Annotated in this window: 111 protein-coding genes and 1 pseudogene (2 of these 112 only partly in view); 47 read left to right on the top strand and 65 right to left on the bottom strand. The window is 63.6% G+C overall.

Annotated features, from left to right (window positions below):
- Together AN936_RS02515 and AN936_RS02510 are read right to left on the bottom strand one after the other, a co-directional pair.
- Positions 1-135, bottom strand: the start of a protein-coding gene (locus tag AN936_RS02515; protein ID WP_054586768.1) for a DUF736 domain-containing protein. It extends 186 nt beyond the left edge of the window; 135 of the gene's 321 nt are visible here — the first part of the coding sequence; its start codon is at positions 133-135; its stop codon lies off the left edge, out of view.
- A 254-nt stretch (positions 136-389) separates the two neighbouring features.
- Positions 390-821, bottom strand: coding sequence for a hypothetical protein (locus AN936_RS02510; protein WP_054586767.1), 432 nt, complete (start codon positions 819-821; stop codon positions 390-392).
- A 293-nt stretch (positions 822-1,114) separates the two neighbouring features.
- On the opposite strand from AN936_RS02510, the gene AN936_RS02500 reads away from it, so the two are divergent.
- Positions 1,115-1,306 (top strand): hypothetical protein, encoded by a 192-nt coding sequence (locus tag AN936_RS02500; protein ID WP_054586765.1) that lies wholly within the window; start codon positions 1,115-1,117, stop codon positions 1,304-1,306.
- Positions 1,307-1,659: 353 nt separating this feature from the next.
- Here the strand turns inward: AN936_RS02500 and AN936_RS02495 are convergent, their stop codons facing one another.
- The 8 genes from AN936_RS02495 to AN936_RS02460 all read right to left on the bottom strand — a co-directional run bounded on the left by AN936_RS02495 (position 1,660) and on the right by AN936_RS02460 (position 11,914).
- A complete protein-coding gene (locus AN936_RS02495; RefSeq protein WP_054586764.1) occupies positions 1,660-2,697 on the bottom strand; it encodes an IS110 family transposase in 1,038 nt (345 codons plus the stop codon).
- Between the two features lie 250 nt (positions 2,698-2,947).
- The gene (locus AN936_RS02490) at positions 2,948-3,856 is read right to left on the bottom strand and encodes an SGNH/GDSL hydrolase family protein (protein WP_084758128.1); all 909 of its coding nucleotides are present in this window, start codon (positions 3,854-3,856) and stop codon (positions 2,948-2,950) included.
- 39 nt (positions 3,857-3,895) lie between these two features.
- The gene (locus AN936_RS02485) at positions 3,896-5,503 is read right to left on the bottom strand and encodes a long-chain fatty acid--CoA ligase (RefSeq protein WP_197715648.1); all 1,608 of its coding nucleotides are present in this window, start codon (positions 5,501-5,503) and stop codon (positions 3,896-3,898) included.
- A 37-nt stretch (positions 5,504-5,540) separates the two neighbouring features.
- Positions 5,541-6,482 (bottom strand): alpha/beta hydrolase, encoded by a 942-nt coding sequence (locus tag AN936_RS02480; RefSeq protein WP_058814412.1) that lies wholly within the window; start codon positions 6,480-6,482, stop codon positions 5,541-5,543.
- 11 nt (positions 6,483-6,493) lie between these two features.
- Positions 6,494-7,666 (bottom strand): serine hydrolase domain-containing protein, encoded by a 1,173-nt coding sequence (locus AN936_RS02475; RefSeq protein WP_054586760.1) that lies wholly within the window; start codon positions 7,664-7,666, stop codon positions 6,494-6,496.
- The gene (locus AN936_RS02470) at positions 7,663-8,574 is read right to left on the bottom strand and encodes an ROK family protein (protein ID WP_231732801.1); all 912 of its coding nucleotides are present in this window, start codon (positions 8,572-8,574) and stop codon (positions 7,663-7,665) included. The genes AN936_RS02475 and AN936_RS02470 overlap by 4 nt, the downstream gene beginning before the upstream one ends.
- A gap of 11 nt (positions 8,575-8,585) precedes the next feature.
- Positions 8,586-9,692 carry a glycoside hydrolase family 68 protein gene (locus tag AN936_RS02465; RefSeq protein WP_234715714.1) on the bottom strand — a complete coding sequence of 369 codons (1,107 nt, stop codon included), beginning with the start codon at positions 9,690-9,692 and terminating at the stop codon, positions 8,586-8,588.
- A 98-nt stretch (positions 9,693-9,790) separates the two neighbouring features.
- Complete coding sequence (locus AN936_RS02460) at positions 9,791-11,914, bottom strand: TonB-dependent receptor (RefSeq protein ID WP_054586758.1); 2,124 nt, start codon at positions 11,912-11,914, stop codon at positions 9,791-9,793.
- Between the two features lie 129 nt (positions 11,915-12,043).
- On the opposite strand from AN936_RS02460, the gene AN936_RS02455 reads away from it, so the two are divergent.
- Both AN936_RS02455 and AN936_RS02450 read left to right on the top strand, forming a co-directional pair.
- A complete protein-coding gene (locus AN936_RS02455; protein WP_054586757.1) occupies positions 12,044-13,513 on the top strand; it encodes an MFS transporter in 1,470 nt (489 codons plus the stop codon).
- 87 nt (positions 13,514-13,600) lie between these two features.
- Positions 13,601-14,593: a LacI family DNA-binding transcriptional regulator gene (locus AN936_RS02450; protein WP_120218029.1), complete on the top strand. Its 993-nt coding sequence runs from the start codon at positions 13,601-13,603 to the stop codon at positions 14,591-14,593.
- A gap of 72 nt (positions 14,594-14,665) precedes the next feature.
- Here AN936_RS02450 and fixJ read toward each other — a convergent pair whose 3' ends face one another.
- Positions 14,666-15,286 (bottom strand): response regulator FixJ, encoded by a 621-nt coding sequence (fixJ, locus tag AN936_RS02445; RefSeq protein WP_054586755.1) that lies wholly within the window; start codon positions 15,284-15,286, stop codon positions 14,666-14,668.
- Positions 15,276-16,685: a sensor histidine kinase gene (locus tag AN936_RS02440; RefSeq protein ID WP_234715713.1), complete on the bottom strand. Its 1,410-nt coding sequence runs from the start codon at positions 16,683-16,685 to the stop codon at positions 15,276-15,278. The genes fixJ and AN936_RS02440 overlap by 11 nt, the downstream gene beginning before the upstream one ends.
- Before the next feature lie 217 nt (positions 16,686-16,902).
- Between AN936_RS02440 and AN936_RS02435 the strand changes: the two genes are divergently transcribed.
- The 5 genes from AN936_RS02435 to AN936_RS02415 are packed head-to-tail and all read left to right on the top strand — an operon-like array spanning position 16,903 to position 19,131.
- Positions 16,903-17,592, top strand: coding sequence for an alternative oxidase (locus AN936_RS02435; RefSeq protein ID WP_054586753.1), 690 nt, complete (start codon positions 16,903-16,905; stop codon positions 17,590-17,592).
- Positions 17,593-17,620: 28 nt separating this feature from the next.
- Positions 17,621-17,965, top strand: a complete 345-nt coding sequence (locus AN936_RS02430; RefSeq protein ID WP_054586752.1) for a hypothetical protein — start codon at positions 17,621-17,623, stop codon at positions 17,963-17,965.
- A 35-nt stretch (positions 17,966-18,000) separates the two neighbouring features.
- Positions 18,001-18,450, top strand: coding sequence for a globin domain-containing protein (locus tag AN936_RS02425; protein ID WP_054586751.1), 450 nt, complete (start codon positions 18,001-18,003; stop codon positions 18,448-18,450).
- Positions 18,428-18,847: a group III truncated hemoglobin gene (locus AN936_RS02420; RefSeq protein ID WP_420496828.1), complete on the top strand. Its 420-nt coding sequence runs from the start codon at positions 18,428-18,430 to the stop codon at positions 18,845-18,847. Before AN936_RS02425 ends, AN936_RS02420 begins: the two co-directional genes overlap by 23 nt.
- A complete protein-coding gene (locus AN936_RS02415; RefSeq protein ID WP_054586750.1) occupies positions 18,844-19,131 on the top strand; it encodes a DUF1971 domain-containing protein in 288 nt (95 codons plus the stop codon). Before AN936_RS02420 ends, AN936_RS02415 begins: the two co-directional genes overlap by 4 nt.
- 258 nt (positions 19,132-19,389) lie before the next feature.
- On the opposite strand, the gene AN936_RS02410 is transcribed toward AN936_RS02415, so the two are convergent.
- Positions 19,390-19,920 (bottom strand): hypothetical protein, encoded by a 531-nt coding sequence (locus AN936_RS02410; protein ID WP_054586749.1) that lies wholly within the window; start codon positions 19,918-19,920, stop codon positions 19,390-19,392.
- A 301-nt stretch (positions 19,921-20,221) separates the two neighbouring features.
- Here AN936_RS02410 and AN936_RS02405 point away from each other — a divergent pair, with 301 nt between their 5' ends.
- From AN936_RS02405 to AN936_RS02390, 5 genes are all read left to right on the top strand, one after another.
- Positions 20,222-20,659: a hypothetical protein gene (locus tag AN936_RS02405; protein ID WP_145985924.1), complete on the top strand. Its 438-nt coding sequence runs from the start codon at positions 20,222-20,224 to the stop codon at positions 20,657-20,659.
- Between the two features lie 35 nt (positions 20,660-20,694).
- On the top strand, positions 20,695-21,090 hold the full coding sequence (locus AN936_RS25870; protein WP_084758125.1) for an energy transducer TonB: 396 nt from the start codon (positions 20,695-20,697) through the stop codon (positions 21,088-21,090).
- Positions 21,091-21,197: 107 nt separating this feature from the next.
- Entirely contained in the window at positions 21,198-22,685 is a 1,488-nt protein-coding gene (locus tag AN936_RS02400) for a hypothetical protein (RefSeq protein ID WP_054586747.1), read from the top strand.
- Between the two features lie 150 nt (positions 22,686-22,835).
- Positions 22,836-23,744 carry a tyrosine-type recombinase/integrase gene (locus AN936_RS02395; RefSeq protein ID WP_054586746.1) on the top strand — a complete coding sequence of 303 codons (909 nt, stop codon included), beginning with the start codon at positions 22,836-22,838 and terminating at the stop codon, positions 23,742-23,744.
- 5 nt (positions 23,745-23,749) lie between these two features.
- A complete protein-coding gene (locus tag AN936_RS02390) occupies positions 23,750-24,940 on the top strand; it encodes an IS91 family transposase (RefSeq protein ID WP_054586745.1) in 1,191 nt (396 codons plus the stop codon).
- A gap of 407 nt (positions 24,941-25,347) precedes the next feature.
- Here AN936_RS02390 and AN936_RS02385 read toward each other — a convergent pair whose 3' ends face one another.
- Complete coding sequence (locus tag AN936_RS02385) at positions 25,348-25,803, bottom strand: MerR family transcriptional regulator (RefSeq protein ID WP_011542781.1); 456 nt, start codon at positions 25,801-25,803, stop codon at positions 25,348-25,350.
- A gap of 74 nt (positions 25,804-25,877) precedes the next feature.
- Here AN936_RS02385 and AN936_RS02380 point away from each other — a divergent pair, with 74 nt between their 5' ends.
- The 4 genes from AN936_RS02380 to AN936_RS02365 are packed head-to-tail and all read left to right on the top strand — an operon-like array spanning position 25,878 to position 28,445.
- Positions 25,878-26,249 carry a mercuric transporter MerT family protein gene (locus tag AN936_RS02380; protein ID WP_011542782.1) on the top strand — a complete coding sequence of 124 codons (372 nt, stop codon included), beginning with the start codon at positions 25,878-25,880 and terminating at the stop codon, positions 26,247-26,249.
- A 14-nt stretch (positions 26,250-26,263) separates the two neighbouring features.
- Complete coding sequence (gene merP, locus AN936_RS02375) at positions 26,264-26,545, top strand: mercury resistance system periplasmic binding protein MerP (protein ID WP_041384122.1); 282 nt, start codon at positions 26,264-26,266, stop codon at positions 26,543-26,545.
- 10 nt (positions 26,546-26,555) lie between these two features.
- The gene (gene merA / locus AN936_RS02370; RefSeq protein ID WP_011542784.1) at positions 26,556-27,995 is read left to right on the top strand and encodes a mercury(II) reductase; all 1,440 of its coding nucleotides are present in this window, start codon (positions 26,556-26,558) and stop codon (positions 27,993-27,995) included.
- A 33-nt stretch (positions 27,996-28,028) separates the two neighbouring features.
- Complete coding sequence (locus AN936_RS02365; RefSeq protein WP_011542785.1) at positions 28,029-28,445, top strand: hypothetical protein; 417 nt, start codon at positions 28,029-28,031, stop codon at positions 28,443-28,445.
- A gap of 270 nt (positions 28,446-28,715) precedes the next feature.
- On the opposite strand, the gene AN936_RS02360 is transcribed toward AN936_RS02365, so the two are convergent.
- Both AN936_RS02360 and AN936_RS02355 read right to left on the bottom strand, forming a co-directional pair.
- On the bottom strand, positions 28,716-28,961 hold the full coding sequence (locus tag AN936_RS02360; RefSeq protein ID WP_054586744.1) for a hypothetical protein: 246 nt from the start codon (positions 28,959-28,961) through the stop codon (positions 28,716-28,718).
- Positions 28,962-29,377: 416 nt separating this feature from the next.
- Positions 29,378-29,803, bottom strand: a complete 426-nt coding sequence (locus tag AN936_RS02355) for a DUF5990 family protein (RefSeq protein WP_054586743.1) — start codon at positions 29,801-29,803, stop codon at positions 29,378-29,380.
- Positions 29,804-29,976: 173 nt separating this feature from the next.
- Between AN936_RS02355 and AN936_RS02350 the strand changes: the two genes are divergently transcribed.
- Positions 29,977-30,342 (top strand): hypothetical protein, encoded by a 366-nt coding sequence (locus AN936_RS02350; RefSeq protein ID WP_149037575.1) that lies wholly within the window; start codon positions 29,977-29,979, stop codon positions 30,340-30,342.
- Between the two features lie 37 nt (positions 30,343-30,379).
- Positions 30,380-30,583, top strand: a complete 204-nt coding sequence (locus AN936_RS02345) for a hypothetical protein (protein WP_054586741.1) — start codon at positions 30,380-30,382, stop codon at positions 30,581-30,583.
- Between the two features lie 102 nt (positions 30,584-30,685).
- On the opposite strand, the gene AN936_RS02340 is transcribed toward AN936_RS02345, so the two are convergent.
- Positions 30,686-31,099: a MerR family transcriptional regulator gene (locus AN936_RS02340; protein ID WP_054586740.1), complete on the bottom strand. Its 414-nt coding sequence runs from the start codon at positions 31,097-31,099 to the stop codon at positions 30,686-30,688.
- Between the two features lie 82 nt (positions 31,100-31,181).
- On the opposite strand from AN936_RS02340, the gene AN936_RS02335 reads away from it, so the two are divergent.
- From AN936_RS02335 to AN936_RS02320, 4 genes are all read left to right on the top strand, one after another.
- A complete protein-coding gene (locus AN936_RS02335) occupies positions 31,182-31,835 on the top strand; it encodes a cation transporter (protein WP_054586739.1) in 654 nt (217 codons plus the stop codon).
- 5 nt (positions 31,836-31,840) lie between these two features.
- Positions 31,841-33,787 carry a cytochrome c/FTR1 family iron permease gene (locus AN936_RS02330; protein ID WP_054586738.1) on the top strand — a complete coding sequence of 649 codons (1,947 nt, stop codon included), beginning with the start codon at positions 31,841-31,843 and terminating at the stop codon, positions 33,785-33,787.
- A gap of 128 nt (positions 33,788-33,915) precedes the next feature.
- A complete protein-coding gene (locus AN936_RS02325; protein WP_054586737.1) occupies positions 33,916-34,605 on the top strand; it encodes a helix-turn-helix transcriptional regulator in 690 nt (229 codons plus the stop codon).
- A gap of 47 nt (positions 34,606-34,652) precedes the next feature.
- Positions 34,653-35,312, top strand: a complete 660-nt coding sequence (locus tag AN936_RS02320; protein WP_054586736.1) for a class I SAM-dependent methyltransferase — start codon at positions 34,653-34,655, stop codon at positions 35,310-35,312.
- Positions 35,313-35,339: 27 nt separating this feature from the next.
- Here the strand turns inward: AN936_RS02320 and AN936_RS02315 are convergent, their stop codons facing one another.
- The 22 genes from AN936_RS02315 to AN936_RS02205 all read right to left on the bottom strand — a co-directional run bounded on the left by AN936_RS02315 (position 35,340) and on the right by AN936_RS02205 (position 59,141).
- On the bottom strand, positions 35,340-35,645 hold the full coding sequence (locus AN936_RS02315) for a hypothetical protein (protein ID WP_149037574.1): 306 nt from the start codon (positions 35,643-35,645) through the stop codon (positions 35,340-35,342).
- A gap of 189 nt (positions 35,646-35,834) precedes the next feature.
- Positions 35,835-36,479 carry a DsbA family protein gene (locus AN936_RS02310; protein WP_054586734.1) on the bottom strand — a complete coding sequence of 215 codons (645 nt, stop codon included), beginning with the start codon at positions 36,477-36,479 and terminating at the stop codon, positions 35,835-35,837.
- Complete coding sequence (locus AN936_RS02305) at positions 36,476-36,910, bottom strand: disulfide bond formation protein B (RefSeq protein WP_054586733.1); 435 nt, start codon at positions 36,908-36,910, stop codon at positions 36,476-36,478. Before AN936_RS02305 ends, AN936_RS02310 begins: the two co-directional genes overlap by 4 nt.
- Positions 36,907-37,395 (bottom strand): SRPBCC family protein, encoded by a 489-nt coding sequence (locus tag AN936_RS02300; RefSeq protein ID WP_054586732.1) that lies wholly within the window; start codon positions 37,393-37,395, stop codon positions 36,907-36,909. The genes AN936_RS02305 and AN936_RS02300 overlap by 4 nt, the downstream gene beginning before the upstream one ends.
- Before the next feature lie 45 nt (positions 37,396-37,440).
- On the bottom strand, positions 37,441-39,981 hold the full coding sequence (locus tag AN936_RS02295) for a heavy metal translocating P-type ATPase (RefSeq protein ID WP_054590050.1): 2,541 nt from the start codon (positions 39,979-39,981) through the stop codon (positions 37,441-37,443).
- 186 nt (positions 39,982-40,167) lie between these two features.
- Complete coding sequence (locus tag AN936_RS02290; protein ID WP_054586731.1) at positions 40,168-40,611, bottom strand: SRPBCC family protein; 444 nt, start codon at positions 40,609-40,611, stop codon at positions 40,168-40,170.
- A 236-nt stretch (positions 40,612-40,847) separates the two neighbouring features.
- Complete coding sequence (locus AN936_RS02285; protein ID WP_054586730.1) at positions 40,848-41,477, bottom strand: cation transporter; 630 nt, start codon at positions 41,475-41,477, stop codon at positions 40,848-40,850.
- Position 41,478: 1 nt separating this feature from the next.
- Positions 41,479-41,970 (bottom strand): DUF305 domain-containing protein, encoded by a 492-nt coding sequence (locus tag AN936_RS02280; protein ID WP_227340353.1) that lies wholly within the window; start codon positions 41,968-41,970, stop codon positions 41,479-41,481.
- On the bottom strand, positions 41,967-45,245 hold the full coding sequence (locus AN936_RS02275; protein ID WP_054586728.1) for an efflux RND transporter permease subunit: 3,279 nt from the start codon (positions 45,243-45,245) through the stop codon (positions 41,967-41,969). The genes AN936_RS02280 and AN936_RS02275 overlap by 4 nt, the downstream gene beginning before the upstream one ends.
- 1 nt (position 45,246) lies before the next feature.
- Positions 45,247-46,416, bottom strand: coding sequence for an efflux RND transporter periplasmic adaptor subunit (locus AN936_RS02270; RefSeq protein ID WP_149037573.1), 1,170 nt, complete (start codon positions 46,414-46,416; stop codon positions 45,247-45,249).
- Between the two features lie 13 nt (positions 46,417-46,429).
- Positions 46,430-47,602 carry a TolC family protein gene (locus AN936_RS02265; RefSeq protein WP_054586727.1) on the bottom strand — a complete coding sequence of 391 codons (1,173 nt, stop codon included), beginning with the start codon at positions 47,600-47,602 and terminating at the stop codon, positions 46,430-46,432.
- 91 nt (positions 47,603-47,693) lie between these two features.
- Positions 47,694-48,080, bottom strand: a complete 387-nt coding sequence (locus tag AN936_RS02260; RefSeq protein WP_149037572.1) for a hypothetical protein — start codon at positions 48,078-48,080, stop codon at positions 47,694-47,696.
- Entirely contained in the window at positions 48,077-48,475 is a 399-nt protein-coding gene (locus AN936_RS02255; RefSeq protein ID WP_054586725.1) for a DUF3703 domain-containing protein, read from the bottom strand. Before AN936_RS02255 ends, AN936_RS02260 begins: the two co-directional genes overlap by 4 nt.
- Positions 48,476-49,219: 744 nt before the next feature.
- A complete protein-coding gene (locus AN936_RS02250) occupies positions 49,220-50,059 on the bottom strand; it encodes an NYN domain-containing protein (RefSeq protein WP_054586724.1) in 840 nt (279 codons plus the stop codon).
- Positions 50,056-50,979, bottom strand: a complete 924-nt coding sequence (locus AN936_RS02245; RefSeq protein WP_054586723.1) for a nucleotidyltransferase and HEPN domain-containing protein — start codon at positions 50,977-50,979, stop codon at positions 50,056-50,058. Before AN936_RS02245 ends, AN936_RS02250 begins: the two co-directional genes overlap by 4 nt.
- Before the next feature lie 65 nt (positions 50,980-51,044).
- Positions 51,045-51,986: a DUF2493 domain-containing protein gene (locus AN936_RS02240; RefSeq protein WP_054586722.1), complete on the bottom strand. Its 942-nt coding sequence runs from the start codon at positions 51,984-51,986 to the stop codon at positions 51,045-51,047.
- A 551-nt stretch (positions 51,987-52,537) separates the two neighbouring features.
- Entirely contained in the window at positions 52,538-53,794 is a 1,257-nt protein-coding gene (locus AN936_RS02230; protein WP_054586720.1) for a type II toxin-antitoxin system HipA family toxin, read from the bottom strand.
- Positions 53,791-54,009 (bottom strand): type II toxin-antitoxin system Y4mF family antitoxin, encoded by a 219-nt coding sequence (locus tag AN936_RS02225; RefSeq protein WP_054586719.1) that lies wholly within the window; start codon positions 54,007-54,009, stop codon positions 53,791-53,793. The genes AN936_RS02230 and AN936_RS02225 overlap by 4 nt, the downstream gene beginning before the upstream one ends.
- Before the next feature lie 255 nt (positions 54,010-54,264).
- Positions 54,265-55,293, bottom strand: a complete 1,029-nt coding sequence (locus AN936_RS02220; protein ID WP_054586718.1) for a DUF7146 domain-containing protein — start codon at positions 55,291-55,293, stop codon at positions 54,265-54,267.
- A gap of 200 nt (positions 55,294-55,493) precedes the next feature.
- Positions 55,494-57,626 carry a ParB/RepB/Spo0J family partition protein gene (locus AN936_RS02215; protein ID WP_084758123.1) on the bottom strand — a complete coding sequence of 711 codons (2,133 nt, stop codon included), beginning with the start codon at positions 57,624-57,626 and terminating at the stop codon, positions 55,494-55,496.
- A gap of 118 nt (positions 57,627-57,744) precedes the next feature.
- A complete protein-coding gene (locus AN936_RS02210) occupies positions 57,745-58,146 on the bottom strand; it encodes a DUF2958 domain-containing protein (protein WP_054586717.1) in 402 nt (133 codons plus the stop codon).
- Positions 58,143-59,141, bottom strand: a complete 999-nt coding sequence (locus AN936_RS02205) for an ArdC family protein (RefSeq protein WP_084758122.1) — start codon at positions 59,139-59,141, stop codon at positions 58,143-58,145. The genes AN936_RS02210 and AN936_RS02205 overlap by 4 nt, the downstream gene beginning before the upstream one ends.
- Positions 59,142-59,317: 176 nt before the next feature.
- Between AN936_RS02205 and AN936_RS02200 the strand changes: the two genes are divergently transcribed.
- The 13 genes from AN936_RS02200 to AN936_RS02140 all read left to right on the top strand — a co-directional run bounded on the left by AN936_RS02200 (position 59,318) and on the right by AN936_RS02140 (position 71,320).
- Positions 59,318-59,509 (top strand): DUF6771 family protein, encoded by a 192-nt coding sequence (locus tag AN936_RS02200; RefSeq protein WP_054586716.1) that lies wholly within the window; start codon positions 59,318-59,320, stop codon positions 59,507-59,509.
- A 1-nt stretch (position 59,510) separates the two neighbouring features.
- Complete coding sequence (locus AN936_RS02195) at positions 59,511-59,840, top strand: hypothetical protein (protein WP_054586715.1); 330 nt, start codon at positions 59,511-59,513, stop codon at positions 59,838-59,840.
- A gap of 12 nt (positions 59,841-59,852) precedes the next feature.
- Positions 59,853-60,365 (top strand): DUF159 family protein, encoded by a 513-nt coding sequence (locus AN936_RS02190; RefSeq protein ID WP_054586714.1) that lies wholly within the window; start codon positions 59,853-59,855, stop codon positions 60,363-60,365.
- 27 nt (positions 60,366-60,392) lie between these two features.
- Complete coding sequence (locus AN936_RS02185; RefSeq protein WP_054586713.1) at positions 60,393-61,037, top strand: SOS response-associated peptidase; 645 nt, start codon at positions 60,393-60,395, stop codon at positions 61,035-61,037.
- A 235-nt stretch (positions 61,038-61,272) separates the two neighbouring features.
- Positions 61,273-61,398, top strand: coding sequence for a hypothetical protein (locus AN936_RS25735; RefSeq protein WP_257719793.1), 126 nt, complete (start codon positions 61,273-61,275; stop codon positions 61,396-61,398).
- Between the two features lie 277 nt (positions 61,399-61,675).
- Positions 61,676-62,434 carry a helix-turn-helix transcriptional regulator gene (locus tag AN936_RS02175; RefSeq protein ID WP_084758121.1) on the top strand — a complete coding sequence of 253 codons (759 nt, stop codon included), beginning with the start codon at positions 61,676-61,678 and terminating at the stop codon, positions 62,432-62,434.
- Between the two features lie 98 nt (positions 62,435-62,532).
- Entirely contained in the window at positions 62,533-63,156 is a 624-nt protein-coding gene (locus tag AN936_RS02170; RefSeq protein ID WP_054586711.1) for an acyl-homoserine-lactone synthase, read from the top strand.
- Entirely contained in the window at positions 63,153-64,031 is an 879-nt protein-coding gene (locus tag AN936_RS02165; protein WP_054586710.1) for a phytanoyl-CoA dioxygenase family protein, read from the top strand. Before AN936_RS02170 ends, AN936_RS02165 begins: the two co-directional genes overlap by 4 nt.
- Complete coding sequence (locus AN936_RS02160; protein WP_054586709.1) at positions 64,028-64,639, top strand: GntR family transcriptional regulator; 612 nt, start codon at positions 64,028-64,030, stop codon at positions 64,637-64,639. Before AN936_RS02165 ends, AN936_RS02160 begins: the two co-directional genes overlap by 4 nt.
- Before the next feature lie 157 nt (positions 64,640-64,796).
- On the top strand, positions 64,797-65,501 hold the full coding sequence (locus tag AN936_RS23930; protein ID WP_084758120.1) for an RNA polymerase sigma factor: 705 nt from the start codon (positions 64,797-64,799) through the stop codon (positions 65,499-65,501).
- Positions 65,498-66,487 (top strand): FecR family protein, encoded by a 990-nt coding sequence (locus AN936_RS02150; protein ID WP_054586708.1) that lies wholly within the window; start codon positions 65,498-65,500, stop codon positions 66,485-66,487. The genes AN936_RS23930 and AN936_RS02150 overlap by 4 nt, the downstream gene beginning before the upstream one ends.
- 100 nt (positions 66,488-66,587) lie before the next feature.
- Complete coding sequence (locus tag AN936_RS02145) at positions 66,588-69,119, top strand: TonB-dependent receptor (RefSeq protein WP_054586707.1); 2,532 nt, start codon at positions 66,588-66,590, stop codon at positions 69,117-69,119.
- A gap of 11 nt (positions 69,120-69,130) precedes the next feature.
- Positions 69,131-71,320: a prolyl oligopeptidase family serine peptidase gene (locus tag AN936_RS02140; RefSeq protein ID WP_158500034.1), complete on the top strand. Its 2,190-nt coding sequence runs from the start codon at positions 69,131-69,133 to the stop codon at positions 71,318-71,320.
- On the opposite strand, the gene AN936_RS02135 is transcribed toward AN936_RS02140, so the two are convergent.
- The 3 genes from AN936_RS02135 to AN936_RS24975 are packed head-to-tail and all read right to left on the bottom strand — an operon-like array spanning position 71,317 to position 73,875.
- Positions 71,317-73,029: an asparagine synthase-related protein gene (locus tag AN936_RS02135; RefSeq protein ID WP_054586705.1), complete on the bottom strand. Its 1,713-nt coding sequence runs from the start codon at positions 73,027-73,029 to the stop codon at positions 71,317-71,319. The two genes, AN936_RS02140 and AN936_RS02135, sit on opposite strands and share 4 nt — an antisense overlap.
- A complete protein-coding gene (locus tag AN936_RS02130) occupies positions 73,029-73,679 on the bottom strand; it encodes a lasso peptide biosynthesis B2 protein (RefSeq protein ID WP_054586704.1) in 651 nt (216 codons plus the stop codon). Before AN936_RS02130 ends, AN936_RS02135 begins: the two co-directional genes overlap by 1 nt.
- 55 nt (positions 73,680-73,734) lie before the next feature.
- Positions 73,735-73,875 carry a hypothetical protein gene (locus tag AN936_RS24975; protein ID WP_158213705.1) on the bottom strand — a complete coding sequence of 47 codons (141 nt, stop codon included), beginning with the start codon at positions 73,873-73,875 and terminating at the stop codon, positions 73,735-73,737.
- Positions 73,876-74,316: 441 nt separating this feature from the next.
- Between AN936_RS24975 and AN936_RS23925 the strand changes: the two are divergent.
- Positions 74,317-74,490 (top strand): annotated as a pseudogene (locus AN936_RS23925) (NAD-dependent oxidoreductase); the annotation flags it as partial.
- 310 nt (positions 74,491-74,800) lie between these two features.
- Here the strand turns inward: AN936_RS23925 and AN936_RS02125 are convergent.
- Both AN936_RS02125 and AN936_RS02120 read right to left on the bottom strand, forming a co-directional pair.
- Positions 74,801-75,973: a CaiB/BaiF CoA transferase family protein gene (locus AN936_RS02125; protein ID WP_231732804.1), complete on the bottom strand. Its 1,173-nt coding sequence runs from the start codon at positions 75,971-75,973 to the stop codon at positions 74,801-74,803.
- 134 nt (positions 75,974-76,107) lie between these two features.
- Positions 76,108-77,265, bottom strand: coding sequence for an acyl-CoA dehydrogenase family protein (locus tag AN936_RS02120; protein ID WP_054586703.1), 1,158 nt, complete (start codon positions 77,263-77,265; stop codon positions 76,108-76,110).
- A 274-nt stretch (positions 77,266-77,539) separates the two neighbouring features.
- Between AN936_RS02120 and AN936_RS02115 the strand changes: the two genes are divergently transcribed.
- Positions 77,540-78,187 (top strand): TetR family transcriptional regulator, encoded by a 648-nt coding sequence (locus tag AN936_RS02115; RefSeq protein ID WP_054586702.1) that lies wholly within the window; start codon positions 77,540-77,542, stop codon positions 78,185-78,187.
- Between the two features lie 127 nt (positions 78,188-78,314).
- On the opposite strand, the gene AN936_RS02110 is transcribed toward AN936_RS02115, so the two are convergent.
- On the bottom strand, positions 78,315-79,730 hold the full coding sequence (locus tag AN936_RS02110; protein WP_054586701.1) for an aldehyde dehydrogenase family protein: 1,416 nt from the start codon (positions 79,728-79,730) through the stop codon (positions 78,315-78,317).
- A 217-nt stretch (positions 79,731-79,947) separates the two neighbouring features.
- Here AN936_RS02110 and AN936_RS02105 point away from each other — a divergent pair, with 217 nt between their 5' ends.
- The gene (locus AN936_RS02105) at positions 79,948-81,198 is read left to right on the top strand and encodes an acetyl-CoA C-acetyltransferase (protein WP_054586700.1); all 1,251 of its coding nucleotides are present in this window, start codon (positions 79,948-79,950) and stop codon (positions 81,196-81,198) included.
- 67 nt (positions 81,199-81,265) lie between these two features.
- Here the strand turns inward: AN936_RS02105 and AN936_RS02100 are convergent, their stop codons facing one another.
- Positions 81,266-81,643: an EthD domain-containing protein gene (locus AN936_RS02100; RefSeq protein ID WP_054586699.1), complete on the bottom strand. Its 378-nt coding sequence runs from the start codon at positions 81,641-81,643 to the stop codon at positions 81,266-81,268.
- Positions 81,644-81,728: 85 nt separating this feature from the next.
- On the opposite strand from AN936_RS02100, the gene AN936_RS02095 reads away from it, so the two are divergent.
- On the top strand, positions 81,729-82,742 hold the full coding sequence (locus AN936_RS02095; protein ID WP_054586698.1) for an NADP-dependent oxidoreductase: 1,014 nt from the start codon (positions 81,729-81,731) through the stop codon (positions 82,740-82,742).
- A gap of 38 nt (positions 82,743-82,780) precedes the next feature.
- Here the strand turns inward: AN936_RS02095 and AN936_RS02090 are convergent, their stop codons facing one another.
- Positions 82,781-83,578 carry an enoyl-CoA hydratase/isomerase family protein gene (locus AN936_RS02090; RefSeq protein WP_054586697.1) on the bottom strand — a complete coding sequence of 266 codons (798 nt, stop codon included), beginning with the start codon at positions 83,576-83,578 and terminating at the stop codon, positions 82,781-82,783.
- Positions 83,579-83,814: 236 nt separating this feature from the next.
- Between AN936_RS02090 and AN936_RS02085 the strand changes: the two genes are divergently transcribed.
- Positions 83,815-84,612 carry a tyrosine-protein phosphatase gene (locus tag AN936_RS02085; RefSeq protein WP_054586696.1) on the top strand — a complete coding sequence of 266 codons (798 nt, stop codon included), beginning with the start codon at positions 83,815-83,817 and terminating at the stop codon, positions 84,610-84,612.
- A gap of 11 nt (positions 84,613-84,623) precedes the next feature.
- Here the strand turns inward: AN936_RS02085 and AN936_RS02080 are convergent, their stop codons facing one another.
- Positions 84,624-85,433: an SDR family oxidoreductase gene (locus AN936_RS02080; protein WP_054586695.1), complete on the bottom strand. Its 810-nt coding sequence runs from the start codon at positions 85,431-85,433 to the stop codon at positions 84,624-84,626.
- A gap of 165 nt (positions 85,434-85,598) precedes the next feature.
- On the opposite strand from AN936_RS02080, the gene AN936_RS02075 reads away from it, so the two are divergent.
- The 3 genes from AN936_RS02075 to AN936_RS02065 are packed head-to-tail and all read left to right on the top strand — an operon-like array spanning position 85,599 to position 89,039.
- Positions 85,599-86,705: an NAD(P)-dependent alcohol dehydrogenase gene (locus tag AN936_RS02075; protein ID WP_054586694.1), complete on the top strand. Its 1,107-nt coding sequence runs from the start codon at positions 85,599-85,601 to the stop codon at positions 86,703-86,705.
- A gap of 13 nt (positions 86,706-86,718) precedes the next feature.
- Positions 86,719-88,269 (top strand): acyl-CoA synthetase, encoded by a 1,551-nt coding sequence (locus AN936_RS02070; RefSeq protein WP_054586693.1) that lies wholly within the window; start codon positions 86,719-86,721, stop codon positions 88,267-88,269.
- Positions 88,266-89,039 carry an SDR family NAD(P)-dependent oxidoreductase gene (locus AN936_RS02065; protein ID WP_054586692.1) on the top strand — a complete coding sequence of 258 codons (774 nt, stop codon included), beginning with the start codon at positions 88,266-88,268 and terminating at the stop codon, positions 89,037-89,039. Before AN936_RS02070 ends, AN936_RS02065 begins: the two co-directional genes overlap by 4 nt.
- A gap of 57 nt (positions 89,040-89,096) precedes the next feature.
- Here the strand turns inward: AN936_RS02065 and AN936_RS02060 are convergent, their stop codons facing one another.
- Together AN936_RS02060 and AN936_RS02055 are read right to left on the bottom strand one after the other, a co-directional pair.
- A complete protein-coding gene (locus AN936_RS02060; protein ID WP_054586691.1) occupies positions 89,097-89,873 on the bottom strand; it encodes an SDR family NAD(P)-dependent oxidoreductase in 777 nt (258 codons plus the stop codon).
- Positions 89,874-89,907: 34 nt separating this feature from the next.
- A complete protein-coding gene (locus AN936_RS02055; RefSeq protein WP_054586690.1) occupies positions 89,908-92,235 on the bottom strand; it encodes an enoyl-CoA hydratase-related protein in 2,328 nt (775 codons plus the stop codon).
- A 204-nt stretch (positions 92,236-92,439) separates the two neighbouring features.
- Here AN936_RS02055 and AN936_RS02050 point away from each other — a divergent pair, with 204 nt between their 5' ends.
- Positions 92,440-92,943 carry a DUF3237 domain-containing protein gene (locus AN936_RS02050; RefSeq protein WP_054586689.1) on the top strand — a complete coding sequence of 168 codons (504 nt, stop codon included), beginning with the start codon at positions 92,440-92,442 and terminating at the stop codon, positions 92,941-92,943.
- 6 nt (positions 92,944-92,949) lie between these two features.
- Here the strand turns inward: AN936_RS02050 and AN936_RS02045 are convergent, their stop codons facing one another.
- From AN936_RS02045 to AN936_RS02000, 10 genes are all read right to left on the bottom strand, one after another.
- A complete protein-coding gene (locus tag AN936_RS02045; protein WP_054586688.1) occupies positions 92,950-94,419 on the bottom strand; it encodes a coniferyl aldehyde dehydrogenase in 1,470 nt (489 codons plus the stop codon).
- Between the two features lie 52 nt (positions 94,420-94,471).
- The gene (locus tag AN936_RS02040; protein WP_084758114.1) at positions 94,472-95,653 is read right to left on the bottom strand and encodes an acyl-CoA dehydrogenase family protein; all 1,182 of its coding nucleotides are present in this window, start codon (positions 95,651-95,653) and stop codon (positions 94,472-94,474) included.
- Positions 95,589-96,800, bottom strand: coding sequence for an acyl-CoA dehydrogenase family protein (locus AN936_RS02035; protein WP_054586686.1), 1,212 nt, complete (start codon positions 96,798-96,800; stop codon positions 95,589-95,591). Before AN936_RS02035 ends, AN936_RS02040 begins: the two co-directional genes overlap by 65 nt.
- Positions 96,797-97,786 (bottom strand): NAD(P)H-dependent flavin oxidoreductase, encoded by a 990-nt coding sequence (locus AN936_RS02030; RefSeq protein ID WP_054586685.1) that lies wholly within the window; start codon positions 97,784-97,786, stop codon positions 96,797-96,799. The genes AN936_RS02035 and AN936_RS02030 overlap by 4 nt, the downstream gene beginning before the upstream one ends.
- A 65-nt stretch (positions 97,787-97,851) precedes the next feature.
- The gene (locus tag AN936_RS02025; protein WP_054586684.1) at positions 97,852-99,144 is read right to left on the bottom strand and encodes a cytochrome P450; all 1,293 of its coding nucleotides are present in this window, start codon (positions 99,142-99,144) and stop codon (positions 97,852-97,854) included.
- A gap of 41 nt (positions 99,145-99,185) precedes the next feature.
- Positions 99,186-99,995: an enoyl-CoA hydratase/isomerase family protein gene (locus AN936_RS02020; RefSeq protein WP_234715710.1), complete on the bottom strand. Its 810-nt coding sequence runs from the start codon at positions 99,993-99,995 to the stop codon at positions 99,186-99,188.
- A 162-nt stretch (positions 99,996-100,157) separates the two neighbouring features.
- The gene (locus AN936_RS02015) at positions 100,158-101,195 is read right to left on the bottom strand and encodes an alcohol dehydrogenase family protein (protein WP_054586682.1); all 1,038 of its coding nucleotides are present in this window, start codon (positions 101,193-101,195) and stop codon (positions 100,158-100,160) included.
- A 9-nt stretch (positions 101,196-101,204) separates the two neighbouring features.
- Complete coding sequence (locus AN936_RS02010) at positions 101,205-102,428, bottom strand: acyl-CoA dehydrogenase family protein (protein ID WP_054586681.1); 1,224 nt, start codon at positions 102,426-102,428, stop codon at positions 101,205-101,207.
- Between the two features lie 25 nt (positions 102,429-102,453).
- A complete protein-coding gene (locus tag AN936_RS02005) occupies positions 102,454-103,191 on the bottom strand; it encodes an SDR family NAD(P)-dependent oxidoreductase (RefSeq protein ID WP_054590045.1) in 738 nt (245 codons plus the stop codon).
- A 12-nt stretch (positions 103,192-103,203) separates the two neighbouring features.
- Entirely contained in the window at positions 103,204-104,229 is a 1,026-nt protein-coding gene (locus AN936_RS02000; RefSeq protein WP_232014778.1) for a phosphotransferase family protein, read from the bottom strand.
- A gap of 112 nt (positions 104,230-104,341) precedes the next feature.
- On the opposite strand from AN936_RS02000, the gene AN936_RS01995 reads away from it, so the two are divergent.
- Entirely contained in the window at positions 104,342-105,190 is an 849-nt protein-coding gene (locus AN936_RS01995) for an SDR family NAD(P)-dependent oxidoreductase (RefSeq protein WP_054586680.1), read from the top strand.
- Between the two features lie 209 nt (positions 105,191-105,399).
- Complete coding sequence (locus tag AN936_RS01990) at positions 105,400-107,163, top strand: N-acyl-D-amino-acid deacylase family protein (protein WP_054586679.1); 1,764 nt, start codon at positions 105,400-105,402, stop codon at positions 107,161-107,163.
- A 97-nt stretch (positions 107,164-107,260) separates the two neighbouring features.
- Here the strand turns inward: AN936_RS01990 and AN936_RS01985 are convergent, their stop codons facing one another.
- The 5 genes from AN936_RS01985 to AN936_RS01965 form a co-directional block, all read right to left on the bottom strand.
- Positions 107,261-107,722: an Lrp/AsnC family transcriptional regulator gene (locus AN936_RS01985; protein WP_158500033.1), complete on the bottom strand. Its 462-nt coding sequence runs from the start codon at positions 107,720-107,722 to the stop codon at positions 107,261-107,263.
- Entirely contained in the window at positions 107,722-108,189 is a 468-nt protein-coding gene (locus tag AN936_RS01980; protein ID WP_054586677.1) for an Lrp/AsnC family transcriptional regulator, read from the bottom strand. Before AN936_RS01980 ends, AN936_RS01985 begins: the two co-directional genes overlap by 1 nt.
- A 135-nt stretch (positions 108,190-108,324) precedes the next feature.
- Positions 108,325-109,404, bottom strand: coding sequence for a phosphotransferase family protein (locus tag AN936_RS01975; RefSeq protein ID WP_054586676.1), 1,080 nt, complete (start codon positions 109,402-109,404; stop codon positions 108,325-108,327).
- 8 nt (positions 109,405-109,412) lie between these two features.
- Positions 109,413-111,866 (bottom strand): TonB-dependent receptor, encoded by a 2,454-nt coding sequence (locus tag AN936_RS01970; RefSeq protein WP_054586675.1) that lies wholly within the window; start codon positions 111,864-111,866, stop codon positions 109,413-109,415.
- A 440-nt stretch (positions 111,867-112,306) separates the two neighbouring features.
- Positions 112,307-112,669, bottom strand: partial view of a TetR family transcriptional regulator gene (locus tag AN936_RS01965; protein ID WP_082639779.1) — the 3' portion only. 294 nt of this gene lie beyond the right edge of the window; the window shows 363 of its 657 coding nt (coding positions 295-657); the start codon falls outside the window, past its right edge — the gene reads right to left on this strand; the stop codon is at positions 112,307-112,309.

Here is a 112,669-nt window from a genome sequence, read left to right as displayed (position 1 = left end):
GCGATAATCAGGCTCGTTTTCCTTGATCTTGCGGCCATTCGGCACGATCGCGATCGGCGCGGTGACGTTGAGGGTGGCCAGCGTACCTTCGAAGCTGCCGTCGGCCTTGACGTGGAGATTGGCGATGGTGGGCATGAACTTTCTCCTTCGGTTGCTCGGGGACTTTCCCGATGGCGCCGGAAGAAGGGACCGCGAGCTGCCGTCACCGAGCGGCACGCGAGGGCGAACCCCGCATGGGGTTGACGGCCAGAGGCGAGCCGGGCCCGCAGAAGGGCGACAGGAAGGGACAGGCCTCGAGCGACGGAGACAAATGCCCTCACGGCCATCGAGGGACGGGCACCGACAGAATTGGCGGGCCACTCCCAACTACCGCTCCCGATTCCGTTCGATCAGTCGCAGCGATGCGAGCCCCAATATTTGGCCCACTGCGCCGTGAGACCGCTGCGGACCATCGCGCAGGAGACATCGCCCGAGCGGGGCGACGTGCAGAAGGCGGCGGTACGGGTGCCGCCGGCCCCGCCGCGCGACACACAGCGCATGGCCGGCCCGCGAACAAGAATATGGCCCGTCCGGTTCCGCCCCTGCGGCTCCCCCAGCAGACGGGCGAGATGATCGCGCGCCGCTATGGGGTCGGCATCGGGACAGGGATGGCCTGCGCTGCAGCTGCCATCCATCTCGCGCGCCGCGACGCCCGAGAGACGGACATGCGGCCCTTCGGCGCACCAGATCGGCCCGTCGCCGTCCCACACTGCGAGCGGAGTACATGTGAAGGACTGGCCGGACGGAACGACCGAGGCGAGCAGGAACAGAGCGAACATCAACCCGCCCTAACGCTGAGGATCGACCGATTCAAACGCCCAAACCGACCCAAGCGCCAAAGGATGGCGCGAAGCGCCCACAAGAAACGCGCTCTTGGCGAGCCCGCCGCCGGGCGGCGTGCGCGCGGGCTTGGGGGCCAGCCGCCGCCCGGCAAGGATGGCGAGCCAAGTGCGCTGCGCGGCCAGAACATCGCGCGGCCCCTGGCGCCGCGTGCCGGCGCCAGAGCACGCCCAATCGAGCCGCGCTCGATCCGGCAGCGGCAACTGCCCGGCGTTCAACTCTTGGAGCGAATGACGTGTCGCGGTTCGCCGCACAGGCCGCATGGGGCTTTCAACAATTCGAAGCCGCGAGCACCGCCGGCAGCCTGCGTTGCGGTGCCGGCCTGCGCAACGGACGAGAGATCGAGCCGATCCGCGATGCATTCGTCGCAGAGTGGCGTTCCGTCCATGCGCCGGACCAGCGCCTCGACACGTTCTGCCGTTGTTGATCTTGTAGCCATGCGTGTGCCGTAGAGATGTATCGGGATTCGCGAAAGCCACGAGCGTGCGACTGCTAGTGGCCGGAAGGAGACGGTCTTCTGTGGATGGCTCCCGCGTTGCAAGCATAAATTGACGTTCGGCGTTCTGGTCGGTTGCAGTCGTCTGTCCGGCCTGTTGATGCAGTCGGTAGGGACTGCTGGCCCTGATGGAGTCCGCGAACCGGGTCCCGATCGGCTTATCAGGCTATAGCGCCTTTGACTGTCCATGGGTTGTCCCGGCTCCCGGTCTGACCGGTATCGCCATCACATCGCATCGCGCTTACAACATCGTAAGGCTGATCTCCTCAGCCAAGCTCCTTCTATTATCCTGCCAGCATCGGGGCATGATGGCGCTGATAAACTTGCCCGCGCGTCATGAGCGCCCAAGCGATCCGGGCCATCTTGTTCGCCATGGCGACCGTGGCGACCCTCACCGGCTTGCGGGCCAGCAGGGCGACAAGGCGCGGGTCTGCCGTGTCAGGCTTGTATTTCGCGCGGCGGACCAATGAGGTCGCGCCTATGACCAGCAGTCGGCGCAGATATTTATCCCCCATCTTGCTGATCCGTCCTAGCCGCTCCTTACCGCCGCTCGACTTTTGCAGCGGCGTGAGCCCGAGCCAGGCGGCGAACTGCCGGCCAGAACGGAACTGGTGAGGATCGCTGACCGACGCCGCCAAAGCCGTTGCGCCGACCGGGCCGATACCAGGGATCGTCGACAGGCGCTGCGCGACCTCGTCGCTACGCTGGAGAACTGCCAGCCGAAGCTCAATCGCGTGAAGTCGCGCATGGATATCGAGTGCTTGCTGCGAGAGCATCCCGACGATCATTGCTGCGTCGTCGGGCACCTCCGGGGTGCGCTCGCTGTCGACGATCTGCCGTGCCAGGACCAGCGCTCGATCCCGCCCTTCCGGGATGACGATCCCAAACTCTGCGAGCAGACTTCGGATCATGTTTATCAGCTGCGTTCGCTGACCGACGAGCAAGCTGCGGCTTCGATGCAGTGCCAGCGCCGCCTGCTGCTCGCGCGACTTCACCGCAACGAAGCGCATTGTCGGACGCGTGACCGCTTCACAGATTGCTTCCGCATCGACAGCATCATTCTTCCCGCGCTTCACGTAAGGCTTGACGTAGGCAGGCGGCATCAGCCGCACCTCGTGCCCGAGCGCGACCAGCTCGCGTGCCCAATGGTGCGACGTCCCGCAGGCCTCGATGCCGACCAGGCACGGCCCCGTCTTCGCAACGAACGGCAGAAGCTGCGCACGACGAAGCGTCTTGCGCACAACGACATCGCCCGCTGCATCAACTGCGTGAACCTGAAAAACATTCTTGGCCAGATCCAGGCCGATCGTGGTAATCTCCATGGCGGATGGCTCCTCTGCTCGGGTTTGCATGACAGCAACCCATCTTGGCACCTAGATGCCGTGAGCGGGAGCCATCCACCTCATCCGCTTTGAAGAGGAAGCTTGGCTTAGCTGACGCACAACATCGACAAATGATGGCAATGAATAATGCAAGCGGTCCTGTGTAACCGACATCCGCAAAACGCTTTTTCGGACAGGAATTAGTCGGCATCTAGCGGTTGAACGACGCTCTTGCGGCGCACTGTCCTGACTACATACGCGATGTCAGTATATGCTCTATCTGCTCCGCCGTCGCCGCTGCTCCAGCCCTGGTCGGATGAAAGGATGCGCCTTCCGGCGGGGCGAGATCGTAGGTCCAAGGTTGCGCTGAGCATGCATCATGGCCGCTTCCGATCGTCGCCATGTCAACCAACACTGCGCCGCTCTGGTGAGCGGTTTTCCTCGTCGCTTCTGCCAATCTCGCGGCCACTCCGAGCGACGACCTGACTTGCTGCTGCGTGAGGTGCAGTGCGTCGCACGTGCCATTTTCAGGCAAAACCGGTGGATAGGTGACCACAACGACCAGCGCTTTGGGCGACCGCCGGCGTATCGCCGCAATGGTCGCCACGATTTCGTTTTGCACGGCAATGAAATCTTGTTGCTCGGGGTATGTTTCGCCACCCGACATGGCTGTGAGCCAGCGCATGATACCGCCGCGATTGCGGTAGCCGGCCGAGACGAGACTTCCGATGTAGCCAATGTCGTTTCCGCCGACGGTGAGGGTTACCAGCCGGGTGTTTGCGTTGATCGGCGCGATCTGCGGGCCTTGGAAAAACTGTCCGCCACCCACCAGATGTTTGACGGTCGCGCCCGAACAGCTCATGTCGACGAGCGATAGACCGGCAGACCGCGCAAGCTGTTGGGGATAGCCGTTGACACTCCGCTGGCATGCTAACGGAGCGCCCGGCGCCAACTCGCCCAGACCGAGTTCCGCGGCGAACGAACTTCCCAAGGCGACATATTCAGGGTTTCCGACCGGCTTGCGATGGCCTTGATACATCATGATCCCAAGGACCGCCGTCGCGCCCAGCGCGAGTAACAACGCCGCTCCAACAATCGATCGTTTCAGACCGCGGGGCATGCTCGGTTCTTTCGCCAATACCGGATGTTCGTTCGTCATAGGGCGGCGCGACACGTGCGACGGCGACCTCGGACGCGCCTAGGCTGCTGATAGCGGAGCGACCGAAAGACAATCCGCGTAACGTCCGCGCAAAGCCTTCTTGTCGATTTTGCCCGTAGCGGTGAGCGGAATGTAGTCGAAAATGACCCGGTCGGGCAGCCACCAGCGCACAAGCCTGGGCTCGAGCCAGGCCCGAACAGCCTCCTCATCCAAGACGGATTCGGGCATGCGCTCGATGACGAGGAGCGGCCGTTCCTCCCACTTGGGATGAAACACGCCGACAACGGCCGCGATTTTGACGCCGGGGCAAGCGACGGCGACATTTTCGATGTCAATCGAACTGATCCATTCGCCGCCCGATTTGATGACGTCCTTCTTCCGGTCGGTGATGCGCATAAAGCCATTCGCATCTACAGTGGCGATGTCGCCGGTATCGAACCATCCGTCGGCGTCGAGCGCACTGACCGACTGCCGGTAATACCGTTCCAGAACCCAAGGCCCACGGACGAGCACGTTGCCTGCCGCGACACCGTCGTGCGGCAAGTCCTGACCATCATCGTCGACAATCTTGAGCTCGACGCCGAACTGGAGCCGGCCTTGCCGCGTCCAGATGATGTCGTTCATTTCATCATGGCCTAGCGCTGCAACCTTGGGCGTCGGCGTTGCGAGCACGCCGAGCGGCGACATCTCGGTCATGCCCCAGATCTGGCGAACCTTGACGCCATATTGGGTCTCGAACGTCTCCGCCATCGCGCGCGGCACGGCCGACCCGCCAATCACGACACGCTCGAGCGTCCCCGTGTCCTCGCCCGTGCGGGCGAGGTGATCGAGATACATGGTCCAGATTGTCGGCACGCCGCCCGAGAAGGTGACGCCCTCGGACTTGATCAGCTCTTGCAGGCTCGCTCCGTCGAATTTGTCGCACGGAAATACGAACTTCGCTCCGTTAATCGCTCCCGCGAATGGGAGGCCCCAGGCCGTCGCGTGATAGAGCGACTGGCACGGCAAGATCACGTCGAAGGCAGAGAAACCGAGCGCGCCCGACAGACCGGCGACAAGCGCGTGCAGCACCACCGAGCGGTGCGAGTAGAGCACGCCCTTCGGATCGCCGGTGGTGCCCGATGTGTAGCAGAGAAAGGCCCCGCTGTTCTCCTCGAGGTCGGGCCAAAGGGTTGTCCCGGAAAATTCAGCGATGCGCCGATCATAGTCATCCCCGGTCAGCATCACGAAATGCTCGATCGTATGGAGCGCGGGTTTCAGCCGCTCGACGATCTCGTGCAGATTGGCGTCATAGAGAAGCACCCGGCTTTCGGCATGGTTGATCGTAAATGCGATATGTTCGTCCGGGAGCCTCGGATTGGCGGTGTGGAGAACAAGCCCCTTCCCGGGCGCAGCAAAAAACAGTTCGAAATGCCGGTGCGTATTCCAAGCGAGCGAGCTGATCCGGTCCCCCGGTTCGAGCCCGAGGCTCATGAGCCACTCGGCCCCCGCCGCCGCTCGCGAGAGCGCACCCGCATAATCGTAACGAAAGAGCTTGCCGTCGCAGTCCTTCGATACGATCTCGCGATCGCCGTGCGCTGTCGCTGCAAAGCGCAATATCTGCGAAATGTTGAGCGGCAGGTTCTGCATCAAACCCGGGATTGTCATCTAGCATGTCCTCAACCTGATCGCGGCCAGCCGCAGTCTACCCATTCGCCAGCAAAGCTTGCAGCCGCGCGACGACCTCATCGGTCGCCTCGGCGGCAGCCGGTATGATCCCGGCAAAATGCACGAAACCATGCGTCAGATGATCGAACTCCAGGAGTTCGGAGCGAACCCCCGCATCTCGCAGGCGTCCGGCGTAGGCAACGGCCTCGTCGCGCAGCGGATCGACCGATAGGACGACCGTCAACGCACGCGGCAAGCGCGAGAGATCGTCTGCCTTGAGAGGCGAAAGGCGCGGATCGGCGGTGTCGGCGCCCTGCGCATAATCGGCGACACACACCGTCAGACTCGCGCGGCGGAGCGTCGGATCAGCGTCGCGAACGCGGGACGGATAGTCATTCTCGCCGGCGTCGAGGTCGACGGCCGGGTAGAGCAGGAGCTGTGCATCAAAGGGCCGTCCCTCTTGGGGCTCGTCGCGCATAGCGATGCAGATTGCGGCCGCTAGATTGCCGCCGGCGCTATCGCCGCCGATGATCGCTGGCAAACTATCACCGCCGAGGGACGACCGATTGGCGGCAATCCAGCGCGCGGCCGCGAGGCTGTCGTCAAATCCCGCCGGGAAGGGATGCTCGGGGGCGAGACGATAGCTGCTGGCCACCACCACCATCGAGAGATCCCGGCATAGCCGGCGGATGGTATGATCGACGGTGTCGAGGTCGCCGATGGCCCAGCCGCCGCCGTGAATATAGTGCAGCGTCCCCGTCGGCTCGGTCGATGGACGGTAAATCCGGAGTGGGACCTTGGCGTCGCGCGTTTCGATCTGCCGGTCTTCGATCGAAGCAACGTCTATGCGGCCGCCCGGCCCAACGATCATCGGGATCATCGCGGCAGCCTGCGCCCGAAGCGTCGGATAGTCGACGGGCCCCGGCGGCACGGAAGGCAGTTGGTCGACAAGTTGCTGCAATACTGGGTCGAGCGCCACGATAAACTCCGTCAATAAGTTGGAATGGAAAGGCCGAGGATGCGCGCCAGCGCATCGACGACGCGGTACACTTGTGGGTCCCTGACGCCGGGTTGGCCGGTGCGGTTGCGGACATAGGCAAAGCTGACACCCGAGGATGGGTGGGCAAAGGCGAGCGAGCCCCCCGCCCCGTCATGGCCGAACGATCCCTCGCCGAGCATCGGCTGGATCGCCCATGGCAGCATGAGGCCCGCGCCCCAGGTCGGACCGGCGAAGTCCTGACCGAAAGGCGTTCCCGAAGACACGGTACGACAGGCGTCGCGAAGGCAATCCTCCGAAACAAGCGGAGCCTGGCCGACGCTACCGATCGCCTTCGAATAGAGCCGCGCGAGCGAGCGCGCGTCGGCGACACCATTTGCGCCCGCCAGTTCGACGCGCTGCACGGCGGGATCGTTCATGGCGTCGGCGAGACCGCTCATCCGCGCGGGGAAAAGGCCATTCAGCGATATCGCGCGCGCTGCGATCGATGACGGGTCAAGTTCGGGCGTGTCATATTCGGCCGGAACCTCGACGGCGGCAATGGGCGACTGCGCGTCGCCGCTGCGGCCAATCTGTATGTTGAGTTCCAACGGCCCAGCAAGATTGGCGCGGAACCATTCTCCGATGGTCTGGCCGGTCACCCGCCGCATCAGTTCCGACGTGATCCAGCCCACGGTGATCGCATGATAGGCGTGTGCCGTGCCCGGTTCGAACAGCGGAGCTTCCGCCGCAAGCCTTGCTGCCATCGCGGCTATATCGGCCAGGCCTGCGATCGTGATCGGTCCGCTTATCAGGGGAACGCCAGCCTGATGTGCGAGCGCCTTGCGGACACTGATATCGCCCTTGCCGTGCGCCGCGAACTCGGGCCAGTAGTGCGCGAGCGGCAGATCGAGATCGATCCTGCCGTTCGAGACCTGCGACAGGACGCACAGTGCCGATATTCCCTTGGTGACCGAGAAAACGGGGACGGCGGTATTGCGATACCAGGGGGTTTGATCGCTGGCATCTGCCGAGCCGCCCCAGAGATCGAGCACCGGCTGGCCGTCACGATAGATGGCGCAGGCGGCCCCGCGTTCGCCGCCCTCCTGGAAGTTCGCTTCGAATGCGTCGCGGCACGCCGCGAATTGCGGATCGACGGTGCCCTGAATTTGGGAACGGTTGGTCAAAATTTTCCCTCCTTGGTTCGGGCATCGATCAACACGGCTTCGCCGAGCGCGACGGCGCCAAGCGGCCCGGCCCGGTCTCCGAGCGCCGGAAGCGTGACCAGATCTTCGGCCGCGTCGCCCGGGACGAAGGGAAGATAGCCAGCCAGGTCCGCGACGACATGCTGCCAGGCGCGTTCGAGCAGAAAGGAGCGGCCCATGCCGATCCCGCCGCCTATCAGGATTTTCTGCGGGCTCGTTACCAGCAGAAGAGCACCGATCAGCTGGGCCAGGTCGTGCGCGACAAACGACCAGCGCGGATCATCTGCCCGTATTTCCTCGCCCGCCCTGCCGAACCGCGCCTGCAGCGCAGGACCCGACAACAGGCCCTCGATGCAGTCGCCATGAAACGGGCAGCTACCCGAAAACTCGTCGCCGTTTGCGCGCCGCAATCGGAGATGCCCGATCTCGGGATGGAGCGCCCCGTGCACGGGGCGCCCTCCGAGCAGCAAGCCCCCGCCGACGCCGGTGCCGAGCGTCAGATAGCAGAGGCTGTCGAGGCCCTGTCCAGCGCCCCAGCGCCATTCGGCAAGGGCCGCGGCATTGACGTCGGTATCGATACGCCACGGGCAATCCGCGACCGCGCCCAGCGCACCCGCGATATCGGCTCCGCTCCAGCCTGCCTTGGGCGTGGCGAGCATTGTGCCAAAATCCGTTGCACCCGGATCAAGCCGCAGCGGACCGAAAGAAGCTATTCCGAGCGCGGCAAATCCTTCGCGCCGCTTCCACCCTTCGAGCGTGTCGACGAGGGCGCCGAGCGTTTCATTTGGCGTCGTCGTCGCAAATCGCGCGCTCGCCAGAATTTCGCTCCCGCGGGCAAGGACAGCCAGCGCTTTCGTCCCCCCCAGTTCGATGCCGGCGATTGTCTTCATAGGGACCATAGCTATCGCGCGATCCCTGCCTTGTCGCCTGCCAGCCACAGATGAACGAACGGCGCAAACGCGCCGCCGAAGTTCCGGTCATCGCCGCCGCTCCAGTCATCGACAAAGCTCGTGACGGACAAGTCGGGCAGTACGAACCAGCTATAGGCCTGCGCCGGCGCGGCTTCGGGATTGGCGAACACCAGCCCGCTACCATTGACCGGGCGCCAGCCCTCGAAGAGCGCGGGGGATACCATTGCGTAGAGCCCGGTCGGGCCGGCAGGCCCCGACGGCGCAAAAACATGACGCTGCGTCGACCAGAAGAGATAATAAAGGCCGGCGTGGAAAATGATGTGCGGTCGCTCGAGTTCGTTGTTGAGCGTGTCTGCGCTGACGATCGGCGGAAGGAGGGTCCAGCCCTGCTCGCCGCATTGTCGGCGAACAATTCCGATGACGCCGTTATATTCGGACCGCGAGCGCGCCTGCGATCCCGCGAACAGCAGATAATCATCGCCTCCCGCCGGATCACGGAAGAAGGCCGGATCGCGGAACGCCTTGATCTTCCCAACCTCGCTCGGGCCGCCGCAGGTGGACATATAATGCTCGAGGTCGATCGGGACGATTTCTTCCAGCTCGCGCCAATCGCCAAGCCTGGGTGCCTCGCCCGACAGGTCGAGCGTCGCCAACGCTGAAAATAAACGCTGCTCGAAGGTCAAAATCTGCTCGCCGCGACGCCCGGTAGCGGTAAAATATAGGGCGACGGTCGCAAGGTCCGCGGAAGCGACGGCCGACCCCGACCATTCGCGGCTACCGGGTGAAAAGCCGTCTGGCATGGCCGGCCCGAGGTGCCGCCATCCTTCCGCGCTGTGCAGCAGCAGGTGGATGCGTGCATGCCCGTGGCGCTCGTCCGGGTCGGCGAAGCGCGGCGCGCCGAGTGCCATCCACAGCTGCCTGCCACCGGCCAGGATGATCGGCTTTCCGGCCTCGTCCTGCACAGGCCAGGCGTCCCAGACGCCGAGATCGGGAGCGATCGGTGCGAAATCTTCCTCGCTGAGCAGCGGCGCCCGCAGAACGGGCGCTGCGTCGATCGCCTCGATATGATCACCCGTCCAGCGAGCCGGAACCATCATGATAATTTCACTCTCAAATATTCGAAAACCGGACGGACGCGCCGTCGAACATCGGAATCAAATGAGGGGGCGAGCGCCGCTGCGCTCGCCCCTCCTGATCAATCGATGGTGGTGCGCAAGCGCAGGCCGATGGTGCGCGGATAAGGTCCGGCGAGCAGCAGACTGTTGCGAACGAAAGACGGACCGCGTTCGTCGGCGAGATTCTCGCCGAAGATCGAAAGTTCCCAGCGGTCCGTGCGGATTCCCGCACTGGCATTGTAGAGCGAGTAGGGCCGGACGACATAGCCGTCGTACATGACCCGGCTGCTGGTGCGGCTGGCCGCACCGTTGAGGAAGAAGCGCAGGTCGCCGCTGCCGAGCGGCCGCTCGAAATCGGCATCGAGACGATAATTATACTTCGCTGTGCTCGAGAGGCGCTCGCCATTGGCGACGTTGGGAAGCGAGGCGGTGACGGCGGGATAGATGTCGCGGAATTCGCTGTCGTTCCAGTTGGCGACCGCGCCGAGATTGAGGCCATCGATCGGGGTGCGCCACCGCGCTTCGAGATCGACCCCCGTCGTGCGGGCTTTGCCGACGTTCGCGAACGCGGAAACGCCGAACGGCGTGAGACCGAATTGCAGATCCTTGAAGTCGATGCGGTAGACGTTGAGCCCGAGCTGGACGCGGCCGTCGGCGAGCTTCGCCTTGATGCCCGCCTCATAGTTGGTGAGCGTATCGGGAGCGAGCGCGATCGAGGACGGAATTCCCGAGGCCTCGACCAGCGAGGCCTGGAACGGCGTCTGGGTAATGCCGCTCCGGAATCCCGTGCTGACCGTCACGAAGGCGGTCAGATCGTCGGTCGGGAACCAGGAAAGGTTCGCGCGCCACGTCACCTTGTCGGGTTTGGTTTGCCCCGAGCCCGTTCCGGTCAGGATCGAGTCCGCATCGAAGCGTCGATTGTCCTTGTAATAGCGGATGCCGACCAGCGGCACGAGCTTGCCGCCGAACAGATCGTAGCTGATTTCGCCGAAAGCGGAATAGTTGCGGGTCCGCGTATCGTTGAACCCACTGATGGTGAGCGCGGTCAAGTTGGCATCGAAGCTGAAGAGCGCCTTAGCATTCTGGTAGAAACCGCCGACCAGCCAGTGGAACGGACCATCGCCGTTCGAGCGAAGCTGGATTTCCTGCGCGAAGCTGCGCGCATCATAACCGTTGAAGAGCGCGCCGGTGCCGAGCGGTCCGAAGGTCTGTCCGGTCAGATAGCCATATTCGGCATCGAGATAGCTGGTCGAACTGCTGAGGATCGCGGCGCCGGCGTCATATTCGACCGACACGCTGTAGAGATCGAAATTCCCGTTCTCATATCCGCGCGTGGTTCCGCTGAACCACTGCTGGGCAGGCTCAAGCTGGTTGATGCTCTGCGTATAATTCTGGCGCGGTTCCCAGTGCGCGGCCTGCGCCCGGATGCGCAGCGCGTCGGTCGGCTGCCAGAGCAGGACCGCCCGCACGTCGCGGTTGGTGACGTCGTTGGCATTCTTGAACGACGGCCCACCGGTCGCCGGCGTCTCGCTGAAGATATCGACATAGCCGGCACGCTTGTCATAGCCGCCGCTGATGCGGATCGCGAGCCGATCCTTGATCAGCGGCACCGAGATCGCTGCCGACACCCCGTAGTTCAGCGCGCTCGCATCATCCATCTTCGCGATCGTCGCCTCGCCGCGCATCTCGAAATTGTCGAGATCGGGCTCGCGCGTATGGTAGATGATCGTGCCCCCTGCCGAACCCTGCCCATAGAGTGTACCCTGCGGCCCGCGCAGGACCTCGATGCGGTCGATATCGATGAAGCGGAGCGGCGGCGCGATCGGCGAATTGGGAATCGCGAAGGGAACGTCGTCGATATAGTAGCCGATCGGCGAGTCGCCGATGCCGCCCGCGGCTCCCACGCCGCGCAGCGAGAAGGTCTTGATCACCGAGCCGACCTGTTCGCCCGGCGAAGCACCCGGGATCGAGTTCACAAGATCGGTCGTCTCGCGGATTCCGCGCTCTTCGAGCTGCTCGCCGCTGAAGGCCTGGATCGCGAGCGGCGTGTCGATCAGCGACTGCGAGCCCTGGCGCGACGCCGTCACGACGATGTCGCTGTCACTGCTTTCCGTCGTGGAAGCTGCATCTTGCGCCATCACCGGAGTGATCAATGCGATATGTGCAATGCCGGTAAAGGCGGCGGCGGTCAGGCGGCGTGTCATAGGTCCTCTCCCCATAAGCTGCGAATCCGCGATGGAATACGCAATCGATTGCGTGCGGTTTACGCAATCGATTGCGCAGTTGTCAACTCTCTGTTACCCGGCGGCAACGAATGTAGGTGGAGAGCACGCATGACAGGACCGACCGACCTTCCGAAAGGCGCCAAAGTCGGCACTTCGACGAAGCTTTATTACGGGAGCGGTCAAGCCGTCGACGCCATCGTCCAGGCGATCGTCAACACCTTCCTCCTCTTCTATCTCACCGCCGTATGCGGGATGTCGGGGGCTGCCGCCGGCAGCATTTTCCTGATCTCGCTTGGCGTCGACGGGTTGCTCGATCCGTTCATCGGGCGGCTCTCGGACAATTGGCGGTCGCGCTGGGGCCGCCGCCTCCCCTTCATGACGATCGCGCTTCCGCCCATGATGATCGCCTCGGCGCTGCTGTTCACGCTCCCCGCCAATCTCGCCGGCGGCGCCCTCTTCGCTTATGTGCTGGCGCTCAACATCGTCCTGCGTGTCGGCCTGTCGGTTTTCGCGCTCCCTCATTCGGCGCTGACCGCCGAACTCAGCGACGATTATGGCGAGCGCTCGATTATCAGCACCTACCGGGCCCTGTTCATCGTGCTGGGCACCGCGGCCGCGCTTCTCCCCGCCTTCGGCTTCCTGTTCGCCGAAGACGGCGCGCTCCAGACCCGGCCGCCCTACCAGTGGCTCGGGCTCATGACCGCCTGCCTGATCGGCGGGTTCGGGTCGGTCTGCGTGGGGGGGATCTTCAAGACCGTGCGCAGGCTGCCGATGCCGCCCGGCGAGGCGACGGGCACCGGCTTCCTGTCGGACATGGCACAGCTGTTTCGCAATCCGTCCTTCGTGCCGATGTTCGGCGGCGCGGTGCTGGTGCTGGTCGGCCAGGGCGCGACGACGGCGCTCAACCTTCACGCGTACCGCTATTTCTGGGAGCTGCCGACCGCCTATATGCAGCTGCCGCTGCTCGTTCTGCCGCTCGGCATGCTGCTCGGAACCCTCGCCGCAGGCCTCTTGCTGCGGCGCATCGAAAAGCGCGACGGCGTCGTCGGCGCGATCACGCTGCTCGGCGTCTACCAGATCGTCATCACCCTGCTCGCCGTCACCGGCGTCATTCCCGCGGGGTCGATGATCGCGGTCGTTCTCGTCGCGATCAGCGGCTTGCTCTTCGGCGGCTGCGGCGCGCTCTGCTTCGTCTGCTTCTACTCGATGATCGCCGACGCGGTCGATGAGCATGATCACCTCTTCGGCGTGCGCCGCGAGGCCCTCTATGCCGCGGCGCTGATGGTCGGAGCCAAGGCTGCCACCGGTCTCGGTGCCTTCCTTTCCGGACTCGGTCTCCAACTCATCGGGTTCGTGGCGCCGGCGAAAGCGAGCGGGATCGTCCCGCCGGATATCGCCACGTCGGTGGGTCTCCTATGGGGCCTCGGCGGCGCGCTGGTCGTGCTCGCGGCCATCCCCTTTCTTCGGCGATACAGGATCGATCGGTCGCATCATGCGGCGGTCCTCGAAAGCCTTGCGGCGCGCAACGCCGATCACAACACGGCACCGAATTTGACGCCGGACCTTGCGCAGGCCTGATCGGCGGTGCAATCGATGGCGTAACGCAGACGGGCGAGTGGAATGGAACTGGAAAAGGTGCGCCCAAAGTCGGGCCGGGCAGTCAAGATGACGGACATTGCGCGGATCGCGGGGGTATCCTCGTCGACCGTGTCGCGGGCGCTTGCCGATCATCCCACCATTCCCGAGGCGACGCGAAATACGATCCAGGCGCTGGCGAGAGAGCATGGCTATGTCGTGAACCGCGCCGCGCGGAACCTGCGCCAGAGCCAGACGCAGACGATCGCCGTCGCGGTCCCGCTTGGCCACGAGCGCGAGCAGCTGATTTCAGACCCCTTCTTCCTGCGCCTGTTCGGACATCTCGCCGACGAGATTTCGCAGCGGCGCTACGACATCCTGCTCGTGCGCGAGCCCTCGCCCGACGCGCATTGGCTAGGGCGCCTCGTTCAGTCGCAGCGCGCCGACGGCTTCATCATCGTCGGGCAGAGCGACCAGCATCAGGCCCTTAACCTTGCGGCCCGCGACTACCGCCCGCTGGTCGTCTTCGGTTCAGAACTGCCAGATCAAATCTATTGCTCCGTCGGCTCCGACAATTTCGAGGGCGGCCGGCTTGCCACGGACCATTTGCTCCGATCCGGCCGCAGGCGCATCCTGTTCCTCGGTCCCGCCGAACTGCCGCAGATCGACCTCCGGCTGGACGGTTACCGGCAGGCGATCGGCGATCATGGCCTGTCGGTCGACGAGAGCTTCGTCCTGCCCGCGCATTTTACGGGACCCTCGGCCCATGACGCGGTGCGCGATCTTCTCGCGCGGGGGGTGGAATTCGACGGCATCTTTGCGGCCTCTGACGGCATCGCGCTGTCCGCGATCCGCGCGCTTGAGAGTGCAGGCATGCGCTGCCCTGACGACATCTCCGTCGTGGGTTTCGACGACAGCGATCTCGCCTCGCAATCCCATCCGGCGCTAACCACCATTCGGCAAGATGTCCCCGGTATCGCGGCGACGATCGTCGATCATCTGTTTCGACGGCTGGAAGGGGAAGGCACCTATTCGTCGACGCTGCCGGTGAGCCTCATCCTCCGGGAATCCGCTCCCGGCTGAAAACACAGATGGCCGAAACCAGACTTTCCGCTAAGCGATGAGGCGACGGCAAAAGCGGCCCATAAGCGCTCGCTATCGCGGCGCGTCGAGCTGGATGATCGTCGCCATCCGCACCAGATCGGACAATGTCTTCGCCTGCATCTTCATCATCGCATTCGCGCGGTAGACCTCGACCGTCCGCGCGCTAATTGAAAGATCGAAAGCGATGGCCTTGTTCGCCTTGCCGGCAACAAGACCGTCGACGACTTCCCGCTCACGCGCCGAAAGCGCGGCCATCCGTTCGAGGATTGCCTGCCGTTCGGCCCGCGCACTTTCGCTCCCGGCCTGCACCGTCAGCGCGCGCCGGATGGCGCCGAGCATGACCTCGTCATCGAACGGCTTCTCGATGAAATCGGCGACACCCGCCTTCATGGCCTGAATGGCGAGCGGAACATCGGCATGGCCGGTGATCATGATGACCGGGACTGCCGCGCCTCGCGCCTTCAGCGCCTCGACCAGCTCGATACCGCTCGTGCCCGGCATCCGCACATCGGTCACCACGCACGCGCCTTCGAGCGGCGGCGAGGCTTTCAGGAACGCATCGGCGGACGCGAAACCCCGGACGCGAATTTCGGCACAATCGAGAAGAAACTCGAGCGAGCCTCGAGCGCCGTCGTCATCGTCGATCACATAGACGATCGGATCACTCGCCATCATATAACTCCTCTTGACCCATCCTCGGCAAGGTGAAGCTGAACTGTGCCCCGCCGCCAGGTGCCGGATCGACCCAAATCTTTCCGCCATGCGCTTCGATGATCGTGCGCGAGATCGACAAGCCCACGCCCATACCGGTCCGCTTCGTGGTTATGAAGGGCTGAAACAATTGCGCCGCGACGGCCGGGGCAATGCCGGGGCCATTGTCGGTCACGGTGACCCGGGCCATGTCACCATCGGCCTCGATCGCTATCGTCAGCTTGCGGTCCCCGGCAGCCGTTTCGGCAAAGGCGTCGACCGCGTTGCGGACGAGGTTCAGCACCACCTGCTGTATCTGTACCTTGTCCACGAGCACCAGATCGACGGCGGTATCGAAGGCGAAGCGAATGCGAATATCATGTTCGCGCGCGCCGACCAGCGCAAGCGCGCTCGCTTCTTCGACCAGCTTGGGCAGGCTTTCGACGGCGCGCTCGGTTTCGCCGCGCGCGACGAAATCGCGCAGCCGCCGGATGATGTCGCCCGCGCGTAGCGCTTCCGCGGCCGCTTTTTCGACGGCGTCGGCCAAGCGATCGTGCGGGACATCGTCGCGCGCAAGCAGCATCCTGCTGCCCCTGAGATAGTTGGCGACCGCCGACAGCGGCTGGTTGATCTCGTGCGCCAGCGCCGATGCCATCTCGCCCAGACTGGTAAGGCGGGAGACGTGGACCAGTTCGTTCTGCAGTTCCTGCAATCGCACCTCGGCCTCCTGACGTTCGGTGAGGTCGCGAATGAAACCGGTGAAGAAGCGCTCGCCGCCGGCTCGCATCTCCCCGACCGATAATTCGATCGGGAAGGTCGATCCGTCGCGCCGTTCGCCGACGACCACCCGACCGGTTCCGATGATCCGCTTCTCGCCGGTCCGGTAATAACGATCGAGATAATCGTCATGCGCGGCGCGATAGGGCTCGGGCATCAGCATCCGGACATTCTTGCCCACCGCCTCTTCTGCCCGCCAGCCGAACATGCGTGTCGCCGCCGGACTGAAATCGCGGATCGCTCCCGCCTCGTCGATCACAACCATGGCGTCGGGGACGGTTTCGAGGATCGAACGCAAATGAGCCTCGCGTCCCGCCAGCGCCGCGGCTCCCTCCTCGGTTTCGACGCGGGCGTGTTGGAACCACTCGCCGCCCAGCGAGATCGCGAGCGAGATCACAAAGAAGGATCCGGCGGCGATCAGGCTGCCGCCCTCGACGGGTCCGATGCGGCTGTCGCACCATAGGCCGGCGGCCGCCCCAGCAAGCGCGGCGAGCGTGCCCGCGCGCAGCCCGGAAAGCGCGCCCGCGACCACGACCCCCGGCACGAAAAAGATGAAGGTCGCGCGCTGACCAAGCTCGGCCGCGAATAGGAGGCGAACCGCCATGCCGGCCGCGACGAAAAGCAGGGCGATGCCAAAGGCGGCCAATACCGGAAGGCGCGGAAGAAAGCGGCTCGTCAGGCGGGCACGGCGGACCTCCGGTAAATCCCTTAGGGGAGATACGGTAGGGACATCATCCAAATTTCCGTGCTCCTCGTTCAGGCCTATTTCGTCTCCATCGACGGCATCTATGAACCCCTGCCGCCGGAACGGAGATGTTCCAATGACTGCACCTTTCATCGATCTCAGCGTCCATCACAACCCCAAGGGCATGTCCGATCGCGTCGCTTATGGCTTCACCAAGGTCCTGCGCTGGTGCGCCGACACCTTTTTCGCCGAGCGTTACGGCCACCGCGCTGTCGTTCTCGAAACGGTTGCCGCGGTTCCGGGGATGGTCGGCGCAACGATCAACCATCTCGCATGCCTGCGCCGCATGTGCGACGACAAGGGCTGGATCAAGACGCTCATGGACGAGGCCGAGAATGAGCGCATGCACCTGATGACCTTCATCGAGATCTCGAAGCCGACGCTCTTCGAGCGGGCCGTGATCATCGGGGTGCAGTGGGTGTTCTATGTCTGCTTCTTCGCGCTCTACCTGATCAGTTCCAAGACTGCGCACCGCGTCGTGGGCTATTTCGAGGAAGAGGCGGTGATCAGCTACACGCATTATCTCGCCGAGATCGACGAAGGCCGCAGCGCCAATGTGCCGGCACCGAAAATCGCGAAGGACTATTGGGGCCTCCCCGCCGATGCGACGCTACGCGATGTCGTCCTGGTGGTTCGCGCCGACGAAGCGCACCACCGCGACGTCAACCACGGCTTCGCCAACGAGCTTGCCGGCCTGCCCGTCGGCCCGGTGGCCGAGTGCCCGCCGCACGTGACGCTGGAACCCAACTGGAAGAAGGCTGCCTGACCGCGGCTCCGGGCAACGGAGGAAGGACATGGACCACCCTGTGATACTCTTCGCGAGCGATCCTGCCCTTCTTTCCGCACTCCGGTTTTCGCTGACGCTCGAAGGGTTCGACGTTCGCGGCGACGCCGAACGCCCCACAAGCCGAATGTGCCTGGTCATCGACCAGGGTTTTCGCGGCGACGGACTGGCATGGCTCGCCAGCCTCCGCGCGGAGGGGAACGCGTCGCCGGCCATTCTGCTTGTGACGCACCCTGACCGCACCCTCCGCGCCTCCGCCGCGGCGCTCGGCGCCCGGCTGATCGAAAAGCCGCTGACGGGCGACGAACTGACGGACGCCCTGACCGATATCCTGACCTATCATCCCGCCGCCTGACAGCCGCGGCACCAATCGAGACAAAGGAACACAGCATGCGCACCGCCTCTCCCCATGCCATGACCATCGTCAAATCGACCGCGCCGGCACTTGAGAAGCATGGCGTCGAGATCACTACCGCCATGTACGCGCGGCTCTTTCGGGATCCCGCCATCGAGGCCCTGTTCGACAAGGCCGCGCAGAGCAGCGGCGAGCAGCCGCGACGGCTTGCCGGTGCGATCCTTGCCTACGCCCGCAACATCGACAAGCTCGCGAACCTTGGCCCGGCCGTCTCGCGAATGGTCGCGCGCCATGTCGAAACCGGCGTCAAGGCCGAGCATTATCCCTATGTCGCCGAAGCCTTGCTTCCTGCGATCCGCGATGTACTCGGCCCCGATGTCGCGACCGACGAGGTGCTGGCGGCCTGGGGCGAAGCCTATTGGATGCTCGCCGACATTCTCATCGCCGCAGAGGCGCAAGCCTATGAAGACGCCGTGGCGGCCTGATATGGAAGACAGGATGAGACTTGAGCTCTCGGAGCAGGACCTCACGAAACTCGTTCCGGAATTTTACGCGCGCGTCAGGGCCGATCCGGTTCTGGGTCCAATTTTCGATGGCGCAATCGACGACTGGGACGAGCATATTGAAAAGTTGCAGGCCTTCTGGTCGTCCGTCATGCTCACGAGCGGGCGGTATAAGGGGCAACCGATGGTCGCCCATCTGCGCCACGAAGGCGCCATGAGTGCGGCCAATTTCGACCGCTGGCTCGCCTTGTGGCAAAAGACGACGGGGGATATTCTCGACCCGGACAATGCAGCCGCACTTCAGGCGAAGGCGGCGCGGATCGCCGAGAGCTTGCAGCTTGGCGTCCAGTTTCAGAGCGAACGATTGGCGAGATCGTGACGAAAGCCTTGCCCGCCGGTCTGCAATCCTACAAGCGGACCGCCACATTCACCGAAGCTACGACACCCGCCGCCTTGATGAACGATCATTCGACGAAAGAGGGCGTCTGGGGCTTGATTCACGTCGAAGAGGGCAGCTTGTACTATCTGGTGACCGATAGCCAGCGCCAGTCCTCCCAACAAATCCTGACATCCGATTGTGGTCCAGGCATTGTGGAACCGACGATAATACACAAGGTGGAGATCATCGGGCGGGTGCGGTTCTTCGTCGAGTTTCTGCGCTGAGGCATCGAGGCAGCGGCTGGCCGATAGCGGACAGGCGGCTTTCTAGTGCAAACACAGGCAAGCGGCCGCTTCAGCATCGACAAGGGCACGGCTCGTCGCGCACATGAGGATGCTTCCTTTCGCTCGGCGCGGCAGTGCCACTCAAGGCGACCGATGTCTTTATAAGAGCTTGGCGGCAGCACTTCCATTGCTGAGGAATGCAAACGACTGCACCAAGTTGCGCGGAATTCGGACACAAGACGACTGCAGTACCGGTCCCTATTTCCCCTTCGGTCTCAAAACGATGAAGCCGCTGGACTGATAGCGCGTGGTTTGCATTTCGGCCGCGATATCCTGTCCCGCGGCGCGCAGGGCCTCGCCAGATGTGAAGTTGCAATTCACATCCATGCCCGGACGGGCGGCCGTCGGTTTGCAAAGAGGTAGGAACACCCGAATAATGCCCCGCTCGATCGAAGCGATGAAATAGCGATATTCTCCTGGCTTCTCGGTTGTCTGCACGAGATACAGGTCCGTTCCTTCGCGAGGCGAATCGAGCGGTGACAACGTAAACGCCATTTCGCGATTTTCAGCGTCTAGAAAACGGAACTCTTTCCCCTGTTTCCGTACGATACGGGCGGATTCAGGCAAACCGTCGAGTGCCATGGTGTAATCACCGGCGATTTCTGGCGCGGCTGCGCCGCTTACCGGCAGAAGTGGCGCGGCCGCCTTCCACTCGCAGCTTCCCAAACTCAGTGAAAATACAAGCAAGGCAACAGCCTTGTACGCACGAGAAATCATCATCGCCCCCATCGTCCAACCTCATCTCCCGATCTATGCGATGGTTTGCAGCGACGATGCAATGTGGAATGACAACGGCGACGCGTGCGCGACGTCATGCACTGGGGGCCGGGACAAGCGCCAGTGAAATGAAATACTGGGTGATGCCAACTCCGCGCATCGAGATTTCCGAGGTTGGGTAGCGCAGGCGCGCACTTCTCTCAGAGACCAAGCCTGCCCGGACGGACGACAACGATTAAGCGCTCCTCCACTTTTCAGGTGACGAGGATCAAAATCTCGCTAGTCGTGGTGCCGAATTCATTGGGGGGAATCAATGAAATACAGATCAGTTATGCTGTGTCTTGCGGTGACTTTTGTCCCATCGGCGGCTCAGGGAGCCGGACTTCGATGCAAGCCGGATACGGGGCAGCAGACGTTCTTCAGCGGCGGCGAAGCGCAGACTATACCTTCCAAAGTCACGGCGGCCGACGGCTTCGAGGTCGTCGTGGACGGAGGCGGCCGGCCCGACATCGTCTGGAACCGGGAACAATGGGGTTTCAAGTCGGCGCGCGCTGGCTCGATCGACATCAATTTTCTGCAGCAAAGCAGTATTGCGGGCGATTTCGGGCTGATCGGAGGGGGTGCCAATCTGAGCTATCTGCTTCACGTCAACGCGGACGACAGCGGGACAAAGCGCTATGTCCTGACGGCCACTACATTCGTCGGCACTTACGCCGTCGTGAGCGAAGCGGGTGTCTGCAGTGACGCCTGATCAGCATTAAGGCTGAAACACAAAAACGAGTGGTAATGATGAAAAGACGAATCCTCTGCATCGCAGCCTGCGCGGTGATTTCCGGAGCGTCAGGAACAGCCTTGGCACAAGGCTCTGCGCCTGCGACCGCCGCGTGCCCCAAGCGTTTTGCGGATCCCGAACCGCGCGGCCAGTCGGGATGGATTACGATGGAAGATTATCCACAGCGCGCGCTTCGCGAAGGACGTGGTGGCCGAGTTCGTTATCGCGTCAATGTGACCGTCGCGGGCCGCGCCGAGAATGTAGAGATATTGGAAAGCTCGGATAGCGATCTCGCTGTCGCGACGACGAGGGTCCTCACTCGGCGCGCGCGATTCACGCCAGCAATCCGCGACTGTCAGCCTGTACCCGGAGAACATGAGGGTTCGCTCACCTGGGCCGCGCCCGAGTAATGCGGGCTACGGCATACTGGGCGGGGTTGCTTGCGTACGGCGCTTTGCTTTCCGACTCTGCATTTGCCCAGACAGCGGCCCCTACCCCCCTTGCCGCGGCGTGCCGCGTGCGCGTAACTGTCCTTGAAAATTACTCGCCCTTCCGTCCTGCCGTTGCAGCCGGCAACAAGCTGCTGGCGGCTGCGGCGAGTGGGGACGTTCGAGTTCCTCTCGCCACATTCGATCGCGCGCTCGCAGCGGCTCTCGATACCGTTCCCAGCGAAGAGGCCGCGGTTTTCGCGCTGACCGATGCAGAGCGGATCGTCGAGATGATCGAGAGATGCGCTGATGCGAGCGGAACGCCCCGCGACAAGGCAGCGCGCGCGGCAATGTCGCTCGAGGCGGCCTATCGTCGCAACCTCGCGACGATGCAGCGAAGCGACTTCGCAGAACGCCTGCTCCGCTCGCCGCGCGCGAAGGCTGTTCTGCTCAGCTCGTCTGGGGGCGAGGCTGTGATGGCTGACGCCCAAGCGATCAAGGCTGCGAACAGCGCGGCGCGGCGCGAAGCGCTGCTGGCCGAGTTTCAGAGAGCTGAAGAACGCCGAGCGCGGATCGAGGCAGAATGGCGTGAGAAGGAAGCACGGCTCGCTGCCGAGAATGCTGAGAGGCGCCGCCTTATCGAAGCGCCGATCCGGGCATCAGAGGCAATTTGGCGGGCCGGCGCCAGTGCACCAGCCGCAGGTGCGCAGCTCTGTGCCGACGACCGCATTCACGGCTACGCGGGGCGCCGCAAGGACGCCGACTGGATGATGCTGATTGAGGCAGAGATTGGACGATGCGCCCGTATCTCCGACCGCACCGACGGGTCCTTTTTCATGGGCCTCGCGCTCGGAACCACAGTGACCGATGAGCAGCTCGCACACGCGGCGGGGCGCGCGCTGATGTGCCTGTCGACGAGCAATGAAAAGCAGCTGCTCGACAATATTGGCCAGCTCACCGACCAATTGTTTACTTCGAGCATCGGCAAGACCGGCATGCGCGCGCAGCCCGTCTGGAGCGAGCGCACCGGTGCGCGGGGCCGGATCGTCCAGATTCGCTGCGATCTGACGATGACGCTGTTCGGCATCGATTTTCACCAAGCCCAGCAGGCGCTCGCGGGCGGCCTCGAAGCCGACGCCTCCTCGTTCGTCGAATATGAACTGGCGAACGGTGTGCTCAGCGCGGTGCGGACGCACTTCGTTCTCTCGGGGACATCGCGCACCGAGAATTGGAGCAATGACACGACCCATTATTGCGATGCATCGCTGAGCCAGGCTGACGCGGTTGCCGCCATGCAGCGGGGCGGCGGCTGGAAGCAGCTGGGCGTCCGCCCTTGGACCTATGCGATCCGAAACGACGCTCTAACCAGAGCGCTGGTCGGGCCTCAGAGCAGCGGAGTGGGTAGCTGGTTCACCATGCAGCGCGGCGCCGTGGTCCTCGACATCTACAATACGCGGTATTCCGGACCGATCCTCGGCGAAAACGGCAATTGCGGAGGCGGCGCGGTCGATCGCTTCGCCATGCTGGCCCCGGTGCGTGCGAAGCGCGTACAGGTCGGGACACCGATTGCTTGGTAATACCGGGGCCGCGGAACTTGGCCGGTGCACGAACCGCTCCGCGGATTGGCGCTAGCCTCGATGTAAAGCGGTCCCGCGAGCGCCGCGCCTGATTGAACGCCGGCGGCCACAGGCAGACCCTTTCGACTCCTTTACCTGAGGAGTCGAACGATGAACGAGCTTATCCAGATTGGCCCGATCAGCCCGCTACGCCAGCGGCTGATCGACGATATGACCATGCGCCGCTTCTCGAAGGAGACGCAGCGTAACTATCTGCGCGACGTCGGGCGGTTCGCGACCTGGCTCGGACGCTCGCCCCACACTGCGAGCGCCGAGGATATCCGGCAGTTCCAGATCGAGCAGCAGCAGGCAGGCGTCCCCGCGCCAACGATGAACAGCATCGTGGGCGCATTGCGGTTCTTCTTCACCCACACGCTCGATCGCCCCGATCTCGCGCGCAAGCTGGTCCGCACCAGGCAGGTGCGCAAGATCCCGGTGGTGCTGACGATGGCCGAGGTGAAGCGGCTGCTCGATGCCACGCGCTCGCTCAAGCACCAGGCCGCGCTGTCGGTCGCCTATGGCGCGGGCTTGCGCGTTGCCGAGGTGTCGGCGCTGAAGGTGACCGATATCGACAGCAAGCGGATGCTGCTGCGGATCGAGCGCGGCAAGGGCGGCCGATACCGCAATGCCATGCTGCCCGAAGGCCTGCTCCTGCTCCTGCGCGACTGGTGGCGCGCTGGACGACAACAGGGCATCCTCGTTCCCGATGGCTGGCTTTTCCCCGGACAGAGCGCCGCGGCGCCGATCAGCACGCGCCAGCTCTACCGTGTCGTCGTCGAAGCCGCGGAGGCCGCCGATATCGACAAGCGCGTCGGACCGCATACGCTGCGCCACAGCTTCGCCACCCATCTGCTCGAGGACGGCGTCGATATCCGCGTCATCCAGGCGCTGCTCGGCCATGCCAAGCTAAACACCACCGCCTTCTATACGCAGGTCGCAACGAAGACCGTTCGGTCGATCGTCAGCCCGCTCGACAGGCTCGCGCTCGCATCGCCGAGCGGGGAGGTTCCTGACGGCTAAGGTCCGTGCGCGCCTCACTCGAGGTTGCCGACATCTTCCGTGCCGCAGGGCCTGCCTATCGCACCGGCCATGCCGGCCACCTCAGCCTGCATCAGCTCAAGATCATGTCAGCGATCGAGCATTGCCGCACCGCCGCGCTCGGCGGACATGTCGAAGCCTGTACCGACTGCGGCCACTGGCGGATCGCGTACAACAGCTGCCGCAACCGGCACTGCCCGAGGTGCCAGGGCGCCGCCGCCCGCACATGGCTCGAAGCGCGCGAGGCCGATCTCCTCCCGGTCGGCTATTTCCACGTCGTGTTCACCCTGCCTGCCGAGGTCGCCGCTATCGCCTATTACAACAAGGCGCTGGTCTATGACCTGCTGTTCAAGGCCGCGGCCGATACGATGCTGACCATCGCCGCTGATCCCAAGCACCTCGGCGCCCGGATCGGCATCACCGCTGTACTTCACACATGGGGCTCGGCGCTCACCCATCATCCGCACATCCACATGATCGTGCCGGGCGGCGGCATCTCGCGCGATGGAACGCGCTGGATATCCGCACGCCCCGCCTTCCTGCTGCCGGTCCGCGTCCTTGGGGCCCTGTTCCGACGCCTGTTCCTCACCCGGCTGCGCGCGCTGCACGACGCCGGCAAGCTCGCCTTCTTTGGCAGCCTCACGCATCTCGCCGAACGACGCGCTTTCCTGCGGCACCTCTCGCCCGTCGGGAAGAAGCGCTGGGTCGTTTATGCCAAGCCGCCGTTCGCCGGGCCCGAGGCCGTGCTCGCTTACCTCGCGCGCTACACCCACCGGGTCGCCATATCGAGCAGCCGGCTCCTTCGGTTCGACGAGGCCGGGGTCACCTTCCGCTACAAGGATTACCGCAAGGCCGGCGCCGGACGGCAGCAGGTCATGACGCTCGGCGCCGACGAGTTCATCCGCCGCTTTCTTCTCCACGCCCTGCCGCGCGGGTTCCACCGCATCCGCCACTATGGCCTCCTCGCCAGCGCACACCGCAAGGATCATCTCGAACGCGCCCGCCGCCTGCTCGATGTCGCACCTCCACCGACCGACGAGCCCGCCGACGATGCAGAGCCCCGACCGACCTGCCCGTGCTGCGGTGGTACCATGATCATCATCGAGGTCTTCGAGCGCCGCTACCAGTCCCGCGCGCCGCCACCGCCATCCCTCGCACCCGGGACACCTGCGCCGTGACCCGGCACGGCCCGTCGCCTTCCTCGTCCTGGGCAGACCCGCGCCCGGAAGCGGACCAGCTCGCCACGGCGCTGCCCAAAAGCAGACGTCGCACCACCAAAATCGGTCCGTCCGCTTTTTGGCGTCCGCTTTTGCGATCTAAATCCAGACGGTCCGCTATCGCGCACGTCCGCTTTTCGGCAGCTCCTAGCTACCCCACGATCTCCGCAAAACAGCTTTCCCCATAGCTCACTCCATGACCACCGCGGTTCGGGCATCGAAGACTTTCCGACGCCTCGCGGCGTCCGAAACTCTCAACGTTTCCAGCCTGTCGGCTTTCGGACTGAAAATGAAAGAAGCAGACATTGAGCTTCGCCAAAGCGTCGTCCTTGCGAAAACCGACATTGGTCTGTGCTGGCCGACGGCGGCTAGCCGGCAGGAGGCCGGGCAGACGGATCGATCGAACCGAATAGCGTTTCCAGCAGCGGGCATTCCGGGGTCTTGCCATCCGCGCATCGCACGACGGTTTCGGCAAGCACCGACTCCATGGCCTGAAGATCCGCGATCTTGGTACGAATGTCGGTCAGATGGACCACGGCGACCTCGCGCGCTTCGGTGCATGGGCGATCGCGGTCCTCGGCCAGCCGAAGCAGCGCGCGGATCTCGTCCAGCGTGAAGCCCAGTTCCCGCGCGCGCCGCACAAAGCCGAGCCGCATGAGATGACCATAGCCATAGAGCCGGTGACCGCCGTCGCTGCGCGCAGGCGCGGAGAGCAGGCCAATTTTCTCATAATAGCGGATCGTCTCGATGTTGCATCCGGTGCGCCGCGACAGTGCTCCGATGGGGAGCCGGGGCGCTGTGTCCTGCAGATTTTTCCGATCCATGCTGAAATACCTCTTGAACCTGTAGCCGCTACAGATCCTATCTAGGGTCAACAACGTGATTCGGAGAACAGAAAATGACCCAGCCGAAAACGGCTTCCAGACGTGGTGCGTGGATAGCGATTGTTGGAGGAAGTCTGGGCGCGCTCGGCGCGGCCTCTTGCTGCATCGTCCCGCTAGTGCTCTTCACACTGGGCGTCAGTGGCGCATGGATCGGCAACCTGACCGCGCTCGCCCCCTATCAGCCCATCTTCCTGGCGGTGGCGATCGCCTTCCTGGCCGCCGGGTTCTGGCGGATCTATCGTCAGCCGCGCGTGGTCTGCGCCGAGGGCGAGTGCGGCACGCCTTCCTCCAACCGCTTGGCAAAGACGGCCTTGTGGCTTGCAACGGCGCTGATCGGACTCGCCGTCCTCTTCCCCTATCTCGCCCCCCTATTCCTCGACCTTTGAACAAGGAGACCATGATGAAGAAGCTTACCCTGTTCGCGGCCGCGGCTGCGCTGTTCGCATCCGGGCCGGCCTTTGCCGCAATCCGGACCACCACCTTGGCGGTCGAGAACATGACCTGCGTGACCTGCGCTCCCACCGTCAAAAAGAGCCTGTCGCGCGTACCCGGCGTGACCGCTGTCGAAGTGTCGGCCAAAACGCATACCGCGACGGTCACCTATGACGACGCCAAGACCAGCACCGCGGCGTTGATCGCGGCGACCACCAACGCTGGCTACCCTTCCCGAGTCCGCAAGTGAAAGTCGTATCATGAGTGATTGCTGCAATCGGGGCGACGGCTCTCAGGCCAAGAAGTACGACCTTATCGTCGTGGGCGGCGGCTCGGCTGGGTTCTCGGCCGCGATTACCGCGGCGGAGCAAGGAGCCCAAGTCGCCGTTATCGGTGCCGGCACCATCGGCGGAACCTGCGTCAACGTCGGCTGCGTTCCTTCCAAGGCGCTGATCCGCGCGGTCGAGAGCATTCACCACGCGAATGCCGCGCCGATGCGGTTCAACGGTGTCGAGGCCGGGGCACGAATGGCCGATTGGGGCAAGGTGATCGCCGAAAAGGACTCGCTCGTCTCGGGCCTTCGTCAGGCGAAATATGCGGATCTCCTGCCTCTCTACAATAATATCGCCTACCATGAAGGCACGGCGCGGCTCGTCGAAAATGGCGTCGAGGCCGGTGGAAGGCGGTTCACCGCTGACCGGATCGTGATTGCGACAGGTACGCGTCCGGCGGTGCCGGCTATCCCGGGCCTTCCGGACGTCGATGCGCTCGACAGCACTACCGCGCTCGACCTGACCGAGTTGCCGAAATCGATGATCGTCCTCGGGGGCGGCTATATCGGTGTGGAACTCGCCCAGATGTTCTCCCGCGCCGGCGTCGACGTGACGCTCGTTTTCCGCAGCCGCCTTCTCCCCGATATGGAGCCGGAGATCGGTGCCGCGCTGACCGACTATCTTTCGAGCGAAGGCATCACGGTTCTGGGCGACCTCGCCTATCAGTCGGCCCACAAGACGGCGGAAGGGGGCACTGCGCTCACCGTCCTGCGCAACGGGGTCGCCGAAACCATCGTCGCGGAGCGCCTTCTCGTAGCGACCGGGCGCGCCCCGAATGTGGAGGACCTCGGTCTCATCGAGGCAGGGGTGAAGCAGACGCTCAGCGGTGCCATCATTGTCGATGACCATATGCGAACCTCGGTGCGCGGCGTCTATGCCGCCGGCGATGTGACGGGCCGAGACCAGTTCGTTTACATGGCAGCCTATGGCGCAAAGATCGCCGCCAAGAACGCCTTGAACGGCGATAGCCTGCGGTACGACAATTCGGCCATGCCGGCCGTCGTATTCAGCGATCCGCAGGTAGCCAGTGTCGGCTTCACCGAAGCGCAGGCTATCGCGGCAGGATATGCAACGCGAACCTCGACCCTCCCGCTCGAGAATGTTCCGCGCGCATTGGCGGCTCGCGACACGCGCGGCCTGATCAAGCTGGTTGCGGATGGCCGGACCCGCAAACTGCTGGGCGCGCATATCTTGGCGCCGGAAGGTGCGGACAGTATCCAGACCGCCGCCATGGCGATCCGCTGCGGCCTCACGATCGACGATCTGGCGGAGATGATCTTCCCCTATCTGACCACGGTCGAAGGACTGAAGCTGGCTGCGCAGACATTCGATCGGGATGTGAAAAGGCTGTCCTGCTGTGCAGGATAAGATTGCTCGGTCGCGTCGCGGCGGTGAGATGACATGAGTAGCCCGCGCGGTTCCGATCCCGCCAGCGGCGCCGGGGATTGGTCGGGTAACTGGCGCACGCTTGTCGGGCTCTGGGCTATTCCCGGCCTAGCCATGCTGGCCGCCATGTGGCTGGAACCTACGCCCCGCGCGGTCATCTGGACCGTCATGCTGGCCTCCATGGGTGCGGCTTGTATCATGAACGCCAGACGGTGCGGCCGGACTCATTGCCGTTTCACCGGACCGTTCCTGATTGGGATGGCGATACTGGTCGTCGCCTACGCGATTGGGATGCTGCCGCTGGGGCCACATGGCTGGGGTATTCTGGGCGGAGTCACGCTTGGCGGGTTTGCCGCTCTGTGGTGGGGCAGCGAACGGGCATGGGGCAAGTTCTCGCGTTCCAAAGATAAGGGCGTTTCTCGCAGCTGTTAGGTTTCGTGGGAGATCGGACGTCCGGCCACTGCTATAATGGCCCATTTGCGAACGACTGGTTTTGGGCCACGCGTCGCTGGCGGTGAATGGCCGGGCTCGGGCGCGAAGCGGTCGCAGTATCCAACATTAAGTAGCAGCGGCGAACTCACCTTCTGCTAACCAGCACCGCAGTTCCGCTATTTCGTACCTTTTGTGCAGTAGTGGCTCCACGCCGACATGAGATGGCGCCGCTTCTCCAGCAGTGCGCCGCGCCGATAAGCCGCCTCTGTTTTATCCTTCACTGCATGCGCCAAGGCCGGTCCATAGGCGGTTCTCAAGGTCGATCTCATCCCAGACCGCGCCCCTCGCCTCTCCCGATCGAACGGCCGTCGCGATCGGGAATTCGAGAGCGAGCCGGCCCATCGTCTCCTTCTCGCGGAGCATCATCAGGAAAGCAGCAACATCCGAATAGGGCATCGCGGCATAGTGCTGGCTGTTCTTCGGTTGCCGCGGAAGGCCGCGCGTGACGGACTTCATGGAAATCTCGGTCTCGCGATATCCTTTTGAAAAAGCCCAATCGAGAACCACACCGTGGCTTTCTCTGGATGCCTCTGATCGTGTGGGGAACACCCCCTGGTGGCAGGGCTTGTATCGAACATGGATATTATATTATTGTTTTTATTATATTTTTATTGTCGATTTGAGGCACCACCCCCACACTCACCCCCACATTTTTGACGATCTAACGCTTGTTCGATTAACCGAGAGATGAGAAAAATCGAGTTTTGGCCGAGCCGTGGACCCATTGCAGACCGAGCCTTTGGCGCTTGCTGCCATTCAGCTTTTCGGCGCTGTGGACACAATAGCAGAGGATTCATCTGAGGCGGTGAACAGAAAGCTTGCCACAATGATGGCAAGTACCGCCCCGAACGCCTACGCGAAAATGAAAATCGCTACGCCATCCGCCGCCTCATGGGCTGCACGGTAGCGCATGCCGGCGTGCCGTCTTTCCCCGTGCCGATGATCGAGATTTCAATTCGGCCCGAGCCGACTGGCGCCTCATCGAGCAATCGCTGCTCGATGTCGTGGATGTCGATCTTCATCCGCCGGCTCCAAGGCGAACTCGGGTCGCCCGCCATCTGACCGACGCAAATATAGACGAACCGGCGCTCCGGACCTTCGCGCCGAACGAGATCACCGAAGAATTTTGGTCCCGGACCGACGCGGATGATGAAATCGAACGTCAGCGGCTCCCCGGCCGCCGAAGACTTGGGGTCGAGCGGATGATTGCGCTTATCCTGCAGGCTATGGAGCACGCCCACCACCGGTTGCTCGATGACGATGCGAAAGGGAATCGCGCTCTGATTGGCCCGGGTCATTGCCGATTTATATCCCGATTGCCGGATGGCTCAATCGCGCCAGCCCGACAATTGTTCGACGCTTTCGACATTCAGGACCTACGTTACAGCACGGACGGCGAGGATGGGTCGCCCCAAAGTGACTGCGCAATTCCCCGCTTGTCGCGCCATTCGATGACGCTATGTCTCGCAACATGCATTCCGTTGCACGCCAGTTCCTCCTGCTTCTTGTCATCGTGGCGCTTGGGGCAACCGGGATTGGCACCTGCGCCAATGCGGCGGCCGCGGAATTGGCGACCGCGGCCATTCCATGCGCGGACATGACGATGGCAGACCAAGACCCTGTTGCCTCGTCGCAACAACAACATCCCGGCCAAAAGCTTCCTGGTTCCGACGGGACCGATGATTGCGCACGCAAGTGCCATGGGCCAGCGTTCGCGGCGCCCCTCCCGCGCCTTTCCGATCAACCGATGATGCTCGCGGTGTGGCACGCGGCACCCCTCTCCCACTTCACCGGGATCGATGCACCGCCCGCCACGCCGCCGCCGCGCTTGGCGTAAACCGCTTCATCAATCACTTTTATTCAAGGAAAACATCATGTTGAATCGTGCCTTCGTGAGCGCGCTCGCGCTCGCTCTTGCCGTGCCTGCCTTCGCTGCCGAGGCTCCCGCAACCGCGGAAAAGCCGAAATGCGAATGCTGCGCAAAAATGGAAGGCGACGCCAAAGACTGTTGCTGCTGCGACAAGAAGAAGGCGGCCGATGGAACCCAGGGCGAGCATAAGGACCATGCCGCCCATTAAGGCGTGAAAAGGAGCAGGCGCCGGATTCCCGGCGTCTGCTTTACGCGCATCGCGCCCGCGCCCGATCGCGACCGGTGCGCTGTTTCGAACCCCATCCCGTGCCTAGAGCGCGAGGTCGGTACCCGCGATCGCCTCTATCACCCGGCATTCGGCGGCCCGCCCGCCCTCGCAGGAGGTCGCGACCTCGGTTAGCGCCCTCTGCAAGGTTTCGAGCCGCGCGATGCGTATGCCGATATCGGCGAGATGCGCCCGCGCGATCGCCGCAGCCTCGCCGCAATCGCGATCGGGCTGGTCCGAAAGCGCCAGCAGCGAGCGGATCTCGGGGATCGAAAAACCGAGCTGGCGGCCATGGCGGATGAAGGCGAGCCGCCGGAGGTCGGCCGGATCATAGCTTCGCCGTCCGGAAGCGGTGCGCAGCGCCTCGGGCAACAGTCCGATCTCTTCATAGAAGCGGATGGTGTTGACCTTGGTGCCGGTCTCTCGGGCAAGGTCGCCGATCGCGAGCCGCTTCGTCATATTGCGCTTGATCCTCCAGTGACTGGAGGATGTATAGGCTGGCCTTGTCCGGAGTTGAAGGCGGCAAAGGGACGATGAGGCGATGACGGCAAGTTCGGAAAGCGGCGATGGCTGTGGCTGCACGGGAGACCCGGTGCGCGCGGAAAAGGACCCGGCCTACCGCCGCGCGCTCTGGATCGTCGTGCTCCTCAACCTTGGCTTCGGCGCGATCGAGATCGTCGGCGGGTTCATCGCCAACAGCCAGGCGCTGAAAGCCGACTCGCTGGACTTCATCGGCGACGGCACGATCACGCTGGCCGGCCTCGTCGCGATCGGCTGGACCGCGCTCGCCCGCACGCGTATCGCCTTAGCCCAAGGCCTGTTCCTGCTGTCGCTGGGCATTGGCGTCATCGGTGTCGCGCTGTGGCGCGCGCTGACCGCGGTGCCGCCCGAAGCCGAGCTGATGGGCGGTATTGGCGTCGCCGCCCTCCTCGTCAACCTCACCTCGGCCGCCGTCCTCTCGCGCTTCCGCGACGGCGACGCCAATGTCCGCGCGGTGTGGCTGTTCAGCCGCAACGACGCGATCGCCAATGTGGCGGTGATCATCGCCGCCGGCCTCGTGGCATGGACTGGCCAGGCCTGGCCCGACTTGGCGGTCGCCGCCATCATCGCCGCGCTCTTCCTGCATTCGGCCTATGAGATTCTTCGCAGCGCGCGGAGCGAATTGCGCGAACTTTCGACTGTGGCCGGACAATAGGGCCAATGCCCTCCGCCCTCCGCTTTCTCTCTCTGCTGATCGCGCTTGCCGCTATCGGCTGCCTCGTCGTGCCGACGGCACAGGCCCGCACTGATGCCGACGAGGTCCAGACCATCTGGCGTCTGCTGGACTATGTTGCGGTCGACTATGGTGGTGCCGTCGCGAATGGAGCGGTGACGAGCACGGTCGAATATGCCGAGATGACCGAGTTTTCTGCCACCGTTCGCAAGGGGATCGAAGCGCTTCCGGTATCCCCGGCGCGCGCTCGCCTTGTTGGCGAAGCGGGACAACTCCAAGCGGCAATCGCGTCGAAGGCGGACCCCGGCAAGGTGGCTGGCCAGGCGCGCGGACTCGCGGCGGACCTGCTCGCCGCTTACCCTGTGCCCCTCGCGCCGCGCAACGCTCCAGATCCCCGGCGCGGAGCCCAAGTCTATCTGGAAAATTGCGCCAGCTGTCACGGCGCGCGCGGCGATGGCAATGGGCCTCAGGCCAAGGGGCTCGACCCGGCGCCTATTGATTTCACCGACGCCGGACGCGCTCGCAAGCGCAGTCTGTTCGCACTCTACCAGGTCATAGGACAGGGGCTCGAAGGCACGTCCATGCCCAGTTTTGCCCATTTGCCGTCCGACGACCGCTGGGCGGTAGCAGCCTATGCCGGTGGATTTGCCTTTCGCGACGTCGCATCCGGCCGGCGTATCTGGAACCAGACCCCTACGGCGCGCGATCTGGTCCCCGACCTGCAAGCCTTTACAAGTCTCAGCCCCGAAGCGCTTGGCCGTGGGCTGGGATCGGAGCAGGCCGACGCGCTCACCGCCTATTTGCGTTCCGATCCCCAGGCATTGACAACCGCTTCGCCCGCGACGCTTGCGGTTGCGCGTGACAAATTGGCGCAAAGCCTTGCCGCGTACCGCAAGGGCAATCGGAGCGAGGCAGAGCGCCTGGCGCTGTCCGCCTATCTCGACGGTTTCGAACCGATTGAGCCGATTCTGACGACGCGCGATTCCGCCCTTATGGCGCAAATCGAATCCGCGATGTCCGATTACCGCGTTTCCATCGCGCGAGGTGCGCCGGTCGATGCGGTCGCGGGTAAAGCCGCCGCCGTCGAAGCCCTGTTCGCCGATGCCGAAGCTGCACTTTCTCCCGATGCAGCGAGCGACGCATCGACCTTTGTCGGGGCGCTGACCATCTTGCTGCGCGAGGGTCTCGAAGCCCTTCTGATCATCGTGGCGATGATCGCCTTCTTGCGAAAGGCCGAACGGCCTGAAGTCCTACCCTATGTCCATGGCGGCTGGATCGCCGCCTTGGCTGCCGGCGGCGCAACGTGGGCAGTCGCGACGTATGCAATCTCGATCAGCGGAGCGAGCCGCGAGTTGACAGAGGGCTTTGGCTCGCTTTTCGCCGCAGTCGTGCTCGTCTGGGTCGGCATCTGGATGCACGGAAAGTCGCACGCGGAGAGCTGGCAGCGCTATATCCGCGAAGCGATGGGCAAGGCGCTTTCGCGTCGCTCGGCCTGGTTCCTGTTCGGGCTCGCTTTCCTCGTGGTCTATCGGGAAGTCTTCGAGACCATCCTGTTTTTCGCAGCCCTCGCCGCGCAAGGAAGCCGCAGCGCGATCGCCGTCGGAGCCGGAACTGCAGTGGTGATCCTTGCAGCAATCGCATGGGTCATGCTTCGTTACAGCCGGGTCCTGCCGATCGGAAAATTTTTCGCCTACAGCTCCGCGCTGATCGCCATCCTTGCGGTTGTCCTGGCTGGCAAGGGCGCGGGCGCGCTACAGGAAGCCGGCCTCCTTGGCATCACACCGCTCGCTCATTTTCCCCGCTTCCCGGCGATGGGGATATTTCCTTCGCTCGAACCTTTGTTGCTCCAGCTTCTCGCGCTTGCAATTCTCTGGATCGGCTATCGCTACAACAGTCGGCAACATCGCCGGATCGAGACAGCGCCCGGTCGATGAGGGTAATCATCAAGGGGGTCCGCGCGCTCCTCCCAAGGCTGTGCTGGGGCTTCCGAAAGGAGCCTCCGAGCCAGAGAGCTTACCCGGCGCCCGTTACGCACATGAGTTAGGCCTGCTATCGAGACCCGATGCCCGACACGTCCAACTGGAACGGCCGACTTAGCCTCGGCGACTATCATGCTCTCTGGTCGGGTTCGGTTGGCGATGCCGCCGCGCACCGCCATTTTGCGGCGCAGGCGGTGTTTTGTGCCGAGCCGCTTACGGTGGTCGATGCTGATGGCGCGCGCCTGTCGGGGCGTTGCTTGCTCATCGAACCCGATACCGTGCACCGGCTGCTCCCCGCTCCCGCAGCGGAATTATGGTTCGTCGAGCCGACAGTGGGCTTCGGTCCGCCGGTAGAACTGAAAAACCGGCTGATCTGCTCCGATCCGATTCATGTCGAGACGCCGGGACAGCGGTCCTTCTGGAAAAACTGGCTCATGCGAGGCACCCGCCCCCCGCTCGATCCGCGCATCACCCGCGCCGCCGCCTCGATTGACCGCCTGATCCCCATGGGCTCTGTCCGTCTCGCGGATGTGGCGGAAGAGAGCCGCCTTTCGCTCGGCCGCTTCCGGCATCTCTTTGCCGCCGAGATCGGCATGCCCTTCCAGCGCTTTGTGCTCTGGCGACGGTTGATTATTGCCTTCGACGAATTGGGAATGCGCCGCAGCGCCACCGAGGCCGCACATATGGCCGGCTTCAGCGACAGCGCGCATTTCGCCCGCACGATCAAGGCGATGTTCGGTATTCGGGCAAGCGACCTTTTCATCGAATCATAGCCTCTCCGTTCAAGCCGGTGCGTGATGGCGCCTAGTAGAGGGGCATCATGTCAGACGCACACAGAGACTTCGTCCCGGCACTCGGCAAGAGCGGATCGCTCGACCGCTACGATGCCGCCATAGCCCTCATGACCAGAGAGAAAAGATGGCGAAGCGACTTGCTGCGCTTCGCCGAACCGCGGCCGGGCGAGCGGATCGTCGATATCGGGTGCGGCACGGGAACATTTGCAATCGCCCTCAAGCAGGCGGCGCCGGAGAGCATCGTTCTGGCGGTCGATCCCGACCCTGCCGTGCTGGAAATCGCGCGCGCCAAGGCTGAGGTTGCCGATGCCGAGATTCGATGGTTTGAGGCCATGGGCGACGAGCTGGACGGCATCGCCGCACTCCGGCAATGCGACAAGATCGTATCGAGCCTCGTCCTTCACCAGTGCCCGATGGCCGTGAAGGAAGCGATTGCCGCGCAGATGTTCAGGCTCCTGAGGCCGGGCGGGACTCTCTTCATAGCCGACTATGGCGAGCAGCGCTCGCTGCTGATGCGCATGCTTTTTCGACAGATCCAGCTGCTCGACGGGTTCGAATATACCGAACCCAACGCGAAGGGCTGCGTCCCGGAGATCCTTACAGCCGCGGGCTTCGAGGCGGTCGAAGAGATGAAAGTCATCCCGACGCCGACCGGCTCGATTTCAATCTATGGGGCGAAGCGGTAGTTTCTCGCCCGGCCCGCGCGGCCCCGGCTAGCCGCGCCAGTGACGCCCGCGGTGGTGGTGGTGCATCCGGCGCTTCTGATAACGCCGCTCGTAGCGGTCTCGCCGTTCATACCGGCGATCATAGCCGCGGTAGTAGGGATCGTAGCCACGATAGCCGCGGTCATAGCCATAGTTGGGCACGCCGTGGCGCGAGGAACGATAGTCGCGGTCATGACCACGTGGCGCGTCATGTCCTCGGCTATATCCCCCGCGATCGCCATGGTGCTGGGCAAGGGCCGTGCCGGGGACCGCGAAGGCGAGCATAGCGGCCGCGATCGTCATCAGTTTTCGCATGTCAGTCTCTCCTTTTCGTGGCGTTCAAAATCCTCCTTCATGCTTGAATGCGCAGTGAATATTGGCCCCGATGCCGCCGATCGGACGGTGGCCCGGCGTCTCCATGCGACAGGCCGATCAAGGGCGGAGCCGGATCGTGCTGCAGGATGAGCACCCGCCCCGCGTGGACGAAGGGGACGGGTCCGACCCTCATTTGCCCTTTGCCGCGACCGCGGCCTGGACCTTGGCCTCGACCTGTTCGGGACTCGGCTGGATGAGCATCTCGCCATTAACGAAGAAGGTCGGGGTGCCCTTGACGCCGACCGCCCTCGCGTCGGCGATGTCCTGCTCCATCCACGCCATCGCATCGGCGGTCGGCATCGCGCGCGCCTTCGCGACATTGAGGCCGGCCTTCTCGGCGGCGGCCCAGGCGCCGTCCATCTTGCCGTCGTGCCAGTCGGGCTGCGCCTCGAGCAGCGCCGCCGTTACAGGCTCGAGCTTGCCCTGCACCCGCGCGGCTTCGAGGATCACGATCGCTTCGGCCGAGCCGGGGTGCAGTGGGAGGTAGCGCATCACGAGACGCACATCCTTGGGATATTTAGCGACGATGCCCTTCACCGTCGGATAGAAGGCGCGGCAGGCCTCGCACGACGGGTCGAAGAATTCGACGATCGTGACCGGGGCATTTTTCGGCCCAATGATCGGCGAGTGCGGGCGAATGAGGCTGTCGACGGGTCCCGCCACGACCTTCTTCGTGGGTTCTCCCTCGGCGCTCCCGCTGTAGAGCATCGCGCCACCGGTAAAGGCGAGCGCCGATAGGACAAGCGTGGCCACCACTCCGATACGTCGGTTCATGATTTCAGTCTCCTTTGGAAGTTGAGCAAGAGGGTAAGGATGAGCGCGAATGCGGCCAGCGACAGGAGGGGCAGCGGCACGCCTCCGATTGCCATGCTCTCTCCCGAGCATGAGGGGCCACCGGTACATGGGACGATCGGGGCCGGAATGACACCGACGTAGAGAAGGCTATGATAGAGGGCGACGAGACCACCGCCCGCTCCGAGCGCCAGCCCATAAGGAACCACGGCGCGGTCCGACTTGAACGCTGCAATCCCGAGAATGATCGCGAGCGGGAACATGAAGGCGCGCTGAAACCAGCAGAGATCACAGGGCGCCTGGCCCATGACCTCGCCAATGAAGAGGACGGCGAGGCTCGATACGAGTGCGATCGCCCAAGCCGCGCCAAGCGGGCGCCATTTCTGGGCGGAAAGACGGGGAAAGCTTGTCATCGCCGACCCGTTCGAAACTTGGGCTTCGGCCGTCCCGGTGGCGATTGCTGCTTGCCATATTTGGACTTTAGATAGCTGAGAAGAATTCCGTCGATCGAAGAGAGCATTCTTTCAAAGCTCGTGCGGATGCCGGGAAGTCGAAGCCAGGCAAATGGCCCACGGGACCGATAGCGGTGGGCAAACTTCGTCCCTTCCGGCGTCGGCGTCAGGACATAACTCTCCTCGAAATGAAGGACGAAGCTCGGCCGCACGTCGAGTATCAGCTCTTCTCCGTCGCGCGCGGAGATAATTGTTGCGGGAACTTCAAGAAACTTGGGCCTGCTCGGATCCATGCGTATCGAATAGCGGATCGCGATAGGGTCCCCGGCCAATCGCTCGATCCGGACATAGGGATTCCATATTCCGTGAGTGTCGAAATCGCCGAGGATCGCCCAGATCTGAGCTGGCGTATAGGGCAGAAAATGGTCGCTCTCGAACTCGATCACAGCCTTTCTCCTTTACGTAAGACCGGGCGGCACGCTTGGACTCGCTCAAACGGCGCCACGGTCACGGTAAGCCAGCAAACGAAGCGCGTTGGCGACGACGACAAGGGTTGAGCCTTCGTGCGCGGCGACCGCAGGGCCGATCCCCAGCCCGAAAATCGTCGCCGGCACGAGGACCACGACCACACCGAGGCTGACGACCAGATTCTGGCGAATGATCCGCCGCGTCTGGCGGCTGAGGCCGATCGCGAACGGCAGATGGGCAAGATCATCGGCCATGAGCGCGACGTCGGCAGTCTCGAGCGCCACATCGGAACCCGCCGCTCCCATCGCAATGCCTACGGTAGCGGTCGCCATGGCCGGCGCGTCATTGACGCCGTCACCGACCATCGCGACGGGCTGCTGGGCCTTGAGGTCGCGAATGGCGTCGACCTTCTGGTCAGGCATCAGATCGCCCCAGGCCTCGCCGATCCCCACTTCGGCTGCGATCGATTCGGCTACCTTCTGGTGATCGCCCGAGATCATGATCATCCGGCGGATGCCAAGATCGCGAAGTTTCGCAATCGCAGTTCGCGCAGACTCGCGCGGCGTGTCCATCAGGCCGATTGCCCCGAGGTCGCGATCGCCCATACGGACCACCATGGTCGTTCGTCCCTGGTCGCGAAGCCCGGAGATCGCCGCGGCGACCTCCGCGCCGATTGGGGCAACCCCGTCGGTGCCGAACATTTCCGCCTTTCCGATCAGGACAGTCTCGCCTTCGACCTTCGCGGTGACCCCGCGCCCGGTCAGGCTGTTGAGATCGTCGGCGGTCGGAACGGGCGTCGAGGTCAGCATCTCCTCGCCATCGCGGGCGATGGCCGCAGCGAGCGGATGGTCGCTGAGCCGCTCAACCGCCACAGCGATCCGCAACAATTCCTCCTTGGGAACGCCTGTGGCTGGAATGACGTCGGTGATACGCGGCTTGCCCTCGGTCAGTGTGCCGGTCTTGTCGAACGCGAGCGCAGTCAGCGATCCCAGATTCTCCAATGGACCGCCGCCCTTCACGAGCACTCCTCCGCGCGCAGCGCGCGCGACGCCCGAAAGCACGGCGCTCGGCGTCGCGATTGCGAGCGCGCAGGGGCTCGCCGCGACGAGCACGGCCATGGCGCGGTAGAAGCTATCGCGGAAGGGCTCATCGACGACCACCCAGGCGAAGAGCAGGACGAAGACCAGCGCGAGGACGCTCGGCACAAAGATCCGTTCGAAGCGATCGGTGAAGCGCTGGGTCGGCGACTTCTGGGTTTCCGCCCCGCTCACCATTTTAACGACCTTGGCGAGCGTGGTGTCGGCCGCAAGGCGGGTTACCGCGATCTCGATCGCACCCTGGCCGTTGATCGTGCCCGCGAAGACGCGATATTTCGCGTCGAGCGCATCAGGCTTCGCGGCGGCGGCCGCGCGATCGGGCACGGGCTCCTTGTCGACCGGGACGCTCTCGCCAGTCACCGGGGCCTGATTGACCGCCGAGCGCCCGACGACGACGAAACCGTCGGCGGGCAGCCGCTCATTGGGCTTGACCACGACCGTGTCGCCGATCTGCAAAAGCTCGACCGAGACCTCGCGGCTGCTGCCGTCCGCGGCTTTCACGACTGCTGTCTGCGGCGCCAGTTCGGCGAGCGCCTCGATCGCGCGCTTGGCACGGCCCATGGCATAATGTTCGAGCGCGTGACCGAGGCTGAAAAGGAAGAGGAGCAACGCGCCCTCTGCCCACGCGCCGAGCGCCGCCGCGCCCGCTGCGGCGACGAGCATCAGCGTGTCGATCTCAAAGCGCTTGAGCTTCAGATTTTCGATCGCCTCGCGGACGGTAAACCAGCCGCCGAAACCATAGGCTGCGATATAGAATGCGATCGGCACCCATTCCGGCACCGCGGCAAGCTTTTCAATCGCGAAGCCGATGCCGAGGACGAGACCGCAAAGCAGCGCGAAGATCAACTCGGTCCGTTCGCCGAAGATGCCGCCATGATCATGACCATGGTCGTGGCCATCCTCGCCTTTGTGACCATGTTTGTGGTCAGGCCCATGCGCGTGCCCCGGCCCATGATCGTGCCCGTCCTCGCCGTGTTCATGCGCGGCTTCTGCCGGAACATTCGACGCGACGGCGACCGATTTCTGGGTGACACCAATATCCGAGAGTATCTTTCTGATCGTTTCGATGGAGGTTTCGGAACGCTGGAACTCGGCGCGCAGCGTTCCCGCTACACCGACTTCGGCTTCGATCACGCCCGGTATTCCGCGAAGTCGCAGGCCGATCGTGCGGGCACGCCTGGCGTGGCCGACGCCTTCGAGATCGTCCCAGAAGAGATGTTGATACTGGCCGGTGAGCTCGGCGCCGGCGCTGCGCGCCAGCTGCCGCACCCGTTCGAGCGGCAGAATATCCGGCCGATAATGAATGCACAGCTGCGGCGGCGAGCCATCGCTGGAGCGGACGACATGAACCTTGTCGACGCCGTCGCGTCCTTCGAGTTCGCTCATGAGACGCGCGACGCAGCGGTCAGCGGTATCGGCGACTTCGGGGAGGAGAAGCGGAATATCGAGCCGCAACTGGTCACTCATGATGCCGTCCTTTTCTTTTGCCAAGGTCGAGAGATTCGGCGCGACACACGGCCCTCTCGACAGGATGAGGTGCGGGAGCCTTGGCGCGCGACCCGCTCCCGCACCTCCTTGACCGCCAGTAGCCCTCGACCCGGGTGGCGGGGGCAAGAAGCCAGGGACCCTTGGCGGCCAAGATCTGATCATCCTTCATGCGCGCCGTCCGCTTGGCCGGGCGTATCGGGATCGTACCGTCGAGCGACGGAAATGCTGTTCCAGCGCGTTGTTCGAGCGAGTCAGGAAGACGCGGCAAGCGCGCAGCAAAAAAGGGTATCCGAGCCAGGAGAAGAAGCCACGGCAGACGAGCCGATGCGTCACTTCGACGCCTTGTCCCAATTTCTCGAGGCGGTGACTTTCCTCGATGACGAGGATACCGGGGATCCCCGTTTGCCAGGAGAAGCTTTTGAGCCAGTCGAGCCCAGTAATCCTTCCCTCGGCAGCCAGCTCGGGCCCGCGTGTGCCGCGCGGCGAATAGATATAGTTCACTCGCTCCTCGTCCCCCGGGCGATCGGTGAAGCGCAGCGTCGGGTGCCAGTCGGCGTAGCGCTCGATATCGACGAGCAAGCGCCAGACTCGCCCGATCGGAATCTCCATACGGAGCGAGGTTCCTACCGAGAACATCGGCGAGCTCCTCGCCCCGGCAAGATGGTCCGCGACGCAGGCCGTGGACCTGCGCCGCGGTGAAAACGGGCAACGTGCCGGTCAACTCCGGATATCGTGACGCTTTTCGGCAGATGCATCGGTGCCAGAGCGGAAAGGAACCGGGAATGCAGACACAATCGATCCCATCGCCTTTGCTGCGTTACTGCCGATATCGCCGAACTTTCCATCTAGGTCGGCCCGCCTGTTGCGGTTTTTTCCTCGCTGCGCGCGTCGCGCAGGATTTCGATGCCGCCCTTGATCGCGATCCCTGCGGTCGCGAGGCCAACGAGCAGATCGGGCCAGTTGCTGCCGAGCCACAAGACGAGTGCACCTGCGACAAGAATGCCGCCGTTCGACACGAAGTCGTTGAAACTGAACGTCGTCGCTGCGCGGAGGTTTACGTCGGGTTTCTCCAACCGTTGCAGCAAGCGCAGGCAGATATAATTCACGACCGCGGCAATGGCGGACATGATCATCATCGTCGCGCCGATGGGTTCGCTCCCCTGGAGATAGCGGCGGGCGACGTCAACAAGGATTGCGACGGCAAACAGCAGGAGCATCGCGCCCGACGCCTTTGCCGCCCGCGTCTTCCACTGGTCGCCGCGACCGAGCGCCGCGAGGCTGATCGCGTAAACAGCGACATCGGCGCTATTATCGACCCCGTTCGCTACCAGCGCGCTGGAGTCTGCGAAAAAGCCGCTGACAAAGAATCCACCGGCGATCGCTGCATTAAGCAGGAGAACGATCCATAGCGTCCGGCGTTCTTCCGGGTCATCGGCACCGCCCCCGGCGGCGGCACGATGGGTAGCCCCGGCCATGTCAGTTCGTCTTGGGCGGGCTTTGCGGCACCACCTTCTCGCGCCGAGCCAGCCAATCTCGCATGATGGTGATTTCCTTCTCCTGCGCTGCGACCACGGATCTGGCAATCTCGCGGACTTCGGGATCCTTGCCATGTTCGAGCGCGACCTTGGCCATTGCCACGGCGCCCTCATGATGCGGGATCATCGAACGCATGAAGTCGGTATCGGCATCGCCTGTGAGAACGACCGCCATATCCCTGTGCATCTTGTCCGCGGCCGTCTCGAATGCCTTGGCCGCCGGCGTCGACGAGGCTGCAGCCGCATGCTGCATATCGCCGTGTACGGCGCTGTCCGCGTTGGCGCTCGGCTTCCCGGATGAGCAGGCCGCAAGCAAAAGCCCGACCAGCAATATGGAGGTCTTCATCACTCTTCCTCCCGAACAATCCGATGGCGGCGGCGAGCCGCCATCGGTTTCGTCCAGCGTGACATGAGGAGCCTTATGCTCGCTCATGCCGGTTTGCCGCCCGTGTCGTCGCCGGGCAGGAACACCCGTTCGCCAAGAGCCGTCACGTCGGTATAGTCGCCCGCGACATGCTTGTTATGCCGTCCGCGAAGCAGCAGATGGCTGATCGCAGGGAGGACGAACAAGGTCAGCAGCGTCGAGGTGATCAACCCGCCGATCACCACGATGGCGAGCGGCTTCTGGACTTCGGCGCCGGTGCCGGTGGCGAGCGCCATCGGAACGAAGCCGATCGCGGGCACAATGCCCGTCATCAGCACTGCGCGGACGCGTTCCATGACGCCTTCCCCGATCGCGACATCGACCGGTTTTCCTTCGTCGATGCGCTGGTTGATGCTCGACATCACGACGAGCCCATTGAGCACCGTCACACCCGAGAGCACGATGAAGCCGACCGCCGCCGATACCGAGAAGGGCAGCCCGGTCAGCAACAGCGAAAAGACACCGCCGGCCAGCGCGAGAGGGATTGCGGAATAAACCGCAATCGCCTGCCGCACGCCGCCTAATGCCATGAACAGGATGCCGAAGATGGCAGCAAAGATGATCGGGATGACGATCGACAGCCTTGCCGAGGCGGCTTGCAGATTTTCAAACTGCCCGCCCCACTCAATGAAGCTTCCAGTGGGAAGTTTGACCTGCGCATTCACCTTCTCCTGTGCTTCGGCGACGAAGGATCCGAGATCGTTGCCGCGGACATTGGCTTGCACCACGACACGTCGCTTGCCGTTTTCACGGCTGACCTGGTTCAAGCCTTCGGAGAAGCCGAACTTGGCCAGTTCGCTGAGTGGCACCGATGCCCGCGCGCCGCCCTCACCGGGAAGAAGCACAGGAAGCGCTCCTACCGCGTCGAGATCGTCGCGCGTCGCGCGGTCGAGACGGACGACGATGTCGTATCGCCGGTCGCCTTCGAATACGATCCCGGCCTCGCGCCCACCGAGCGCCGCAGCGACCGTATCGCTGACATCCTGCAACGTCAGACCGTAACGGGCGATGGCATCGCGATCGAACTGGACGTCAAGCACGGGGAAACCTGCCGTCTGTTCAACCTTGACGTCGGCGGCGCCCGGGACTGTGTTCAGGATCGCTGCCACCTGCTGCGCCGCGCGGCCCATTTCATCGAGATCGTCCCCATAGAGCTTGATCGCGATGTCGCCGCGCACGCCGGCGATCAGCTCGTTGAAGCGAAGCTGGATCGGCTGGCTTATTTCAAAGGCGTTGCCCACGAGCGGTTCGAGCTTCTTCTCGACGCGTTCGATCACATCATCCTTGGTCTTCACCCCTTCGGGCCAAGCATCGCGCGGCTTCAGGATGATGAAGGTATCCGATGCGTTTGGCGGCATCGGATCGCTGGCGACCTCCGCCGTACCGGTTTTCGAATAGATGAAGGCCACCTCGGGAAGCGAGGACACGGCTCTTTCCACCTGCAATTGCATCGCCTGAGATTTGTTCAACGATGTCGACGGGATTCGGAGCGCCTGCATCGCGAGATTGCCCTCGCCCAGCACCGGGATGAACTCGCTGCCGAGCATGCCGAACACCAGGATAGCAGCGGCGAAGGTACCACCACCGGCACCGATCCAAGGCCAAGGCCGCGCGATCACGCGCTTGAGCACGGGCTCGTAGCGGGTCTTCACCCACGCGATCGCGCGCACTTCCTTCTCGGCCACCTTGCCGCGAAGAAGCAATGCCACCATCGCGGGGACGAAGGTCAGCGATGCAATGAAAGCACCGGCCAGTGCCAGCAGAACCGTGATTGCCATAGGCGAGAAGGTCTTGCCCTCAACACCCGTGAAGGTGAGCAACGGCACGAACACGAGGAAGATGATTGCCTGCCCGTAGATCGTCGGCTTCACCATTTCGCGCGAGGCTTCGAACACCTCGTGCAACCTTTCACTCAGCGAGAGCAGCCTGCCTTCGTGATGCTGTCTTTCGGCAAGGCGCCTCAGGCAGTTTTCGATGATGATGATCGAGCCGTCGACGATAAGCCCGAAATCGAGCGCACCTAGGCTCATCAGATTCCCCGACGTGCCGGTGATGTTCATCCCTGTTCCCATGATGAGGAACGAGATGGGGATGACCAGTGTCGCGATGATCGCGGCACGGAAGTTTCCGAGCAACCAGAACAGGACGGCTGCCACGAGCAACGCGCCTTCGGCGAGATTCTTCTCCACTGTGCCGATGGTGGCGTCGACAAGCTGTGAACGGTCGAGCACCGGCTTGACGACGATGCCCGCGGGCATTGATTTGGCAACCTCCTTGAGACGTTCGGCTGCGGCCGAGGCAACGATCCGGCTATTGCCGTTCGCGAGCATCAAGACGGTGCCGACGACAAGTTCCTTGCCATTTTCCGAGGCGGACCCGGTGCGCAGTTCCCCGCCGATCTGAACAGTCGCGACGTCACGCACCATGACCGGAACGCCGCCGCGGCTCGCCACGGTCGCGCGACCGATCTCGTCGAGCGTGCGGATGCGGCCGTCGGCGCGCACGAGAAACGCCTCGCCGCCGCGTTCGACAAAATTCGCCCCGACGGAGATATTCGCTCGTTCGAGCGCTTCGGCGAGTTCCGAGAAGCTGATGCCGTAGCTTGCCAATTTGGTCGCGTCGGGCTGGACGACGAATTGCTTTTCATAGCCGCCAATCGAATCGATGCCGGCCACGCCGGATACCGATCGCAGTTGCGGGCGGATCACCCAGTCCTGCACGGTCCGCAGATAGCCGAGCTTGGCCACGTCGTCGGTCAAAATCTCGCCGGTTGGCGTTATATAGGAGCCATCGGGCTGAAGCCCGGGCTTTCCGGGGACCGCCGGCTTGGCCTTCGCGCTGCGATCGAAATCGACAGTGTACATCAGCACTTCGCCAAGTCCCGTCGACACCGGGCCCATTTGCGGCTCGGCCCCGTCGGGCAAGGTTCCCTTTGCCTGGTTTAGGCGTTCGGCGACTTGTTGGCGCGCGAAATAGAGGTCGGTGTGATCTTCGAAGATTACCGTGACCTGGCTGAACCCGTTGCGCGAAATCGAGCGCGAGCTTTCGAGGCCCGGGATCCCCGCCATCGCGGTTTCGACGGGGAAAGTGACCAATCGTTCCATATCGAGCGGACCGAGATTGGGCTCGACGGTATTGATCTGGACTTGCTTGTTGGTGATGTCGGGAACGGCGTCGATCGGCAGCTTGAGGAGCTGCGTCAGGCCGTAAGCGGAAATGATGAGGGTGAGGAGAACCACGCCCCAGCGAAAGCGTATCGACGCATCGAGGAGTTTTTCGATCATCTCAATGCTCCGCCTCGCCCTTGCCGATTTCGGCCTTGAGCAGGAAAGCGCCCTTGGTCGCGATCACCGCGCCCGGTTTCACGCCATCGACGATCTCGATACGGCCGCCGCCACGCTTGCCTGTAACTACGGTGGTCGCTTGGAAGCCCTTTGCGGTCTTGACGAACACCACTTCGCGTCCCTCGACGGTTTGCACCGCCTCTTCGGGCAAGGCGATCAGCGTCGAACCGGCTGCACCGCGCGGTTTGATCCGCGCCCGCAGACCTTGACCGGGCGTCAGGCCACCGATGCCTTCGGGTATCAGAACGATTGTCGCGGTCTTGCTCTCGGGATCGAGGCTCGGGGTTGCCGAACGAACGGTCGCATTCGCGGTTTCTCCTCCGAGCAATTCGATCACCGCCGTATCTCCGGGATTGATCCGGCGTGCATCGGCGGCGAGCACCGAGGCGTTAATTTGGATACGACGGGGGTCGGAGACGCGGAACAATTCGGTGCCGGCGAGCACATAGGAACCGAGCTTGGCATCCGATTTGGTAATCCGCCCCGAGATCAGGCTGGTCACCGCCAGAGTGCGGCCATCGCCGGAGACTTTTGCAGCCGACGCAGCCGATTGCGACCGCCGCGCTTCTGCCTCGGCCTCGGCGAGCGCCGCCGCGGCGGCCTCGAGATCCTGTTTTGCCGTGATACGCGCATCGAATAGCTTCTTCTCGCGCGCGTATGTCGAGCGCGCGAGCGCCAGCCGAGCCGTTGCCGAACTGCGTTCCGACGCGATCGCTGCTGCGTCGCGGCTTTCCATCACCGCCACAGTGTCACCCACTTGAACATAATCACCAAGCCGCCTGTTGATGCGGGTGATCGCGCCATCGGCGCGCGCCGTCAGCACGGCCTCGCCCTCGGGCGTCGATGCCACGACGCCCTGCGCCAATATCTCAGATCCGAGCCCACCAGCCTGGATCGTCTCGGTGACGATGCCCGCGCCCTTGGCGCGCGCCTCGTCCATCAGGATCTGGCCCTCGACATGACCTTCTTCTTCTTCGGCGGGTGCCGCTGGAGGTGCGGCCGCCTCGGGCGCGGACATCGATCGTCCGATCAATATCCCGCCGCCGCCCAGCACGAGCGCCCCGACCGCGACGGCGGCCATGAGGCGATTCTTGTTCTCGAAAAATTGCATGATGTTCAGTCCCCTATTGCGCGTTCGCGCGGCCCAGCGCCGCAACGGCGCGGGCGCGATCGAGCTCGGCTTCGATGAGTTTGAGGTTGGCGCTGGTCAGCGCCTCCTGGGCGTCGATCAATTCGATGAGCGTGAACTTGCCTTGCTGGTAGCCAATCTCGGCGACGCGCGCGGCCTCGTTCGCCTGGAACAGGCCTGCTCCCGACAAGGCCAACACCCGTTCGGTGGCGGCAGAGAGCATCAACTCCGCATCGCGTCGCGAGAGACGCGTATCAAGGCGCGTCTGCGCGAGCTGTGCTTCGGCCGCTTCGCCATTGGCGCGCGCTGCGTAGATGTTGCCACGATTGCGGTTGAACACTGGCAGCGGGATCGAGACGCCGACGATGAAGGCGGTGTCCTTGCTTTCGCGGAAATTCCGCACACCCCCCGACGCCGTGATGTCGGGAACGCCCTCCGCCTGAGCCAGGCGCACGCGCGCCGAAGCCGCATCGCGCTCCGCCGACGCAAGCCGTTCGTCGAGGCTCTGTACGTCAGCCGGAAGCGCCGGCGGTACCGGAAGGTTCTGCGCGACCGCCGACAAGTCGGGATCGTCGCTCCCGATCAGCAGCGCAAGCTCCTGCCGCGCCGAGAGCAATTGAGCATCGGCCCGTAGGCTTTCCGCTCTCGCCTCGGCGAGCAAGGCGTCAGCGCGCAGCTTGGTCAGCGGCGGATCGCGGCCCACGTCCACCAGCGTCTCGGCGATTCGCGCCAGTTCGACCGCTCGTGTCAGGACGTTGCGCGCCAAAACGGCGCGGTCTTCAGCGGCGCGGAGCTCGGCATGCGACACGATGATGTCGTAGGCGAGGTCCGCTTCGGCCCTCCGCAGGGCGATCTGCGCAAACTCGCGTTCGGCGGCCGCAACTTCCTTTCGGGCCCTTCTTTTGCCGCCGAGTTCGAACGGTTGCGACACCGCGACGGTTGTCTCGGTCTGGCGGAAGGTCCGATAGGGGCCGGTTCCGCTGAAATTCTCGACTTCGGCGGACACGGTGGGGTTGGGGCGCACGCCTGCTTGCAGCGCGCGGCCTTCGGCGGCCTTCAGCTCGGCTTTGGCTTTGGCAATTCGAGGGGAGACGTCCTGCCCGCGCGCGAGCGCATCGGACAGGGAGACAGGCTCGGCGAATGCCGGTTGACCTGCCATGGCCAGCATCCCTGCGAACAGCAGGGTGCCAAATGATTTGGACATAAATACTCCTGATCAACGCAAAACGACGCAGGCAAAAGCCTGCGCGAAGCAGTGATCAGGCGGCTGGAGGCTGTGTTGGTGGCGCGATCACGCGCGACGCGAGCGCCGCAGAGGCGCGTGACAAATGGCTGTCGCGCGCGAGCACAGCCGAGGCGGCCAGCGCGGAGTCTTCCACGATCAGGCCGGCCGGGCAGTGATGATGATGGAGCAGCTCGCTGCCGCTGCCGGTCGGGGAATTATCGTCCGGCGCGCCGTCATTCGAGACCTCGACACACGTCTGATGGTGCGCCTCCACCAGCGTCGCCGGCACATTGTCGAAGGCCATGGCAGGCATATCTACGCCCGCCAACAGCGCCGCAATGAGCAACATAAACTGGATGAGGCCATTTCGCATCACCCGCCGGTTAGCAGCCGTGCGAGACACAGGCAAGCTGGAGATCATGGCGCATCCGCCTGCATATATCGCTGCAGATCCTCTGGAACAGGCATGGGAGCGAAGGCACTCACACGCGCACGGCCCGTATTTCCTATGGGCAGGCGACCCATGAGCGCGCCGAAAGGGACGAGGCCGATCCGGAACAACTGCCCGAAGGTCTCACGAATATCTCCACGAGAGATAGCGAATTTCAGCATCTCGACATGCGACGACAGGTGAAACCACATCAGTGGCTGGGAAAGGATATGGGCGCGTTCCAGATGGTGCCAGGCGGCACCGATGTCGCAAGCCTCCCGGGCGCGACGATAAAGTGCCAGTTCCGTCGCAATCGCCTTTCGCACGCCAACGCCTGCGCCAGTGGCGTCTGCTTTTGGCTGCGTTGCTGGACGGCCATCGGACATTGGATCCCTCTCGATAATGTTCGAGTCGGAAGGCTATCTACACTCTGTAGCTACTACAGGGTCAAGAGCGATGACGGGAGAATCTTCGCGGCCACCTGGAGACTCCGCTGCGAGCGCACGCATGGATCTGCGTTCCTATTCGGTAGAGATGTCCCGCGGGTGCCTGTCGGTGCACGATTACGTCGCTACAAAATCGGGGCCCAGCTATATTCACACCACCGATATGCGAAATGGCAAGCTGGGAAAGCTTAGTCGGAAGGCATCACCAGTTCGACGGAAAGTTCAAGGGCCGGCGGTATTAGTACCTCGGGTCGGGCGTCCCTCTCGGGAAAAGATAGTTCTTTTCCCCGATGGCGAGGCTGTCCTGTCGGATTGCGTGATTGCGTTGCAGACCATACCTCCCGGCCGTGAAGACGCACTAATGCAAGCGCTGATTGAGAACTGGGAGTGCTTTAAGCTAGCTTACGGCGGGAGCTGCGCTCCGTACACAACCCTCAAGAGAATTGCGGAAGCTCTGCTGCGCCTTGGGATTCCAAGCTCAGTTCGTGCGGAAGGTGGCCTACCTGGCGCGGATGCAGGCTTAAAGCCCGCGGATATCCCGGCCAAAGCGATCGGAAGCATTCGCTAGATCGCCGGCCGGTTACCGGCATCTCTACGGCGGCTTTCAGCTGGACTTGATCTGGAGCGTAACGTCTGACTCCGGGCGCGAAGCGGCCATGTCGCCAAGCAGCTGCAAGATCGAGACTATTGGGATGCCGGTCTCGCCGCTCGGTCTCTGTTTCTCTTGTCGGCGACAAAGCTCTGGCCGCCCTCACCCTTGACGATCTCGAACAGCCCAGTCGCCTCGAAGAGCGCTGGAAAGTTCTTGGCCCCATAATTTCTTGGGTCGATCGGCGCCTGCCGCTTAACTGCGCTACCGGCCGAGGACATCGACGCCCATCCGTCGTCGCGCGCCGACGCCTCGACCGCTCCGCGGAGAATCGTCACCAGTTTGGTGTCCTGCGCGAGTTTCTTGTTGGTCGCCTTAGCGGGCGGCGTACCAGCCTTGGCCGGCTCTTTCGCTTTTGGCGCCTTCGCTACGGCTGGCTCGGCTGGTGTGGTCGGCGCGTCGATGCCTTCGAGGTTGTCGAGATAGAGGAAAGTCGTGCAGGCGTTGACAAAAGGGCTTGGGGTTTTGCGTTCGCCGAAACCGTAGACTTCATGGCCGTTGGCCCGGAGCTGCATGACGAGAGGTGTGAAGTCGGCATCGCTCGACGCGAGGCAGAAGGCGTCGAGCTTTTGCGTGTACAGAAGTTCCATCGCGTCTATCACCAAGGCGATGTCGGTGGCATTCTTTCCGGTGGAATAGTTGAACTGCTGGATCGGCCGGATCGCAAATTCGTGAAGCTTGTCCTTCCAGCCCTTGAGGCTGTCGCTTGCCCAGTTGCCATAGGCGCGCCGAATATTCGCGGTTCCATATTTTGATAGTTCAGCCAGCATGGCTGCGATCTTATTGTGGGAGACATTGTCGGCGTCGATCAGCAATGCGATCTTGCGATCCGCGACTACGCGAGCGCGATCAGATCCATCAGGCGTATCGGTCATCGGCGTAGCGCCTCCTCCAATGCCGCGATCCGCTCCGAGCAGATAGCAAGCACTGCGCGGCCAAGTTCCACGACACGGTCCGACAGCCAGAGCAGGTCTTCACCGCTGATCCTATAATGCTTCGAATAGCGCGCCTTCACATAGGCCTCTTTCAGCTTTTCAAAGCGGGCCCGATCGGCCTTCAAGTCACGTGGCCATGCATCGACGAGACGCATGTCGATCCGCTCTGCCTGCGTCCGGAGAAATCCGAGGTTGTGCACGTGCGGTGTGTAGAAAGTGCAAACCAACAACGCGCAGTGGTAGAGAAATTCCGCAGCTTGGTGGGTATCGAAGGCGGACTCCCGATAACGGCCTTGGCCGCGGGTATAATTCGCGGTGTCTAATCTTCCAGCCGCTGCCGGATACCACTCGTCGAAATACTCCCGCGCCATCGCCAGCGCCTGCTCGGGCGTCTTCGGCTTCGGCTGGTGCAATTCCTTGTCGTCATATTCGTAGAGCGCGATCCCGTCGCGCGCGACGTCCATGAAGAAATAGCGCCCGTGCGCGAGCCCGTCGTTCACCTCCTGTAGCGTGTGGACGATGAAGTTCACCGGCGTGTGCAGCGTCTTGTCGATCGCGAGCTCGCGGGTCAGCCGGTCGTCGAGCTTCGCCCAGAAGTCGACCTTGTCGGTCAGCCTCTTGTCGTTGACGATGATAAGGAGATCGAAGTCCGAGCGATAGCCCTTGGCGGTGTGCGGCTCGTCGACCCAGCCGCCGCGCGCATAGCTGCCGTAGAGGATGATCTTGTCGATCCGCCCCTTCTTCTTCCAGCTCATGGTCCCGAGCGCCAAGGCATCCTCGAATTCTTCGAAGATGATCGCCTTCACGCGCTCGAGCTCGCGCTGCTTGTTGGCCGGGAGATGATCGAGATCGGTACGCATCGCTCGTTCCTTCTGTGGTCACATGCTCGCCCGATGGCAAGCGCGGTCAGGTCCAATTCGGCACCTCATGGTGCCTCGCGGATACGGAAATCCCAGACCGGGATGCCGAACGCGCGCGCCTTGTCGACGAGATTGTCCTGGATGCCGGTGCCCGAGAAAACGATGAGCCCGGCGGGCATGGCGTCGATCAGCCGCTCGTTGCGCTTGAAGGGCGCGGCCTTTTTGTCGCGGTTCCAGTCGGGGCGGAACGCGACCTGCGGAACCTTGCGCGCGTCGGCCCAGCAGGCGGCGGCGCGCTCGGCGCCGGTCGGGGTCGCGCCGTGGAGAAGGACCATGTCGGCATGGCGGGCATGCACCCGGTCGAGCGCCGACCAGATATGCTGATGATCGTTGCAGGAAGGACCGCCCGAAAAAGCGATGCGCGTGCCCTCGGGGATCAAAGCCCTGGCCTTTTCGCGGAGCCTCTTGTCCATGAAGTCGCGGCTGTCGATCACCGCCGCGGTCATCGTCTGGTGACGGATGCGCGAACCGGTGCGCGGGACCCAGGCTTTGCGGGCATGGATGCGATATTGCTCGGCGGCGCATTCGCGGAAAAATTCCATCGCGTCGCGCCGCTCGATGAGGGTGATGCCTTCGGCGATCGCACGCTCGAGTTCGACCGAGCGGATTTCGCTGCCGTCCTGGCCGCGCTGGAGTTCGCGCTGCGCCGCCTCGTTGCGGTCGAGGTCGCGTTCGATGCGGGTGCCTGCGCCATGGAAGAGATTGACGACGCCCCAGAGCAGATCCTCGAGATCGGGTTCGATCCGTGTATCAACAAGACAGCCCGCGAGCGCATCGAAGATGTCGGCGACGGCACCGCTCGCGAGCCGATCGTCGGGAAGGGGGCGACCGTCGGGTTCGTCCTCGAAGGGGCGATAACCATGGAGCTGCATTTCCTCGAGAAGATGCGCGCTCGCGCCGGGTTCGAAGGACGTGTCGGGATAGGGATGGTCGGCATCGTCGGTCATGGCGCTTGGTCTCCGGTTGCGGCCGCGCCTTTCGCGGCCTTCGCGGCGACGCCTCGCGGCACGCGGGGCGGGCCCGCACCGCAAGGGGGCGAGCCCCCGCGCGGCCGAAGCGCCAGCGGAGGATGGCGGCCGAAGGCTATTTTGTTTCGCGATGCAAAGGGGCGCGAGCCCCGGCGGAAAATAGCCGCCCGGCAAGACATTGCGGCGCCCGCCCCCGCGTGCCGCAGTCGCCCTCCAGCGAAGGCCGAAGGCGCGGTCCGGCACAGGGCGATCATGCCGCTACCATGATGTCCCCGATCGCGGCGCCGTCACCGTTCCCGGCGATCGGCAGGCTTCGGGTGATCGGCGGAAAAGGGGCCATGATGGCGGGACGATGATTGCGATGATCGCGGTGATCGCGGTGATCGCGATTATATGGCGATGCCGTGATCGCGCGATGATGCCGATGATCAAAGCGACGTCGACCCTCATGAGCGCGAGCATTCGCTGCTATGGAGTGGATCGTCCGGACAGCCGGAAGTCGTCTTCAAGAGCTCGCTGCGCGCGCCCGGCTAGAGCGCGCCGCCGATCCTGTCGGCGCGCGCGGCGACGAGTGCGGCGAGGTTGTCCAGCACCGACGCTTCGCAGCCCTCTGCGGCAAGGGTCGCGGCAACAGCGGGCGCAGCGTCGCGTATACGGCCTGCGAGTGTGTATACGCGGCGGCGGACGAAGGGGACGCCAAGCTGCATGTCGGCAGCGAAGCGCGCCCATGCGTCCGCATCGAGATTTTCGAGCTGGTTCGCGCGTCCGATGGGCATGGCGAAGCGGGTCGCCACTTCGGGATAATAAGCGGTGACCATCAGGTCGTAGAGCGGTGCCAGATGCGTCGCCGCGTCGCCTTCATCATCTGCGTAGAGAAGGCTGAAATTCTTGCCATGCGCGTCGGCGTTGCCGATGACCGCATTGAAGATGGCGGCGTCGAGCAGACGCAGCAGGTCGCGCGCGGGCGTCGTGCAGGTCCGGCGGACGAGGTCGAAGCAGGCGGCAAAGCCCGGCCCGCCCTCGATCGCATATTTATTCTCGGGCGCGATACCGAGCGCCTGGCAGAAGTCTTCCTGGTGGATACGGCGAATGATGCCGCCCTCAAGGCGCCGGTCGAAGCGTTCGACGAGGAGGTAGGCGATCGCGCCCGCCCGCCGCGGCTCGACCCGGGCAACGTCAAGATCGACCGCCGCCGCGAGACGCATCGCGAAGGCCTCGGTTTCGACGCTATTCTCGAAGCGGGCGATCGCGGGCTTGACGATATGTGTCGTCGGCTGCCCCGGCGGCGGCAAGGCCGGCGCGCCATCGACCAATATGACGGGAAGCTTCGGCTGCGCGCCGGCGAGCGACATGCGGATGCCCTCGTCGCCGACGAGAAAGGGACGGCGCGGAAGCTCTTCCAGAAGCGCCGCCAGCGCGTCCTGATCGAGAGCTTCGGGTGCCGCGGCCGACGGCGCGGGCACCGCCTCCGCTTCCGGCAGAATGACGAGCGCACCGGCGACATCGCCGCCAAGGGCGTCGAGCAGCGCATAGTCATTCTGCCGCGAGACGCCCGCGGCCCGGGCGGCGGCCTCGCGCTGCCCCTCGTCGGGGAGAAGGCCAGCGAAAAAGGGCCGGGTTTGGGCGCGGGTAAAGGCCCCCTCTTGCCGGGGAAGCGATGCCGAAATGGAGCGAAACGCCGGATCGGCGAGCCATTCGTCGTCATAGCGGAACAACATGGTGCCCTCGCCATTGCGGGCCAGATTGCCGACCCGCACGCCATCCCAATAAATGATGAGGACACTCATCCCGTCAGGCCTTCGCTACGCGTGGTCAGCGCAACGACGATGCCGAGCGCGTCGAGGACATGCAGCACCTTGCCGACCTGGAGAGTCGGCTTGCCGGCTTCGAGATCGACGATGAAGCGGATGCCGACGCCCGCCGCGCCCGCGAGTTCGTCTTGGCGGAGCCCTGCCCGCTTGCGCACGCGGCGCACCATCTGCCCTATGCTACCGATATCCATAAATCTTCCCGTTCGGGAATTTTGTAGCAGAGGAGGACCGTCTCTTCAAGTAATTTTACCGATCGGGAATATTATGACTTTGAAAGCGAATGGGGCCTATATAATTCCCGATCGGGAATATCGCACCGCCCCATCTCCGCGAGCCGGCTTCGAGCTGACGGCTCACGCCCGGCAGGCCGATCGATCGCACGACACACAGGAAGGTTGCTACCTAGAGGCGTTGCCACCCCGAGGCAGACGGCCGCAAGGACGGGATCATGTCAGAAGCCCCCTATCCTCGGGCGCGAGTTGCTCCCTCACGCCGACAACAAGGCCCATGATACCAACCGCCATGAGGTCCTCGTTGAAATCGCCGTGGCGCGGATCGAGCGGCAGGACCGCGACGCCTGCCGAGGCCGCGCGTGCGCCGAGCGTTGCCAACGCAGCCGCCCCAGCCGGGTCCCTGTCGCGGGCGACATAGAGGCGGCGCAGCGATTCCGGAAATTCGATGGCAGCGAGATGTGCCGCCGACAGCCCCGCGATCATCGGCATTTCGGGCAGCGCTTCGCGCAGCGACAGGATGGTTTCGATACCCTCGCCGGCAGCCATGACCTCGCCGGCAGCGCCGAAGCGAACGCCGTGCCCGAGAAGATGGCCCAAGGCGCGGCGCGGATCGGCGACGGGCGCCTTGCCGCCCGAAGGCGCCAGCCAGGTGCGATGGACACCGACGACGACGCCCAGATCATCGGTCACCGCGGCGATCATCGCCGGCCAGGCCGACGGCACGTTGGCAGCATCGTCGCGCGAGGCGCGATAATAGCAGCGCGGATGATAGCGCAGCGATCCCGCCGCGGATTCAATGCCAAGGCCGCGCGACGCCAGATAGGCCGAGGCCAGCGTGCCCTCGGCCGTTTTCGATGCCGCCCAGAGCCGCCGCGCCGCCGCTTCCGTTCCCTGCCGGACCTTGCGAGCGCGCAGCGCAGCGCTATCCGGCAGCGGCATGGGCAGGCTCAGAAAGCGCCGCGCCTCGGTAAGCGTATCACGCATCGAAGCGTGGTCGCAGCTCGCGGCGATGATGTCGAGGAGATCGCCATGCTCGCCGCTCGCGGCATCGGTCCATTTGCCGGCCCGACCGCGCGCACCGCTCTCACCGGACAGGAGCACATAGAGGCTGCGACCCGGCGTGCCGCGGATATCGCCGACGAGCCAGTAGCGGCCTTCGCGGCGGCCGTTCGGAAGATAGCGGCGGCAGACGGCCTCGGCATTGTCGGCAAGGCGGACGACGATATCGGAAATGCTGTCCATAAGGCTCTCCGGCGACGAGCGCGGGACGGCGGTCGCCAGCAACGACCGATCCTCGCAAACGGCGCCGGCAGCCCCTGCCGGCAGAGCGGAGGATGGCACAGAGCGCCCGCCCGTTTCAACAATATGCCGCGACGCGCGGCACGCGCCGATCGCCGCGAACGAAAAAAGGGCGGGACGACCGAAGCCGCCCCGCCCAACGCTCATTCGGCGGCCACGGGCATCTCATCCCAGTCGCCGTCACCGTCGCCTTCCCCACCCAGGGCTTCGGTCCCGGTCACCGCCTCGTCCGTTCCAGGAACGGCATCGGCGTGGCCCGCATCCGCGTCACCGCCAACCGCTTCGAGGGCGGGGGTCCGCATCGGCTCGGGGACCCAGCCCGAGTCCTCGAGCAGCTTTTCGGCTTCGCGGGCCATGTCCGGCTTCTTGAGATGGTCGATCATGCCGGCGAACTCGGGCCCGCGCGCTTCGGCGACGTCGGCGAGAAGCCGCGCCTTCGTCACACCCCGGAAGTAACCGTCGGCGGTCGGGCGCCAGCCGGCCGCGACGACATCGAGGTTCACCACGCGCGCGAGCACATGGCTGTGGACGATCCGGCGCTCGACGCCGTGCGCCGAGATGCGCCCGTTCGGATATTTGGGCAGGATCTCGGCCTGCGCATTGACGCCGAGCGAAGCGCAATGCGCGAACAGCATCGCCTGCTCATTGGCATCGAGGGCAAGCAAGGCGTCCCAGAGGTCGGCGTCCCCGGTCGGCAGCTTCTCGCGCCAGGCGGCGTGCCGGGCCTCGATCGACCGGGCGGGGGCGCAGTCGCGCAGCCCGGCGGGCTCGTTGGTGAAATAGACCGTCGATACCGACAGCTTGAGGCAGGTCTCGTGGCTGGTCCGGTAGAAGATCGACAGGACGAGCGCGTGGAGCACCGCGGCGAAGGCGGCCTGCGGGCTGGCCGCAAAGGCATCCTGCAGCGCGAGCGTCCGCCAGGCCGTCAGGTCCGACACGATCCGCTCGGGCAGCGGTTTCAGCGTGTCTTCTTCCGCATCCGCGCCCGACCCATCGCACTCCTCGCCGCCTGCATCGGCGCCGGCTTCGCGATCGGGCTCGTTATCGTTGCTCGGCTCGGCCGCATCCGCAACCTCTTCCTCCTCGGCGGCAGGCTCATCTTCGGCCCGCACGAAGCCGCGGTCGACCCGGATCGTCCCGTCATAGTCGATCGAGACGAATGCGCCGGCGAGCGCCACCTCGGCGTCGTCGAAGATCTGCGGCCGATCGGCGAGCGCACCGATCTCGCATTCGATCGCCTCGAGGCGCGCATGCACCTCCTCGGGAACGTCGGGCTCGTCGGCCCATTTGTGCGACAGCGCGTCCGCCTCCGCTTCGAGCGCGACGACCTGCGCCGCTTCCTCCTCCGTCATCGGCACCTCGCTGCTGCCCAGAGCGCGCAGGCCCCGGGTCGCGCCATAGGGAAAATCGACGAGAGCCTCGACCCACTTCCAGCCTTCGCCGCCGATGCGCTCGGCGATGGCCGCGAGCTTTTCGGACACGAGCCGGTCGAGCAGCGCGGGGTCGGTCAGCCAGCCGCCATCGTCCGCCTCGAAGAGATCGCGCACGATACTGCCGCCTGCCGCAACATAGGCGTCGGCGGACACGAAGCGAACGCGTTTGTCGGCGGCGCGCACGCTGTTCTCGGTCAGCTTGCTGCGAATGAAGGCCGGGGACTTGTTGAAGCTGTGCGCGAGCAGTTCCCAGGTCTGGACCTGCCGCTCATGGTCGTCCGATACCGTGAAGGCCATCAACTGATCCAGGGTCATTTCATCCTCGGCATAGAGCTCGTGCAGCGCCGGGGCGACCGAGGCGAGCTTGAGACGCTGGCGAACGACGGCGGGCGTCGTCATAAAATACGCCGCGATCGCCTCGACTTCGGCGCCCTTGTCCACCATCGCCTGCATCGCGCGGAACTGGTCGAGCGGATGCAGCGCCTCGCGAACGGCGTTTTCGGCATAGCTGTCCTCCTCGGCGAGAATGCCGGCGGTCTGCTGGACGATGCAGGGGACCGGCGCATCCTTCGCGAGCCGCTTCTGCTTCACGAGCAGTTCGAGCGCGCGATAGCGGCGGCCGCCCGCCGGGATTTCGAAGAAGCCGGTCTCCGCGCCTTCATCGGTCCGCTGCGGGCGCACATTGAGGCTCTGCAGCAGGGTGCGGCGCGCGATGTCGTCGGCAAGTTCGCCGATCGACACGCCCGCCTTTACGCGCCGGACGTTCGCCTGGCTGAGGACAAGCCGGTCGAACGGGATATCGCGCGACGGGCTGAGGGTGATCTTTCGTTTTGCACTGGCCATGGCCATTCTCCATGACGGGCCGCCGCGGGACACTCCCTCGGCTGTCAAGCCCGTCACGAGGCCCCGGCCTTCCTCTTCCTCGCGGGTCCGCCACCGGCGGACCCGAAGATCATCCGCGTCACGCGCGCCCCGAGAGGCGGCGCTCCGCGGCAGCGAGGCGCCGCTCGCCCAGCACGACCGAACCCGCGGCGCGGGCCGCCGCGGCGTAGACCGACAGCGGATGCTGGGCCTCGAACAGGAGATCGCGCTCGATGCCGAGCCCGAACGGGAGCCGGACCGCCTCGAGTTCGGCGAGCGAGAAACTTCCGAGTTCGGGGCAACCGAAGCCGAGATCGGCAAGGCCGAACAATATGCCGTCGGGGTCCAACTCGGTGGCCAGCCAGGTCGCGGCGCCGACCGGATTGAAGAAGCGGACCACGGGCCTCGGGTCGGGCTCGCGCAGGCCGCGCCGGACCGCGTCGATGCGGGTGCGGGCGTTGGCGGTGAGCCGGGCGGCGATGTCGGGCGTGAGGAGGCTCATGCCGCGATCCTTCCGCTGACCATGCGGCTCTCGACCCCGTCTGGAAGGACGGACGGTGTGGCTGTCGACGCGGCAGCGCGATGAGCCGGCGGGCCAGCGCGGAAGGCGAGCAGATAGTCGGCGGCCTTCGACGCAGCACTGGCGGTACGCAGGATTGCGCGATGATCCTCGCGGATGATCGCAAGCCAGGAGCCGATATAGTCGGCGTGGCGCACGCTCGGGCTGATACCGAGCGCGGCGCAGACGAACGCGCCCGCCATTTCGGCGATGAGTTCTTCATGACCATAAGGCTTCGAGCCGAAACTGCCGCTCTGATCGCGGCCCAGGCGGCTCTCATGGCCCGTCCAGTGACCGAGTTCGTGAAAGGCGGTCCGGTGCCAATCAACCGGCGCGTAGAAATCCTGCGGATGCGGCACCGCGACGAAATCGTGGCGCGGGCTGTAATAGGCCGATGCGCCGCCGATGCGGACTTCGGCCCCGGTGGCTGCAATCAGCTCGGCTGCCTGCGGAAGGATCAAGCCTTCGGGCACGGGCGGCGCGGCAACATGATATTTGTCGGGCAGGCCATCGCACTGGTCGACCGAAAAAACAGTGAACTGCTTCAGGAAAGAAAAGCCGCCCTTGCATTCGCCCGCCCCGCCGCCGCCGGGCTCGGACGCGTCGGCTGCCGCGCGCCGGGTATAGATGACCCCGATCCCGCGCTCGCCGCGGCGGACACTGCCCCCCAGCGCGAGCGCTTGACGAAAAGTCAGGAAACCATGGCCCCGAAAGCCCCGGCTCATAACCGCATGCCAGAGGGTGAGGATGTTGATGCCGCTGTAGCGCCGGTCGCTCACCACATTATAGGGGAGACCGGCCGCGGCCCGGCCCGCATCCCAAGGCTGAACCCAGGGCAACCGCCCGGCTTCGAGCTCGGCGATGATCCGGCTGGTGATCTCTTCGTAGAGGGTCGCGCGCGCGCCGCGCTGGCGCGATGGTTTGACAGAACAAGACATATCGGTTCTCCGCGGCGGACCGGCGGCGAGCCTCTCTCGCCGCGCCCGATCCGTCCCGGCGTCCGGGCTCCCCTCGGGCTCGCGTGCGGCGGCATCGCCGCCGCACGGCCGACGCTGCCCGACCGTGCATCGCTCGCAGCCTTGCCAAAATGTTCTTCCTATGTTCTCTTTGCGGCATGGATAAAATCGATACCGCCCGAGTCGCCGAAACCATTCTTGCCGCCCCCGGCTGGGCGCGCGTCGGGATTACCGCACCGACGAGCCATATCCGGGTCGAGGCGGCGTTCGAACTTGCCCGCGCAATCGTCGAGAGCGTTCGCGCGGGCGCGGAGCCCGCGAGTCCCGACCAGCTCGGGCTTTCGCTGTGACGTGGGCGGCTGGACCAAAGAGGGGCAGCCCCGAGCAACGCACATCTTCGAGGCGGCCGCCTGGTTTCGGGCGATCAAGCCCGTCTGCCGCTGCGGACACAGCGCGACCTTCAACCCCTATGGAATCTGGTGGCGCTTCCAGTGCAAGATGTGGGACGATGATCTCGGCAAGGCACGTGAGAAATTCTGGTGCGTTCGCTGCGGCGCCCGGACCGGCAAGCGCGTTCGCCCGGTGCGGATCGAGCTGGTCGATCCCGGTCCCGACGATATCGCCTTGCCCATGCCCGACGAACGCGAATGGAAGCGGGCGCTCAGCCGCTTCCGTGCATGAGGATTAAAACCCATGGATATCGAAAGCGATGACGCACTCGTCGGCATCGGCAAGATACACCGGGTGATGGTGTGGGACGGCCAGCGCGAGCGCGAGAAGGAAATGCTCTGGGGCCTGCACTCGCGCGACGCCGACATCTTCCAGATTCCGCTGCTCAAGTCCGAGACCGCGATCATCGACCGGCCCTGCCTGCTGCTCGCCAATGCGTTCGGCCTCGTGAAGCGTGGCAAGACGATATATGCGGCCAGCCTGATCACCGACGAGCCCTTCTTCTGCATCGCGGCGGTCTGGCGGCCAGCGCACCGCCTTTGGCCAGAAAGTTTCGCCGCGCTCACCGTTCCGGCCTATGACGATCTGGCGCCGCACAAGGACCGGCATGTTGCCGTGGTGCGCCCCGAGGACTGGTTCGATTGGCTGATGGGGACGCGGCCGCCGCTGGACATATTGCAGCCCTTCCCCAAGAACAGCTTCAGCATCATGCCGCCGATTCAGCAGAATTTCGACGAGCTCTTAGGAGCGGCCTGACCGGAAACACGGCAAGGAGGCGCGATCATGTGCAATCTGGTGACGCTCAAGGCCTCGGTCGACGAGGTCGCGTCGGCCTTCGGTGCGCGCCGCCCGCTCACCAACGCGCAGCCCGGCGACGTCTATCCCGGCGGGCAGGGGTTCGTCGTGCGCGAGGATGGCGGCGCGCGCGCGCTCGAGGCGATGACCTGGGGGTTTCCGGTCCGGCTCAAGCATATGAAGGCGACCAGCAAGCCGAAGCCCGTAAACAATGCGCGCGACGACAAACTGATGAGCTTCTGGCGTACCTGGTTCACCAACCCGGCGCAGCGCTGCCTCATCCCCTTCACCGCCTTCGCCGAGGCCGAAGGCGAAAAGGGCCGGATGACGCAGACATGGATCAGCCCCACTGACCAGCCACTCGCTGCCTGCGCCGGTCTCTGGCGCCCGAGCGACGAATGGGGCGATTGCTACACGATGGTGATGGTCGATGCGACGAAGGAGCTTTTCGATGTCCACGACCGGATGCCGGTCATCCTGCAGGCCGCCGATCATGACCGATGGCTGCGCGCGGAACCCGCAGACGCCATGATGCTCGTCACCCAATATCCCGCAGAGCGGCTTGCCGTAGAACGCACCGACATTCCCTGGTTCAGCCGGAAGCCGCCGACCGGCTCACCCACGCTCTTCTAGCGGGCTAAGAATAGGCTATTTTATCATGGAAGGCGTAGCGTAAACCGCATGTTGACTCTTCCGGATTACCGGCTAGCACCCACCAACTTTCGAATCGTTGACTGCGACCCAAGACGATTCGAGGGGGGGACGATTTTCGATGCGGCTCCTTGCCATCGAAAGCCGGGAGGGCCTCGCCGAAAGGCGAGGCCTTTTTCGTCTGTCCTACAATGCGCATCCCTGCCATGCCGTCCCGATGCCTCGCGAACCCAAATGGAAGCACCGCGCCATCGCGATCGAGTTCTGGCTGCTGACGACGCTCGTCGCGGGATCGTTCGTCGCCGGGATCGTCGGCGCGATCCGGGCAGTCGCCCGTATTTGAACCCGGTTCACTAGCGCGCCCCGGTCGGCAGTATGGCACATGAAGTGTCAGACTGGATCCATCTCTCGGGCCTCGAAGCTTTACGCGGCTTATCTGGATGTTAGACCATCTACGCCGATCGATTGTAGCGCCGAGGCCGCGAAAACAGCGACCCGCCGCGCAATGTCAGGACCCGTCGGACCATTGTCGAACCTCGTGCGCCGCGGAGAGGAACCGCTGGCGCGCGACCCAAGGGAGCGGACCGCGGACAGCCGGGTCGGGAACGCGTCAGCGGCCGATGATCGATGTGAAGCATTTTCATCTGACGGAGGAGCTCGCCCACGAAATTTCAGGCGCGGGACAGCAGGAACAACTTTTTGCAGCGCTGGCGAACGCGGCCGAGCGCATGGGTTTCGACCATTTCGCTCTCGCCTTCGACCGGCGCGGCGGCGAGGCCGCATCGATGCTCGTCCATAATTATCCCGAAGCCTGGGCCAAGATCTACATCGGCCTCGACCTCAGTGCGACAGACCCGATCCGCCGGGCCGGTGAACGTGCGGTCACCGGGTTCGCGTGGCGCAACGTCGAGCACTATATCCCCCTCTCGCGCAGCGACCGGCAGTTGATGAACGTCGCGCGAGCGAGCGGTGTCGGCGACGGCTTCACCGTTCCGCGACACCTGCCGGGCGAAGCCATGGGCTCCTGCTCCTTCGCGGTCGGCCCGCACACCGATCTGCCGTGCCATATGCTCAACGTCGCCGAAATCATCGGCGCGATTGCGATCGCGAGAGCGCGCGACTTCATGGGTGCGGCAGCCCCGCGGCCGCGATCGGTCCTCACCGAGCGCCAGCGCGAATGTGTGCTCTGGTCGGCGCGCGGCAAGACGGCGGGCGAAATCGCCGACATTCTCGGGATCAGCCAGGAAACGGTGGTCCGCCACCTCAAGATGGCCCGCGACCGCTATTCGGTCCACTGCCGCTCGATGCTGATCCTCTGCGCTCTGTACGACGGCCTGATCGGCTTTTCAGACGTCTATGACTGGTGGCGTCCCGACTGAGGCGAGCGCCAAAAGGCGAAAGGCTTGCCCAGAAATGGGCATAGCCGACCCGCGAGATTGATGGTCTGACTCGGGCATCCAGCAACCAAGGATGACCTATGACCGATCAATCCACGCGGGCGCAGGCTGCGCCCGGCGACGCGGCGCTGCGCGCCATGTTCGCAGCCCGAAAGCAGGTTTTCATCGATCTTCTGAAGTGGGATCTTCCCGCTCTCGATGGGCGTTTCGAGCTCGACCAGTTCGATAATCCGCATGCTCGATATCTGATTCTGCTTGATCCGGACGATCTGCGCCACCGGGCATCGGCGCGGTTGCTGCCGACGACCGCACCGCATCTCCTCGGCGATCTCTATCCCCATCTCTGCCCCGACGGCGCGCCATCCGGCGAGGCGGTCTGGGAAATCAGCCGCTTCTGCCTCGACCCCGCGCAATCGGCCGCCGAGCGTCTCGACGCCCGCAACCAGCTCGTCAGCGCGCTTGCGGACCATGCCCTCCACAATGGCATCCGCGAATATGTCGGGATCGCGGAGGCGCGCTGGTTCGCGAAGATCAGCGGTTTCGGCTGGTCCTGCCGCGCGCTCGGTCCCGCTCTCCCGGGCAGCGCCGGCCCGATCCTCGCGTTCGGCATCCGGATCGACGCCGACACGCTTCCCGGCCTGCAACGAACGGGGACATGGACGCCGCTCGGGCTCAAGCTCGAAGGTGGGGAACTTGCACCATGACGGCGGATCTCACCCAGGCCGACCTTTCCACCCGCCTCGTCGGCGAACTTCGCGGCAACGGCTTTTGCATCCTGCATGAGCGGGCGAGCGCGACCGTACACGCCCTCGCCAGCGATCTCGATCCGGTCTTTGCCGAGACGCCCTTTTGCGAGGGCGACTTCTACGGCCGGCGAACGAAGCGGTTCGGCAGCCTGCTGCGGCGCTCGCGGCACGTGGCCGATCTGGTGCTCGACCCCGTCATCCTTTCCGCCGTCGAAGCAATCCTCGGGCCGGGATGCGAGCGCATGCAGCTGAACCTCGCCCAGGCGATCGAGATTCACCCCGGCGAAGTGCGGCAGTTCCCGCACCGCGACCAGGACATGTGGCGCGGCGCAGACGGAACCCAGGAATATCTCGTCAACATCCTCTGGCCGCTGACCTCCTTCACGAAGGAGAATGGCGCGACACAGATTTTCCCCGAAAGCCAAGGCGTCACCGGCATGGCGAAAGAGGATCCCGGCCCTCCTATATATGCCGAATGCGAACCCGGCGCGGCGATCTGCTTTCTCGGATCGACCGCGCACGGCGCCGGCGCGAACCGTAGCAAGAATGTCCGGCGCGGCGTGCTCGTCAGCTACAGCCTTGGCTGGCTCAAACCCTATGAAAATCTGTGGCTGGCCTACCCGCCCGACGTCGCGCGGCACTTCCCGCCGGAGCTCGCGGCGCTCGCAGGCTATGCGCAGCACCGCCCCAACCTCGGCAACTATGAAGGCCAGTGCCCCTCGATCCTCCTGCAAGGCGAACCGTCCGGCCCGATAGGCGCGGTCGACGCGCTGCGTCCCGACCAGGCCGATGCCGTCGCCGATTTCGCTGCGACCGAAAGGAGCGGCCGATGAGTCCCGCGCACGTATTCGAGCCGACCTATGAAGCAATCAAGCGGCGCCTGATGGGGGGTATATGGCCCACAGGCGCGCGGATCGAAGCCGCGCGGGTGGCCGACGAGCTTGGCGTCAGCCTCACACCGGTGCGCGACAGCCTCTTTCGGCTGGATGGCGAACGCATGGTCGATTTCAGGCCGGGAGAGGGATTTCACGTCCATTATCTTGCCGAGACAGAGTTTCGCGACCTGCTCGAGCTTCACCTGATCCTGCTGCTCGCCGCCGTCGCGACCACGCCCAAAGGCTTTGCAGCCTCGGTGTCGGCCGACCAGCCCTATCCCGACCGGTTCGCTGACCTGTTCCTCGCCATCGCCGAACGATCGTCGAACGGCGAAATCGTCGCGAGTATCGCGGCGATCGGCGACCGGTTGCAGTTTTCGAGGCAATTCGACGCGGCGATCCTTTCGGAAGTCGAAGCCGAATATCAGCGGATCGAGACCGCGGTCGCCGAAGCCGCACCGCAAGCCGAGCTTCGGGGCCTGCTGCTCGGCTATCATGAAAGGCGAGCGCACGAATCGGCACGCTATGCTCGCGCGCTCGGCAACCATCCGGGGCGCGATGTTTGAGCAGTCGGAGCCATCGCCCGATCCTTTTGCTTGTCAGCACCGCCCGAAATTGACATGATTCCAGAGCGGAGGAGCATGTCTGGCAGCTCCTTCGCGGAATATTTCGCCAGTCATCAATCACGCCAGTCCCTGACCGGACCGGCGGCCCAACCGGACCATGGCCCGCGCGAGCGGCCAGACGGCGGCACAGCACTGGAAGAGCAAGCCCGGCCGCGGCCGGACGCTTTCGCTCGTGCCGGCCGGGACTACCGCCTTGTCTTCCTGTACCTGCCGCGACCGTGCGCCGCCGCGTCACCCCTTTTCACCGTCCTCGGCCTGCCATGTGCATCCGGCCGACCGGCCGCCGCAGTGCAGACAGCGGCCAGAGGCCGGCCAGGATCTCGAGGCGGCCTATCGTGCGCACCGCATGTCGCTCTTTCATTTCCTGCGCCGCAAGGCGGGCGCCGAGGAAGCGCCCGATCTTGTTCAGGAAGTCTTTGCGCGCGCGGCGGGCAGCGAGCAGCGGTACCAGCTCGCCAATCCGGGCGGTTTCCTGCGTCGTATCGCCCAGAACCTGCTTATCGATCGCGCCAGGCGCCAGAAATCGTCGCGCGCGACCTTCTTTCCGCTGCGCGATGAGAGTGAAGGCGCCACGCCCGCCGCGCAGGAGTGGGATCTCGAAGCCGCCGATCTGCTTCGGCTCTATGAAGCGGCCGTTGATGCCCTGCCGCCAAAGACCCGCCGCGTCTTCCTCATGCACCGGGTGGACGAGCTCTCTTATCGCGAGATACATGAGGCGCTCGGCATCAGCATCGCGACGGTGGAATATCATATGATGAGAGCGCTCGCTCAGATCTCGAAGGTGGTGGACGAGGGTCAATGACCAAAGCAGGTGACGGCGACTATTCGCTCGACGAGATCGCGCGCGCATGGCTGATCAAGATGCGCGGCGAAGATGCAGCCGCGCTCCGCGGCGAGTTCGATGCCTGGCTGAACGGGTCGGCCGAAAACCGCGAGGCCTATCGGCGCGCCGAGCAGCGCATGGCGGCGCTCGCCATTCTCAAGACATCGGAGCGTCACGGGAGCGCGCATGCCGAGGCGCGGCGCGGCCGGATCAAAAAGTGGCTGCCGTGGGGCGCAGCAGCGACGGCGCTCGCGCTCCTGATCGTCGCGATCGGTGCCGGGGGCGCTCCGCTTCCCGGTCAGCGGGGCGGCAGCTCGGCCGCCTTTGCCGCCGAGCCGCTGGAGACACGGCGCGGCGAAATACGGACCTTCCGGCTTGCCGACGGGTCGAGCGCGACGCTCGACACCGACAGCCGGCTCGACGTCGCCGTGGGGACAGACGCGCGAAGAGTGCGTCTGGTCAGGGGCCGGGTTCGTCTCTCGGTGGCCGGGCAGGACGTCCCCCTGCGCATTGACGCCGGACGCGGCACCGCAAGCGCGAATGATGCCGAGATCGACCTCAGTCTCGACGAGGCCGGCACGGTCACCGCAATGCTGCGGCGCGGTGCGGCCGAGGTCCGCACCGATGCGGTGGCGGACCAGGTCACGCCGCTTCGCGAAGGCGCGGCGCTGGCCTATCGGTCCGACGGAACATTGGCGCCAAAAGCCGGACCTCCGCCGGCCCTTCCGGCACACTGGCCCGATGGCTGGGCCGAATATCGCTCGATCCGGCTCGACCGGCTTGTCGCCGAAGCCAATCGCTACGCCGCGGTTCCGATCATGATCGAAGACAGCGCGATCGCGGCGCGCGAGGTATCGGGGCGCTTCCAGATCAGCAAGACCGAGCCATTCGCGGAGCGCATAGCGACCCTCTTAGATCTGCGGGTCGAGCGCCGAGCGGACGCACTCTTCCTCCGCCGCCGATAATTTTTTCACCGACTGGCTAAGGGCACCTCCTTCGTCCCGTCAACTCACCCCCAACTGACCGCCTTGCCCGATGCACGGCGGAATTTTTGGGGGAGTGACTATGTTGATCAAGTCTCGTTCGCTGGCCGCGCTACTCGCCGGTGTTGCTGCCTGTTGTTCGCCAATCGCCGCGATGGCGACAGAGCAAGAGCGCCAGTCTTACGATATGCCCGCGCAGGATCTGGGCGAGGCTCTGCGCCGAGCCGCCGATCTCGCCGACATCGAACTCTATGCCTCTTCGCGCGACCTTGAAGGGAAGACCGCTCCTGCCTTGAAGGGCCAGTTCACGCCGCGCGAAGCCGTCGAGACCCTCCTTGCGGGAAGCGGGCTCATCGCACGCTTCGACGACCGCGCGGTCATCATCCGCAATGGCTTTTCGGCTGAAATCCCGTCTTCGGCCGAGCCGGAAACCATCATCGTCACCGGCTCGCGCATCGCAGGCGCGCCTGCGCCGGCGCCCGTTATCGAAGTGACGGCGGAGGATATCCGCAACGCCGGCCATGCCGATCTCGGCGAGGTTGCGCGCAGCCTGCCGCAGAATTTCGGGGGCGGCCAGAACCCAGGGATCGGGTCGGGGCAAGGAGTCCAGAACCAGAATGTCAACGTCAACGGCGCGTCGACCTTCAACCTTCGGGGTATCGGTCCCAGCGCCACGCTGACTTTGCTGAACGGAAACCGTTTTGCCTATAGCGGTACACAGAGCGTGATCGACATCAGCGCGATCCCGACGGCAGCGGTCGAGCGGATCGAGGTCGTCACCGACGGCGCGTCGGCCATTTATGGCGCCGACGCGGTCGCCGGCGTCGTCAACATCCTCCTCCGCAAGGATTATGAGGGCATCACAACGAGCGCGCGGATCGGCGGGTCGACCGACGGCGGCAATTTCCAGCAACAATATAATATCGTCGGCGGGGCCAAATGGTCGGGCGGGGGCTTTCTCGCCACCTATGATTTTTTCGACAACAGCGCGATCCTGGCGCGGGACCGCAGCTATGCCGTGACCAGCAATCCGCTCTCTACTTTCTATCCCGAACTGCGGCGCCATAGCGCCTTGTTCAGCGGCCATCAGGACCTCGCACCCGGCCTCGGCATCAAGGCCGACCTGATCTACAAGCGCGGCGACATGACCTCGGTGCGCGGACTGTTCGCCGACCGGCCGATCACGACGCGCGGGATCGTGGTGCATAATGAGTTCGAGACCTTCGGCGTCGCGCCGACGCTCGAAGCTTATCTTGGCGGCGGCTGGAGCACGCGCGTTTCGGGCTTCTACGGCACGGACAAGACCTATGGGGTCACGCAGAATTTCACCAATGGCGTTGCGCCCCCTTCGATCCGGATCTTCAACAATCGCAGTCTGAGTATCGAGGCGGGGGTCGAAGGCCCGCTTTTCGCGCTGCCGGCGGGCGATGTCCGCCTCGCGGCAGGCGGCGGCTGGCGCAGCAATCACCTTAACGCCCTGATCGCGGGCCGGGCCTTCGCACCCACGCGCGAGAACCGCTATGCCTATGGCGAGCTCTTCGTCCCGCTCGCCAGTCCCGATCAAAAGCTGCCCTTCGCGCACCGCGCCTCGATCACGGCAGCAATGCGCTTCGAGGATTATTCCGATTCCGGGAGCATCGTCGTGCCCAAGCTCGGCTTCGTCTATGCGCCGGTCCCGGAGCTCAGCCTCGGCATTTCGTGGGGCAAGTCGTTCAAGATGCCGACGCTCAACCAGCAGTATAGCGGATATACGCCGGTCCTCCTGTCCGTGACCGGCTATGGATCGATGTTTCCGGCCGGATCGACCTATGTCTATCTCGGCGGTCCCAATCCGGATGTCGGCCCCGAGCGATCCGAGAATGTGACATTGAGCGCGACCTTCCGCCCGTCGAGCCGGTTGCAGATCGTGACAAGCCTCTTCCGGATCGACTATCGCGACCGGGTCGCGCCGCCATTCGGATCGCCACTCGGGGTTCTCACCAATCCGCTGTTTGCCGATCTCGTCACCTTCAATCCGTCGCCGACGTTGCTGGCCGCCGCGATCGCGGGGGCCTCGGACCCGCTCGGCAATGCCACCACCGGACCCTATGACCCGGCCAATGTCATCGCGCTGATCGACGGGCGCGACCTCAATATCGCCTCGCAGCGCTATCAGGGCGCGGACCTGTCGCTGCGCTACCGCGCACCGATCGGTGCGCAGATGCTGACACTGATCGCAAGCGGCACCTGGCTCGACAGTCGGCAGCAATTGTTGCCGGGCCTTCCGGTGACCGATCTGGCCGGCACCATCTTCAATTCGCCGCACTTTCGCGCGCGGGGTGGCGCAACCTTCGGAAATGAGGACTTCACTCTCGCCTCCTTCGTCAGCTTCACCGGCGGCGTCACCGATCGGCGCCGCACAATTCCCGTCAAGGTGGCGTCGGTCGCGACGCTTGACCTTTCGGCGCGTGTCAAAATCGGCGCATTGGGCGAGATCAGCGTCAACGCCCTCAATATCTTCAATGCAAAACCCGAGATGACGGCAGTGGCATCGCCGAGCGACACCCCCTTCGATTCGACAAATTATTCGGCGGTGGGGCGTTTCCTCGGCATCACGATCAGCCGCGACTGGTGAGGAGGATGTCCATGCGGAATAGCCTCCGAGCCGGCCTCCCGGCCGCGGCGATCCTTGCCGTCGCGGTGCTCTCCCCTGTCGCCCCGGCAGGGGAGAGCAAGGGCAGGCCCTGGACTCTCGAGGACATCCTCACCGTCCCGGAGGTGAAGGACATCGCCCTGTCGGAAGATGGCAAGCTTGCCATCTACGCGGTCGAGATTGCCGACCTCGCTGCCGACAAGCCGCGATCCCATATCCGCATCCTCGACATCGCTGCCACCCGGCAAAGAACCATAGTGACCGTCGACAGCGCCAAGTCGCTGCGGCGCATCCCCGGCACAGCGGACTGGAGCGCCCTCCTCGACCTCGGGGCGGGCCTGCAGCTCTATCGGATTACGCCCGGCGGCATGGTGCAGCCGCTGATCGTGAACCCGGCGACCGTTCCTGTCGGGAAAGCGGACATGTCTTTTCCGATCGGCGGCGGTGTGCGCCCGTCATCGGTAGGCGTTCTAGACTATGACTGGTCCCCCGGCGGCGCCTGGCTCTGGTATTCGCAGCTCAGAGCATTGCCGAACGCGCCTCGCGTCCGATTCGACGCGGAGGTCAGCGCTCTGAAAAGCCGGCGCCGGTCTACGATAGACGTCGAGATCGACTATTTCCTGCGCGGACCCGACGGGAAAACCACCCTGATGCTGAGCAGGCCATCGAAGGACCGGATGGCGACGCGTGGCGGGGGGCAGATTCTCTGGCGCGGCGATGAGGTTCAATTCCGGGTGGAGACACCCGATGGCTCGGAAGGCGGTCGGTTCGAGATGCGCGCCTGGAATCGGCTGAGCGGAACGATACGCACGCTGGGTGTCGAGCATAATCTGGAGACAATCGCGCTCCTCAGGGGACCGCGCGGCGGCGAACTCGCGACGAGCGGCCTGGCGAAAACGCTGGACCTCGTGGAAACGGGCCCGGACGGGGAACGGCACAGCTACGGTGCGGTCGCATTCACCATAGGCGATCCCCGCGCGGCTGCGCCCCAGGCGAGCCGCGACGGAAAAAAGCTGGTTCTCGGAACCCGCGATCTCGATGCGGCCCGCTACGGGCTGGCCGTCGTCTCGAGCGATGACGTGCGAAGGGTGGAGAGCGAACACAGCCTCACTCGCTGCGCCTATGATAACGCGCTTCTTTTCGCGGTCTGCGTCGAAGAGGGAATCGCCACACCGCCGAGGCTTGTGAAAATCGACCTGAGGGATGGCCGCATCTTCCGGCTCCTGTCGGTCTCGGCGGAGCATGACGCGATCGCTCCCCTCACCATCCTTCCCCGGGTCTGGACCAACCGCGATGGGTATGAAGCCCGCGGCTTTGTCGTCCTCCCCCGCGGCTACCAAAAGGGAAAGCCCTACCCGGCCGTCATCGTTACCCATGGGTCCGATGCCGACGACCGGTTCGCCGCGCCCGGTTTCCAATGGAACTACCCGGTCCAGCTGCTCGCCGAGAGAGGTTATGTGGTGCTGCTGATCAATGACCCCTCCCCCCTGCAATCGGAGGAGCTGATGGCGGCCAGCAAGGCATGGGTTCGCGGCAGCGGGCCGCCGGATTCAGAGACTCTGCAGCGGTTGCTGTGGATCGAAGGCGTCCACATCTTCGAGGATGCCGTCGACGAAATGGCCATCGAGGGTCTCGTCGATCGGGATCGGGTGGGCATCGCCGGCTACAGCCGCGGCTCGCAGATGGTCAATGTCGCGGTGACCCGGTCGCCCCTGTTTCGCGCCGCATCGAGCGGCGATGGCGGCTATCTCGAACCGGCGGGATATGCGACCGCCGGCTCGAGCTATGATGCGGTTTATGGCGGCGCACCGCTGAGCGACGCCATAATCAGCTATCGCCGTTTCGCTCCGTCGCTGAACGCCAACAGAGTTTGCGCAGCCCTGCTACAGCAGGTTGCCTCGGCATCGCCGTCGCAGATCGAATTGTTCGAAGCGTTGCGCGCGGCGAAAGCGCCGACGCAGATCAGTCATTATTCCGGCGCTACGGCAGCGTCTGACGAAACCCATGTCTTCTACCGGCCGTCGAACCGGTCGCTCGCGATGCGGGAGAATATCGCCTGGTTTAACTATTGGCTTCTGGACAAAAATGATACCGACGGCCCCTTCCCGAACCAGGCCGAAAGCTGGGGCAAGCTCGCGCGCGATCGGCCCGATCGTTGCCGCGCGGCGAACGGGCCCGGTTAGGATCCGCTCCACCAGCGCACCCAATTTTCGGCGGCGGCGAATTCGAGGATACGCTGAATTCGCTCGACGCCGCGCCAGGTGGGATCCTCGGCGCGATCGAGAAGCGCGGGATCGAAAATACCCTCGGAAGCCAATAGGCCGTTGCGGAGGCGGTCGTGAAGGCGGTCCCTGTTGCGGCGGTATATCAGGAGATCAAACCCGCCGGGACCGCCCTTGCTGGTGCGGGCGGTGACAAGCGACGTAAGCGCGCTGTCGAAGGCGCGGCGCGCGACCGCGCGATTCCGTCCGCCGGATACCCACATCCAGGTCGGAATCGACAGACAGAGTTCCATCAGGGGCTGCGATATGAGCGGCGCGACATGGGGCGGCGACACCGCGCGCGGATAGAGCTCGATGCTCTTTTGGGTTCGCATCAGATAGGCTGCATGAACGGTCTTTCCGGGCAGAATGTCACGCGGCGGCCGGAGCCAAGGGTGCGTGGCCCCGGCGGCCCGTGCCACCCTCGCGGCGTCCGGCTGCAGCCCCGCTGCGTTGAACCGGATCTGATGCCGTCCCCCGTGGCGGCGATGGCGATCCCAGGCATGGCGCAGGACCGTGCGTCGGTCGGCGCCGGTCAGCAGGCATATGTCGCGCAGCGTGGTTCCGAGCCGTGCGGACGGGCCCTCCGCCAGGACGCGATCGAGAAGGGGAATGGTGCTCCGCAGGCTGCACAGAACAGCGTCGCCGCCATTGCCGGTAAAATAAGCATCTACCGGCATTTCTCTGGCTAACCGTTCGTGGATCGCCTCGTTCGTCTGGCGCCCGATCGGCACGATCGGCCAGGGATGATTGGGCGCGGAGGCGCGGCCGACGTCGATATCGCCAATTTCGCGCTGCACTTCGCGAATATTGAGCCCGAGATGCGTCGCCATGGCCAGCGCATATCGTCGTTCGTCGCCATCGGCATCGGGCCCGAACAGGGTCAGACACGTCAGCCCGCGCGCGGCAGGTGCGGCGCCGGCGGCGACGATCGATGAGTCGAGACCTCCGGATACGCCCAGCAATATCGACGAGAAGCAGCGCGACCATGTCCCCGCGACCCCGCAAACGATGTTGCGCAGGTCCTCAGCGAAAGTCTCGAAGTCCTTGTTCGCGCGCGGCGTGACATGGTCCCATGGGGTCCACCAGCTCTCGAGTGCCACCTTGCCATCGGCAACGGCAAGGCATTCGCCGGCTATCAGTTCCTCGATCCCCTCGATACATGTGCGACGCCCGCGCGCGTCGCCGCTTGAAAGCACGCGCGCGACTTCGCCCAAATCGACGGCGCCGGAACCCGGCGAAGCGAGTTCCGTGATATCGCCGGCGATGCTTATTCCGTCGGCCTCCCGTTTTACGTAGCAGGGCAGCGCGCCGGACGGGTCCCGGAATATCGTCACCGCCCCGTTCCGGCCGATATGAACAAAAACATAGCCGCCCCAAAAATCCGTCAGCAGCTTTCGTCCTTTTTCGGCCGTGAGGACTTGGCCGGGGCACTCAATGGCAGGCGGCACCGCGCTAAATTTTTCGAACAGGCGACCAATGATGATGCTCCGCGCATCCACGTGCTGCAGCGGCTCGCGCGACCAAACCGCCACATTTCCGCAACTGAAATCAGCCGCACCGCGAGCTTGCGAGCGACGACGCAAACCATCCTCTGCGAAAGCGATCTCGATGCGAAATCCACCGGTCATCAGACCGCCAAGATCGGCTTGTAGCGAAGGATGACATCGAGCGGGTCGGTCAGCACCGCTTCGCCAGCCTGAACCCAGCAATGGGCAGCAAAGGGCAATGTCACGCCAAAGACAAGACGGGCGTCGCACCTCGCGCGCGCAAGGATCCGGCGCATCGCAATGCCCCGCTCGAGGCACCGATCCGTGGCAAGCGCGTAACGCCGGGCACGGTGAAACGCGGCGGCGACACGAATATAGGTCTCTTGCCGACTCTCGGGAGAATGTTTTTCGAGGCGCTCACCCATCCGCCGCGTGATCTCGAAAACCGGAATACGGCCAATGTCAAAGCGCGCTCGCCTTTGGGCCGCAATCGCCCTGAGGGTATCGAGCCAAGGCGTATCGGGGAGAGGCTGGTCGATGAGGCTCGCTGTGACGGCCGGCGGCAGGGGCAGATTCCCGATAGCCAATCCGCCAGCGGGACCGATGAGCTGCTGATCAAGCAGAACAGCCTGTTCGTCGTCGCTGGCGCGCTGGTCGAGGAAATGCGCAAAAGCTTGCGACGTCCGCCCCTGGATCAGGAAATAGCGGCCAGCAGGCAAGTCCAGAAACACATATTCGCTTTCGAAGCGGCAAAAGTGCAGCCCTGGCCGGATGTCGTAAGATGGGTCCATGCGATGGCTGTGCCAGAGGTACGGCGCGCCGCAGCGCGGCGCGCCGCCCTGAGGGTCAGTCTTCAGCGGTGATGCCGCCGACGAGCAGGAAGTGCTCGTTGGTATCTTCATCGCGGGGACCGACCGGTTCGATGCCTCGGGTCTCGACGCCGACGGCGCCGAGGTCGATCAGGTCACTGCTGTCCTGCTGTTTCATCACATCTTCCTTCCGAAATCGCGACCGAAATGAGTCGCACTTGGGAAGTTATGCCTCGGAAATTCCGGCCGCTATTTAATAATCTGAAAATAATCGAGCATCGTTTTCAAAAAAAGAGTGACCGCGCAAAGGAAACGCACATCGGGGCACGAACCGCTACCTTTAGCTTGCGCCTGGACATACGTAGCGGAACCCGGTCACACGCCTGCAAATGTGGCGTGACCGCGATCATGCGTTTGATCGGGAGATGTGCAACTCCAACTGGCACCGGAACTGGATGTATCTTTGCCGCACAGGGTTACGTACAAACGCCGAGGCGCGCATCGAACCTCGGTCCCGAAAACGCCTCTGCGATCATCAAAGGAAGCATGATTTCGGCACAGGCCCGTTTTGACAACGGCCAGTTGCGCGCGTCCTTTCTGACTACCGACGATGGCAAAGAACGCAGTGCTGCCGTCCATCATCGGTACGCCGGCGAACCGGGCGGACATGCCGGATGCTGACCTGAGCGACTGGATTTCGCCCCAGGCGGCCGCTCGCGTCGTCGCCTTTCTGCTTTCAGACGAGGCGGCGAGCATTACCGGAGCCCAGCTCAAACTCTCCATGGGGCAATGAGCCAATCGCACGGCGGTGTGCCGGTTTGGCCGGCGCAGCGGCGCGATCAAGCCGCATCGATCTTGCCGGGAGTGCGAGCCTTGCGCGGCAAGGTCAGAGCTTGGCGGCGATCGTCATCAAAATGGCGCCCCAAACGAGGAAGGTGACGGCGTAAACCGCAATACAGTCAGCCTCTTGGCGCAGTCTGGCGCGCATGATCTTCTCTCCTGCTCCTTGCCCCGCCCTTGTTTCGGGCGGTGGCTTCACACAATGCCGTCATCGCGCGGAATCTGGCTTCGGATGCGGGATTCGAGGCCCGCACCAAAAGCGGTCATCCGGAGATGGATCGGCGGATTTCTTCGCTCTGTTCGCCTATCGCCGGGGCGACCTTGCCGGCTCCTCCCAGCGATACGCCAAAGCGGACAGGATGCCCCATCCGGAAGCACCGTCCTTCGGTGGGATGCTCATAGGCTTCGAAGAAGCCGGTGGCGGCAAGATGCGGATCATTCATGATGTCGGCGAGGTCACGGACAGGCTGAGCCGGGATTTGCGCGGCATGGCAGCGCGCAACGAGGTCGGCGGTCGTGAAGCCTGGCGTCAACCTTGCTATTTCGCGGTAAAGGAGCGGGAGATTGCGCCCCCGCGCCTTGCGGGTTGCGAACGCGTCCTGATCGAGGAAGCCCGGATTGCCAAGCAGTTCGAATATCCGCGACCAGCTTTCGTCGGTGTAAGCGACGATGCTCACGTAGCCGTCGGAGGTCGGGAAAGGCTGGCGATCGGGATCGATCTGGCGAAAATAGCCAACCGGAGCATTGGGAGGGTCGAAGGCCAGACCGCCGAGATGCTCAAGCAGCATGAAATTGGTGAAGACCTCGAACATCGGAATTTCAACGAGCTGACCCTCGCCAGTCCGCATGTGATGGATAATGGCGGCGAGCACCGCGTGCGCCCCATGAAGACCGGCGACCTTGTCGGCGATCAGCGAGGGCAGATAGCGCGCGCGCGGATCGCCATCGACGCGGGGGAGAAGCGTTGCCGTCCCCGACGCTGCCTGGATGACGTCGTCATAGGCCTGTAGATCGGCATAGGGGCCATCCTGACCGAAGCCGACGCAATGCGCATAAATGATATCGGGCTTGATCGCCTTTACCGCTTCATAGTCCAAGCCGAGACGTTCGGCGGCTTTGCCCCTGACATTGAGAACGAACACATCCGCATCCGACAGAAGCTTCTTCATCGTCTCGAGGTCGGCAGCGGTCTTGAGATCGAGGGCGATCGATTGCTTGCTGCCGTTGATTGCCATGAAAGCAGGCGCCATGCCGTGGGTCGCGGCCGCCTTGCCCGACCAGCGAAAAGAGTCCCCGCTTCCCGGCACTTCGACCTTGATGACGTCGGCGCCGAGCTCAGCGAGAATATGGGTGCAATAGGGTCCGAAGACGACGGTTGTGAGATCGACGACCTTCAAGCCCGTAAGCATCGCCTTGCCGTCCGCCATTCCCATCATATGCTATTCTCGCTGCCATACCGTAAAGTCACAGCATTTTAATTACCCAATTAATGATGCGCGATCAAGCTGAACCGTCGCGCCTCCCGGCGTGACATGCGCCGAAACATGACGGCACGGAGCGCGACCGACGCTCAGCGAGCGGAGTCGATGGCGCGCCAGACCAGATTCTTCTGAATTTCCGTGGTCCCCCCGTAGATCGTTTGCGCGCGCTCGAAGAAATAGGAAGCCGTGGCGACCGCGGCAAACTCGGGAATGAGCGGCGTCGCCTCATGCCAGTCGGAACGAGAGCGATCGAAAAAGGGCGCCGCATGCTCCCCTGCCCGGTCGATATACAGCTCGGTGATCAACTGCGCGGCCTGCGTGCAACCGATCTTCAGACTTGCGACGGTGGCCGCATCGCTTCCATGCACAAGCGCCTTCAGAACCTGCTGTTCGAGCACCATCACCGTAAATTCTGCATCGGCAAGCCGCCGGGCGAAGGCGCGGTCGCCCGCGACCATCGTGCGGAGGGTCGCAAGGTCGCGCTTCTTGCGGCCAACATGCGCGTAAGAGAGGCGCTCATTCTTGAGAAGGACGTTTGCATAATGCCACGCGCGCCCCTCCTCCCCGATGCGGTTTGCGGCGGGAACACGGACGTCGGTAAAGAAGACCTGGTTCAGCTCATGCGCGCCATCGATCGAAACGATCGGCCGCACGCTGATGCCTTCGCAATTCATCGGGGCGCAGATGAGCGATATGCCGTCCTGCTTTCTTTCTTCGTGCGAAGTCCGGCAGAGGCAGAAAATCCAGTCCGCGATGTGGGCGCCGCTTGTCCATATCTTGGAGCCATTCAGAATATAATCGTCGCCATCGCGTACCGCCGAAAAGGCGAGACTGGCGAGGTCGGACCCCGCGTCGGGTTCCGAATAGCCTTGCGCCCAGAAGGAGCGCGACGAGAGGATGTCGGGCAGCCAGCGCTGCTGTTGTTCGGGCGTGCCGAACGCACAGATGATCGGCCCGATATAGATGAGGCCCATCGGAATCAGGTTCGGCGCGCCCGCCAGCTCCATTTCCTCTTCGAACAGATAGCGTTCGACCGGCGTCCATCCCGTGCCTCCGAACTCGCGGGGCCAGCTGGCAGCCAACCAGCCACGGGCCTGGAGCGCCTGCTGTGCGGCTTCATAATCCTGACGGCGGAGAAACTGACCGGTGCGAACCTTGTTCAGGACAGAAGGCGGGAACTCGGTTTCGAAGAAGCGGCGAACCTCGGCCTGGAACGCCCTGTCGGCGCGGCTGAACTGCAGGTCCATGGCCTCACTCTCCTCACTTTTTCAATTGCGATGGACCATCAATTAATCGCATAGATAATTTCAGGCAAGCGTCGCGCAGGCCATCTATATCTGGCGAACGCTGTGGAGGTTATCGCCTGGACCGGCTGGCAAATAGGACCAGCGCCGCCGCCACAGGGCGTGGGAATATATTGTTCAATCAATTAATTTACGCCATATCCGAACGGCTAGCCGCAAGCTGCGGCGGGCCGATTGCAGGGGATGGTCGTGCCGGGACGACCACAGGGAGTGACGAATGAAGGTGCAGATCGAGGCGGAAGGCGGTTCGTCGACAGCGGAGTCTCGCGAGCGACTGCTGGAAGCGGCGGGACAATTGATGGCCGAGCGGGGTACGACCGATATTTCGTTGAGCGAAATTGCTGCGCGGAGCGGGGTCAATTCTGCGCTGGTCAAATATTATTTCGGCAACAAGGCGGGCATGCTGATGGCGCTGCTTCGCCGCCGGCTGGGTCAGGGAATGGCGGACCTGCAGCAGCTGCTGAAAATGGATATTTCGCCGCAGGACAAGTTGCGCATCCACATCAGCGGCATGGTCAACACCTATTATCAATATCCCTATGTCAACCGGCTGATGCACGAGCTGGCCAACGAGCCGTCGGGCGATTATGGCAAGCAGATCGCCGAGGAAATCAGCCTGCCGGTCGCCAAGGCGCAGCGCGCGATTCTGGAAGAAGGCCGGGCCAAGGGCATCTTCCGCGAGGTCGATCCTCTGGTCTTCTATTTCATGATCGTCGGGGCCTGCGACCAGCTGTTCCATTCACGCCACCAGGCGCGACATGTGTTCGGCCTTGAGGAGATCAACGACGATCTCAAACGCCGCTACGTATCGGAGCTCTGCAACAACCTTATCAGGGGAATCTCGGCCGACCCGCGCGCGAACTGACGGCGCGCCGCCCCGGTTGAGCTGCGCGGGAAGGACGCAAGGCGCCGCGGCCCAGGCGTGGCGCCTCCAGCCGCAGCCGCACGATTCTGCCCCCTCGCGCCGAGACCGACGCCAAGCTCCGCTGGACCTATTTGGCGATCGTAACCGTCTGGGGCACCGTGAACTCGAGCAGTCCCTCCTTGCCGTTCTCGACGCCGATCCCCGATTGCTTGTGACCCGCGAAGGGCGTCCAGGGCATGATGTAGAGCGTGTCGTTGATCCACACGGTTCCCGTCTCGAGACGCGACGCGATGTCCGCTGCGGCCTCCGTGTCGGCTGACCAGATCGAGCCGCCGAGACCATATTCGCAGGCGTTGGCACGAGCGACCACCTCGTCGATGTCGCGGAACTTCAGCAGCGGGAGGACCGGGCCAAAAGCCTCCTCCTGCACCACGCGGCTATCCTCGGGTGGGTTGTCGACGATCGCGAGTGGAACGAAGAAGCCAGTTCCTTCGGGAACGTCGCCGCCGGCAAGGAAGCGCAGCCCCTGCTGCTTGGCGTCCTCGATGAGATTCTTGACACGTTCGAACTGGGGGCGGTTCTGGATCGGTCCGAAATTGCTTCCCTGGTCGAGCCCGTCGCCGACCTTCGCGGCGCGCGCGCGCGCGACAAGTGCATCCGCCACCTTGTCATACACATCTTCGTGCACATACATCCGCTTCGTCGCGATGCAGATCTGGCCGCTGTTCGCGAAGGCCGAGAAGAAGAGCTTGTCGGCCACCTCATCCAGCGCCACATCGGGCATGACAATTGCCGCATCATTGCCCCCGAGCTCGAGGGTCACCCGCTTGAGGCCTTTGGACGCGGTTTCCATGACGCGCTTGCCAGTCGCGGTCGAGCCTGTGAAACTGATCTTGTCGATGCCCTCATGCGCGGTCAGCCAAGGGCCAAGGCGATCGCCGCCGCTGATCACGTTGAACACGCCTGGCGGAAGATGCTCGCGAAGAAGCTCGGCCAACTTGAGCATCGTGAGCGGTGTAAAGGGCGAAGGCTTGAGCACCAGGGTATTGCCGGTAAGCAGCGCCGGTGCGATCTTCCATACGGCGAGATTGACCGGGAAGTTCCAGGGTACGATGCCCGCGACCACCCCGAGCGGGACGTGGCGCGTTTCGGACCGTTTTGAAGCGCTATCCTCGGTGACGGTAACCGGAATGTCCTGCTTCGATACCTCATTGGCCCAATAGGCGGCGAAGGCGATCTCCTGCGCCGCGCCGTCGAGCGGGCGTCCCTGCTCAAGCGTAAACAGACGGGCGAAGTCGGCCTGGTGCTCGGTCAGAACCTCGCCAATCCTGGCCACCGCGCGCCGCCGCTCCTCGATCGGTGTAGCACGCCAGCCGGGAAAGGCCGCGCGGGCGGCGGCCACGGCGTCATCCAACTGCTTTTCCGAGCAGTCGGGAGCTTTGGCAACGATCTCCTCGGTTGCCGGATTGATGACATCGATCGTCTCGCTCGACGAGACGGCCTTGCCGCCGATCGTCATCGTGAAGCTATCGAAAAAGCTCATCCGGATTTTCTCCCATCAGGTGGCCGCAAACAATTGGCTCTATTTAATCATTCAATTGATTATGCGACGAGGCAAGCGTTTTTTGCATGCAGCCTCGCTGCCGGTCGGGCTCCCGAGCCCTCCGTCCGCACCGACCAATTCGCTTGATCGAAGCGAGGGATTAAATTAATCGCTCGACTAATTCTGGATCGGACCAACTTCTTGCAAGGATGCTTTCATGACTGAAGCCTATATCATCGACGCCGTCCGCACCCCGCGCGGGATCGGCAAGCCCGGCAAGGGCGCGCTTTCGCACCTTCACCCGCAGCATCTTGCCGCGACGGTGCTCGCTGCGATCCGCGACCGCAATAATCTCGACACATCAACGGTCGACGACATCGTCTGGTCGACGTCGAGCCAGGTCGGCAAGCAGGGCGGTGACCTCGGCCGCATGGCGGCGCTTTCGGCGGGCTATGACATCAAGGCGAGCGGCACGACGCTCGACCGCTTCTGCGGCGGCGGCATCAGTTCGGTGAACTTCGCGGCGGCGTCGGTGATGTCGGGTATGGAAGATTGCGTGATCGCCGGCGGCACCGAAATGATGAGCTTTACCGCCAGCCACGCCGCTGAGCAGGCCAACGCCGGCCTTGCCCCCCAGATGATGGGATCGGGTCATGAAGCGCTCGACACGCTCCACCCGCAATCGCACCAGGGAATTTGCGGCGACGCGATCGCGACGATGGAAGGCATCAGCCGCGAGGCTCTCGATGCGCTCGCGCTCGTCAGCCAGCAGCGCGCCGACAAGGCGATCAAGGAAGGCCGTTTCAGCAAGTCGGTCGTCCCCGTCCTTAACCCAGACGGCAGCGTTGCGCTCGACCGCGAGGAGTTTCCGCGCCCCGAAACGACCGCCGAAGGGCTTGCCGCGCTGAAGCCCAGCTTCAGCGGCCTGGCCGATTTCGATCTTGGCGGCGGGGTGACCTTCCGCAAGCAGATCAACCGCCGCTATCCCGACCTCGAAATCCAGCATTTCCATCATGCGGGCAATTCGTCGGGCGTCGTCGACGGCGCCGCGGCGATCCTGCTCACGTCGCAAGCCTATGCCGAGAAGAACGGCCTGACCCCGCGCGCGCGCATCGTCGCTTATGCCAATATCGGCGACGACCCGACGCTGATGCTCAACGCCCCGGCCCCGGCGGCGAAGAAGGTGCTCGAAAAGGCGGGGCTGACCAAGGACGACATCGACGTCTGGGAAATCAACGAGGCCTTCTCGGTCGTTGCCGAGAAGTTCATCCGCGACCTGGATCTGGATCGTGAAAAGGTCAACATCAACGGCGGTTCGATGGCGCTCGGTCACCCGATCGGCGCGACCGGCTCGATCCTGATCGGCACCGCGCTCGACGAACTCGAACGCTCGGGCGGCCGCTATGGCCTGGTCACCATGTGCGCCGCCGGCGGCATGGCGCCGGCGATCATCATCGAAAGGCTTTGACGTCGAAGCTTTGGCTGACGGATTGGAGCCGATAACAAATAGCGGCGGGCGGCGCATTCGCCCGCCGCTATCCATTGCTGATGATGTCGTGCCCCTGAACCCAGAAGATGGGCGAGTTGGGAAGGTCGATGAACCTTTTCTCGTCGGCGAGCAGCAGCCTGCCTGCGGCGCGTCCTGCCTCGGTCATACCCGCCGCTCGCACGGCAGCCGCGCTATCGTACCAAAGCTCGGCAATACCGTCGTAGGGCGGAAGCTCGCAGCCGCGGCCAGCCAAAGCACGGGTAAGCCCGTCGTCGTCAAGGGCGTGCGACTGGACATAGCGGCGGATGCCAAGCGTCTCGGCAACGCTGCGAACAAGCGGTGCATGTTGATTGAGCCAATAGTCCTGAAATTCGGACAATGTGAGAGCGGGCAACCGCCGCAGGCAGAATTTGATGGCAATCATGGTCAGACTTTCTTGTGAAAGGGTCGCCGCGCGCCCCGGATGGGAATTGGCTCTGGTCGCTGTCCCGCGCTTAAGGAGATAGGATATGAAGAACCGCCAATGGATATTGAAGCGCCGTCCGCAAGGCGCGCCTGGCGCTGCGGACCTGGAACTGCGGGAAACGCCCATAGGCCCGCTCGCGGACGGAGAGATATTGGTTCGCAACCTCTATCTTTCGCTTGATCCGACGAACCGGCTCTGGATGAGCGATCGCGACCAATATCTGCCTCCGGTCGGTGTGGGCGACGTCATGCGCGGCGGCACGATCGGGGTCGTCGAGGCTTCGCGCTCGGACCGCTTTCGCGTCGGGGACCTCGTCCTGCCATCGACCGGCGGTTGGGAGCTTTACTCGATAGCGAATGAGCGCGGATCGCGTCGTATCGCGCCGCAGGCTGGAGTTCCGCTGACGGCCTATTTGTCGGTCCTCGGGGCGACGGGACTGACGGCCTATTTCGGGCTGCTGGACATCTGCAAGCCTCGGGAAGGCGAAGTCCTGGCGGTGTCCGCGGCGGCGGGTGCCGTCGGCTCGATCGTCGGTCAAATCGGCCGCATCAAGGGCGCGCAAGTGGTCGGGATTGCCGGCGGCCCGGAAAAATGCGGCTGGCTTACCGAGACGCTGGGGTTTGATTCGGCGATCGACTATCGCAACGAGGATGTCGGTGTCGCGCTCGACCGGCTGTACCCGACAGGTATCGACATGAATTTCGAAAATGTCGGCGGTCCGATCATGGATGCCGTTTTCTCGCGTCTCCGCAAGGATGGCCGCATGGCGCTGTGCGGAATGATCTCCGCCTACAATGAGGACGGGCCAATGCCGGGGCCGCGCGACTTCGGGCGAATCCTCATGCAGCGCCTGACCGTTCGAGGCTTCATCGTGATCGATTATCTTCGCCAGGCGCCTGGAGCATTCGCCGACCTCTCGTCGTGGATTGCCGAGGGCCGGCTTGCCTGGAAGGATCATGTCGTCGACGGGCTCGAGGAGGCGGTGGCCGCGCTCGACCTGCTGTTTACAGGGGGCAACGACGGAAAGCTCGTCGTCAGAGTTTCGCCGGAGCCCTGACGCCTGACGCCTGACGCCTGACGCTGCGCACAGCCCCTTCATCGCATCGCTTCAAGTCCGACATCGCCTTCTGCGAACTGGAAGAGCGCCTCCGGCAGCACCTCGCCGGTGAGGCCAAGCTCGCCAAACCGGCAAGCTTCCGCGGCCAGCCTCTCCCGGTCTTCGTCAGTGGCCGTCAGGCGCAGGATCGCGGACACCGCGGCGGTCGAACGGCCGGCGAACATGCCGGCCAATTCGAGGGCACGATCGAGCGCACAGGGGACCACTTCATCGACAAGGCCGGCCGCCAGCGCCTGGCTGGCCGTCATGACGTCGCCGCGGAGCATGAACAGGCGGGCCCGATGGCGTCCGACCAGTCGCGACAGCCGCTGCGTTCCCCCTCCGCCGGGGAAGATGTCGAGGCGAATTTCGGGAAGGCCGATCGCGGTGGCGGCGGGCGATGCGATCCGCATGGTGCAGGCGAGTGCAATTTCGAAGCCGCCGCCCATGCACAGGCCGTCAATCGCGGCGATCACCGGCTTTTCGGCGGCGTCGAGCATCGCGCCGAGTTCGGCGAATGCGCTGGTCGCAAAGGCTTGCGGATCGACGCTTCCCATGCCTACGCGTTCAAGCGAAGTTGCAATTTGCCGGACGTCGGCGTGGCGGATGAAGATGCCGTCCTGACCGCCTGTGAGAATGATCGCTCGTGTTTCGGCCGCCGCGAGGAGGGGCCTGATCGCCGCGACAAGGTCCGCCGCACCGCCGTTCGAGACGGTGCCGTGCGGCGGATTGGCGAAGCGCACGACGGCTACGTCTTCGGCGCTTTCGACCTGAACGCGAAGCGGCTTGCCTGTCATCCGCGGACCTTTTCCATTGCTGATCCGGTGAGCTAGCATCCCCCGACCGGGTTGCACAATCAATTAATCAATCACATAATAAGGCTGGGGCGGGTTCTTCCGGTCTAGCATGAGCGGGGATGGAGCCCGGGCACCGGGCGATGACGCCAAAGTCGAAGGGAATGGCGTCACAGATTGGAAACCCGAGACTGGTTGATAAACGCGGCGCACGGGCGCACCTTTTTGTGGGATATCATATGACCGAGACTGTCGTGATCGAAGAGGACCGGCTGGTCGCACTTGCCGGCGGCCAGAACTTTCGGGAGGTCGGCGGCTATCCGGCCCGCGATGGCAGGGTTTTGAAGCGACGGCTGATATGGCGGTCCGCCCGGCTGGACGAGTTGACGAGCGACGATATCCGCAACGAATCGCTCGACGCGATTTCCACGATCGCAGACCTGCGCCTGGCCAGCGAGCGCGCGCTCCATCCGACCGTTCCGGCTTTTGCGGAAAAGCGCACTACCTTGGTCTGGGACGAGGGCGATATCGATCTTTCAGGCGATCAGCGGTTGTTTGCGCGCGACCTCAAGCCCGATGATTATGCCGAAGCAGTGCGGCATTTCTACCGAAGCCTGGCCGACAGGCACGCGACGCATCTCGCCAGCCTGTATCGCCATATCGCCGCAGGCAGCCTGCCGGTGCTCATCCACTGCTCGGCCGGGAAGGACCGCACCGGCATCGCCATCGCACTATTGCTCGATCTCATCGGAATTCGCCGGGAATATATCATCGCGGACTATTGCAAGACGGCCGAACTGCTCGACTGGAAACGCCTGACCGCGAGTGCGGCGGCGGCGGGCATGCAAGGAAAGTGGATGGAACGCCTGGCGCCCGATGCGCTCGAAATCCTTATGCGCGCCGATCGCAGCTATATCGAGGCTGCCTTTCGCGAACTGGAGTGGCGGCATGGCTCGATATCCAGCTTCGCGAAGGACGTCCTCGGCCTCTCGGATAGCGATCTTGGCCGGCTACAGGACAACCTCCTCGAAGGCTGAGCGGTCCTTGCCTATCGCGGCGGGACAGTGAGGGCGTCTGCCGACGCGTCACCGAGCACAGAACCTCCGTCACAATCGAGAATTGCTCCGGTGATATATTTTGCATTGGGGGTGCAAAGAAATACCGCGAGATCGGCGATGTCGCGCTTGACGCCATAGTCGCGCAGCGGAATCCGTTTCTTCAACGCCGCGGTCGCAGCCTCCGATGGGGTCAGCCTGCGCATGCCTTCAGTATCGCCGATCGGCCCCGGAGCGATGGCGTTTACGCGAACGCCGGTTGGCCCCCACTCCATCGCGAGCGTCTGGGTCAGATTGTTGATCCCTGCCTTTGCCGCGCCGGCATGCGCCTGGAACATCGTCGGGCGAATGGCTTGTCCCGCCGTAATCGAGATGAGCGACGCGCCAGGTTTGCGCAAATGGTCGAACGCAGCGCGCATCACGTTGAAAGTGCCCAGAAGGTCGATGTCTATGACCGTCTTGAATGCGTTTGCGGACATGCCAATCACCGGTGCCAGAAAATTTCCAGCAGCACCGGAAACGACGAAGTCGATCTCCCCGAACCGTTCGACCGTCGCAGCGAAGGCTGCGTCCACCGCCTCGAAATCGCGAACATCGGCGGCGAGCCCCATTGCGCGCGCACCACCCGGATCAATGCTCCTGGCGGCTGCACACACCCGCTCGGCATCGCGGCTTATGAGGCTTATGTTCGCCCCGAGTTCGGCGAATCGCTCGGCAATCGCGAGATTGATGCCACCTGACCCTCCGGCGACGAACAATGTCCTGTTCTTGAAAATATCCTCACGAAACGCGTCCCCGGCCACTGTCACTCTCCCTCACACTCTTCGCGTCAGCGCCCATCACGAGCATCAGAGAATTTCATTAGTTGATTGATTATTTTTTTGCCAATTGATAATTCCACGCGAGCAAGGATCGCCGCTGCCCCTTTCGACAATGGACGAACGGCGACGGCGCATGGGAGATGGAGCATGGCCAAGCAAGCATTCGCCGCGGTAGCCCGCACCCCGGGGGGGCGGTGGGATATCGAGGATATCATGCTCGAAGATCCGCGGCCGGGCGAGATATTGGTCCGCATCGCGGGCGTCGGCCTCTGTCATACCGACCTTGCCTTTGGCGGAAGTCTCCAGATCATGAAGGCGCCGGCGGTGCTTGGCCATGAAGGGTCGGGTATCGTCGAGCGCGTCGGCGAGGGGGTGTCGAAGGTGCGCCCTGGCGATCATGTCGTACTGACCTTCAACAGCTGCGGCGAATGCCCCCGGTGCGATGAGGGCCGGCCGGCCTATTGTGTTCGCTTCGCACAAATGAACTATGGCGGCTGCCGAGTGGACGGAAGCCGGACGCTCTGTGTCGGCGAAGAACCCGCAAGTGCGAACTTCTTCGGCCAGTCGTCATTCGCATCCTATGCACTTGCCAATGAACGCAACACCGTCCGCGTCGACCCAGCGCTGCCGATCGAGTTGCTTGGCCCGCTGGGTTGCGGTGTCCAGACGGGCGTGGGCGCGGTGATGAACTCGCTCGCCTGCCCCAAAGGCTCGTCGCTTCTTGTGATCGGCGCCGGCGCGGTGGGGCTGAGTGCGGTCCTCGGCGCCAAGGTCCAGGAATGTGCCACCATCCTCGTTGTCGAGCCGCGGGAGGAACGCCGGGCCCTGGCGCTCGAACTTGGTGCGACGCACGTCATCGATCCGGCCTCCGCCGACTTTGCGACGGCAATCCGCGAAATCGTCCCGGTCGGGGTCGATTATGCGTTCGACACGACAGGCCGGCGAGAGGTCATCGAATCCGCGATGACTGCATTGGCGCCGCGCGCGACCTTCGGACTTGTCGGAATCGCAAGCCCCGCCGACGATCGGCTGGGTCTTTCGATCAACCAACTGGTCGGTGCGGGTCATATCGTGATGGGCATCATCGAAGGCGATAGCCTACCCGATATGTTCATCCCCCGCATGATCGAGCTCTACAAGGCGGGAGAGCTGCCTTTCGACCGTCTCGTTCGCAGATATCCGCTATCGCAGATCAACGAAGCCATTGCCGACCAGCACGCCGGACGGTGCGTGAAGGCCGTGATGATCCCCTGAGAGGACGGACACTATGCATCCCTCGATCCATGCCCGCTCGACGCCCCACAAGCCCGCCCTGATCATGGCCGAAACGGGCGAGGCGCTGCGCTATTCCGATCTCGACCGCCGCTCGAACCAGGGCGCGCAGCTATTTAGGGCCCTCGGACTGGCTCCCGGCTCGACGATCGCGATGTGCCTTCCCAATTCGCCCGCTTTTTACGAGATCGCCTGGGCTGCCCAGCGTGCAGGCCTCTACTTCGTCACCATCTCCAACAAGCTCCAGGCTGACGAAGTCGAATATATATTGCGCGACAGCGGCGCCCGGATCTTCATCATTTCGGCCGCGCAAGGCGAGGTCGCGGCGGAAATCGCGCGGCGCGACCTCGATATCGACCTGTTCGCAACAGGCGGCCGGATCGCGGGCTATCTCGATTTCGAGTCCGAGCGCAGCGCAATGCCCCCAGTCCCGGTCGCCGACGAACAGGCGGGCTATGACATGCTCTATTCGTCGGGCACGACGGGACGGCCGAAAGGCATCAAGCCGAGCCCGATCTGCGGCGAGCCCATCGACAAGCCGGACTCGGTCGTCATGGTGGCGACGCAACTCTACGGCGCGTCGGCGGACAGCATCTATCTCTGCCCTGCCCCCATTTATCATGCGGCACCGCTCCGCTGGACGATGGCGATGATGCGCCTTGGCGCCACCGTCGTTCTCATGGAGCGCTTTGCCCCCGAGACGGCGCTCGCCGCCATCGCGCGATACAAGGTGACGATCGCGCAATTCGTGCCGACTCATTTCATCCGCATGCTCAAGATGCCGGAGGGCGAGCGCGCCGCCCATGACGTCTCGTCGCTGAGCACCGTGGTCCACGCCGCCGCCCCCTGCCCGGTCCCGGTCAAGGAAGCGATGATGGACTGGTTCGGTCCGATCATTCATGAATATTACAGTGGATCCGAAGGCAATGGCGGGACCTTCATCGGGCCTCAGGAGTGGCTCGCTCACAAGGGCTCGGTCGGCAGGCCCCTGACGACGAAGCTCCACATTTGCGACGAAGAAGGACAGGAGCTTCCGCCTCGGCAGGAAGGCACGATCTATTTCAGCGGCGGGCCGCGGTTCGAGTATCACAACGACGCTGCCAAGACCGACGAGTCGCGGCATGCGGAGGGATGGACGACGCTCGGCGACATCGGCTGGGTCGACGAGGAAGGCTATCTCTATCTCACCGACCGCAAGAGCTTCATGATCATCTCGGGTGGGGTGAACATCTATCCGCAGGAGATCGAGAATCTGCTGGTGACACATCCAAAGGTCGCGGACGTCGCCGTGATCGGCGGACCGGACGAAGAGATGGGCGAGCGCGTGATCGCGGTCGTTCAGCCCGTCCACTGGTCCGACGCCGGTGACGCGCTTGCGGCTGAACTTACCGCGCTCGCGCGCGAGAAGCTCAGTCACGTCAAGGCACCTCGTCAGATCGACTTCTCGAAAGCGCTCCCCCGGCTCGACACCGGCAAGCTCTACAAACGCCTCATCCGCGACGAATATTGGGCCAGGGACAAATCTGCCGGAGCCACATCGCGATGACCGCCGCGCCGAAGGATGCCTCGCTTCTCGCGGGCCAGTCTGCGATCGTCACCGGGGCCTCGTCGGGGCTCGGCCACCGCTTTGCCAAAACGCTCGCAGCGGCGGGTGCCGCCGTTACGGTCGTCGGCCGACGTATCGAACGCCTCGAAGCGCTGGTCGCCGAGATAGAGGCGGCGGGCGGCAGAGCGACCGCCGTCGCAGCCGATGTCGCTGACCCGGGGCAAATCGTCGAGGCTGTCGATAAGGCGCAGGCGGCTTTCGGAACAACCGGGATCCTCATCAACAACGCCGGCATTCCCGATGCGCAGCTCGCAACGCGCATGCCGCTCGATCTCATCGATCGCGTGCTCGACGTGAACGTGCGTGCGCCCTTCCTCTTCGCGCGCGAGGTTGCAACGCGGCTCATCGAGGCCAGGCAACACGGGCGGATCGTCAATATAGCCTCGATAGCGGCCTTTGTGGCGCCCAGGCAGGGTGCCGCCCTTTATGCGACGAGCAAGGCTGCGGTCGTGCGGATGAGCGAAGCCCTGGCGATCGAATGGGCGCGCTTTCATATCAACGTCAATTGCATTGCCCCGGGCTCGTTCGATTCCGAGATGATGGACGGGATGCGGTCACGGACCGGCGACGCCTTTATCGGCACCTTTCCGCGCAAGCGGCTGGGTTTGCCGGAGCAACTTGATTCAAGCTTGCTCTATTTGGTGTCGCCCGCCTCGGAAGCGGTCACCGGGACGATCCTCAAGGTCGACGACGGCCAGTTTCTGCGCTGACCGGAGGCTAACGCCCCCTCCGGAGCCAAAGCGGGAGAGGCAAGTCGCAAGGATGTCTTATAGCGATTGTCCATCATCGACGGTGATGACCGTACCGGTTATCCCGAGCGATGCGTCCGAGCAGAGAAACAGCAGCGGCGCGTGGAGATCGCTCGCCGGGCGCAAGCGGGCGCGCGGAAAGGAAGCGATATAGGCCTGCCCCGCTTCACTTCCGACCATCTCCGCCGTCATCTCGGACTCGAAATAGCCAGGCTGGATGACATTCACATTGATGCCGCGCCGCGCCCATTCGCGCGCAAATGCCTTGGCCATATGGCGCGCAGCGGCCTTGGTCGCGCCGTAAACGGACGCCGCGGGCAGCGCCCGCTCGGCCGTGATAGAGCCGATGATGACGACTCGGCCATGCTCGCGCTCGCGGCTTCCCGCTGCCACGAGCCGCCGCGCTCCTTCGGTGGCGGTCAGGAAGGCGCCCCGGACGTTGACAGCGAGCAGATCGTCGACATGCGAGGCGGTGAGGTGCAGGGCGGCGTTGTCGCTCGCGATACCCGCATTGGCGACAATCGTGTCGACAGTTCCGAAAGCTGCCTCGGCTGCATCATAGGCCGCTATTGTCGAGGCTTCGTCCGTGACATCGAGGGCCACGGCGAGCGCCTCGCCGCCCTGCCCCCTGATCGCATCGACCTCTGCCTCGAGCCGGTCGACACGCCGCGCCGCAAGGACCACCTTAGCGCCGGCCTCAGCGAGCACGCGCGCAAAGCCCGCGCCAAGTCCGGACGAAGCGCCGGTCACGAGCGCCACGCGCCCGGTCAGATCAAAAGCTGTCGCCACACCCATTCCCCCTCTCCTTCCCGGCAGACCCCGAGAAAACCTATCGGCCCTTCCAGACCGGTGGCCGCTTCTGGGCGAACGCGAGCGGCCCCTCGCGCACATCGTCCGACCGGAAAAGCGCTCCGATCGCCGGATATCGCGTCTGGTTCCCATAGGCGGCCGCGAGGTCGCTTTCGTCCAGGCCTTTCATGACGGCCTCCTTGGAAGCCCGGATCGACATCGGGCTGCACGCGGCGATGTCATCGGCCCAACGCCGCGCCGCTGCGAGCAGTTCGTCTTGCGGCACCACTTCATTGACGAAGCCAAGCGACAGACCTTCAGCGGCCGATACGCGGCGGGCGGTGAGGATCATGCCCATGGCCTGCTTGAGGCCGATCTGCCGCGGCAGACGGTGGAGCCCCCCCGCAAGAGCGGCGAGGCCAACCTTGGGCTCGGGAAGAGCGAAAACGGCGCCTTCGGCCGCGATGATGAGGTCGCAGGCCAATGCAATCTCGAAGCCGCCACCCATGGCAATACCATTTACCGCGGCGATCACGGGCTTGTTGTTGTCCCAGCGCGCGGTGAGGCCGGCAAATCCCTTGGTCGGTGTCTCGAGCGGCAACCCCGCAGCCATCGACTGCGCGGTGAACTTGAGGTCATTGCCCGACGAAAAGGCTTTGTCGCCGGCCCCCGTCAGGATGGCCACCCACTGATCGGGATCAGCCTGGAAGTCGTCGAAAACCTCGGCCAGCTCCTCGTTCGCATATGGCGTCAACGCGTTCATCGCGTCGGGGCGATTGATCGTGACCAGAGTGATCGGCCCGTCGCGTTCGACGAGACAGAAGCGGTGCGGCGCCGCGCGCCGGTCGCGCTTCTCGCCTACCTCCCATATTCGGGCGCCAAAGGCATCGATGCGAATATGGCCGGACGTGCCGATGGGATTGGCGTCGAGCGAGGAGAGGACCAAGATCGATCGATCATCGTCACGCCGTACCTTCGCGATCGTTCGCTGGCCATCTGCGGTGCGCGCGATCACGACGCCGTGGAGGACCTCGCCCTTCGGCGTATAAATGATCGTGTGCGTTTCGACGGTGGCAGCGCCCTCATAGGTCTCTGTAAATTCGGGCACGGAGCCGCGCAACGCGTCCGCCCTGGCCTGAACCGAATAGTCCGGCCTCAAAGTCTTCTCCGGTGGCCGCGTCGAGATCAACAGCGCATGATGTTTGGATACGACGCCGCCCTGGCCGTAGAGAAGGCCTGTGGTTCCCTTTCCGGCCCGCATCTCCCGGACCATCGCGCAGACGCCGTGGCTCATATAATTGTTCATCGGGCCGCCAAAGAAGGTCAGCCCGCCGGTCACCGTCGGCTTGACGTCCGGCCGCAGCTTCAGCGTCTCGAGCGCCATCTTGGGCACAATCGGAAAGCAGCTGTACATTTCCGCCAGATCGATCGCGGAGGCATCGCCGCCAGCGATCTCGACTGCCTGCTCCAGAACCACGCGCTGCGCGGTCGACTGGTCATAGCGGTCGCGTTCCAGATAATCCCCGGGCTCCTGCGCTGCCGCGCCATCCCAGATATAGATCAGCCGCTCTTCGGGAATCCCGTTGGCGAGGGCCCATTCGAGGCTTGCCACGACGATCGCGGCCGCTTGGTTGACCGAAGGGTTCGCGACCATCAGCTTGGGATAGGGAAAGGCCACCAGCCGGTTGCTCTCCGAAGGCGTGCCGATCTCTGCCGCTCCCGGCGCGGAACGCAACCATGCGGTTTCATTGGACGCGGCTACCTTGGCATAGTCCGCCCAGAGTTCGGCGGCAGCGGCGCGGCCCTCGGCCGGGGTCTGCCCGCGGGCGGCTTGGAAGGCGTTCTCATAGAGCGGGTAGATATGAACGGGCGCAGTCATTCCGAGCTTTTTCGAGGCCTTGCGCATCGGAAGCGAGGCGAAGTCGACCGCGACGGTTTCCTCTTTGGGAGCGAGCGGGGTCCAGTCGAGCTTCGCCTTGGCCTTGCGCGCCTTGCCCATCGCATTGACGGCCTCACCGCCGACGATCGCGGCAACGGCGCTGTCACCCCGCGCGATACGGAGTGCTGCCTCGTGCAGGAGGCGAATAGGCGTTTCGCCGCCCATGCTGGCATTTTGGGCACGGGCGGGGCCGATCGAGAGCTTCTCGCAAAGAAGAGCTACGGGGTCGCGGTAGCGCCAGGTGACCTGTCCGACGAGATCGATCGAGTCCAGCGCGCCGAGAACGGCCGGCGTTTCCGCCGCCGCGCGGCGCAGCGCTTCTGCCATCAGCGCCACAGGTTCGAGCGCCTTGCCCGGGTCATCCGGGCGGTCCACAATCTCGCCGACGGCGATGATCACGGGCGTCTGCGCTGCTGCTGTCCCTTTCATCTCAGCTGTCTCCCATCCTTATACGTCCGGCTCGCCACTTGCGCGCGCAGCGTCTTCCTAAAACCGATCGATAGGCAAGCGGACGTCAGGTGGCAAGTTAATTGGTCAATTGATTATTATCGCGGCCCGTCTTAGGATACGACGCTGCCCGCTTCCAAACGACAGCCCGTAGCAGCCGAGCATTCCAACTTGATGGAGAAGAGCATGCACCTTGAACCCCTGCTGCGCATGCGCGTCGATCTGGGCAACCGCTATCCGATCGGACCGATACCAAAGGGTCGCCGCAACGTGTGGCAGCTGGGCGGCGGCACCGTCGAAGGCCCACGTATCAAGGGCACGGTCGCGCCTGTCGGAGGCGAGTTCGAGTTGATCGACCAGGAGGGCGTCTTTCACATCGACGTTCGGCTCGTCATCGTCACCCACGACATGGCGAACATCTTCGTCCAATATTTCGGGGTCGCCAACACGACGCCGCAGGCTGCGGCCAAATACAAGGCCGGCGAGACGGTCGATTTCGGCGAGACCTATTTTGCGACGCAGCCCCGCTTCGAAACCAGCCACGCGCGCTATTCCTGGCTGAACCATGTGATGGCGGTCGCCGAGGGTCGGGGGGACGGGAGGGCCGTCGAATATCTCATGTACCAATGCGTCCCCGATCAGTCGATTGGTCTGGCGCGCGCGGACAGCGTGTTCAAATTCGACGGCTAGCTCCTTCTACCGGGCGCCCGCTCCGATCTGCTTGTCGACGAAGGCGCGAAGCTTGGCGCCATAGGGCGGCCTGAAAAGCTTCATCGGCCCCAGATCCCTGCCGAGCTGAGTGTGGATCGCCTTGCGATGGCTGAATTCGCGAAAGCCGTCGATCCCGTGATAGGCACCCATACCCGAAGGCCCGATGCCGCCGAAAGGCAGATTTTCCTGCGCGCAATGCATGATCACGTCATTGACGCACACACCGCCCGAGGTCGTGGCATCGATGATGCGATCGCGTTCGCCCGCTTCCGATCCAAAATAGTAAAGCGCAAGCGGCCGGTCGTGCGCATTGATCTCCGCCACAACCTCCTCGGCGCTGTCATATGCAACGACCGGCAGAAGCGGCCCGAATATCTCGTCCTGCATCACCGCCATGTCGCGGGTCGCATCGAGAATGAGTGTCGGAGGTATCCGGCGATGCTCCTGCTGTTCGAACGTCTCGCCAGCGGGGTTGATCTCGACGATCGTGGCACCCTTCTCACGCGCGTCCGCGACATAGCCGCGCACGCGCTCGAAGTGCCTGTCCGATATCATGGCCGTGTAGTCAGGATTATCCTTGAGGGAGCCGAACATCGCCTCGGTCGCCTGCCGTGCCTCGGTGACAAAGCTGTCGCGTAGCCCACGAGGCACGAATATATGATCAGGCGCCAGGCATATTTGACCGGCGTTCAGGGTTTTTCCGGCCATGATCCGCGCTGCGGCGACGGGCATGTCCACGCTCGCACCGAGGATCACAGGGCTCTTCCCGCCAAGCTCGAGCGTCAGGGGCACGAGATTCTCCGCGGCAGCGCGCATCACATGCTTTGCGACCGAGCCGGCGCCGGTGAATATCAGGTGATCGAAGGGCAACGCCGCGAAGGCGGCCCCCACATCGGCACCGCCTGTCACGACCGCGACCTCGTCAGGCGCGAAATATTCGGCGATCGATTGCTGGAGCAGATCCGACGTTCGCGGCGTGAATTCCGACGGCTTGATCAGCGCCCGGTTCCCGGCAGCCAGAACGCCGGCAAGCGGAGAGAAGACGAGACCCACCGGAAAGTTCCACGGCGCGATGATGCCGATCACGCCTTTGGGCTGGAACCGGATTTCCGACCGGGCGCCGAAGAGGCCGAGCAACCTCGGTTCGACCGGCCGTCGTTCGCTGCGCATCCATTTGCGCAGATTGGCCCGACAGTCGCGCAGCGCGCCAAGCGGACTCATGATGTCGGTGATAGCCGATGCGTGGCGCGACCGGTTGCCGAAATCGGCATTGATTGCCTCTTCGAACCGCGCGGAATAGTCGCGAAGCAAGGCAGCACAGCGATCGAGCCGGTCAATTCGCAAATCCGCGCTCGCCTGACCGTCCGCAATATGGGCCTTGCGCTGACGCTGCAGCAACTGCTCGAGAGCAGCGCTATCGGTGGCCATCGTGTCAGCGCGTAAGCTCTTGGTCATTTTTGGTACCTTCCATAGCTTCTGAAACGGGAAGCTGACGCTTCCCCCCTGTTCACGCAGCGGCGACTACCCTGCCGATTTCACGCAGATGATAGTCCGTGTTGCCGAACAGACCGTCGATCGTGAGAATATGTTTGAGATAATGACCGACCGGAAGCTCGTCGGTCATGCCGATGCCGCCGTGGATCTGTACGGCCCCCTGCGCGGTCTCGCGCCCCAGCCTGCCAACCTGCGCCTTCAATACCGAAATATCCCGGCTCGTTGCCCGTCCGCTGTCGGCCAGCGCCGCGATATAGAGAAGCGACGCTCGCGCCTTGACATAGGCAATCTTCATATCGGCGAGCCGGTGCGCGATCGCTTGAAAGCTTCCGATCGGCCGACCGAATTGCTCGCGCGTGCCCGCGAAGTCTGCGGTGGTTGCCATCAGGACGGCCATGGCCCCGACGGCTTCGGCGGCGAGTGCGAGCCGGGCATCCGCGAGCAAGGCCTCCAGCTCCGCATCGGCGCCCGCCATGATGGCAGCCCTGTCGACCGCGACGTCATGGAGCAGGATATCCGCAACGGGCCTGCCATCGAGCGCGCGATATCGCCGCACTTCGATGCCTTCGGCATCGGCGGGCACTGCGGCCAGGCAGACCGCCTTCGTCTCCGAGAGCGCCGAGATGAGCAGCACCCCTGCTTCTCCGCCTCCAAGAACGAGTTTTTTGCTACCCCGGATGCGCGGACCGGCCTCACCTTCATAGAGTTTGGTCGACAGCGTCGAAGAGGCGCCGGTGCCGCTACCTTCCTCATGGGCGAAGGCGCCGCGCAAAGCTCCGGTGCCAATATCGGCAATCCATTGCGGCACCGGTCCCGCGGGATCGAAGCGAGCGAGCGCCCGGCCCGTGAGGATCACCGAGGGAAGCAAAGGCTCGATGACCAGATGGCGACCGAAGAGCTCCGATATCGCCACAATGTCGGAGGCCGAACCGCCCAGTCCCCCGCAGGCTTCGGGAAGCGGCATCGCGACAATCCCCATATCGACGAGTTCGCTCCAGATTCCGGTTTCCGCCTGACCAGCCATGATGCGTCGGCGCAATTCAAAGGCGTAACGCTGATCGAGCAGCCGGGAGAGGCTGTCGCGGAGCATGACCTGCTCATCGGAGAATTCGAAATTCATGGGCTCTGCCTCAGGCGCGAAGGGTCTGGAGATTGCGGGAGATGAGGTCCCGCTGGACCTCGTTGCTGCCGGCATAGATGGAAGCGGCCCGGGTATTCAGATAATAGGGCATCGCCACGAGGCTGAAGGGATCGCCCAGGGGTTGAACGCCGGACCCGACCTCAAGGGCTTCCAATTGCAACGGCAGCGCGTCGATCCCGGCAACACGCGTCATCATGATCGACAGCAGCTGCGAGAGTTCCGAACTCATCACCTTGTTGAGCGACGGCATCGCGGGATCGTCGGCGAGGGCGTGGCCGCTTAGCACCAGCTTCTCGACATGCTCGAAGGACGCGACTTCGGCTTCGAGTTCCCCAAGGTCGCGCTGGAATACCGGATCCTCGCTGAGGGGTCCGCCAAAGGACGCCGTTGCATCCCTCGCCGCGGCCCGGATCGCATCGAGTTTGCGCCTGATCGCCGGGCTATGCGCAGCGCCGCCCCGCTCATGCTTGAGCAGCGCCTTGGCGACGCTCCAGCCTTCATTCTCGGCGCCCACGCGGCCCGCCTGGGGGACGCGGACGTTATCGAAAAATACTTCGCATTGCTCGGCCACACCATCGAGGCCGATGATGGGACGGATGTGCATGCCGGGATAGTCGGTCCGGTCGAGGAGGAGAAAGGTAATGCCCTGCTGCTTCTTGCCGTCCCGGTTCGTGCGCACGAGCATGAACATCTTGTTGGCCTTGTGGGCGAGGGTCGTCCATGTCTTCTGGCCGTTGATGATATAATCGTCACCGTCGGCCAGGGCCGAGCATGACAGGGCGGCAAGATCAGAACCGGCACTCGGTTCGGAATAGCCCTGGGTCCAGTAATCCTTGCCCGAAAGGATCCCGGGGAGATGCCGGCGCTTTTGTTCGGGCGTGCCAAGCTCCATGAGCAGGGGGCCGACCATGATCAGGCCGTTGGGCAGGAGCGGCGGCAGATCGCGCTTCCAATGCTCCTCGGAGAAAATATAGCGTTGCTCAAGCGACCAACCGGTCCCGCCATATTCGACGGGCCAGGCCGGGGCGGCCCAGCCGCGCGCATATAGAAGGCGGTGCCATTCCATTGTCGCCTCGAACGGCGCGAAAACGCTTGTGGTCTTCCGCCCCGCCTCGCGGATCGCGTCGGTGGGTGCCGTATCGAGAAACGCGCAGACTTCCTCGCGAAACGCTTCGAGCGATGGATCGAAATCGACGTTCATGACGTGAGCGCTCCAGGCATCATCGCCGCCAGCCGCTTCGCGATGATCGACTCGGCCTCGCCCATGATCCGGTCGATGAGTTCGTGACACGTCGGGATATCATGGATGAGACCCTGAACCATGCCAGCCGTCCATATCCCATGATCGGGATCGCCGCGGTCCAGCCCTTCCTTCCCGCGCGCGCCCTTGACGAGATGCGCGATCGCTTCGAAGGGCTTTCCTTCCCGTTCGGCCGCAATGACTTCGGCTGAAACGCTGTTCTTTGCGACGCGCGCGGTGTTGCGATAGCTGCGGAAGATCAGGTCGGTCCCCCTCTCGTCGTTATCGACCATGGCGCGCTTGATATCGTCGTGGATGGGGGCTTCCTTGGTCGCACAGAAGCGCGTCCCCATGTTGATACCGTCAGCGCCGAGCGCCAAGGCTGCCACCAGCCCGCGCCCATCGCCGAATCCGCCCGATGCGAGCATAGGAACCTTGATCTTGTCGGCAGCGGCGGGAATCAGGATAAGCCCGGGAACATCATCCTCGCCCGGATGCCCGGCGCATTCGAAGCCATCGATCGAAATGGCATCGACGCCCATGCGTTCGGCGGAGAGGGCGTGCCGGACAGCCGTGCACTTATGGAGCACGATGATGCCATGCGCCTTGAAATCGTCGACATGCTCTTGTGGCTTGTAGCCTGCGGTTTCGACGATCCTGGTGCCGCTGTCGATGATCGCCTTGCGATAGTCGGCATAGGGCGGGGGATTAATCGACGGCAGGATCGTCAAATTGACGCCGAATGGCTTGTCGGTAAGCTCCCGGCATCTCTCGATCTCGGCGCGCAGCGCATCGGGAGACGGCTGGGTGAGCGCGGTGATGATTCCGAGGCCACCGGCATTGGAAACCGCCGCAGCCATCTCTGCGGTTCCCACCCACATCATGCCGCCCTGGACGATCGGATGCTCGATCCCGAGCAAGTCGGTTATGCGTGTTCTGATTCCCATTCCCGTATCCGTCCTGCGAATATGCTGTCGTCTCTCTGCCACGCCGCCGCGCGTCGACCCGCCGATCAACTCTGAGTGAAGCGGATCGGAAGGCGTTTCGGCCCGCTGACCAGCGTCGCCTGGGTCCAGGCCGGTTCGCCGGCGATTTCGAGCGATTCGATCCGGGGCAGAAGTTCCTCGAACAGGGTCTTCATCTCGAGGCGCGCGAGATGCTGGCCGACACATAGATGGGGCCCGTAACCGAATGCGATCTGCTTGTTTGCCGGGCGGTCGAGCCGGAACTCGAACGGATCGTCGAACACCGCCTCGTCACGGTTTGCCGACATATAGGACAGCATGACCCAGTCCCCGGCCTTATACTGGTGGCCATTCACCTCATGATCCCGGGCAACGGCGCGCATGAAATGCTTCACCGGCGTGACCCAGCGAATCGCCTCATCGACGAGAGCCGGGATCAGGTCGGGATTGGCCTTCACCTCGGCGAGCAAGGCGGGCCGCTCCGCGAGGGCCCAGATCGCACCGGCCGTCGAGGCGGAGGTGGTGTCGTGCCCGGCGGTCGCGACCAGGATGTAAAAGTCGTTGGCAGCGCGCTCGTCGATCGGCTTGCCGTCGATCATGGCGTTCGCGATGATGGTCGCTAGATCGTCGCGCGGCTCGGCGCGGCGGCTCGCCGTGATATTGGAGAAATAGGCGTGGAAGTCCGCCACGACGGCCCCGAACACCTTTATGGCGGTATCCGGATCGGCCATGGCATCGGCTTTTCGACTGAGTTCCGGATCGCGGGCGCCGAAAAGTTGCTGGGTCAGCATCAGCATGCGCTGTTCGTCCTCTTCGGGAACGCCAAGGATGCTCATGATGACGTGCAACGGATAATGCAGGGCCACATCGGCGACAAAGTCGCATTCGCCGCCGAGCCCCATCATCCGATCGACATGCGCGCGCGCGATCTCGCGAATGTCGTCCGTGAGCTTCTTGACATTGCCTGGCATGAACCAGGATTGGACCAGCGATCGATAGGCACGATGCTCTGCTCCGTCCATGTTGACCATGTTACGGGTGAGGTGCGGACAGCCGGTCGCATTCTCCACCGCCTTGAGCATCGGACTTCCGATGAGAACCGTCGAAAGATCGCCGTTGCGGAAAATGTCGGGCTGGCGCTCTATGTCCATGATGTCGCCATGTCGGCTCACGAGCCAGAAGGGATCGACACCGGCGGTATCGACAAGCGAAACGGGCTGGTGGCCACGAAGCCAGGCAAGGTCGGCGTGCAGGGTCGCGGGGTCGCCGAACGACGCCGGGTTCACAAGCCGGGCCGCCATTTCGGCTGGCGCGGCCAGGTCTTGGGTTTCATTGCTCATCGTCACTCACTCCCGATCGACCAGCGCTCCAGATGGCGCGGTCATGCTTTGCGTTTTGAAAAGGCCGCGATACGTTCGCCCATGTCGGGTCCGACGCCTGCGCTGTTGCGGACTTCGTGTGCGAGGCCGAGATGCAGCGGGACATTGTCCGTTTCAGCGAGCAGTCGCTTATAGGCGGCAATGCTGAAAGCCGAATTTTCAGCGATCATCGACGCGATCGCATCGACCCGCTCCAGAAACTCAGTATCCTCGAAGCAGGACGCCGCCAGTCCGATCTCCGCCGCCTCCCGGCCATCGATCGTGCGTGCGGTGAACATCATCTCGCGCGCCTTGGCCTGGCCCACCAGACGGGGCAGCCGCTGGCTCATTCCCCACACAGGCGTGAGCGCCCATTTGGCGTGCGTGTCCGCGAACCGCGCGCTCCGGGCGGCGAGAATGAAATCACTGGCCAGCGCCAACTCGAGCGCGCCGGTGTAACAATGACCGTGCACCGCCGCGATAACCGCCTGGGGCAGATTCGCGAGACGCTCGAGCACCGAAGATTGAAAAGAGACATCATGCGCTGCATCGCCAGACGCGATGTCCTGCAGATCATGCCCCGCAGAAAAACATTTTCCCGCGCCACGCACGATGACGCTGCGAACAGTTTCGGCCTCGCCCGCGAGCCGCGCGACATGATCTTCAAGCCGCCGAAACATGTCGTTGTTGATCGCGTTGAGCCGGTCCTCACGGTTGAGGATGATATGTGCGGTTGGCCCGTCGACCCGCAACTCTACCGACAATCCCGATGCCATGGCGTCCTCTCCGCGAGCGATTCGACAATTAATTAATTGCTCGATTATTAGATACACAAATGCGTTCGCCCGATCAACTGCATAGCTCTGCGGTCAATGCGAACGGTTTTGCCGGCGAAGCGCCGCAAGCAGAGGCGCGCATTTTTTGCCGTGTCGCCCCCCCCTTTCCGCGTGCGGTCAGCAGGGGCGCGCCGGACTCAGATCCAGCCAGTTGCGTCTTCAGGGCTCGAGGATGATCTTCAGGGTTCCCGCCTCCCGGCGGTCGAACATCGCATAGGCTTCGGCGCCGTCTCGCAGCGGCAGCCGATTGGAGACATAGGTTTCCGGCTTGAGACGCCCCGCCTGGACAAGTGGAAAAAGGGTCGGCAATTCTTCGGGGACCGAGCAGGTCCCGACCCGGAATGTGAGCCCTGCCGCGAACGCGCGTTCGAGCGGAAAGGCGAAACGGCGCGATTGCTGCACACCGATTACCGAGACGGTGCCGCGCGCCCTTACCAAGCGTAATGCCATATCGACCGTCGCGTCGCTCCCGACCACCTCGACGACGGAATCGAGTTTACGTCCTTTCGTCGCCTCCCGGATCACGGCGACGGCTTCGTCAGGGTGCAGAGCGACGGCGCCCGCCGCTGCCGCCAGCGCGCGCCTTTCTGGAACGGGATCGATGGCATATACGATATGGGCGCCCAGCACGAAGGCGGAGTCGACCGTCATGAGGCCGATCGGCCCCAAACCAATTACGGCGACGCTGCTCCCCGGGGCGATATCGGCGCTGCGCGCACCGAACCAGGCGGTCGAAAGGGCGTCTGTCATCAGCAGCGCCTGCTCTTCCGATATCCCTTCCGGGATCAGCACCGCATTGGCGTCCGCGCTGGGGACGCGAACGGCCTCGGCCTGCGAACCTTGAAGCGCGGCGGACAACCCGTAGCAGGCCGCTGCGCCATTCTCGCACCCGATCACATTGCCCGACAGGCAGGGTCGGCAGGCGCCGCAGCCCGCTGCTGCGGGGATCATGACCCGGTCACCGACGCGGAGCCGCGAGACGGCGCGTCCGGTTTCGACCACTTCGCCGACCGCTTCGTGACCGACACAAAAGCCCCGATCCTCGGAAAATCCGTGACCATGATAAATGTGTAGGTCGCTTCCGCAGATCGAGCAGGCGGTGACCCGAACGATGGCGTCGCCCGCCTCGACCGGCATCGGATCGGCCATGCTTTCGTAGCGGATATCCCCTGCCCCGTGATAAAGCAGCGCCTTCATGCCGGCCTCCTACTTCGCCATCGCCGAATATTCGGCGATCTTCTGCTTCCCGAGCTGCGACATGTGCACCTCGTCGGGACCGTCCGCGATGCGCAGATAGCGATTGAGGGTGAAGAAGTAGGCGATCGGGGTGTCGTCGCTTACGCCCATTCCGCCATGAACCTGGATGGCCCGATCCGCGACGGTTTGCGCCATTTGCGGAGCGATCACCTTGATGGCCGCGATCAGATCCTTGGCAACCTTGTTGCCATAGCGGTCCATGGCGTCGGCAGCCTTGAGCGTGAGCAGGCGCGACATCTCGATTTCACAGAAGCTGCGTGCGACGTCCTGGCGGATGCTACTTTGATCGGCGAGCTTCTTTCCAAAAGCGACGCGGCTGTCCGCGCGGCGCGCCATGATCTCGAGCGCGCGCTGCGCCTGGCCGATCGAACGCATGCAGTGGTGAATACGTCCCGGCCCGAGACGCCCTTGCGCGATCTCGAACCCCCGCCCCTCACCAAGAATGAGATTTTCCTTCGGTACGCGTACATTGTCGAAGCGCAGTTCGCACTCGCCGCCCGGCGAGTTCATCGATCCGAAGACGGTCTGGTTGCGCACGACCGTGATCCCTGCCGTATCTCGCGGCACGAGGATCTGCGAATGTTGGGCATGGCGGGGAGCATCGAAGTCGGTCTTTCCCATCACGATGAAGATCGCGCAATCGGGGTGCATCGCATTCGAAATCCACCACTTCCGGCCGTTGATGACATAGTCGTCGCCGTCGGGCTTGATGGACAGCTCAAGATTGGTGGCATCGGATGAGGCGACCTGCGGCTCGGTCATCACATAGGCCGAGCGAATCTCCCCGTCGAGCAGGGGCTGAAGCCACTGCTGCTGCTGATCGGGGGTCCCGAATTTCGCGAGCACTTCCATATTGCCCGTGTCGGGCGCGGAGCAATTGAACACCTGGCTCGACCACGGCGATCGGCCCATCACCTCGGCAAGTGGAGCATATTCAAGATTGCTGAGCCCGGGCGAGAAGCGGCCATATTCGTGTGGGAGGAAGAGGTTCCACAAGCCCTGAGCACGCGCCTCGGCCTTGAGGGCGGGCATTCCAGGCCACTCCTGCCACAGATTCCTCTGGTCGTGGATGAAGTGGTAATACTCTTCCTCATTGGGGTAGATATGCGCATCCATGAACGTTTCGACCCTCTGCAGGAGGTCACGGACCTTTTCGCTATGTTCGAACTGCATGTGTATCTCCTGTCAGAATGGCAAATCAGAGCGTCAGGCCACCATCGACGACCAGCGTGTGGCCGGTGACGTAGGAAGCGAGCGGGGATGCGAGGAATATGGCGGCACCCGCCATATCGGCGGGCGTCCCCATGCGTCGCTGCGCGATCGTGGCGAGCGCGCCGTCGAGACGAGCGGAATTCTGGGTCGTGATCCGTGTCAATTTGGTATCGACGAGCCCCGGAGCGAGACCATTCACCCGAATCCCGTCACCGGCAAAAGCCTGGCCCAGCGTTTTGGTCAGACTGATCGCGGCCGCTTTGGACGCGGCATAAGCCGGGTTTCCGATATTGCCGCGCAAGCCGGACGTCGAGCTCACGATAATAATCGACCCGCCGGACGCCGAAAGCAGTGGCCGGAACTTGCGCGCGCAATGCATCAGGCTGTCGATATTGACCGCCATGACACGATCCCACCCTTCGCGCTCGAACTCCTGGCGCCGATATAATACGGTTCCCTGCGACAAAATGAGGGAGTCCAGCGTGTCGAAGGGAATCTCCGCCGTCTCGATAGCCTCGGGCGTCCCGACATCGACGCAATGATAGCCCAGTCCTTCAAGGTCGGACCCTTCATCGGCGCTGTAGTCGGACGCAGAGGCGCGCGTCCCCCAGATATGAACATTGGCGCCGCGGGCGCGAAACCCTTGGGCTATGCCGTTGCCGATCCCGCTCGATCCGCCGACGACGAGAATATTGCGTCCGCTAAAATCGGTATCGTCGATCATCATCTTTCCTTTTCAACGAATGATGCTGAGGGCGCGCTCGAACAGAGCGAGCGTGTGCGCGTGAAGCCGTTCGCCGGTTTCTCGCGGCGCCTTTCCGGCACAGGCCCGCGCAAAGCTCCCTTCCAGAATGATGCCCAACTTGTAGCAGGCGAGCACGATGTACCAGTCGAGAGCCGCGAGATCCCGGCCGCTTGACGCTGCGTAATGCGCCGCGAGGTCGGCAGGAGATGCAAGATCGGTGAGCTGATTTGCCATGGCGTCCGTGGCGAAGGATGAGCCATCGGTCGGCCATGTCGCGATCAGCCAGCCGAGGTCGAGCAGGGGGTCGCCAATCGTGCTCAATTCCCAATCAACGAGGGCTGCGAGTTCCCCGCTGTCCGGCCGGATCATCACATTTGCAAGATGCGCATCTCCGTGGATGATCCCCGGTTGAAATGCGCTTGGGCGATGGCGATCGAGCCAGGCCGCCACCGCGTCCACCCCCGGGATGGCGCCAGGCCCCGGCCACCCGGCTAGATCGGCATAGCTTTCAAGCTGGCGGCGCCAACGCCCCACCTGGCGTTCCAGGAAATTCTCGGGCTTTCCAAAATCCGCGAGGCCGACCGCCCGATAATCGAGCGCGCCGAGTGCGGCGATCGCCTCGACCACGGCGAGGCCCATGCGGCGGCGCAGCAGCGGCTCGCGAGCGTGCAAGGCGGGGAGCCCGGACATCGGGTTGAAGCCATCGACCGGCTGCATGAGATAGAAAGCAGCGCCAAGGATCGTCTCGTCGCTAGATCCGGCGATGAAGCCAGGGTGAGGAACATCGCTACCGCGCAGTGCCTCGAGGACGCGCATTTCGCGGCGCATCGTCTCATTGGATCCCGCGCGCAGGACCGGCGGCGGCCGGCGGAGAACAAATTCGGACGGCCCGCGATGGAAGCGGAGGAGAATATTCTGGGTTCCGCCAGCCAGAAGCCGGACGCCGGAAATCGAGCCACTTCCAAGGCTCCGGGCTTCCATCCAGCGATCAAGCGAAACAAGATCGACACCCTCCACCGCGCCCTCCGATATTTAATTAATTGCTTGTATAATCGCATTTGACGGCCGCGCATGTCAATGCCAATCCGGAGGCGCGAATGGCGGCGAAGCACGGAAGCGCGCGCGCAATTTGCGCGACGCCGTCGATTGGCTCGATGGCGCTTCTCAGTTTTCGATCATGGAGGTGATGGTGAATTCGATCGAATTGGAGGGCCGCGTTGCGATCGTGACGGGCGCGGGAAGCGGGATAGGCCTTGCCGTGGAAAAGCAATTGCTTGCCGCCGGCGCCGAGGTACTTGCGACCGATATCGATGCCTCTCGCCTTGAGTGGTGCGATGGCACCAAGGGAACGCACGCCTGCCGGCATGACGTGACAAGCGAAGCCGATTGGGAGACGGCGATCGGCTTCGCCGAAAAGCTCGGCCGGCTCGACATTCTCGTGAACAACGCCGGCATCATGCTCGACACGCCTTTTGCGACCGCTCCTCTCGACGATCTGAGAAGGCAATATCGGATCAATGTCGAGGGTCCGTTCATGGGGATGCAGATGGCACTGCCGCTTTTGTCGATGCGTCGTCAGGCGGACGGCACGTCAACCGCCGCCATCGTCAATATCTCATCAATCTATGGGACGGTGGCAGGGGACCGTTATGCCGCTTATAGCGCGAGCAAGGGCGCAATCCGTATGTTGAGCAAGGCTGTCGCGGTCGAACTGGCCGAGCGTGCCGTAAGAGTGAATACAGTGTTGCCGGGTCCGACGGCAACCAGGCTCGGCGCCCATCACGAGAGACCTACCGCCGCGAACGGCGAACCAGCGTGGGTGGAGCAGGTTGTTGCCGCATGGAACAGCAAGATTCCCGTGGGCCGGATGGGCAATGTCGATGACATCGCGCCGTTGGTCGCGTTCTTGGCAAGCGACGGCGCACGCTACATCACGGGTTCCGAGTTCATCGTCGATGGTGGCTACACCGCGGTTTGAGCATCCCGTCGGCGCATCGGCCTGCCCCTTTCGCGCAAAGGGAGGGTCGAAACGCCATCAAGACAGTCCAGACCGGCCATGACATCATTTCCCATTATATTTGACTCAATGGTGGATCGCATAATATAGATACTTGCATCATTTTTGTCGAATTTGAGAACCAAATGCCGACCATAATGTCGAGCAACACAGAGAGATGGGAGAATGGGATGCCTAAGTTTGACACGCTCATCAAAGGTGGCACGATCGTCGATGGCACGGGCTCGCCGCGGTTCGTGGGCGATATCGGAATCAAAGACGGGATCATAACGGACATTGGCGCCGGGATCAGCGGCGACGCGAGCGATGTCATCGACGGCACCGGGAAGATCGTCGCGCCGGGGGTGATCGACGCCCATACGCATTATGACGCTCAACTGCACTGGGATCCCTATGCCACAAACTCTGGCTGGCATGGCACCACGACAATCGGCGTGGGGAATTGCGGTTTTGGCTTTGCCCCCTGCCATCCGCAGGACCGGGAGCGCTACATGCAGATGATGGAGACCACCGAACAGGTTCCCGTAAATGCGATGCGGACAGCGCTCGGCTGGGACTGGGTCAGCTTCCCCGAATGGATCGAGCATCTCAAGCGGGTGCCCAAGGGGGTCAACGTCGCCAGCTATGTTCCCCTCAATCCGCTCCTAATCTATGTGATGGGCCTCGAAGCAGCGAAAAGCCGTCCGGCAACTGCGGAAGAGCGGGAGCGCATGAAGCAGGAACTGCACGCCGCCATGGACGCGGGCGCAATCGGCTTCGGCTTTTCCTACCAGGGCGAGCATAACACCCACATCGACTGTGACGGCACCCCGATGCCGAGCGACACGATGAGCCGCGAGGACATTCTGGCGCTCGCGGAAGTGCTTCGCGAGCGCGGCGAAGGCTCGATCCAGGCCCTCGTCGATACCCCGGGTGCGCGCTTCGGTGAGATCGCGCTAGAGGTTGCACGGGTGTCGGGCCGGCCCGTCCTCCACAATGTCGTCATCGTCAACGACTTTCTGCCCACTTATCATGAGGAAGTCCTCGCTCTGGTCGACAAGGCGCGGGAAGAGGGGCTGGAAATCTTCACCCAGACCCTGACCACGCGCGGCTGGAACGAATTCAAACCGATGGACTGGGATATCTGGAACATCATCCCCGAGTTCCGCGAATTCACCTTCGCGGGCGATCGCGCGGCAAAAGTCGCAAAAGCGGCGGACGAGGATTATCGCACGCGCTTGCGCAACGTGTACAGGCCTGAACTGCTCGCACCGGCCGGCGGACCGCTCGAGCATTATGTCCTGAACGACGCTTGCGGCGTCGCCCCATGGAACCAGTATGAAGGCAAGTCGGTCGGCGAAATCGCGGCCGCCGTTGGCAATCGGCCCACGATCGACGTGTTTATGGATATCGTGGTCGATACCAATGCCGACAGCGATTTCCTCGTGGCCGAAGGCATGAGCTTTGACGACGAGAAAGTCGCACAGGTTCTCAAACATCCGTTCACCATTCCGGGAACCTCGGACGGCGGAGCGCATGTGAAATTCTGGGCTGGCGGTCAATATTCGACGGACGCGATCATCTGGATGGTTCGCGAGACCGGGCTGATGACGCTTGAGGAAATGCACTACAAGCTCAGCGCGGTTCCGGCAGAAGTGCTCGGACTCCACAACCGGGGCACGCTGGCAGCGGGGCAAGCGGCCGATCTTTTCATCTACGACTATGAGGCGCTCGACTATCCGCGGCTCAAATATGAGATCGCCCATGATCTTCCCGATGGCGACTGGCGGCGCGTCTGCAAGCCCCAGGGCATCGAGCGGGTGATGGTGAATGGCGAGACGACCTTCGTCAATGGCACCGAGTGCACTGGTGCGACACCGGGCCGACTGGTCGGGTCGGGCGGTGCCGACATGGATGAGCAGCTGATGCATCCAATGGCGATCGCCGCAGAATGATAGTGAATCTCCGGAAGGGGGCGCAGGCCGTCCCCTTCCACAGGGTCGCTAGTGCGGAGCCCGTGAGCCCGAGTCCCGGCACCTCGGCCGGGTGGGGTCAGCGTTTTCTGGAGACCAGGGCGATATCGAGATTGTGCTTGGCGACCGAGACGATCTCGACCGTTTCTACCCGGTGTACGCCGGATCGCCGCCGTAAATGCATGTGAATAATATCTGCCACGGCCTGACGACTTTGCGCCGCCACGAGCAGAACGATATTGAAGCGTCCTGTCATCAAGGCAGCAAAACTCACTTCGTCGAAACTGGCCATCGCCTCGACCACGTCGCGCGCCGTTTCGGGAGATGTCTGAACCCGCACCAGAACAGCGGTGGTCATTCCCAACGCGGCTGAATCAGCCACCGCCGTGATCTTCGCAGCGCCCGAATCGGACAGCTTCTTCAGGCGTTTACGGACCGCAGTGTCCGAGATACCCAACAGGCGCGCCGCTTCGCGGTTACTGATGCGCGCATCTTCGGCGAGGAGGCCAATGATACGCTGGTCCAGATCATCGAGGCGCATCATTCGGATCCCAGCTTGCCAAAGCGGGGATCCAGTTTCACGATCTCCAGCGCCGTATTGACCTCGTAGGAGGCGATGCCTTCGATCTTCGCAATCTGCTCGTCGACGATCCGCTGGAGCGCAGCGCCATCGGGCGCATTTATATTGGCGAAGATGTCCGGGCTGCTCATCGCCACCGAAACACTGGTGCATGCATCGAGCTTGGCGAGGTCTTCAGCGACATTTTCGGGCGTGCGGCCTTCAACATTGAGATCGACCAAAGCGAACACCGAATAACCCAGAGCGCGCATATCGCGCTGCATCATGACGCGCAGGATATTGGCATCTTCGAGCGCCCGGATCCGGTTCGCCACAGTAGGTTCGGAAACGCCGAGTGTTTCCCCGATGTCCTTGTTCGTTCTGCTCGGATTTTCCTGAAGCGCGGCAATGATCGCCCGATTGAGATCGTCGAGGATGTCGCTGCTCATGGATATCGCCCGTTTCCAGTTAGCCCGCTCCGGCGGATGCCGGCCACGTCTCCGTATCGGTTGTCAGCGCAGCACGCCAGCCCGGAAGTTTGCTCGCAATTCCCGGAGCCGAGCACGGACTTGGGCGGCTCCGGCTTAACGGCCCTCCCCAACCGCCCAAATCGCTTCCATACCAGCGAGGAATTCATCGCGCAGACCATCGGGAAAATTGCGCGACATCGACAGTTGGACGACCAGAAGCGGCAGCGTCACCGCCCTGCGGAAAAACTCGAAATGCTCGACCCTGCGACCCGTCACGCTTTCATAATGGGCCACCCAGCTCGCGTCATCGGGAATCCTGGCGGCGACTTCGGGCGCCGACACAGCTCGATAATAGGAATTTGCCATACATTGCATGGCAATGTCGTAAGCCGGAGCAACGATACCCGCGAGTTCCCAGTCGATGATCGCGCGTACCTCGTCGCCTTCGAGCATGTAATTGCCGAGACTTGGATCGCCATGGATCAGCGCCAGGTCATCATGATGAATATCGGGCTGGTTCGCAAACAGCCAGGACCGCAACCGCTCGAGCCGCTCGCGATGCGGCGGCTGCACCCACTCGACGGTTTCCCAATACCAGTTGATATAGCGTTCGAAATGGGTCCGGCCCGCAGCCTGGCGAACGCAGGACGCGACCGCGCTGCCTTGCCAGTCGGCGCCATGCACGCTGCCCAGGGCCCGGAAAATCGATGCGATCCGCCGCTCGCGCACATCGGGCGCCGCGTCGCCGATCAGCCCGGCGCTGAAGGGCGACGCGTGCGCGACATCGCCTTCGACCTTCTCCATGATGAAGCCCGGCAGCCCGAGCACGGCGCCGTCGGGATCGATCCAGCGCGCGCGCGGAACCGCAAGCCCGGCATCGGCCAGACGCGCCTGCAGTTCATATTGCTGCCTGATGCCATAGTCGAAGAATATGCGGCCCTCGTTGCGGAGCGGCGCATAGCGCAACACGAGCGGCTCGACCTTGCCCTCCAATATTGCATCGAACACGACAACGCCGCTCGACGCGCCCGCATTGGCGCCGCCACCGCGAACATTGGCGATTTCCACCGGCCCCGCGATGTCCGGCTGCTGTGCCAGGAAGCGGGCAATGTCCGCCGGGTCTATATCGGTAAAGTCCGGCTTGGTCGCCCGCATCACGCTCGCGATAACGTCCGGTTTCGGTGTCTCCGCCATCGCGCGCCTCAGTTCGCGCCGAGCTTCATCGACAGGCGGATGCCATAGGTCCGTGGCGGCGAGAATTGTCCGGAAACATAGGCCCCCGTTGCCGCTGCGACGCGGCTGTAGGCATAAAGCTTGTTCGTGATATTCTCGGCGAACAATTGCGCCTGGAACCGATCGCCCGGCGACGACCAGCTCAGGCGGGCATTCAAGATCCAATAAGGCGCTTCGCGGGTTTGCGATTGGAAGGGCGCCTCCCCATTGAACACATCATGGAAGATTTGGCTGGTGTAGGCCGCTTCGCCCCGGAGGGTGAAGGCGCCGGCGTTCGCGGTCTCTATCCGCTGCTGCGCTCCGAAGTTGAGCTTCCATTCGGGGGCCCGGATAAGGCGGTTCCCTTTGATGTCGAGCGTCGCAAGGCCGAGCGGGTCCTGGAGAAGCTGGCTGCCATATTCGCTGTGGATCCACGAACCGGACCCATCGAGCGAGAATCCGGCAAGGCCGCGCGGCGCGAGCATATACTCGGCCTCGATGCCGTAAAGCGTCGCATCGGCGGCATTCCTGATCGTCGAGGAATTGTTGAGATAGGTCGTGAACTGGATGTCGCTGAAATCATAATAGAAGCCCGCCAAATTGACGCGCAGCTGATTGTCGGCGAGCGTCGACTTGAGCCCGGCTTCGTAGGACCAGAGGATTTCGGGGTTGAAACTCCCCGTGCATTCCGCCGGATTGAACCCCCCGGCCTTGTAGCCCCGCGACACCTTTCCGTAGAGCATCGCGCGATCCGAGAGGTCGAAATCCACCCCGGCCGTTCCGGTCCACGCGGTCCAGCTCTTCTTCGACTGGGTTTCGCACAAGGCCGCAGTCGGTACGAAGTTGGAGTGGAGCCGCCGGAAGACGTCCTTTTCATCGCGCGTGTAGCGAAGGCCCGCGGTCACCCGCAACCGATCCGCGATCCGGTAGGTGACTTGACCGAAGCCCGCCAGCGAGGAGCTTTTCTGCTCGGCACCGAAGCCCAGAAAGGCGACGGGCGTCGGTTGCCCGCCATAAAGGGTATTGCCGAGCAGCGGATCGGACCCGAGGAGGAGGAGATTGGGGATGAGAGGCTGCGACAGGTCGAAGACCGGTGGCGGTGCCGCGGTGCCCAGGCTGGCGGAGGCAATGATGAGATCGCCGAGCGAGGGCAGATAGATGTCCGCTTTCAGACTTGCGCGGTCGTGCAGGTAAAAGACTCCTGCGAGCCAGTCCAGCCGGTCGTCGAACGCCTTCCCCGAGATATTCACTTCCTGCGTGAACTGCTTCGAGGTTTGCTGGATCGGATCCTCGTAGAGAATGGCCGCACTGCTGCCGTCATTGTCGGTCTGGATGAACAATTTGCTGAACCGATAAGCCGTGATCGACTTCAGCGATACATTCCCGATGTCCCAGTCGAGTGTCGCACTGGCCCCGCGAAGATTGACTTCGGTCCGCGACGGAAAGTCATTGGCAATGCGGGTCGATTTGGTGGGATCGCCTCCACGCAGCCCGGGCTCCGAGAGGCCAAACAGGTCGGAGATGCTTCGATTCCCCAGCAGCGCGAGGTCCGAGGGCGACAGGAGGCCGGGAATTCCGGCGAGCGCGGTTCCCGGAAGGGAGAAAATTCCGGTCGGCGTTTCGGGTGAGATGCTCGACGGCGTCGGGAGCGCATCGATGAACTGCTGTACCGCGGACGTAACCTGCCGTGACATGTCGCCGCGCAAGGTCAGCTTGATGTCGCTCGACGGCTCGATAAGCAGCGCAGCCTGGCCGCTCAGATGGTCGTTGGCATCGTACCGCTTGCCGTCGAAGACATTGAAGCGGTAGCCGTCTCTCCGGTCATATTTCACCGAGACCCGTGCTGCCACCTTGTCCGGCACGATCGCACCGGTTGCCCCGGCTTCCACCGCGACGCGATCGTAATTTCCATAAGTGAAGGCAAGATTGGCAGCCGTGTCGTAGGACGGCGGCTTGGTGATGTAATTGATCGTCCCGCCGGTCGAATTGCGACCGTACAGGGTACCTTGCGGGCCACGCAGAACTTCGATGCGCTCGAGGTCGAAGCTGGGGACGCTCTGGGCAAAGAGCTGACCCATGTAGACGCCGTCCTGGAACGTCGCGACCGTCGGCTCGCCGGCCGTAACCGTCAGGTCGGAGCCGATGCCGCGCATCGAAAGTTGCGAGTAGCCGGTAAGCTGGGCGAACACCAGCGACGGAACATTGTACTGCAACTGCTGAACGCCGTTGATCTGCTGCTGCTCCAGCGTCTCGGATGTGAAGGCGCTGACCGCAACGGGCGTGCGCTGGAGCGACTCGCTTCGCTTCTGGGCCGTGACGATGATTTCGCCCAGCTGCGACGGTTCGTCGGCCGCAGGCGCTTCGGGCGCCGTTTGGGCCCGCGCTGCCCCAGCCCATGCCAACACGCCGATCGACGCACAAAGTGCCAGTGCCTTGCTCCGCATTCCAATTCCCTCCAGGAAGCCGTCTCGCGGCTCGCCGTCGGCAGCGCTGCTGCCGCGTCGATGGAGCCTGAGACGCGATGATGAGGGGATGAGGCCATCCGCGATAGCGCGCGCCGATCGATGCATCTGCCCATCCGGTCTCTTGCCGTAGCGCATTGTCAGCCTCCTCCCATTGACCGCCGGAGATTGCCTCCGTGCATTCGCGACCCCGAAGGTTCGCGAGCTTCATAGTGGTGGCATCATTAGGATTAATGTCAACGCAAAATATATATACGATCGTCCATATAGTTATAATTCGACCTTAGAGCGCCATCAGGGGTTGGGGCAAGCTTCTCCCGCGGCGCGTTCCTGCGCCTTGCTGTTCCGGGCATGGCAAAAGGAGACGTACGGCACGGCCGACGCCTTCGATATCGATCGGGCCAGTGCTGACCGGCAGTCGGCTAAGTTGCGGGACGCAGGCTCTTCACCACGGCGTTGGCGAGATAATTCGAATATCCTTGCTTCATGGGCTCGTCGATCGCGCCGATGCCGAAGATATGCTGCATTTGATAACGGCCATGGAAGAATTGATCGCAGGCACCGACGATGTGAAAATAAAGATGAAGCGGATCGACCTTTGCGAAAACTCCCGAGGCCTGCCCTTCGGCGAGGATGTTCCGGAGAATCGTTGCCGCCCGCTTGCTGAACTCCTCCGCGATCAGCGGACCGTAGGTTTCGGGCTCTTCGGTGACGAGTTGGTGGGTCAGCGGGTTGATGAACGGGTAAGTGAAATAGCTGTCGATCATCCCGCGAACGAAGCCCGA

The sequence above is a fragment of the Sphingopyxis macrogoltabida genome (assembly GCF_001307295.1).
Taxonomy (GTDB): Bacteria; Pseudomonadota; Alphaproteobacteria; order Sphingomonadales; family Sphingomonadaceae; genus Sphingopyxis; species Sphingopyxis macrogoltabida_B.
Note: the sequence above shows the minus strand (reverse complement) of the source record. Positions and strands in the feature narration are given on the sequence as shown.

Coding starts and splice junctions, on each gene's coding strand:
- AN936_RS02120 (WP_054586703.1), bottom strand. CDS start 77,265: ATGGACCTGCAGTTCAGCCGCGCCGACAGGGCGTTCCAGGCCGAGGTT.
- AN936_RS02065 (WP_054586692.1), top strand. CDS start 88,266: ATGACCGCCGCGCCGAAGGATGCCTCGCTTCTCGCGGGCCAGTCTGCG.
- AN936_RS02245 (WP_054586723.1), bottom strand. CDS start 50,979: ATGCGTACCGATCTCGATCATCTCCCGGCCAACAAGCAGCGCGAGCTC.
- AN936_RS02100 (WP_054586699.1), bottom strand. CDS start 81,643: ATGATTGCCATCAAATTCTGCCTGCGGCGGTTGCCCGCTCTCACATTG.
- AN936_RS02315 (WP_149037574.1), bottom strand. CDS start 35,645: ATGCGAAAACTGATGACGATCGCGGCCGCTATGCTCGCCTTCGCGGTC.
- AN936_RS02030 (WP_054586685.1), bottom strand. CDS start 97,786: ATGGGAATCAGAACACGCATAACCGACTTGCTCGGGATCGAGCATCCG.
- fixJ (WP_054586755.1), bottom strand. CDS start 15,286: ATGGCGAGTGATCCGATCGTCTATGTGATCGACGATGACGACGGCGCT.
- AN936_RS02255 (WP_054586725.1), bottom strand. CDS start 48,475: ATGTCCGATGGCCGTCCAGCAACGCAGCCAAAAGCAGACGCCACTGGC.
- AN936_RS02095 (WP_054586698.1), top strand. CDS start 81,729: ATGAAGAACCGCCAATGGATATTGAAGCGCCGTCCGCAAGGCGCGCCT.
- AN936_RS01985 (WP_158500033.1), bottom strand. CDS start 107,722: ATGCGCCTCGATGATCTGGACCAGCGTATCATTGGCCTCCTCGCCGAA.
- AN936_RS02045 (WP_054586688.1), bottom strand. CDS start 94,419: ATGACCAAGAGCTTACGCGCTGACACGATGGCCACCGATAGCGCTGCT.
- merP (WP_041384122.1), top strand. CDS start 26,264: ATGAAGAAGCTTACCCTGTTCGCGGCCGCGGCTGCGCTGTTCGCATCC.
- AN936_RS02060 (WP_054586691.1), bottom strand. CDS start 89,873: ATGGGTGTGGCGACAGCTTTTGATCTGACCGGGCGCGTGGCGCTCGTG.
- AN936_RS02470 (WP_231732801.1), bottom strand. CDS start 8,574: ATGAAGACAATCGCCGGCATCGAACTGGGGGGGACGAAAGCGCTGGCT.
- AN936_RS02210 (WP_054586717.1), bottom strand. CDS start 58,146: ATGAGCCTCCTCACGCCCGACATCGCCGCCCGGCTCACCGCCAACGCC.
- AN936_RS02310 (WP_054586734.1), bottom strand. CDS start 36,479: ATGAACCGACGTATCGGAGTGGTGGCCACGCTTGTCCTATCGGCGCTC.
- AN936_RS02160 (WP_054586709.1), top strand. CDS start 64,028: ATGAGTCCCGCGCACGTATTCGAGCCGACCTATGAAGCAATCAAGCGG.
- AN936_RS01980 (WP_054586677.1), bottom strand. CDS start 108,189: ATGAGCAGCGACATCCTCGACGATCTCAATCGGGCGATCATTGCCGCG.
- AN936_RS02110 (WP_054586701.1), bottom strand. CDS start 79,730: ATGAGCTTTTTCGATAGCTTCACGATGACGATCGGCGGCAAGGCCGTC.
- AN936_RS02345 (WP_054586741.1), top strand. CDS start 30,380: ATGTTGAATCGTGCCTTCGTGAGCGCGCTCGCGCTCGCTCTTGCCGTG.
- AN936_RS02265 (WP_054586727.1), bottom strand. CDS start 47,602: ATGCTGGCCATGGCAGGTCAACCGGCATTCGCCGAGCCTGTCTCCCTG.
- AN936_RS02280 (WP_227340353.1), bottom strand. CDS start 41,970: ATGAGCGAGCATAAGGCTCCTCATGTCACGCTGGACGAAACCGATGGC.
- AN936_RS02365 (WP_011542785.1), top strand. CDS start 28,029: ATGAGTAGCCCGCGCGGTTCCGATCCCGCCAGCGGCGCCGGGGATTGG.
- AN936_RS25735 (WP_257719793.1), top strand. CDS start 61,273: ATGCCTCGCGAACCCAAATGGAAGCACCGCGCCATCGCGATCGAGTTC.
- AN936_RS02285 (WP_054586730.1), bottom strand. CDS start 41,477: ATGGCCGGGGCTACCCATCGTGCCGCCGCCGGGGGCGGTGCCGATGAC.
- AN936_RS02320 (WP_054586736.1), top strand. CDS start 34,653: ATGTCAGACGCACACAGAGACTTCGTCCCGGCACTCGGCAAGAGCGGA.
- AN936_RS02135 (WP_054586705.1), bottom strand. CDS start 73,029: ATGACCGGTGGATTTCGCATCGAGATCGCTTTCGCAGAGGATGGTTTG.
- AN936_RS02295 (WP_054590050.1), bottom strand. CDS start 39,981: ATGAGTGACCAGTTGCGGCTCGATATTCCGCTTCTCCTCCCCGAAGTC.
- AN936_RS02455 (WP_054586757.1), top strand. CDS start 12,044: ATGACAGGACCGACCGACCTTCCGAAAGGCGCCAAAGTCGGCACTTCG.
- AN936_RS02465 (WP_234715714.1), bottom strand. CDS start 9,692: ATGATGGTTCCGGCTCGCTGGACGGGTGATCATATCGAGGCGATCGAC.
- AN936_RS02495 (WP_054586764.1), bottom strand. CDS start 2,697: ATGGAGATTACCACGATCGGCCTGGATCTGGCCAAGAATGTTTTTCAG.
- AN936_RS02190 (WP_054586714.1), top strand. CDS start 59,853: ATGGATATCGAAAGCGATGACGCACTCGTCGGCATCGGCAAGATACAC.
- AN936_RS02220 (WP_054586718.1), bottom strand. CDS start 55,293: ATGGACAGCATTTCCGATATCGTCGTCCGCCTTGCCGACAATGCCGAG.
- AN936_RS02185 (WP_054586713.1), top strand. CDS start 60,393: ATGTGCAATCTGGTGACGCTCAAGGCCTCGGTCGACGAGGTCGCGTCG.
- AN936_RS02055 (WP_054586690.1), bottom strand. CDS start 92,235: ATGAAAGGGACAGCAGCAGCGCAGACGCCCGTGATCATCGCCGTCGGC.
- AN936_RS02145 (WP_054586707.1), top strand. CDS start 66,588: ATGTTGATCAAGTCTCGTTCGCTGGCCGCGCTACTCGCCGGTGTTGCT.
- AN936_RS02270 (WP_149037573.1), bottom strand. CDS start 46,416: ATGCAATTTTTCGAGAACAAGAATCGCCTCATGGCCGCCGTCGCGGTC.
- AN936_RS02205 (WP_084758122.1), bottom strand. CDS start 59,141: ATGTCTTGTTCTGTCAAACCATCGCGCCAGCGCGGCGCGCGCGCGACC.
- merA (WP_011542784.1), top strand. CDS start 26,556: ATGAGTGATTGCTGCAATCGGGGCGACGGCTCTCAGGCCAAGAAGTAC.
- AN936_RS02015 (WP_054586682.1), bottom strand. CDS start 101,195: ATGAAGGCGCTGCTTTATCACGGGGCAGGGGATATCCGCTACGAAAGC.
- AN936_RS02175 (WP_084758121.1), top strand. CDS start 61,676: ATGATCGATGTGAAGCATTTTCATCTGACGGAGGAGCTCGCCCACGAA.
- AN936_RS02125 (WP_231732804.1), bottom strand. CDS start 75,973: ATGATGGGAATGGCGGACGGCAAGGCGATGCTTACGGGCTTGAAGGTC.
- AN936_RS02305 (WP_054586733.1), bottom strand. CDS start 36,910: ATGACAAGCTTTCCCCGTCTTTCCGCCCAGAAATGGCGCCCGCTTGGC.
- AN936_RS02215 (WP_084758123.1), bottom strand. CDS start 57,626: ATGGCCAGTGCAAAACGAAAGATCACCCTCAGCCCGTCGCGCGATATC.
- AN936_RS02440 (WP_234715713.1), bottom strand. CDS start 16,685: ATGGCGGTTCGCCTCCTATTCGCGGCCGAGCTTGGTCAGCGCGCGACC.
- AN936_RS02005 (WP_054590045.1), bottom strand. CDS start 103,191: ATGATCGACGATACCGATTTTAGCGGACGCAATATTCTCGTCGTCGGC.
- AN936_RS02290 (WP_054586731.1), bottom strand. CDS start 40,611: ATGGAGATTCCGATCGGGCGAGTCTGGCGCTTGCTCGTCGATATCGAG.
- AN936_RS02040 (WP_084758114.1), bottom strand. CDS start 95,653: ATGCCGGCAGCAACGAGGTCCAGCGGGACCTCATCTCCCGCAATCTCC.
- AN936_RS02425 (WP_054586751.1), top strand. CDS start 18,001: ATGCGCACCGCCTCTCCCCATGCCATGACCATCGTCAAATCGACCGCG.
- AN936_RS02165 (WP_054586710.1), top strand. CDS start 63,153: ATGACGGCGGATCTCACCCAGGCCGACCTTTCCACCCGCCTCGTCGGC.
- AN936_RS23930 (WP_084758120.1), top strand. CDS start 64,797: ATGGCCCGCGCGAGCGGCCAGACGGCGGCACAGCACTGGAAGAGCAAG.
- AN936_RS02130 (WP_054586704.1), bottom strand. CDS start 73,679: ATGGACCCATCTTACGACATCCGGCCAGGGCTGCACTTTTGCCGCTTC.
- AN936_RS02325 (WP_054586737.1), top strand. CDS start 33,916: ATGCCCGACACGTCCAACTGGAACGGCCGACTTAGCCTCGGCGACTAT.
- AN936_RS02450 (WP_120218029.1), top strand. CDS start 13,601: ATGACGGACATTGCGCGGATCGCGGGGGTATCCTCGTCGACCGTGTCG.
- AN936_RS02075 (WP_054586694.1), top strand. CDS start 85,599: ATGGCCAAGCAAGCATTCGCCGCGGTAGCCCGCACCCCGGGGGGGCGG.
- AN936_RS02330 (WP_054586738.1), top strand. CDS start 31,841: ATGCCCTCCGCCCTCCGCTTTCTCTCTCTGCTGATCGCGCTTGCCGCT.
- AN936_RS02350 (WP_149037575.1), top strand. CDS start 29,977: ATGCATTCCGTTGCACGCCAGTTCCTCCTGCTTCTTGTCATCGTGGCG.
- AN936_RS02460 (WP_054586758.1), bottom strand. CDS start 11,914: ATGACACGCCGCCTGACCGCCGCCGCCTTTACCGGCATTGCACATATC.
- AN936_RS02380 (WP_011542782.1), top strand. CDS start 25,878: ATGACCCAGCCGAAAACGGCTTCCAGACGTGGTGCGTGGATAGCGATT.
- AN936_RS02150 (WP_054586708.1), top strand. CDS start 65,498: ATGACCAAAGCAGGTGACGGCGACTATTCGCTCGACGAGATCGCGCGC.
- AN936_RS02435 (WP_054586753.1), top strand. CDS start 16,903: ATGACTGCACCTTTCATCGATCTCAGCGTCCATCACAACCCCAAGGGC.
- AN936_RS02170 (WP_054586711.1), top strand. CDS start 62,533: ATGACCGATCAATCCACGCGGGCGCAGGCTGCGCCCGGCGACGCGGCG.
- AN936_RS02050 (WP_054586689.1), top strand. CDS start 92,440: ATGCACCTTGAACCCCTGCTGCGCATGCGCGTCGATCTGGGCAACCGC.
- AN936_RS02355 (WP_054586743.1), bottom strand. CDS start 29,803: ATGACCCGGGCCAATCAGAGCGCGATTCCCTTTCGCATCGTCATCGAG.
- AN936_RS01975 (WP_054586676.1), bottom strand. CDS start 109,404: ATGGCGGAGACACCGAAACCGGACGTTATCGCGAGCGTGATGCGGGCG.
- AN936_RS02070 (WP_054586693.1), top strand. CDS start 86,719: ATGCATCCCTCGATCCATGCCCGCTCGACGCCCCACAAGCCCGCCCTG.
- AN936_RS02115 (WP_054586702.1), top strand. CDS start 77,540: ATGAAGGTGCAGATCGAGGCGGAAGGCGGTTCGTCGACAGCGGAGTCT.
- AN936_RS02105 (WP_054586700.1), top strand. CDS start 79,948: ATGACTGAAGCCTATATCATCGACGCCGTCCGCACCCCGCGCGGGATC.
- AN936_RS02260 (WP_149037572.1), bottom strand. CDS start 48,080: ATGATCTCCAGCTTGCCTGTGTCTCGCACGGCTGCTAACCGGCGGGTG.
- AN936_RS02230 (WP_054586720.1), bottom strand. CDS start 53,794: ATGAGTGTCCTCATCATTTATTGGGATGGCGTGCGGGTCGGCAATCTG.
- AN936_RS02035 (WP_054586686.1), bottom strand. CDS start 96,800: ATGAACGTCGATTTCGATCCATCGCTCGAAGCGTTTCGCGAGGAAGTC.
- AN936_RS02340 (WP_054586740.1), bottom strand. CDS start 31,099: ATGACGAAGCGGCTCGCGATCGGCGACCTTGCCCGAGAGACCGGCACC.
- AN936_RS02085 (WP_054586696.1), top strand. CDS start 83,815: ATGACCGAGACTGTCGTGATCGAAGAGGACCGGCTGGTCGCACTTGCC.
- AN936_RS02250 (WP_054586724.1), bottom strand. CDS start 50,059: ATGACCGATACGCCTGATGGATCTGATCGCGCTCGCGTAGTCGCGGAT.
- AN936_RS02385 (WP_011542781.1), bottom strand. CDS start 25,803: ATGGATCGGAAAAATCTGCAGGACACAGCGCCCCGGCTCCCCATCGGA.
- AN936_RS24975 (WP_158213705.1), bottom strand. CDS start 73,875: ATGAAACAGCAGGACAGCAGTGACCTGATCGACCTCGGCGCCGTCGGC.
- AN936_RS02200 (WP_054586716.1), top strand. CDS start 59,318: ATGGATAAAATCGATACCGCCCGAGTCGCCGAAACCATTCTTGCCGCC.
- AN936_RS02090 (WP_054586697.1), bottom strand. CDS start 83,578: ATGACAGGCAAGCCGCTTCGCGTTCAGGTCGAAAGCGCCGAAGACGTA.
- AN936_RS02225 (WP_054586719.1), bottom strand. CDS start 54,009: ATGGATATCGGTAGCATAGGGCAGATGGTGCGCCGCGTGCGCAAGCGG.
- AN936_RS02420 (WP_420496828.1), top strand. CDS start 18,428: ATGAAGACGCCGTGGCGGCCTGATATGGAAGACAGGATGAGACTTGAG.
- AN936_RS01990 (WP_054586679.1), top strand. CDS start 105,400: ATGCCTAAGTTTGACACGCTCATCAAAGGTGGCACGATCGTCGATGGC.
- AN936_RS02405 (WP_145985924.1), top strand. CDS start 20,222: ATGAAATACAGATCAGTTATGCTGTGTCTTGCGGTGACTTTTGTCCCA.
- AN936_RS02025 (WP_054586684.1), bottom strand. CDS start 99,144: ATGAGCAATGAAACCCAAGACCTGGCCGCGCCAGCCGAAATGGCGGCC.
- AN936_RS02140 (WP_158500034.1), top strand. CDS start 69,131: ATGCGGAATAGCCTCCGAGCCGGCCTCCCGGCCGCGGCGATCCTTGCC.
- AN936_RS02395 (WP_054586746.1), top strand. CDS start 22,836: ATGAACGAGCTTATCCAGATTGGCCCGATCAGCCCGCTACGCCAGCGG.
- AN936_RS25870 (WP_084758125.1), top strand. CDS start 20,695: ATGATGAAAAGACGAATCCTCTGCATCGCAGCCTGCGCGGTGATTTCC.
- AN936_RS02485 (WP_197715648.1), bottom strand. CDS start 5,503: ATGACAATCCCGGGTTTGATGCAGAACCTGCCGCTCAACATTTCGCAG.
- AN936_RS02010 (WP_054586681.1), bottom strand. CDS start 102,428: ATGCAGTTCGAACATAGCGAAAAGGTCCGTGACCTCCTGCAGAGGGTC.
- AN936_RS02360 (WP_054586744.1), bottom strand. CDS start 28,961: ATGAAGTCCGTCACGCGCGGCCTTCCGCGGCAACCGAAGAACAGCCAG.
- AN936_RS01970 (WP_054586675.1), bottom strand. CDS start 111,866: ATGCGGAGCAAGGCACTGGCACTTTGTGCGTCGATCGGCGTGTTGGCA.
- AN936_RS02240 (WP_054586722.1), bottom strand. CDS start 51,986: ATGACCGACGATGCCGACCATCCCTATCCCGACACGTCCTTCGAACCC.
- AN936_RS02490 (WP_084758128.1), bottom strand. CDS start 3,856: ATGACGAACGAACATCCGGTATTGGCGAAAGAACCGAGCATGCCCCGC.
- AN936_RS02275 (WP_054586728.1), bottom strand. CDS start 45,245: ATGATCGAAAAACTCCTCGATGCGTCGATACGCTTTCGCTGGGGCGTG.
- AN936_RS02430 (WP_054586752.1), top strand. CDS start 17,621: ATGGACCACCCTGTGATACTCTTCGCGAGCGATCCTGCCCTTCTTTCC.
- AN936_RS02410 (WP_054586749.1), bottom strand. CDS start 19,920: ATGGGGGCGATGATGATTTCTCGTGCGTACAAGGCTGTTGCCTTGCTT.
- AN936_RS02335 (WP_054586739.1), top strand. CDS start 31,182: ATGACGGCAAGTTCGGAAAGCGGCGATGGCTGTGGCTGCACGGGAGAC.